We start from the raw sequence: 115,343 nt of genomic DNA on the forward strand, positions 1-115,343 counted from the left end.
CATCATTCAGGCCGGCGGTCAGGATTTGAAGTCGCAAGAGGAGGGCCAAGTGCATCAGGGGGAAAATACCCCGGCCGAACCAACCCCCGAGGATATCGAAAAACTGGCGGAAGAGCAGGAAAAGCTCAAGCTGGAAAAGTTGCAGGAAAAAATCGAGGACATGCTGAAAGCCAACGACAAGTTGGCGGAATATAAAGATCAGATCAAGCTGGAAACCACGCCGGAAGGTTTGAAAATCCAGATTATCGATGCGCAAAACCGGCCTATGTTCAAGCTGGCGAGTTCCGGTATCGAAACCTATGCGCAAGCCATCCTGCGCGAATTGGCGCCGGTGATCAACGAATTACCGAATAAAGTCACCATCAACGGCCATACCGACGCATTGCCGTTTCCCAGCAATCGCACCGGCTATTCTAACTGGGAGTTATCCAGCGACCGGGCCAATGTGGCTCGCCGCGAATTAAACCAAGGTGGACTCAGCGAAGACAAGGTGCTGCGCGTGGTCGGCTTGGCATCGAGTATTCCGTACAAGGGCGACGTGCCTAACGATCCAATGAATCGGCGGATTTCCATCGTGGTAATGAATAAAAAAACCGAAAATCAGGTGCTGCACGATGGCGCCGAAGATAAGCCCGGCAGCAGCGATAGCTCTGTTCCCGGTCTGCCGGCCATGTCGCCAACGATTCAGCAAAATACCAAAATCAGCGGGGCGGACGGCGCGGCCCATTAGCTTGGCGCGGTTAACAGTCGGCTGACAAACCCGGTAAGGATCTGATGCAGATATTCAAGGCGCTGCTCAGCCAGCTACTAGCCTGCGTCGCAGTGCTGGGACTACGCACCACATTCTTCCTCTCGATTAGCGTTTGGCAAACTGTCGCCATTCAGGCCTGCTTGGCCGCACTGTTCTCTCGCGGTTTTCACCAGCCTTATTGGTGGCTACCGATTCATTTGCTATTTTTGCCTACCGTATTACTCGGTCTGAGCTGGCAAGTACCTGCTTGGTTGTATCTGCTGATATTGCTGCTGCTAACTTTGTTATTTTGGGGGACGGTGAAAGGCGATGTGCCGTTGTTCTTATCGTCTTCCGCCGTCAGCCAGGCGCTGATCGAAATAGTAAGCCGCGAACAGGCGAAATCGTTCGTCGATATTGGCGCCGGTCTGGCCACGGTTGTGGTGCCGCTTGCAAAAGCCCGGCAGGATATGGCTGTAGTGGCCTTGGAGCGGGCGCCGCTGCCCTGGCTGCTGGCGACATGGCGTTGCCGCAATCTGGCTAATGTCCGGGTCGGCAGATCCAGTTTTTGGGAGCAGGATTTACGCGAGTTCGATGTGGTATTCGCCTTCTTGTCGCCACTGGTGATGGCAAAAATAGGTGAAAAAATTCGGCGGGAAATGCGTTGCGGTTGCTTGTTTGTCTCGTCCTCTTTTCCGATACCGAACAGCCAGCCCGAGTCGGTACTTGAACTGAACGATAGCCGGAAAACTAAGCTGTATTGCTATCGGATAGACTAGTTTTAGGCGTGCGTATTATTAAACTCGGGGACCAACTGCTTTAAACCGGCCAACAGCTGTTGGTTATCGTAGCTCCGGCATACCTTCTGCAGGCCTTCAATTTGTTTAGCCCATTCCACGGAGTCGTAGAGTCGGGCTTTGGCCAGGCGCAATTTCACATGGCTGGTGGCCATTAATTGTTCCTGATCGTGGAATAATTCTTCGTAGAGTTTTTCGCCGGGCCGCAAGCCGACAATCTTGATCTCTATGTCCTTATTCGGGACCTTGCCGCTCAGCCGGATCATCTGTTCGGCCAGATAAGTAATTTTGACTGGTTCGCCCATATCCAGCACAAACACTTCGCCGCCCTGGCCTATGGTTTCCGCTTGCATGATGAGCTGGCAGGCTTCCGGAATCGTCATGAAGTAGCGGGTAATATCCGGATGCGTCACCGTGATAGGGCCGCCGGCCTTGATTTGCTCTCTGAACAGCGGCACCACACTGCCGGCCGAATCGAGCACGTTGCCGAAACGTACGGTGGTGAAGCGGGTGTTGCCGGTCTGATTCAGGTTTTGGCACAGGATTTCCGCTGCCCGCTTGGTCGCACCCATCACGTTGGTGGGGTTGACGGCTTTATCGGTGGAAATTAACACAAAACGGGCCACGCCGGCGGCAATAGCCGCTTCCGCCAGTATCTTGGTGCCAATCAGGTTGTTATGCACCGCTTCGCGGATCTGATTTTCCAGCAAGGGCACATGTTTATAAGCGGCGGCGTGAAACACGATTTCCGGTTTTTGCCCGGCAATTAATTGCTGCACCGCAACGGGATCGGCGACATCGCCCAGTACGGCTTGGTGCGATAACTCCGGAAACAGCCGATTCAAGTCGGCATTGATTTTGTACAAATTAAATTCGCATTGGTCGAACACGATCAGCTTGCGCGGCTGGGCTCTGGCCAATTGCTTGCAAAGCTCGGAACCTATCGAACCACCGCCGCCTGTCACCAAAATGACTTTGTCGTGCAGATGGTTTTTTATGCCGGGCCAATCCAGCTTCACCGGCGTGCGACCCAGAATATCTTCGATCGACACGCTGCGTAGATTGGCGGTGGTGACCGCGCCGCTCAGCAGTTCTTTAACCGACGGCAGGGTCTGAAAATCCACCGAGCAATTTTCGCAGATTTCCACGATCCGGCGCATTTGCTGGTCGCTGGCCGACGGCACGGCAATCAGCACCGTTTCGATATTCCAGCGTTCGATTAACTCGGGAATTTGCTCGACCGTGCCGGCGACGCGGATGCCGCGAATTTCGCGTTTGTATTTGCCATGGTTGTCGTCGACGAACACTATGGGCACATAATCGCTATCGACATTGGTCAATAAATCTCTCACCAGCATTTCGCCAGCGGAACCGGCGCCGACGATCAACGCGCGCTTACCGACGCGCTCCGCAAACGTCTGTTCCTTCCAAAAGCGATAAACTAGGCGCGGTATGCTGAGCAAGGAAAACAGGATCAGCACATACAACGGCACGACCGAACGCGGCACACCGTGCAGGCGGTCGTATAAAAACAAGGCGGAGGCAATAAAAAAAATCCCGGTCAACACGGCTTTGCCGATGCGGATCAGGTCGGGCAGTGAGGAAAACCGCCAAACGCCGCGGTACAAACCATACACCCAGAATAAACTGACCTGGATGGCTATGACCCAAGGCAGGAACAATAAGGCCGAATAAAAAAATTCGTCCGGGATGTTTTGCAGATTAAAGCGTAGCCAGTAAGCGCCGAACCAAGCCAACGGGATCATTGCCAGATCGTGCAAAAAAATGGTGGTGCGGGAGCGGAATCTTAAAGTCACGAAATAACCCACTCGGATTGGCCGGCCTTAAACCGGTAAGCCAGATAGATTAGCGGCAGATAAGCCAAGGCAATGCCGGCCAGCGCATGGCTGGGATGCTTGAATATCCATAAAGAGATAGGCAACAGCCAACCGCAATTAATTGCCCAGGTTGCCAATAACACCGGCAAATGCCCGTAACGCTTGGCTGCACGCTGATAAGTATGCGAGCAATGCGCCGCGTACCATTTTTGTCCGCTAAACATTCTAACCGCCAAGGTATAGCTGGCATCCACGATAAACGCACCGAATAAAATCAGCCCGCAATACAGCAGTACGGCGACCTGTTGTGCGGCCAGTAAAATCAATAAACCCAGTAATAGACCGATAAAGCCGCTGCCGACATCGCCCATGAAGATTTTCGCTTTCGGCCAATTCCACAGCAAAAAGCCGCCACAAGCCGCCGCCAAACTCAAGGCAACCGCGCACAGGCTTTGGTCGATAAAAAACAGATAACCGGCCAATGCCGAAGAGACGAACAGTGCCTCTGACGCGGCAATGCCGTCGGTACCGTCCATGAAATTGAACAGGTTTAAGACCCACACCAAAAACAGCGCACCTAAGGGATAGCCCAACCAGCCTGGATTGATGCTTAAGCGCCCGAAGAGGGCGTCGAATGGGGCGGGGATCAATAAAACCGGGAGATTGCTCATTAATTCCAGAGCGATGATCGCCGCCAATAAATGCGTCAAAAATCGCCAGCGCGCGGCCACTTCGCCGTGATCGTCGCAAAAGCCGATCACCGCTACCAATAGTGTGGCGCTCAGTAAGGCCAAGAAACTACCGGTTAATTGACCAGTAAACAATAGCCAGAGAACGGCCGCAAAAAATGCCAGCACGATAGCCAAGCCGCCGCCCCGCGGGGTTGGCACGCTGTGTGAACTGCGTTGGTTGGGAATGTCCAGCACCTTGTAAGTTAAGGCGTAACGGCGAATCAGGCCGGTCAATACGGCGGCGAGCAGCAAGGTAACAGTAAAAAGCAATAGCACGCTGGATTTAACTTAGATGGCGAATAATATCGGGCAGGGCTTTCCAGAGAGTTTGGCGAGGTTGAAAACCCAATTCGCGGCCGATTTTAGCAGACGAATACCACGCCGAACCGGTTAATTTTTCCAGACTATCGCTGTCGATAGGAAAGCGTCGCCCCGTCAGCCGGCCAAAGCTATCGCCTAATTTGGCCAAGCTGGTTAACAACGGCATCGGTATCGACCAGGCAACAGGCTGCTTGCCGAAAGCGGCTCTGATCGCGTCGTAAATCTGCCGGGTGGAATAACTTTGTTGATCCGTGACGATATAAACCTGCCCGGCTGCTGCGGGATTGTCGGCCGCCAGCAATGCCGCGGCAACCATATCCGTTACATGCACCATGGAGCGTTGGTTACCGGACTCTGACAATGGTGGAAATATTCCACTCCGGACGGCTTTGATCATCCTCGGCAAGTTACCTTTCTCGGAAGCGCCGTAGACCATGCTGGGTCGTAACACCACCGGATGTGGAACATAACCGCCGTTTAATACCAGTTGCTCTGCTTCGTATTTGGACAAACCGTAGGGATCTGAGGCCGGGTCGTTAACCACTTCATCCATCGGTTGTTGGCTAGCCTGGCTGACGGCTTTGACGCTGCTGAAGAACACAAAGGCTTTCACTCCAGCCTGTTGTGCGGCTTCCAGTAGTTTGCGCGTGCCTTCGGTGTTGATTTGCCGGTATTCGGCTGCATCCTGCCGATTTTCCGCCAAGGCGTGGGCTTTGCCGGCCAGATGAAATATTACGTCTATGCCGGCGCACAGCTCAGCGGGGTACGCTCCCGGTTCAGCCAAATCCAAGGCGATGTTGTCCTCACCATATCCGGCGCGACTACACGTTCTGACTGCATAACCCTGATTTACCAAGGCCTGGCATAGGTGCGCGCCGATAAAACCGCTGGCACCGGTGACGAGGGCCTTGGTCATGCTATAAGTTGCCGAAAAGACATAATGGTTGGCAGCTATTTAAACAGACGGCTGAGATTACGTAAGCGGAGCTATTGCTTGCTGCCATGCTCTGCAAACACTTCATACTTACCTTCTTTATCGAAGGACACCACTTTATACGCATCTTGTTGCCCGCCCATTTCCATGCCGGGGCTGCCCATCGGCATGCCCGGCGCGGCGATGCCGGCGATGTCGGATTTGCTTTGCAAGAGTGTCTGAATGTCGGCAGCAGGCACATGGCCTTCGATAACGTGGCTGTCCACGATAGCGGTGTGGCAGGACGCCAGCTTCTCAGGTACGCCGAAACGGGCTTTGATAGTTTCCATGTCGTCGCTAACCACGTCGTTGATTTTAAAACCGTTTTGTTTGGCATGTTCCAGCCATTTGCCGCAACAGCCGCAAGTGGGGCTGCGATAGACTGTCATTTCCAGCGGCTTGCCGGCTTCTTCCGCGGACAGGCTTTGGCTGCAAGCCGCCAGTAATAAAACGATTAGTTTTGCTGCTCTCATAAATACCTCTTTATTCGCCGTGTAGCGTTACGATGATAGTGCGATTGCCGGCATGATTGCGATGCTCGCATAAATAAATGCCTTGCCAAATCCCCAAGGCCAATTGGCCGTCGCTGATCGGAATACTTAGCGAGCTGCCCAATATAACGGTCTTGATATGGGCGGGCATATCGTCCGGCCCTTCGAGTGTATGCCGGTAGTATGGTTCATTTTCCGCTACCGCCCGGGAGAAATAACTTTCCAGGTCCCGGCGCACATCCGCATCCGCATTTTCGTTGATGGCCAGCGATGCCGAGGTGTGTTGCAAAAACACGTGGGCCAGGCCAATTTCAATTTTATCCAGTTCGGTTAGCTGACCGACGATTTCGCGCGTGATCAAATGAAAGCCACGCGGCTTGGTGGGCAGTTGGATGCGCTTTTGGACCCACATCGTGCTGGCTATCGATGATATTGCGGACTCAATTCCCGCACGGCATCAACCATCGCCTTGACGTGGTCTGGATTAATGTCGGGCAAAATGCCGTGTCCCAGATTGAATACATGCCCCGAGCCATTACCAAAGCCTTCCAGCACTTTTCCTACTTTCTCGCGAATGACTTCCGGTTGGGCGTACAAAGTAATCGGGTCCATATTGCCCTGCAAAGCGACCCGGTCGCCTACGCGGGCGCGGGCCTGACCAATGTCGGTTTGCCAGTCCAGGCCCAGCGCGTCATAGCCGGTATCCGCCATCGTTTCCAGCCATAGGCCGCCGCCCTTGGTAAACAAAATGGTGGGGATTTGCTGGCCGTCGCGACGAGTATTTAAAAGTTCGCGCACTTGCTGTGCATAGCGCAACGAAAACTCCAGGTAATCGTCGTGGCTGAGCATGCCGCCCCAGGTATCGAACACCATCACCGCATCAGCGCCGGCGGCAATTTGCGCATTCAAATAAGTGGCTACCGACTGAGCCAGCTTATCCAGCATTTGATGCATCAGTTGCGGTTGTTCGAACATCAGGCTTTTCACTTTTTGAAAACTTTTGCTGCTTTTGCCTTCCACCATATAAGTCGCCAGCGTCCAGGGACTGCCGGAAAAGCCGATCAAGGGCACCCGGCCGTGCAGATTGGTTTTGATCAAGCGCACGGCGTCGATCACATAACGCAATTCGGTTTCCGGATCGGGAATTGGCAGTTTGGCAATATCGGCGGCGGTTCTGACCGGGTTGGCGAATTGCGGGCCTTCGCCTTCGGCAAACGAGAGACCTAAGCCCATGGCGTCGGGGATAGTCAAAATATCGGAAAACAAGATGGCCGCGTCGAAGTTAAAACGCTCCAGCGGTTGCAGCGTCACTTCGCAGGCCAATTCCGGGTTGGTACAAAGTTGCATGAAGCTGCCGGCCTTGGTGCGTACTTCCCGGTACTCGGGTAAATAACGTCCGGCTTGGCGCATCATCCAGACGGGGGTGCGGTCGACGGGCTGTCTTAACAGGGCTTTTAAGAATAAATCGTTTTGTAAGTTGGTCATTCGTTTCGATTGGGGGTGAGAATCAGCGGCGGCTTTCTTTTTGTACGGCCCGGAAGCGTTTTTCCATGGCCTGCTTAAACTCGCCGGGCATCATGGCTTTAAGCTGTATCGCTTCGGCAGCTGTTTGAAAAGAGCCGTAAATTACCACGTATTTTTCCAGCTCGCCTTGTTTGATCGGGTAAAACTTCAGGCCGTCGCGGTAATCGGCGTATTTTTTTTGAAAACGCAGTGCCGCATCTTTAGTGGACAGCACCATGACTTGCAGCGTGAAATTACCGGCCGGTTGCGCCATGATCCAGTCCTGATCGCTGCCTTCGAAGGCGGGTTTGGCGGGTTTGTGTTCGACGGGTTTAGTCGGGGTTGGTACAGCAACGGGCGCTATCTGTTCGGCCGGCACTGAGTTGGCTGGCGACGGTGTTTCAGCTTGCTGCTCGGGCTTGGCTTGCCCAGGGCTTGGAGCTGTTGCGAGCGCCGTCTGTTTGTCGGTAGCGATGATCTGGGTTGTTGGCTGCGTATTTATGGCCTCAGACGACGGTTTGCTCGGTGATTTCGGGCTCGGTGTTGTTGAATTATTTATCGATTCGGCTTCGGTTGAGCGGAGCTGAGCTTGGTCGGTCGCTTCGACTTCGATCAGCGAACGCTTTGATTCGATCGGCGCACGGCTTGATTCCACTGTATTGTTCGCCGGGCTGAGGGCGGTAGACACGATTGTCGGCGACGGTTCCGGCGCTTTGGGTTCGGTTGGCGGCGCAATCTGCGGCGGTGCCAGGACGGTTTCGACTACCGGTGTGGGTGTTGGCTGCGGAGCGGTTGTGTTTACGGTGCCAGCTTTGCCGATACTTTCGCTTGGAACGGCTATAGGCAGTTTGCCGGCGATTTGCCCGGTGACAAGATCCGGCGGTAATAAAGATTTCAGCGCGTAGCCGGCACCGGCCAGCACACCGGCGATGGCCAGCCATAAGCCCAGTTTGCTGCGTTTATGGCTTTGGGAATGAGCGAATTTAGGCAATTGCGCGAGTATTTTACCGGGGATGCCGTTACTGGCGCGGTATAAATCTTCGATCAGGCTGTCGCTGATGGCGTTAAACGAGACCATCGCGCCCGGTTGCGCCGACAGGTTTTGCAAATATTCGCCACATTGTTTTTTGCTGAGTGGCGGCAGTTCGATGAAATGGCATTCCTCCACCAATTTGTCGGTACCGCTTTTGATGTGGAATTGATCGTGATTCATCGCCAACACCAAGCGCAAGCCCGGTAGCGAATCGGCAAATTCGATCAGCATCGTCATCAGGCCGGGCACCAAATTGCCGGCGTCGTCGATCAGCAGCACTACTTTTTGCCTGGCGCATTTGTCGCGCAGTGCGCTCAGATCGAAAGCTGAGGCTTTGGCGATATTCAGGCCGCGCAACAAATCGTTGATCAGGCTTTCGAAGCTGGAGTCTGGTGAAGCCGAAAGTAACACGACCTCCCACATATCCTTGCGATTTTGCCGGACAGTTTCCAATAAGGTGGTTTTACCGATGCCTTCCGGGCCGCAGACAATCAGCGATTGCTGCAAATTAGCCAGCAAATGCAGCAGCAAATCCAGTTTCTGCGAGCGCTCCAGCGTAATCAAGGTCCGTTCGGCGTTGTTGACCACCGAGCGCTTTTGGTAACTATAGGTCAGGTCGTCGTTATCCAGCATAGCCGTTCAAAGTTGCCTGCAATTGCGCCAGATCGACGTTGACGGGGAGAGAGGCTTTGCCGACCGCTTCCAGCAAAATGACCCGAATTTTGCCGTCGATATTTTTTTTATCGACCGCCATCAAATCCACATACTGCTCGGTTGTCATATCCTTGGGAGGGGTGACGGGCAAGCTGGCGGCTTTGAATACCGCAACGATGCGTTCGAAGTCGGCATCGTTAAGCCAGCCCAGCCGCCGCGATAAATCGGCGGCAAAGCAGGTACCGATTGCCACGGCCTCACCGTGCAGGTAGTGGCCGTAGCCGCTGCCGGTTTCGATGGCATGTCCAAAGGTGTGGCCCAAGTTTAAAGTGGCGCGTATACCGGATTCAAACTCGTCTTCACCAACCACTTCGGCTTTATTGAGGCAGGAACGCTCGATGGCATAAGCCAAGGCGTCTTTGTCGCGCGCCAGTAATTTCGGCATATTCGCTTCCAGCCATTGCAAAAAGGCCAGGTCGCGAATCAGACCGTATTTGATGACTTCTGCCAAACCGGCCGACAGCTGTCTGTCGTCCAGGGTATCGAGCACATCGGCGTCGGCAATCACGCATTGGGGCTGGTAAAACGCGCCGATCATGTTTTTGCCCAGCGGATGGTTCACGCCGGTTTTGCCGCCGACGGAGGAATCGACTTGGGCCAATAATGTGGTGGGAATCTGGATGAAGGTAATGCCGCGTTGGTAACAGGCTGCCGCAAAGCCGCCCATATCGCCGATCACGCCGCCGCCCAAGGCAATCAAGGTGGCATTGCGGCTAAATTTTTTGGCAAGCAATTGATCGAAGACTTTTTCCAAATATTGGAGCGTTTTGTATTGCTCACCGTCCGGCAAGATCACGGTTTCGACTTGATAATCGCCTAGTGCCTTCTGCAATTGGACTAGATAAAGCGGGGCGATAGTCTCGTTAGTGACGATCAATACCTGCTTGGAGCGAATATGTTTGGTCAACAATTCCGTTTGCGCCAACAAGCCGGCGCCAATGTAAATCGGGTAACTTCTGTCGTTATTTAGTGCAACTTGCAATTCTTTCATGATCTTCTAAAGCAGCCTGATATTGCTGCAAAATGGTTTTAACCACGGTTTTAGTGGGTAGTACGCCGGAGTCGATTTTAAAATCGGCACATTCCGTATACAGAGGGTCGCGTTGCGCCAACAAGGTTTGCAGGCGTTGTCTGGGGTTGTCGGTACGCAACAGTGGGCGTTGGGTATCGTGTTTGGTGCGATGCAGGATTTTGTCGATAGAGCAATGCAAATAGACGACGAAGCCGTTTTCCTTGATTGCCGCCCGATTCTCCGGCATTAGCACTGCACCGCCGCCGGTGGCCATCACTATGCCTTGCAATGCCGATAAATGCCTAATTACGGTTTGCTCGCGCATCCGGAAGCCGTCTTCACCCTCGTAGGAAAATATAGTGGGAATATCGACACCCGTGCATTCCTCAATGACTCTATCGCTATCGTAGAACGGCCATTGCAAAGCTTTAGCAAGCTGTTTGCCTATGGTGGTTTTACCCACGCCCATTAGGCCGATCAAATAGATGTTTGCCGCTGGTTTCATTGCATTGGCTGGTTGCGCGCATTAAAAACCGGAGCATTATGCCCACTTTTTGCAGGGAGTTAAATTTTAGATGCCGAACACCCGCTTTTGGGCGGCTCAACAAATACCCACTTCCTCCGAGGGAGGGCCTGCAGTTAATTGATTTTATTCTCCTCACCCCAACCCTCTCCAGCAGGAGAGGGGGGCATTCCCTTTACTTACGGGGTAAGGTTAGGATGCAGCGTCATTAAGTTTAGGGAAACATTCCCTTCCCCAGCAGGAGAAGGTTAGCGGGAATAAATACGGCAAAAGATTTATTTGATACCCTCATCCCAATCTTCTCCCGGAGGGAGAAGGGGTTGGCCGTTTTTAACTTAATGGTATTGGGTTTGGGTGAAGGGCGGCAGTTAATTGATTTTTTCTTCTCACCGCAACCCTCGGCAATTACTCCCAGCGTTGCCCTATCTCCTGCATCCATGCAGTCGTCCAGCAGGAGAGGGGGTGAATTGACTTTATTACTTCTCCAGGCCAAAGCGAGTAAGTTTGGAGCATCCCCTCTCCCTCCGGGAGAGGGCTAGGGTGAGGGGATCAACTATTTTAATTCCCTGATCCCAGTCTTCTTTAAGAGGGGGCTAGGTTTTTACAGGTTCTCTTAACTCAATCACAGCCAGACGAATTACTTCCATTACGGCAAGCCTGTTTTGTAAAACCTCATGATTCCAAAATCGCAGCACCCGATACCCCAGCCGCTGTAAATAATGGCTTCTGTTTTGATCGTATTCTTGTTGCTCGGCATGCTGCCCGCCATCAACTTCAATTACCAACTTGGGTTCCAGGCAAACAAAATCAACGATGAATGGGCCGATAACCTGCTGTCTACGAAATTTACAGCCCAACAATTGCCGATTCCTCAGCTGTTGCCAAATCACTCGTTCTGCGTCGGTTTGATTTTTGCGTAATGAACGGGCCAAATCTTTCATTGCAAAAGCCTTTTTTGGATTCCCTCACCCCTGCCCTCTCCCGGGGGGAGAGGGAGTTATATTTCCGAGCTAGATGAGGCGATCCTAATTTAGTCTAGCTAACAAAAATACCGGTATTCCCCCTCTCCCCTTGGGAGAGGGCTGGGGTGAGGGGAGTTAAAAGCCCCGGCAAATTTAATTTTTTGCCCTTCAAGCAAAAATACCGAGAATAAAATTCCAGAAAGCTTTAGCGCAAATACTCAACCAAACTGCGCTGCAATCTGTGCCTGAATTTTTTCCGCCATGGCTTTACGGTCAGCCGCGTCGCGGATAGGCCTGCCCACTACTATGTAATCCGCGCCGTTTTGAATCGCTTGCTCGACACTGACCGCGCGTTTTTGATCATCGTCTTCGCGGTTATCCACCGGCCGGATGCCGGGAGTAATCACCAACAACTTTTCGCCCAACTGCTCCCGAATCATGGCCACTTCCATGCCCGATGAAACAATGCCGTCGCAACCGATTTGTAAGGCTCTTTTAGCGCGGGACAACACCAGCTCGCGCACATCGCATTGAAAGCCCAAGTCGTCCAAGTCTCCGCGATCCAGGCTGGTTAATGCGGTGACTGCCAGCACTTTTAAGTCGCCTTTCGCAGCTGCCGCTGCTTCCATAATGGAGTCGTTGCCGTGGATAGTGGCCAGATCCACGCCTTTGTTACTCAGCGCTTTAATTGCCCTGTCCACCGTGGCTGGAATGTCGAAGAATTTAAGATCGACAAACACTTTTTTGTCGCGGGCCTTCAGCCATTCGATAAATCCGAAATAATCACCCGACATGAATAGCTCCATGCCCACTTTGTAAAAAATCACCGCTTCACCCAGTTCTTCGACCAAAGCTTGCGCTTCTGCAATGCTGGAAACATCCAGCGCCATGATCAGGCGTTCGCGGACGGGAATGGCTTTATTTGATATGAAAGATTCTGTCATAAGGATTATGAAATAGTCTGTTTACTGGGTTAAGGGTAGCGTTTTTATTGGTGAGCTTGGCAAGACCTGCTAAAGTGGTTTACAAGCAACGTTGATTTTTCAGTTGGTGTTTAAGTAACAATTGTTGCGCCTGCGATGACGCTAAGAAGCGGCATGCATGAAAAACTTGTAGGCACCGGACGGTTTACATGCCGCCGGGGTTTCATTAAGCTTTCATTAAGCTGAAATAATTTTGGCTTAAAGTCCTATAATCAGGCAGGCAAATGATGTACTCATTAAGCTAACCAGTATATTTGATATGAATCAGTTTCGCCCAAAAGGATTTATCAGGCCGCTACAGCCCGAATTGCAAAGCATTAAACGGGCAATGGATACCGCGTTGATTTTTATCACGCTATATATCTCTCTGCATATTTACGGCGAGACGTTTGATCGTGAATACCTAGGCTTATTCATTGTTTGCACGGTGTTGTTCGGTATATTTGCCGAGCACCAGGAAATCTATCACGGCTGGCGCGGCGACCCCCTGTTTGACGATGCCGTGCGGATATTGTTGTCGTGGATAGTGGCCTTTGCGCTGATTGCCAGCAGTTTTTTCGTGTTCGATTTTGGGTTTGAATACTCGCGGCAAGTATTGGAGCTTTGGCTGCCGCTGGCACCGCTCAGCATCATCATGCTGCACTCACTGCGCCGTTCGACATTGTCTTATTTGCGGATGCACGGGCTTAATACCCGAAACTACGCGATCTTGGGCGGCAATTCGCTCGGCAAACGCCTAAACGCCGCGTTGACTGAAATGCCGTGGCTGGGATACAGCTTTGTGGGGTTTTTCGACGACCGCATCGAGAACAAGCAGCGCAGGCAGGATGAAGACATGGTCGACGTCATCGTCGGCGACTTCAAAGAGCTGCTGGAAAGAGCGCAGCGCGGAGAAATCGATCATATCTACATCACCTTGCCCTTGCGTGCGGAAAAGCGAATTAACCAATTGATTCGAGAACTGGCTGACAGCACCGTGTCGGTCAACATTGTTCCGGACTTTTTTACCTTCAACCTGATGCAGTCCAAACTCAGCAGCGTAAAAGGTATTCCGGTGGTCAGCGTCTTCGATACGCCTTTAAATTCATCGCTGGATGGCTTCGCCAAACGCCTTGAGGATCTGTTGCTGTGTGCGATCATTTTGCCGATTATCGCTATCCCGATGTTGATTATCGCTATCGCCATCAAGATTACCTCGCCGGGGCCGGTCATTTTCAAGCAAATGCGTTACGGCGTTAAGGGCGAGCAGATCGAAGTTTGGAAATTTCGGTCGATGTCGGTGTGTGAAAATGGCGACAGCATCAAACAAGCCACCGCCAACGACAGCCGGGTGACGCCGCTAGGCAGCTTTTTGCGGCGTACCTCGTTAGATGAATTGCCGCAGTTTCTAAACGTACTGAGCGGCACCATGTCGGTGGTCGGCCCACGGCCCCATGCCGTGGCTCATAATGAATACTACCGCAAACAAATCCAAGGCTATATGCTGCGGCACAAAATGAAACCCGGCATCACCGGTTTGGCGCAAATCAGCGGTTGCAGAGGCGAAACCGAAACCATCGATAAAATGGAAAGACGGATTCATCACGACCTGGAATATATACGCCAGTGGTCAGTCATTTTAGATTTAAAGATTGTGATATTGACTATTTTTAAAGGGTTTGTAGGGCAGCAGGCTTATTGAGTAAAAGCTCCTCTCTTTTGAAGAAAAGAAAGCTATTAAGCTTAATCCTCACAGCTGGATGAAGCGAGGGATAATGCCTCTTAAGTCAAGTTCCCTCTCCTTGCGGGAGAGGGATGGGGTGAGAGGGATTAAACACGAAGCATTGATTAAGTCCTTCGACAGCCAGTGTACCCAAGGGGCGTAAAGACGAACAGTAGTTACAGATTCAGTTTGTGGTGACCTTGCCCAACTTCTTTGCCCTGAGGTTATGATCGGAACCAACTTGTAAATAATTTCCTAAGGCTAACCACACGTTTTGATTTCGTAAACCCAAATATTTAACGGACCTCTTAACAAGCTTGAAATTGTTCGGCTCTAGTACAGACGATAATAGCACTGGCGGAGACATAGATTTATAGGAACCTCTAGAAATCTCCTCTCCCTCCGGGAGAGGGTTAGGGTGAGGGGGGTAAATAAGTGATTTTAACCCCCTCATCCCAACCTTCCCCCAAATCAAGGAGAAGGAGGTTTTTTAATTTTTAGAGGTCCCGTTGTGTGTAAAAGGATTTAATCAAAATCTTGAAAAAAACCTTGGATGCCAAACTTTGCTTTCTGGTTAAAGCCAAACAGGCACTGGGCGAACAGCGATAAACCTAGTATTTCCTCTGGCATTAGGGCAAGAGCAACAGGGCTTTGCGGAACACACAGCTATTCCGTTATGCGTAAACAAGAAGGCATTGAATTTAAACTTGGGCCAGGACTACAGGAATGTTGGGTGCATCGACTAGATTGTATGCAGCATAACGATACTGCGGCATCTCGCGACACATATACCCATGCTCGCACAGAGCGTTTTGCATGTAGCGGACGCCGCAAATGCGCGGATTTTAACCCAAAATCAACAAGATAATGGCTCACCAAGAAAGCAATCGCAACCTAGCAATAGTGTTTATTGTGTCGAGTATCGTATGGATAGCGATACTATTTATCGAATCATCACAGCCTCCGGCTGCAATCATGGGGCAAGTGTCTGGCTTGGATAAAGTGGCGCATTTTCTAGCATTTGGTGTATTAGCCTTGCTAGTGTTTGGGGCTTCGTTTAATTTGCGTTTGGGGCGATATTTGCCAGGGTTTTTAATGCCGCTATTGATTGTGACAATTATTGGTGTCACCGATGAGCTATACCAGTTATCCAACCCTAGTCGTGCTTTCGAGTTATTAGATTTAGCGGCCGATATTAGTGGTGCTATTGTATTTTTATGTTTTTGTAAATTGTTCTTAAAAAGTTGAATGAGTAGTCATTTAACTTTTTCAAAATAGTTTTTATTGCAGGCTGGTTTTGGCTATTTGGTATCTTGTGCGTTTAAGCTGTTTTTTCATTAATATTTAGAAAAGTGGATAATTAGATTGGATAAAAAAAGCAGACTCATTGATATTGATAAAGCCAAAGGATTTGCAATTTTTCTTGTCGTATTAGGGCATGTTGTTGCTACGGATATGCCGGCGGACAATGAATGGTATGCGGTGCTTAAATTTTATATTTATAAGTTCCATATGCCATTCTTTATGTTTATTTCAGGATTAATAATGGCATATACATTTCCTGGTATTAGCAATAGTGCGGATTATTTTGGTTATGTTTTTAGGAGGCTAAGGAGATTGGCTCCGGGATATATTTTATTTGGAACTTTAATTTATGTAGGTAAGTTGGCATCTTCTAACGTAATGCATGTCGATGGTTTGCCAGGGGATGTATATACTGAGATTTTTAATTTGTTATTAGTCCCTTCCCAAAGTGCAGGAGGTTCGCTTTGGTTTATCTATGTTTTAATGGAAATGTATATAGTATTTCCGTTGGTTTTGATGGCAAGTCCTCAACGGTCGATAATAATCTTATTGGTCGGTTTGGTTATTGAGTTTGTTCCCGCTCCTAATGTATTTATGTTGGATAGATTTTGCGAATATTTTTTATTTTTTGCGGTGGGCGTTGTAGTTGTCCGGAGTTATGAAAAATATTTAAATATCATAGATAGGTATGGTTATTTTATTGTTTTAATATTTGCTTTATCATTTGCTACAGTGTCTTTTTTTTCGCCATTGGTGTCAAAAGTCATTATAGGTATGTTTTCTCTGCCAGGATTGCAGGCATTAATGAGAAATGGGTTTATGGCAAAAATACCAATTTGGGATGTGTTTGGCAAATACACCTACAGCATTTATTTAATGAACACAATTTTAATCGGTCTTGCAAAAGGTGTTTTATTGATGTTTGTTACTTGGGATGGGGCTAATTTTTTAATGATATTCCCTGTGCTGCTGTTGGTCGGCGTTTTTGGGCCTATTTTCGTTAAAAAATTTATATTTAACCGAGTTTCATTTTTAGACAAATTAACAAGTTAGTAATGATTTTAACTAATATTGGTTTAATGAAAGCCGAGAATACAGTGCTCAGGAATATTAACTTTATTTATTAGACTAATAATGAAAGCAGTTAGAAAAGATGCGGTTTATGGCATACTAGACCAAGGGCTAATTAGTCTTAGCAATCTTGGGATAGGTTTTTTATTAATCAAACTAACAAACAAAGAAAGCTATGGAATGTATGGTGTGGGTTTCTCTGTGATTTTATTGTGTGTTGGTGTAATCAATTCACTTATAACTACTCAAATGGCAGTATTTTCTCCTGAGAAACCCGACAAGAAAATATACTGTCTCTCTATGTTTTTTGCACAATGCATTATATTATCATTTATATGGTTAGTATTTGCAATATTAATTAGTGCTTTGCATTGTGCTAACTTTGTAAATGCGGATATTTTTATTTATAGTTTAATAGTTTCTGTTTCGGTATTAACGGCTACATTTCACGAGTTTGTAAGAAGATATTTTTATGTGGCATTAAAGCCTGTCAGGGTGTTGCAAATAGATATTATAAATTCTGTAGTAATATTCTTGGCACTATTTTTTGCAATATATTTAAAAATATCTCTGTCACATCGCACGGCGATAGGGATATACGGGTGTGGAGCGTTTGTAGCGGGTTTGGCAGGTTTGATGTTGGCTGGTTTAATTAAAAAAATAAAATTAATCGATATTTTTTCGAGCATTAGTGAATGTTGGCAGCATAGCCAGTGGGCTATTGGTGGAACAATTGTTTCCTGGATGCAAACGCAGGGGTATGTTGCAATGCTTTCAATTTTTGCTTCTGCCGCCGCTATTGCTGAAGCAAATGCGGCAAGATTATTTCTTGCTCCTGTAGGTTTTGTAAGTACAGGATTGGTTATGGTATTTATGCCTCGTCTAGCGATATTAAGGAAAGAGGGGGAAAGTCTAGCCCTAATTCATATGGCGCAAAAAATGTTAATGTTCATAATTGGAGTTATTTTTATCGTATCAATGCTAACTTTCATTGTCAAAGACTATGTTATAAGTTTTGCGTTTCCAAAGGAATATCACAACGTAGGCGAATTGGTTATTTTATGGGCGATAGTTTTTTTTGCTCAGGCTGTAAGGAATAACGCGGCAATACTGCTTCAGATTTATAAGAAATTTAAAGTTGTAACAATATATAACTTCTTGACGGCGATATTTACGATATTTATGACTGTCATATTTGTAAAGATTAGAGGAGTGGAAGGAAGTATTCTGGCGATAGCGCTGGGTGAGTTAGTGTTGGCGTTTTTTTTATGGCGAGCTTTTCATTATTATTCTCTTGAAAAATAAATTAATAACATATCCTATGCGCATAAAAGGGAATAAGGCGAGTACCTCAGGTCCGGAAATTGCGGCGAATGCGGTAGGTGAGCGTCGCGCATATATTTCAATGATGATGCTTTTATATATTGCTCTAATAGGAATATCTTTCTTAAGATATGTATTTTATTTATTACCCATTGCTGCGCTGTTTATTTGGTTAACATACCGGAATAGATCAGTGAATTTTACTGCAATGCCGTTTTGGCTGCTACTAGCAGCTAGTATTTCATCCTTATATGAAGCAGATGCTAATGGGATGAAAATGAGTTATCTGATGTTCGTCTATACTTTTACTTTTACGCTATTTGATTTTTCTAAGATTGAAATAAACTTTAACAAATCAATCATTTTTATTTTTTTTGTATTTTTGATACATATAGTCCTTGGCGGGGAAGTTGGTCATATTTCCTTTTCATTGATAAACTCTGAATCAACGTTTGAAAGTACATTGGCATTTCCTTTGGGAGTGCTTGCCCTGTATTTCTTCATAGTTAAGAAATATTTTTCTTTCATAATTTCCGTTGTTTTATGCGTAATCATGCTGAAGAGAATTGTAATAGTTGCTTTGTTTTTGGCGATTGCCCCACGGTTTTTGGGGGAGCGGTTAAGAAGTTTTATTCTCAACCCATATACAGTTTCTATTTTTTGCGGATTAACAGTTATGTTTTTAATTGAATTAGCAAAAGGTTCTTTTGATGTATTCTTTGTTGAGACAATTGACCAATCAGCAAATCAATTTACTAAAGGGCGTAAGGAGCTTTGGGATGCAACGTTAAATGTAGTAAATTTCAACTACTCGGAATTTGCGTTTTGGGGGGTTGGTCAAGGAAAGGTAACAACATTATTAGAAAACGCTTTCCATACCAAAGATATTAGATTGCATAGTGACCTTCTTTTGTTAGTGCTTCAGTTTGGAGGTTTGATATTTATATCATTCATTTTTTTTCTTAATAAGCATGATTCAATGAATAAGCGGACGATGAGTTTATTTCTAACGACCTTGTTTCTAACGGACAACGTATTGGTATATCAGCATGTAATGGTTTTTTATTTTTTAGCTATGTCTCAGTTAGAGAGGGCAGAAAATAAAGAAGTACAAATATCCGAAAATTAATGGTTAAAGGCTTATTCTATTCGAATATAATTCACTGTGCTAATGTATCTGTCCCACGTACAGTTTTTTAAAATTTTAATATTATATATAGCCTTCATTTGCATTTGGGAATTATTTTATATGCTAGTCATCGGTGCTTTTTGAGGTAATTATTTTATGATAACAGTAGTGGTGCCGCTGTATAACAAAGCATCGACAATTGAAAGAGCAATTAATTCGGTGCTTGTACAAACGGTAGAGAACTGGGAGTTAATAGTTGTAGACGACGGGTCTGAAGATCAAGGTGCTGAGCTGGTTTCAAGATATAATGATAAAAGAATAAGGCTAATAAGACAGAAGAATTCAGGGGTTGCAACTGCTAGGAACGTAGGGGCGAAAGCAGCAAATAGCAGCGTATTAGCATTTTTGGATGCGGATGACTATTGGGCGACAACTCATTTAGAGAATTTAGAGAAACTTATAACTGAATACCCCGAGGCGGTTTTATACGGCAGTGCCTATTTTGGCGTTGGGGAAGATGGTGTAGCAAGAAAAATTAAGTTTAGTGGAATTGATGAACTCCCTATTAGGTTATTAATAACCGATTATTTTATGACAGTTGTCGAAAATGGTTATTTTCTATTTACTTCTTCTGTTGCAATAAAAAAAGAAATATTTGAAGACTTAGGTGGGTTTCCAGTTGGCGTCAAATCAGGTGAGGATACGCTAACATGGGCGCGCTTAGCCTGCCAAGGAGATGTGGCGTATACAAAAGTCGCCACATCATATTACATGTTACCTAACGTCAGTCTTGGCGAAAGAAAGAACTTTCTTCGTCGCCCACAAATTCCGGACTATGTCGGCAGCGAACTAATAAAGCTGCTAGATAGTTCTATAAAAAATAAAATGAGCCTACAAAAATATATAGCGTATTGGCACAGGATACGCGCGATGATTTTTTTGGAGTTAAACGAAAGAGCAAATGGTTACTTTGAAATTTGGAAGGCAATTAGTCATGATCATGTAAAGCTTAAAGATATTTTATGTTGTATTCTTCTGCTTTTACCGTTAAATATAAGAGCTTACTTTCTGTTCAATATAAGAAAAATGCGAGGTAGAGCATAGCTCCGTTTCAGAGCTGAAGATAATGTGTGTGAGATTATTTGGCTAGCTGAAGCAATAGCTATCCGGTTATTATTAACCGTGCAAGCTGTATTAAGTTGCAAGAAAATTTGATACATATTCTCAATACGCAGCAAAAATAATGGAGAAAATGGCTTTAAATACCTATATGCTAGTCTGTTTAGTTAATGCTTTTTTGGTCAATTAAAGCAGCTTGTCGGGATTCGATAAATTAAGTCAAAATATAGAATGAATATACTAATATTCCAACCAATGCTAAAGCAATATCGCGTGCCTTTGTTTGTGCGAATGAAAGAGCTATTAGAGGAGCATGGGCATGAGCTTAGAGTGGTGTCGGGTTCACCGCCAATAAAAGAAATGAGTAAAGGGGATAATGTTATTACTAGCAATAACTATTGTATAGTTGAAAAGAGTATATGGTTATTTTCCGGAAAGCTGCACATATTGCGCAATTTTTGTTCTCATATATTGTGGGCAGACTTTATAATAACTGAGCAGGCTAATAAGCATCTACATAATTACGTTCTGATTATGCTTAGACTAATTGGTGTTAAATATTTTGGATATTGGGGGCATGGCAGAAATAGGCAGGGGAGATCTAATAGTATAAAGGAAAGGGTAAAGAAGGCTCTTTCGTTGCGCTGTGATTGGTGGTTTGCCTATACTGGAGGAGTTGGCGAATACATGAAGAGTTTAGGCTTTCCGTCTTCAAAAATTACCGTTTTGAATAATAGTGTTGATACTTCTGAGTTTAAGGGGGTATTAGATTCTATTGGCATCGATGAGATTAGTTCATTTAAAAAAGATTTGGAAATTGATTCGAAAGCTAGGATTGGCTTGTATTGTGGAGCAATATACGCGGAAAAAAAAATTGGATTTCTGTTGAATGCAGCAATTCAGGTCCATCACGATAATCCAGATTTTATATTGCTGATAGTGGGAGATGGCGCAGAGAGGTATTTGGTGGAGGATTTTGCAAAGCAACATAGTTTTGTTCGATATCTTGGACCATTGTTTGGAGCATCTAAGGCTCTAGCATTTAAATCATCGGAAGTATTTTTATGTCCGGGATTGGTAGGTCTTGCTATTTTAGATGCATTCGCATCAGCACTTCCTATATTTACAACAGATATCCCGTACCATAGCCCAGAGATTGAGTATTTGCAAAACTATTATAATGGCATAATGGTTGAGGCGCGGGAAGATTGCTATGCTCAAACTGTCATACGTGCTCTAATGGATTTAGAAAATCTAGAAAAATTAAAACATAACGCTTATTTAAGTAGCAATTTATTTTCTATAGATAAAATGGCTCATAACTTTGTCAATGGCATTATTGGGTATATAGTATCTCGTGAAATATCAGAGGGGTAAGGTTGTCCTCATGGGATATATCTATATTCTACGTCGAATCTACCATTTTAAATTTTATTGACAGCCGTTCAGTATTTGGATCGATATTTTATGAGAGTGCGAGAAATATATTTAGATTTTATTCGTGGTGTAGCTATTTTATTAGCCATGGGATCGCATTTTAATAATACTGTCACAAATATATGGTTTGTGGATTTGCTAATGGTTCCAGGGCGGCTTGTCGGCTGGGCTGGAGTGGACTTATTCTTTGTGCTTAGTGGGTTTTTAATCGGTGGACTTATATTTAACGAATATAAACAAACTGGAAGCTTCAAGGTAGGAAGATTTTTAATAAGGAGAGGTTTTAAAATATGGCCAGTATTATATTTTTATTTGTTCTTATTGCTTATATCTGGTCGTTACCCGTGGGATACTTTTTTGTGGCAGAACTTATTGCATGTACAAAATTATTTTCTCACCCCTATTCAGCATCTATGGAGTTTGGCTGTTGAGGAGCATTTTTATTTGATTTTCGCAGCGGCGATAGTCGTTGTGATGAGGCTAAATTCTATAAATATCAAAGTTTTCGAGGCGGTGCTGCCAATGGTTTTGATTGGCACCATTGGCTTGCGAGTTTGGGCGTTTATGTATGAAATTAATCCATATAGCATTTATATCCAAACACAGTATAGAATTGATGCGCTGGCATTCGGTATATATCTAGCCTATATTAAAATATTTTACGCAGACAAGTTTAACTATATAGCTAAATTTAAGTTGTATATTTTTCTGGTCTTAATTTCTGGTATTTTTCTGCTAGTATTTTTCCGAGAGAATATTTTTTTTAAAGCTACCTTTCGATATACTGTAAGCTATTTGTCTGCTGGATCGCTATTGTTATATTGTTATAAGCTTAAAGTTATTGATAATAATAACGCTCTAGTAAGAGTGGTAGCATGGATCGGGTTATATTCTTACGCTATGTACGTGTACCAGTTTGTGGCTATGAGGGTTATTTATGCGTTGCTGGGAGTGGTTGAGATACACGAAATTTCGCCGATATTCGACTTATGTATAAAATATTTAGGTGCTATCTTTTTGGCTGTGGTTATCACAAAATTAATAGAAAAACCTTCTCTTGCTCTACGAGAACGGCTTTTTCCTTCTTAATCTAGTAGATTTGGAGTCGCTATATTTGTCAAAATATCTTTTCGGAATTCCCAAGAGAAAATAATAGATCTATATTGCCTTATAATTCATTTGGAATCCCACTTTCGTGGACTCTCCCATGAGTCAATGCGGCGCTATCTTCCTATGCAGCAACGTGATAATGTCTTTAGGGGCTTAATATATTCATTTCACAAATTTCTTGGTTTCTAGGTTAGTTGGCACCGGTAAGTGCTACATGTTGGAGGTTGTTATTCTTATTTTCAAAGTTATAATTTAGAGTAATTTAATATGAAAATATTAATTGTCCATAATTATTATCAGCAAGCTGGTGGTGAAGATAGTGTTGTGGCCGCAGAATTTGATTTGTTAAAACGGCGCGGGCATGAAGTTGAGCTATGGAGTGTTGATAATAGGGACTTACCAGTAGGGTTAGCGGGTAAGATTAATGTCGCACTAACAACTAATTATTCATTTAATAGTAAGCTCCTTGCTAATGAAAAGCTAAAGCAATTTAGGCCGAATATAGTGCATGTCCACAATTTCTTTCCGCAAATTAGCCCTTCTATTTACGACGCCTGCATCAATGCAGATGTGCCTGTCGTGCAAACGCTACATAATTATCGTTTGATTTGTCCAGGAGCATTACTTATGCGTAATGGAAAAATCTGTGAAAACTGCATAACAGGCACTCCATATCAGGCTGCATTACATGGTTGTTATCGTGGTTCGAGGGTGGGTAGCTTAGTTTTAGCGCACATGGTAAATAATCACCGAAAAATTGGTACATGGAATAATAAGGTGAGTCGGTTTATAGCTTTAACTGAGTTTTCTAAATCTAAATTTGTTGAAGCAGGCTTTCCTTCTGAAAATATAGCTGTTAAACCTAATTTTGTAGATGATCCTTTTAATAGTGATAATGAAATGGATTGTATCGGTGCTCCATACGCCTTGTTTGTTGGCAGGATTAGTGAGGAGAAAGGTATTAGAACCTTAATTGCGGCATTTTCTTCAGTTGGTAACGATATTGAATTAAAAATTGCCGGTTCTGGGCCTATTGAAAATTCGTTAGTTGGAAATAACGTTACGATGTTAGGCCGGCAGAGTTCAAATGAAATAAGCCGACTTATGCGCAACGCTGCATTTTTGATAATGCCATCGGAATGGTATGAAGGGTTTCCAATGGTGTTAGTGGAGGCACTGGCTCACGGCTTGCCGGTTTTGGCATCTAACTTGGGGAGCATGGCTGAGATAATTAGCGACGGAGAAAACGGCTTGCTATTTGAGCCTGGAAATAGTGCCGATTTAGCTAATAAAGTGCGCTGGTTAATCAATAATCCGGTAGTGAGGAGGAATTTAGGGAAGAATGCAAGAAGGACTTACGTCTCTCACTACACGCCAGATATAAATTATCAGAAGATAATGGAGATATATCAAGGACTGATCTGTTAAATTGTCAAGACGCCTGAGACTGTAAGGAGGAACTGTTTTGCCGAACGATTTTTTCGAGAACTGCGCCACCGTTTATACCTTGGGGGCTCTTCGTTCGCGTCATCTCGTCCCGACCCAACAAGGGCCCGGAACTTAGACTCTCGCACGACTTGACGACGTCGGGTTGGTTTTCTCCGCTTCGCGCCGAAAATCCGCCCAGCGCTAAGGCTTCGGGAATTAAAAATATAACTTCGTTGACGCTCTGTTTCCAAGATTTTCAGCGATTGCAAAGTGATACTTTGATCCCAAATAATTATAGAAATCAATAAAGATTGTTCCCGAGTAATTTCCGGGGTTAGGAAGTGTGTATCCACTGTTTTAGGTTGGTATAGTTTTATCTTGGTCGCATTGCTTGCTAGTTTGTTGATCAACTAAATACAAGATAGGCGGTATTTAATTGCTCAGTTGGTATTTTGTAGATATTGCACTCAATGCCATTTTTATTATTGCATACAAGTGTGACTAAGCTCTTAAATTCACGTTTAATATAAATATTAGAATATGGGTGTTAGTTTTGCGCGCTTTGATATTGAATTGAACTTATGTCTTTGATCAAAATTGATTATTTGGGCTTAGATCGGGATTGGTAATAAAGTTTGAAAAGGGATCTGCATGTTTGGGCTATTTCGTTTGATGTTAGCAATAATGGTAGCACTCTCGCATTTTGGATTAGTCTATAAGGGGTTAAATCCGGGGCAGTGGGCGGTTATATCTTTTTATCTTTTGTCTGGATATTTAATGCAACTCCAATTTGGCAAGTTCACCAGTAAATACAGTTATAAAAAAGCTATAGCCGTTTTTTTTACAGATAGGGCTATTAGAATATTTCCGCTTTATTGGGTGATTGTTGCTTTGATTTATATAACGGTTGGGGGCGATAATTATCTTATTAATTTCACGCTGTTTCCTCTAAGTTATCATGAGCTCTTGGATGTGAAGGCTGTAATATTCCCGGCATGGTCTCTAGCAACAGAAATGCACTTTTACCTTTTAGTCCCTTTATTATTTATCCTGAATGTACGGGTTCTAAAGCTTGTAATGTGGATAAGTTTAATAATATTTGGATTGTCTCCAGTATTTCCTCATTCTACATGGTGGGGATATTATGGCGTACCGGGGATGTTGTTTGTGTTTTTGGCTGGAATGATGTTGGCGAGAAATGAAAGTATTGCAGGTATATTTTGTGCCGTAATTGTGTTGTTTGTTGCCTTTGTTGCTGGGAAAATATTTGGTCTAGATATACCGAGCGGAATTAATATTAGTGCATGTATCGGTGTATTCATTGCCTATTTTATTATTCCGTATTTGGCGAAAATTAAACAGTCAGCATGGGACACTAAACTTGGCGCACTTACGTTCCCCTTGTTTTTATCGCATCCATGGGTAATGGAATATTTTAAATATAAGAATATGTTTTATTTATTAGTTGCATCGGTCCTTTTTTCATTGCTTTTGGTGCTACTAATTGAAAAACCAATAGATATTTTTAGGTATTGGATCAGAGGAAGGCGGTTGAACAATGAAAATTCACGTGACGCTGAATTGCTCTAAGTTTTAGGTAGGGTGGATTCAAAATAGAAGTGCAACGCAGTGATGTTTATGAATGGAATAATTACTTTTGCGCTTTGTAAGTAAAAACATATAACCGAATTACTGCTCATAAAGAAAGTATTGTCACTCGCCGGCATATCGACATTCCGGGTGCCTAAAGAAAGATTTAACGACCTGCGGGAGTTTCTGTAATCGGTGCATGGCCGATTGAACGAGTTTCTTTAATTCGATTTTATTTTCCGGCATTTGCTTGGCGACGCGCGGCTTGATATAGCCCCAGACCTGTTCGTCGGGATTCAATTGCGGCGCATACAGTGGCAAAAAGGCCAATTTCAACCGGCCTTGCTGCTGGTCCACAAAGGTCTTTACAATCTTGGCCTTGTGAATCGGATGTCCATCGACGACCAGAATGATCGGCTGTTCGGCACCACGCAGCAGGCGCTTCAAGAATTCGACAAACACCTCGGCGGTGACGTTGCCTTCCTGCACCATGAAGCGAAAATCGCCCCGCGCGCTGACCGCCGAGATCAGATTCAAACCGTAGCGTCGCCCGGTCGCCTTCACGATGGGTGTTCGTCCGACCGGCGCCCAAGTGGTGCCGGCATGAAAATCAGAACGGACGCCCGCTTCGTCAGCAAAATAAATCACCGCGCCGGTGCGTTTGGCTTCGGCTTTCAAGGCAGGAAACTCGTCTGCCTGCCACTTTTCGACTAAAACTGGGTCTTGCTGCCAAGCCCGATATAAAGGTTTTTGCGGCGTAAACCCCAGCAACCGCATGATCCGCCCGACGCTTGGCGCGGTCAGACGTTTACCAAACTGGCGGTAAATGACTTCGCCTATCAACGACAAGGTCCACAAGCCACACTCCAGTTTCATCTGCCAGGGCGTTTTATCCCGCACCATCTCGGCAATCCAGCGCATTTCGTCGGGTGTGACCAACGGCGGGCGACCTGTAATCTTCTTGGCCAGCAACGCATTTTGCCCCCGGTCGCAAAGTCTGACAGCCAGCGAAACACCGTGCGGATGTTGACGCCCATGGCTGCCGCTACGCTGGCAGCAGTCTGCCCGTTTTTCACGGCTTTGACGGCCTGCTGACGCATCACTTGCAGGGTATGATGGTCAATTTCTCGACAGTCGGAATCTCGTTTGCATTTCATGGGTCTATTATCCCATGAATATGGCTTAACTTATTTTAAGAGCAGTAAAAACATAGGTTAAGCTGATGTCGTTTAGAACTTACCTTAGCCAGCGATGTTGCCACCGTTTGAATTGAGCGAAGCAGAATGCATGACACTCCAAGAGTTAGCCGAGCATCACCCGTACCCCGACTTTCGTCGCCGAGCGTTGGGCTTGCTTGCGCTGGCCAAAGGCCACGCGTTCGCGGTGGTTGCCGACATACTCGGTGTCACGTTGCCTACCCCTTACAACTGGGCCAAGGCGTGGCGGAACCAAGGTGTAGTCGGCCTGTTAAGCGGTCACCAAGGCGGCGCCCCAATCAAACTTCGCTCGGAATGGCTCGACACCGCCGAGCGCATTGCGCGCGAATCGCCCTGTACCTTGGCCGAAATCGACCGGCAGTTGCGAGAAATCCATCCCGATGCAGTGACCTTCAGTCTCGATGCCTTGGCACGCCATCTGAAAAAGCGCGGCTTGTCGTTTACTCGTACCCGGTTATCACTGAAAAAAAACGCGACCCCGAACACTTCGATGCCACGCAAGACAACCTGAAACGCTTGCAAGCAGCCGCACTCGCTGATCAATTGAGCCTGTTCTATCTGGACGAAAGCGGTTTTTCCACGATTCCCAATGTGCAAAGAGCGTGGGCGCCCAAAGGCAAACCGCATGCGGCCGATGCCAGTTCGTGCAGACAGCGCGTCAATGTGATTGGCGCCTTGGAATTTAACACCGGTCGTCTTTGGTATGACTTACACGGCCAAGCCGTCAAACGACCACACGTCACTGAATTGATTGACCGGATTGCTCGGCGCGAACAACGCATGCCTCTGACCGTTGTCGTGCTCGATAACGCGACGATGCACCATCACTTTGGCTCAGACAAATTGGATGAATGGCTGATTGAGCATCGCCTGATTTTGCTTGAGAAATAGTCAAATCTGGTGTATAGGCAAATTGAATCAGGCGGCGATCTGCTGATTTTCTGCGGCTTTATCCGACTCAGTAATGACAGCAATGCCATCCTGAAATCGAATGCCGTTGATCACATCCGGTAGTTGTTTAAATCCGCGTATCTTGCGCCAACTTTTTTCGGCGGTCAGTGCCAACTGGAACACTAGGCCTAGCAGCGAATGCCGTGACACGCAGTTCTTGGTCCGCGTTGTCCGATGGCGAATGGTCGCAAAGCTCGATTCGATCGGATTGGTGGTGCGGATGTGTACCCAGTGTTCAGCGGGAAAATCGTAAAACGCCAGTAACGATTCACGGTCTTTTTCCAGAATATTGACCGCTTTGGGGTATTTGGCCTCAAAGTCACGCCGGAAGCTGTCAAAGGCTTTGCTGGCATGGTCTTTGGTTTCTGCCAGCCAGATATTTTTCAAGCCAGCCTTGGCTTTAGCCTGAATCGAATCCGGTAATGCAGCCAGCACATTCGCCGTTTTATGCACCCAGCAGCGTTGCGTCCGTGTCTGCGGCCAGGTTTCATTCACCGCCGCCCAGAAACCCAGAGCCCCATCGCCGGTGGCCAGTTTCGGCGCGTCCTGTAAACCGCGAGTCTGCAAATCTTGCAACACGCTCAGCCAGGATGCCTTGGATTCTCGATAGCCATCCGAGAGCGCCAAAAGCCGCTTTTCACCGTGCTCATTGACACCAATGATCACCAACAGACACAAGCGGTCATCTTCGCCGCGCAGGGTCGAATAAATAGTCGCCCCTGAAAAGCCACAAATTCACGGCTAAAGCATTGAAACACAATAAATAATTGAAGAAAAAGACGGGCAATAATTGCAAGAAATTAGTAAAATAGATATTAATTTCTTGCAAATTTTTATCGAAAATGAAGCCAAAATCCCAAGAAAGTAGCGGCCAAATCGATCTATTCAACACACCACTGGCCGACCTGTTGAATCCGAAGCATGAGCTTTACCAACTGGCAAATTTGATCGATTGGAAAGTACTGGATGATGCGTTCGGTGAATTTTTTACCGAGAACCAAGGCGCTCCGGCGTTGCCAACGCGTCTTATTGCCGGGCTTCATTACCTCAAACATGCGTTTGCACGCTCGGACGAAGCGGTCGTGGCACAGTGGCTTGAAAATCCCTATTGGCAATATTTTTGTGGCGAAGAGTATTTCCAACACCAGATACCTTGCCACCCCACGTCACTGACCTATTGGCGAAAACGGATCGGAGAAGAAGGTTGCGAGTGGATGTTATCGGTGACGATCCAGGCTGGCGTAGCCAGCAAGACCGTGAAGAAACAGGATTTTGAATCGGTGACGGTTGATAGCACGGTGCAAGAGAAAGCCATCACGTATCCGACCGATGGAAAATTGTATGAACGCTGTCGCCAGCACATGGTACGTCTGGCTGAGCAGCATGAGATTACACTACGGCAGAACTACAACCGCAAAGCCCCCTATTTGCTGATGATGGCGAACCGGTACAGTCATGCCAAGCAAATGAAGCGCAAACGCAAAATGCTCAAACAGCTCAAAACTTTGGTGGGTCGGGTTTACCGAGATATCGAGCGCCAATTGACGGATCAATCCGATGCAGTCAAATTGGCTTTTAAAGAGACGCTAGAGAAAACCCAACGGATTTTGAACCAACAACCCCAGGATAAAAACAAGCTGTACAGTTTCCACGCCACGGAAGTCGAATGCATTTCCAAAGGCAAAGTCCACAAGAAGTATGAATTCGGCGTCAAAGTGGGCATCACCGTCACCAACAAAAGTAATTTTGTGCTCGGCGCCCGCAGCTTTTCCGGTAATCCCTACGATGGACACACCCTGGAATCGTGTCTGGAACAGGCGGAGATTCTAAGCGGTACACGCGCAAAAGAAGCTTTTGTGGATTTAGGATACCGTGGTGTCGAGGTCCCGAACGTGACCATTTACAAAGCCCGGCAAAAGAGAGGAATAAACACCCGGCGACTCAAACGCGCCCTCAAACGCCGCAATGCCATCGAACCCGTCATCGGGCACCTCAAAAACGACGGATTGCTGGGCCGCAATTACCTGAAAGGCGAACTGGGCGATGCCATGCATGCCATCTTATGCGGTGCTGGCCACAATATCCGTATGATCCTCAGGCAGTTGAGGATTTTTTTGCCTCATTTTTGGAGACCGCCATGTCGGATTTTGGCGCGGCCATTGAGCGCGCCGTTTTTATTGTCGGCCTGAATGCTGGTGTTCGGAAAATATCGGCTTTTTCAGGGACGACTACCTGAAAGGCGAACTGGGCGATGCCATGCATGCCATCTTATGCGGTGCTGGCCACAATATCCGTATGATCCTCAGGCAGTTGAGGATTTTTTTGCCTCATTTTTGGAGACCGCCATGTCGGATTTTGGCGCGGCCATTGAGCGCGCCGTTTTTATTGTCGGCCTGAATGCTGGTGTTCGGAAAATATCGGCTTTTTCAGGGACGACTAAATACCGTCGGCCCACACATACACATAGCGCTGATTCGACAAATCCCGCCGATGCTAGGCTTGATAATCCTCGGCCCATTGCGCTTTCAAACGACTGACCACCGCTGGCGACAAGCCTTTCGCCTCTGTGCCCAGCAGGACCGACAAGGCGTCCTGCATGTCACCCGTCGATATACCGCGCAAATACAGCCAGGGCAATGCCGCTTCCACCCGCTTGGCCTTGCGAACATACGGCGGCACTAGCGACGAGTTGAACTTGACCCCGCCGCCAGAACGATCTCGAACCTTGGGGATTTTGACCGTCACGTTACCCACACCCGTCACGATTTCCCGCTCCGGCAAATAGCCATTACGCACCACCGTTTGTCGGCCCCGTAAATCGGTCACCTTGGCATATTCGCCCAGAAACGCTTGTAACTCCGCCTCAACGGCCTGTTGGATCAAGGCCTTAGCGCCCATCTTCAACAAATCTGTCAAAGGGTCGTTGAGCGCACTAGCGCTATCCCACTCTTTTGCATTATCTTTACTCATGGCGTCTCTCATTTTGCTGGTATTCGATCTCGACAATCTCATTTCAGCAGAGGGCGCCACCTTTCTTCAAGTCCGGCTGTACACCAGATTTAGTTATAACTCAGTGGTGAGCCGTATGATGTATTAGCATCTTTGGTCAATATTTGAATATGGGTAATTTTATTTTATTAGCCCTATGTCTTCTGGTAAGGCTTGAAATTCAATTTTTGAGGCCGGTGTGTTCGCACAGAACGTACTTTTATTGCCGCTTATGGTTATGCAAGGATCCGCATAAATACTGTTCTTTTCCAGCCCTTCACTTATCCAGGCATCCCATGGTGCAGCTCCTCTTTTTTTATTGGGTATGTCGAGAATATTGTAATCTACCGCAATTTGACCCGAATCACTCCATACTAAGTTTTTTGTTATTAAATTACTTTTACTAGGCAAGTAATAACGCAATGCTAGCCTTTTGGGGTTTGTAGAAATAATGATGTTATTATTAATTTTATTACCTTCAGGCCACATGTAATTGTTCATCTTTAAGGACAGTTCAGGATACTTATACGCCCAGATTTTGCTTTTATTTGGCACTGCTAGTAGGCGATTTTTATTGTCGCCCCAATTGTACTTAGGCCAGCGATCATCAATACTAATTGCATAACCTGATGTATAGATTATATTGTTATAAATGGTGTTGTCGCGCCCTCCCCCAATATGGATGGCTATTGCACCAGTATTTTTGAATATATTGCCCGTTACATCGAAACCACTAACTGCATCATCAAGATAGATACCCCTAACTCCGTCAGATTTAGCGTATGTCACAATATTTTTCGATAGATCTACACGTATAAGTCCGTAGCCAAATAGATCGTGAATGCTATTATATCGAATAATGTTGCCGCGATAGGTCCAGTCCCTGCCTGAGTATATTGCTCCGCAATCCGATGCCTGTTCACATACGTGATTGATCTCATTTTTTTCAATCAAATGATCATTGCCATTGATTTGAATACCTAAGCCAGCGCCTTGTTCTACTAGATTATTAGTCGCCATACTACCAACTCCATCAAGTGTAATGGCTGGCGAGTAATTCATTAAAATTACCCCAAAATCATGTATGTAGCTATTATGTATGCTGTTATGAGCGGGGCGTAGCAAATTTCGGTCTCCACCACTTAGTAACACGCCGCCATTGCCGGTATGATGAATTTGGCTATTAAGTATAGTGACGTATTGGCTCTGCTTAACCGATATGCCGAGCCCACCGATATTGTTTACCTCAATATTATTTAGAGCAACGTTACTTGATTTATCAATGCTTACAGCAGTATCTGTGCTGTATTTAAATGAAAAATTACTAAAGCTGATATGGCTTGCCTGATCTAATATCAATAAATTTTTTAAGCTCGATATGTTGATATCGCTAGGGTGAGTATTAATAGGTGGTATAAATAAAATATTTTTATTATTTACATCATAGAACCACTCGCCGGGAGCATCTAATTCTGTTCTTACATTTTGCAGATAAAATCTGCGTCCGCTTGCTAATGGATATTTCGTTTCTGCGGCTAATGTTAAATGATTGCTCTCTAATTTTGATACTGCGATATATTGATCAAACCAATCATTACCTGCAAAAATATGAACTTGGGCATTATTTAAACCTTCAGATAAATTCGGTAATTCTTCAATTGAGCTGAAACTAGTAGCTCTATCTAAAGGTAGCTTTATATGGGCCCAATCGGAATTTGGCCAGCGTGCAAGATGTAATCTGTCATCGTTAACAAATAATTCAAACCCTGGAATGTTGCCTTGTTTGCGCGGATTTTGTTGATAATTAATTGAACTTAAATCTAACCCGTCTATAGGGCAACTCCAAACATTATTATTTTCAGTTGAGCATTTTGTTATGTTCTTTGCTCCACTAACGACTGCCATGCCATTTTCTGCTTGCCAGTGAATAATTTTGTCAGGAGTCCCTGAGTCACTAGAATTAAATTTAATTGCTTCATTTAATTGATATGTCCCCGCTTGAACATGAATTGTTATCGGCTCTTTAAATTTATTGCTATTTTTTATATCGCGTATTGCTTGCTGGGCTCGAACAATGGTTTGAAATGGACCGGTTGAGTTTTCTGGTCTTTGCTCTGGTGATAGACCATCAGAGTTATCATTTCCATAAGGAGATATATATAGCTCTTGAGTAAATGCATTGATTGGTATTAGGAGAAACAAAAGAAATAATGATAATTTATGGGTCATATTATATATTCCTTTGTTTGGTTTTAATATTCAGTTGGCTTGTGGAGGGGAGTGTATTTAGTTATTAAGGATATTATACGGAATATATGAATATACGCGCTAAGGAGCCTCTGATTAATGCAGCTTATCAAGAAAAATCGATGCGCAAGCCATTGATTTAATTGCCGCTGAAATTCGAGATAACGATTTAGTCGTCCCTGAAAAAGCCGATATTTTCCGAACACCAGCATTCAGGCCGACAATAAAAACGGCGCGCTCAATGGCCGCGCCAAAATCCGACATGGCGGTCTCCAAAAATGAGGCAAAAAAATCCTCAACTGCCTGAGGATCATACGGATATTGTGGCCAGCACCGCATAAGATGGCATGCATGGCATCGCCCAGTTCGCCTTTCAGGTAATTGCGGCCCAGCAATCCGTCGTTTTTGAGGTGCCCGATGACGGGTTCGATGGCATTGCGGCGTTTGAGGGCGCGTTTGAGTCGCCGGGTGTTTATTCCTCTCTTTTGCCGGGCTTTGTAAATGGTCACGTTCGGGACCTCGACACCACGGTATCCTAAATCCACAAAAGCTTCTTTTGCGCGTGTACCGCTTAGAATCTCCGCCTGTTCCAGACACGATTCCAGGGTGTGTCCATCGTAGGGATTACCGGAAAAGCTGCGGGCGCCGAGCACAAAATTACTTTTGTTGGTGACGGTGATGCCCACTTTGACGCCGAATTCATACTTCTTGTGGACTTTGCCTTTGGAAATGCATTCGACTTCCGTGGCGTGGAAACTGTACAGCTTGTTTTTATCCTGGGGTTGTTGGTTCAAAATCCGTTGGGTTTTCTCTAGCGTCTCTTTAAAAGCCAATTTGACTGCATCGGATTGATCCGTCAATTGGCGCTCGATATCTCGGTAAACCCGACCCACCAAAGTTTTGAGCTGTTTGAGCATTTTGCGTTTGCGCTTCATTTGCTTGGCATGACTGTACCGGTTCGCCATCATCAGCAAATAGGGGGCTTTGCGGTTGTAGTTCTGCCGTAGTGTAATCTCATGCTGCTCAGCCAGACGTACCATGTGCTGGCGACAGCGTTCATACAATTTTCCATCGGTCGGATACGTGATGGCTTTCTCTTGCACCGTGCTATCAACCGTCACCGATTCAAAATCCTGTTTCTTCACGGTCTTGCTGGCTACGCCAGCCTGGATCGTCACCGATAACATCCACTCGCAACCTTCTTCTCCGATCCGTTTTCGCCAATAGGTCAGTGACGTGGGGTGGCAAGGTATCTGGTGTTGGAAATACTCTTCGCCACAAAAATATTGCCAATAGGGATTTTCAAGCCACTGTGCCACGACCGCTTCGTCCGAGCGTGCAAACGCATGTTTGAGGTAATGAAGCCCGGCAATAAGACGCGTTGGCAACGCCGGAGCGCCTTGGTTCTCGGTAAAAAATTCACCGAACGCATCATCCAGTACTTTCCAATCGATCAAATTTGCCAGTTGGTAAAGCTCATGCTTCGGATTCAACAGGTCGGCCAGTGGTGTGTTGAATAGATCGATTTGGCCGCTACTTTCTTGGGATTTTGGCTTCATTTTCGATAAAAATTTGCAAGAAATTAATATCTATTTTACTAATTTCTTGCAATTATTGCCCGTCTTTTTCTTCAATTATTTATTGTGTTTCAATGCTTTAGCCGTGAATTTGTGGCTTTTCAGGGGCGACGAATTAATCAGAGGTCCCCCTAAAGAGCTTTGTATAGTTCTTATGCTAAAATGTTATCAGAAAAATAAAGTGGCATCATTTTAGCTAAATAGTTTGCAATAATTTGACGCTATAATTGATCGATAAGTCCAATATCTGACGGTATTGGGAGGAATCCAATTTCGTTTATAGGAGAGTTGTTGCAGCTAACATTTATAGAGTTTCTCGTTACTGTTACACATGGGTCGGCGTTTAAGCTATTCTTTTCGCCACTTTTCTTTATCCATTGTGCCCATGTTGCTCCAGTTTGGGTTACCGGTACGTCAAGTAATACATAATCAACTCTGAACTCTTCAGTTGGATTCCAAACGATATTATTTCTTATTATGTTTTTCTCTTTAGGCATCCAGTATTGCAATGATCTACCTCCAATTTTGTTTGAAATTATAACATTCTTTTGAAAAATGTTGCCCTCCGGCCAAGTTGGGTTATTCATTTTTATCCCAAGAACAGGGTACTTCTTTAGCCAGACTGAATTGTTTATCGGCATGCTTTTTAAGCTTTCTATGGGTATTTGCCAGTTAAAGTATCCGCCACGGTAATCTACCAATATTGCAAATCTGTCCGTTTTTATAATATTGTTTTCAATTAGATTATCTCGTCCGCCCCCTATTTGGATTCCAATTGAGCCGGCATTGTTAAATATATTTCCATATGCGGTGACTCCGCTGGCGGCGTCGTCTAAATAAAGTCCTCTTGCGCCATGAGCTATATATTCAATTACGTTTTTGGCTACGTTAAGAGTATTCTCGTTAAGAGAATAGCCAGTGAAGTCGTGTATGCTATTGAAGCTGATTATGTTCCCTCTATATGTCCAATCCCGGCCTGTATATATTGCACCACAATCTCCGGATTGTTTACATATGGCAGTTATTTCATTTTTAGAAATTATATGGTCATTGCCTGAGATCCTAATTCCTTTTCCATTACCATTATCTATTAGATTGTTGGTTACTTCTGTTGCAACTCCATCAACTTCAATTGCAGGTGAGTTTGTGTATAAATCTGAATCGTAGTGATGGATATGGTTGTTGTGAATAATGTTATCTGAAGGGCTAAGTGTAGGTCTATCGCCCCCCGATATCGAAATTCCACCTAATCCAGTGTTATATATAATGCAATTTGAAACTGTTATATTGACACTATTATCGATCTCTATTGCTTTTCCCGTGATATTGCTAAATTCTGAGTTATCAAAGTAAATTCTCTTGGCGTTTGTAGCTATAATGGCGGTTGCCGTGCTATGTTGAAACTTTAAATTTTTAAAATTTACGTCAGTTAACGAGTCAATTTTAAGAATATTTTGGATAGATGAAACTGTTATTTTATTTATAGTTTCGTTTTTTGGGGGTATAAACTGTATTTGGCTGTTTTCCTTATCGTAGAACCATTCTTTCGCATTATTAAGTTCTGATTGGATGTTTTGAATGTAAAACCTGCGGCCAATAGATATATCTTGTTTGGTATTAGTTAACAAGGATATTCTTTTTTCGGAATAATTTATGTCAGAAATGCCAATGTATTGATCAAAAAAATCACTCCCTGGAAATATATGGACTTGCGCAGCGGTCAAATTGCCCGCAAAAGCAGGCATATTCTCATGTACAGTGAAGGCAAAATTTCTCTCTGTGGCTGTTGACAATGGGTTTCTTATATGTGCCCAGTCTGAGTCTGGCCATCTTGCTAGATGCATTCTTATTTCATTTACAAATAGCTCGAATCGAGGTGCGTTACCATGGATTCGTTCATTTTCTATACCCTTTATAGCATCCAAAAATGAGTTGTTTACAGGACAATTTAGTACTTTAAGGGGGGTATTCTGGTCGTATGGTTGGCAATTTTTGATTTGAATTCCACCAGAAATTATACTGACTCCTTTTTCTCCTTCCCACGTAATTTCCTGCCCAGGTACGCCGGAATCTCTATCATCCAGCTCTAGCGTCGCTTGCAGTTGATAGGTACCTTTACCCACATGCACGGTAATAGCCTCATTAAATTTTCCAGCTGCTTTTAATTGCCGAATTGCGTTTCTTGCACGGGTTAGGGTTTTGAAAGGGCCGGTTTTGGTCCAGAAATTGACGCTGGGGGACAGGCCATTCAGGCTGTCGCTGCCCGAGGGTGATACGTAGAAATCCTTTGCTGCCGCTGCCGAGCAGAACGTTGCGAAGGTTAGGGTTATGACAAGTTTAATAAACATAATTTTCTCCTTTTATTAACTCATGCTCCAATAGCCTGACAGACCACGGAATACAGTCAGCTAATTCAGTTAATATTTGAGGGGTAGTGTTCCGGTCCTTGGTTACGAAGATACTTTGGAATTGTTTCAGAATTGGGTCAACTGCGGGCCATTCCATTCAGTCTGCATCGCCAACACGAAATCAATACTAGCAGCTCTTTTCAATAACGAAATACGTAACCTCACGAATACCGCTTTTTCAACCGCAGTCAGGGTGTAATAAATTTTGACGAGCCAAATTGGTGCGCTTGGCTAGCATCTGAACTAAAGCGCGCGGTTCTGACATGCTGATGAAATGTGTTGGTAACAGCCTATCTCGATTGCATGTGTCGATAATGGCTTTTTATGTGCCCATCCAAGTTTATATCGGTAGCTTCTAAAAATCCCTTTTCCTACGTAACCGCAGGGAATAAAGGAGAGGGGAGGGATTTACATATTTCATATTTAATCCCTCATCCCAACCTTCTCCCGATGGGAGAAGGAGATTTTTTAATTTTTAAAGGTTCCCTATAGCCATGTGCCACCAATGAGTAAATTCGTCAGGTTTGGCGAGAATGGTGTTGTTGATGCGTGCATCAAGCTAACTGTTCTAGCCTCGCCTAGTGTGTCGAATTATAAGCGGATGATATTGGAGGCTAGGTACAGCCTAAAACATAATGGCTTGATAACCAAGTCATTTTTTCATTTTAATTAAATCTTAATGGTGTGCCTAAGCCTGCTTCATGGGCTGTTTTGGACGATTTGTGAGCATTCATAAATAGCTCATAGGCACGCTACAGGCCTTGATTGGCAACGCCGGAGGCTTTATCGGCACCGATGAAGCGTCTGGGATTACCGCCAGGAGCGTTGTTGGCGCCGCTGAGCCTTCTGTGGGTACCTCCAGGTGTTTTGTGGGTGCCGATGAACTTTCTATGGTTGCCGCCAATTAGTTTGTCGGCAACCATGAGCTAGTCGTGGGGTAATCCCCCCTGAAAAAAACAGCGTTTAAAAGTAGAATTTTCTCGTAACAGACGAAGGAAGTTTTACATGAAGACCTCACGATTTAGTGACAGCCAGATTCTGGCGATATTGAAGCAAGCGGAAGCCGGCACGCCCGTACCGGAGATCTGTCGTGAACACGGCGTTAGCTCTGCCACGTTTTACAAATGGCGCTCCAAATATGGCGGCATGGATGCGTCCCTGATGGCTCGCCTAAAAGAGTTGGAAGACGAAAACCGGCGGCTGAAGAAAATGTATGCCGAAGAACGGCTGAAGGCCGACATCATCAAGGAAGCCCTGGAAAAAAAGGCCTAACGCCATCTTGCCTCCGCGAGATGGCGCAACCCCTGATTCAGGCCAAGCGGGCCAGTCTTCGGTTGGTGTGTGCGGCTTTAGGCATCAGCCCGAGCGGTTATCGCTATCAGTCAAAGCGCTCGACCGAAAACGCCGAGATTGCCGACTGGCTGCTACGCCTGACCGCCACGCACCGCACCTGGGGATTTGGATTATGTTTTTTATATTTGCGGAACGTGAAAGGCTTTCGTTGGAATCACAAACGGGTCTATCGGATTTACCGGGACCTGGCACTCAACCTGCGCATCAAGCCCAAGAAGCGCTTGGTACGGGAAACCCCGCAACCCTTGACGGTCCCGGATCACATCAATGCCGTGTGGTCGATGGATTTTATGCATGATCAACTGGCTGACGGGCGGGCTTTCCGTTTGCTCAACGTCATTGATGACTTTAATCGGGAAGGTTTAGGCATTGAAGTGGATTTCTCGTTACCGGCTGTGCGGGTCACCCGCACATTGGATCGCATCATCGAGTACCCATAGGGCATAAATGGCGTGGAAAGCCTGACGCCATTCGCTGTGACAATGGACCGGAATATATCAGCGAGACTCTAAAAACCTGGGCCGAGCAACAGGGTATCCAGATTAACTATATCCAACCGGGCAAGCCGCAACAGAATGCCTACGTTGAACGTTACAACCGAACGGTGCGTTACGAATGGCTTGCCCAATACCTATTTGAATCGATCGGGCAGGTTCAAGATTTTGCGGCGCACTGGTTATGGATCTACAATCATGAACGGCCCAACATGGCTATTGGCGGCATCACTCCAAAACAAAAGTCGGCACTCGCCGCTTAACCTCTACTTTTAGACTCTCCTCAAAATGGGGGGATTACGTGGCTGCGTTCCTTAAACTTATAGGAGACTGCTAAAAATTTAAAAATCTCTTATCAGCAGGGCACAAAGGAGAAAGTTGAAGTTAGGGGATTAAAGTCAATTATTTGATCCCCTCACCCTAGCCATTTCTCGAAGGGAGAGGGAGCTATCATGGTTCAACTCACGTTAACGGCATTGTCCGCAGGCGGAATACAGGCCTGCTTGATTGATACCTCGTTGATTTTGTCGAATTGGTCTGCTCTGAATTGACTCCGAAGGCAAATATAGCGATGCTAGAGGTGACAAAATTAAAAACATCACTTTTCAATTAACCGCCCGATGGAGCTTGGAATGAAAGCAATCAAGTCAGTAGATATTTTCGGAATACGCTTCCCTATCCTGGATTACGAGCTTACGTTACAACTATTTCAGGAGTGGATCGCCAGCGGCCAAGCTCATCAGGTCTGTATCGCCAATGTGCATACCACCGTGGCCTGTCTCACCGATCATGAGTTGCGTGATATTTCCAACAACGCCTTGTCCACCATGGATGGCCTGCCTTTGGTTTGGTACGCCAAGCTGGTGCATCAAGCGTCGATAAAAACCCGAGTTTGCGGGCCGGACTTGATGTTGAAATGCCTGGATCACGGGCAGCAATTGGGCTGGCGGCATTTTTTTCTAGGCGGCAAGGATGAGGTATTGACGGATTTGGTTGCCAACATCCACAAGCGTTATCCGCAAGCAGAGCTGGTGGGCTGGCATTCTCCGCCGTTTCGGCCCTTGTCCGCAGAAGAAGATCATCAATTGGTGGATTTGATCAACGCCGCCAGGCCGGATTTTCTCTGGGTAGGCTTAGGCGCGCCCAAGCAGGAAAAATGGATTGCGGCGCATCTGGACAGAGTGCATGTGCCGGTGCAATTGGGGGTGGGCGCGGCTTTTGATTTTCACTCCGGACACATCAAGCGGGCGCCGCTGTGGATGCAAAAAAGCGGTTTGGAATGGTGCTATCGGATGGCTAAGGATAGGCGGCTGGTTAAGCGTTATTTTTCCACCAACCCGGTGTTTCTACTACGTTTTACCTGGGATTTTTTGCAGATTAGAGTGTTGAAGCGCTCGGCGGTTACTTCTTAAAGGTCATCAACCAATGCGCTAAATAACCTCCAAAAAATCCCCCTTACTAAGGGAGAGAGCTAGAGTTAATACCGTTAAGTTAAGCCCCCTCTCCTGCTGGAGAGGGTTGGGGTGAGGAGAATAAATAAGGCAAAGAACTTTATTGATCCCCTCATCCCAGCCTTCTCCCTGAGGGAGAAGGGGCTGCCCGTCTTTAAGTTATGTGCAGTTGTCCAGAAGGATAGGGGATTTAACTATTTGTTTTATCACCGATTAGAAATCGATTTCACATCCCTGGTCGTCACGCCTTTATATAACTGGCGCGGGCGGCCGATTTTCAATTCCGGATCGGAGATCATTTCGTCCCATTGCGCAATCCAGCCCACCGAGCGGGCCAAAGCAAAGATGGCGGTGAACATTTCGGTCGGGATGCCTAGAGCGCGGAGGACGATGCCGGAATAAAAATCCACGTTGGGGTAGAGTTTTTTTTCGACGAAGTACGGGTCTTCAAGGGCAATCCGTTCCAGTTCCATCGCCAGTTTGAACAGGCGGTCGTCGTTCAGGTTTAATTCGTCCAATACTTCGTGGCAGGTTTGCCGCATCAGTTTGGCGCGCGGGTCGTAGTTTTTGTAAACACGGTGGCCAAAACCCATCAAGCGGAACGGATCGTTTTTATCCTTGGCTCTGGCGACATATTCGCCTATTTTCGACACATCGCCGATTTCTTCCAGCATGTTCAATACCGCCTCGTTGGCGCCGCCGTGTGCCGCGCCCCACAGGCAGGCAATGCCGGCCGCTACGCAGGCATAAGGGTTGGCGCCGCTGGAGCCGGCCAGTCTGACGGTGGAAGTGGACGCATTTTGTTCGTGGTCGGCGTGCAGGATCAGGATTCTATCCAGCGCTCTGACCAACACCGGATTGGCTAGATAATCTTCGCCGGCGTCGCCGTGCATCATGCGCATAAAGTTTTCTGCATAGCCCAATTTGCGTTTGGGATAGATAAACGGCATGCCGATGCTATATTTGTAGCACATCGCTACCATGGTCGGCATTTTGGCGATCAGGCGGATGGCGGAGATATAGCGGTCTTCCTTGCAATTGATGTCCATTACTTCGTGATAGAACGCCGACAGCGCGCCGACTACGCCCACCAATACCGCCATTGGATGCGCGTCACGGCGGAAGCCGCTGTAAAATTTAATCAGCTGTTCGTGTACCATCACATGCTGACTAATAGTTGTGACGAAGCCTTTCATCTCCGAGCCATTGGGCAGATCGCCGTTCAACAATAAATAACAGACTTCCAGAAAATCGCATTTTTCCGCCAGTTGTTCGATGGGGTAGCCCCGATACAACAATACGCCGGCGTCACCGTCGATGAATGTGATTTTTGAAGTACAGCTGGCGGTGGAGGTAAAGCCGGGGTCGTAAGTAAAATGGCCGGTCTGCGCGTACAAAGACCGAATATCGATGACGGACGGACCCATGGTGCCGGGTGTGACCGGTAATTCGATTACGCGGTCTTGGTCTTCCTGTTTTAACGTCACTTTTTTATCAGTCATGTCAAATTCTCCGGAGAGCTAGCTGTTGAGAAGGGGATGGTTTGTATTCTATTGCAAATAGCGAATAAACACAGCTTTAGATAGGGATTGTTTACAATTTAGCAAAAAATGCGGGCTTAATTGATGGGGTTCGCTTTGCTTTAGTCTTGCAAGGGAACCCGGATGGCAAATTTGTAGGGACGGGAGAGCAACGCGAAAGCCATCGCCAACGCTGTTATTCTTGGCTGGGCTGGTGCCTTTTCCCATGTCCGGTAACCCTGCCAGGGTGGTTTACAAAACCGTCCGCTCTAACAGCCAATAAGCCCCCATCAAGGCCACCATCGCTGAACAGCCTTTCAAGAATTTCTCGGCAAATGCCGGCTTGTTATTCAGCCACCAGATGATAGGCAACACCACCGAGGCCACGGCGATTTGCCCGGTTTCTATGCCGAGGTTAAACGACAGCAAGGGCAGCAAGATGCCGGTGTCGCTGCTGGTAATATTCATTTCCCGCAACACACTGGCAAAGCCAAAGCCGTGAATCAAGCCAAAGCCGAAGGTTAGCCATTGCCGGCCCTTGGGGTGGTCGCCGCGAATGATGTTTTCCACCGCCACATAAATAATGGTCAGCGCAATCACCGGTTCGACGAAACTGCTGGGTAGCTCAATGATGTTCAGCCCGGCACACGCCAAGGTAATGGAGTGGGCGATGGTAAAGAAGGTGACGATCTTGATCGCCGGCCAGAAGCTGTGCGTGACTGCCAGCAAGGCAAACAGGAACAACAGGTGGTCATAACCGGTAAGGATGTGCTCAATGCCCAGCTTCAAAAAATCCGCAAACGCGGAAAATCGGGAGTCGTTTTGTGCGACGGATTGATCCGCAGGGGGCAATACCCATTGCAACTGGTCGTCCGCCCTGTTCAGCATTTTCTCGCTCAGCGTTTTACCTGCAGTGTCGCGCACCGTGACATATTGCTGATGCCCGTCCGGCAGCCAGGCTAAGAGTTTGGATTGCACCTGCAATTGTTGGTGCGGTACGGATTGAAAAATAAATTCGACATGGGCGTTGTTCTGTTCATCGTAATTGACAGCTCCCGGCGCCACGGCTTGCACATCAACACCATCAATATTGACCCGCAACTGCGCAGCCAGCATTTTGGCGATGTCCGGCTTAGCGGCTTCGCGCTCGGCGGCGCTGACTTCCGCGTCCAGGTCGCTGTCCATCGGCGCAAAGGCTTCGATGTCTTGCAGGGCAAAGGTCAATTTAGCTACAACTTGCTCGGATTTGATTGCCACATCGATTGAGCTAAGGCCAGGATCGTGCGCCGCTGCCCAGCTCGATTGCAACAGCAAACAAACCAGCAGCAGACATCGACCGGCGAACAGCCTATGCATTTTCCATCTGCTGCTCATTAAGGTTGTTCCCCATTTCCGTTGGCTTGCGCGGCTTTTCTACGTTTGTGAAGGAAGACCAAAAATCCCAGCACCATCAACACCAGAGCCACGACACCACCAATTGCCTCCAGAGGCAGATCGGCACCGTTGGGATCGACACCCACTTCCAGCGCAATGCGGAATTTATCGTCGTCTTCCATCGCTTCGCCGATCAACAGATAAAGAACGTAATCGCCATTTTTATCCACATCGGCTTGCGCTTCTACCGCGCCTTTCGGATACAGCTTGGACGGGATTTCGGCGACAGTGCTGATTTCGCGCACATCATCCGGGGCCTTCTGGCCGGTTTTTTCCACTTCCACCAATTTAATGCCAATCGGCGTGGCGCGAATATCACGGTCGATCAAATCGGCGGTGAAAAACATCTTGCCGGCTCTGGGTATTTTCTGACAAAACGGCACAAAAGCGGCTTTAGGATCGGGATTTTTGTCGTTCTTATCCGGCTGCAAATACGCACTGAAATGCACCGCGTAAAAATCGTTGGCGATGATGCAATCCAGGTCCGGGCGATTGCCCAGTGCATTGGATTGTTTTGTGCCGAAGCCGAGTTTGTCGCAACCGCTGAGTAAAAAGACGCAGGCCATGAGCCCGACTATAAAAAAGACGGGAAGTCGCTGAATATTCATAGAAATAAACCGATGTAAGAATGCAGACTAGGGTTTGACGGTAAATTCGAATTTACCGGTGACTATGTGAGTGTCCTCGGAAACCACGCGGTAGCGAATAGTGTAGGTGCCCGGCGCCAGTGTTGGCACGGTGGCGTAGATATTGGCGCCATTGGTCAGGCTTTGCGCGACATCGTGGTTATCCACCCGCTTGCCGGTGCTGTCGATGACGGCCAGGGCCTTGTATTCGCTGCGGACTGCGTCGTTAAACCATAGATCGATTTGCTTGGGCGATTCGGTGACGGTTTCGTCCTTAGCCGGTTGCGATTTCACCAGAATCGCGTGCGCAAATGCCGAAACCGGGCTAAATAACGCAATCGCCAACAAGCCGGGTTTTATTATTGTTGTTATGTCTAACTTGGGCATGACCACCTCTTAAATTATAAAAATCATTGTAAAACCGCCGCCGACCATTGCTTGCCGGCCGCCGATTGCTCTAACCACATTGCCAACAAGCCAGTCGGAGTGGCGACGATGCGCGGGAAGGTCGCGGAAGCGCTGGCGGATGATAGCAACTTGCTTGCCGACCAATGTTCGCCATTATCGACGGATTCCGAGACAAACACTTTAGAGCCTTCCGGCCCTAGCGCATCCCACACCGCGACTAAGCGCCCGGCGCCGAACGCGATGTCCGCATGAAACGCGCCGGCTTCGCCAAGCCGTTGCGACGGCGTCCAGTTTTTGCCGCCATCGGCGGACTGCATATGATACAGCCCCACCTGGTTTTCCGCGCCGGTCCATACCAAACTATGCAAGGAACCGTCGCCGGCTAGGCTCAAGCCGCCGCCGTTATGCGGGCAGCCGTCGAAAATCCAGTTGAACTCACCTACCGTACTCAAGCGTTGCCAATTGGCGCCGGCATCGGCAGTTTGAGCCAGCGCCATATCGCGCGGTTTCATATCCCGGTACAGTACATTCAACTTACCATCGGCGCCCACAGCCAGGCGATTCCAACAGCACGAGCAACTGGAATCGTCGATAGTCTGCGCCATCTCCCAGCTTTTGCCGCTGTCGCTGCTGCGCGCATAGCGCACACCTTGGTAACCGTTCTCGTCTCTATCATCCAGCCACACCGCATGAAAGCGGCCTTCAGCATCCGCCAATAGTTCGTGATGCGATTGGTCCGCATCGCTGCCGGTCGGTTTGGCGCCTTGCTGCCAAGTTTTGCCGGCATCATTCGAATAAATAGTGAATAACGGCCCCATGCCCGGCAATTCGCCGGTAGTTTGCCAGACGATCAGCAATTTGTCGCCGGCTGCGGCAATTTGTATATCGTTGCCGATTTTCGCCTCAACGGGCTGGTTAAATTGCGGACTCAAAGCGCTGGGCTGCGACCAATGCACACCGCCGTCTTCGGAATGCAGATAGCCTATATAAGGTTGCTTACTGCCGGTTGGTGTCGCGACGAAGGTTGCGTGCAGGGTCTGCCTGTCGACATACACATCGAAACTGACCAGATTTTGTAAGCCTAGCGCTTTGGCGTCGATAGGACTGAGAATCGCCTGCCCCAAAGCCAGCTTCGCAGGCGCAAGTTCTTGTTCGCCACAACCAAACAACGCCAAACTGGTGAGCACGACAACGCTCAAGTAAATAGCCTTCAAGTTCGGCATGGGTATGACGCCTCTCTGACAAAAAAGGCGATGATTAGACCATATTGACGCGCAAATCAGAACCGGGAAACACCGGCAACTTCGAGCAATGCAGGAGCACAATGAATAACAGCTGCGTCGATCAAATTTCGGCCCGCCGTTTGAAGGACAAATCGTTCTATCCCGGCATTGCTGCCAGCCCACTTGGTTTAAAGTCTAGCCATTGAAAAACTTAAAAATTGTATGATTGACCGTATCTATTAAAGCAAGTGACAATCCCATCGCCTTGTAGGGGGAAGGTAGCGGACTGAGATATTTGGCAGACGTTTTTTGACACAAAATCTTTTAATTTTGCATTGGTATTTAGGGAGATTTACATGAAAAGCATTATGTTGTTACTAGCGTTACTATCGGCAAGTTTAACCAGTATTGGCGTGGCAGCACACGAACTTAGTTATGCCGTTGTTCTATCCGGGCCAAATGAAGCGCCCACCAATAGCTCGCCAGGTCTTGGTAGCGGTACAGTCACTTTCGATCTGGACTTAGTCACCATGCGGGTTAATTTTTCATTCAGCGGCTTGCAAGGCAATACCGCAGCCGCTCACATTCATTGCTGCACTTCCGTTGCGGGCGCAGCGACTGCCGGGGTCGCTAGTCAAACGCCAAGCTTTGTTGGATTTCCTTTGGGTGTAACATCCGGCAGCTACGACCATACCTTCGATCTCAGCCTCGCAAGCAGCTATAACGCGACATTCATCACCAATAACGGCGGTACCGTCAGCAGTGCCCTAAATGCTCTACTGGCTGGCGCGGATGCGGGCAAAGCCTACCTTAACATTCATACAAACTTATTTCCCGGCGGCGAGATTCGCGGCTTCTTGCAACCAGCAGCCGTACCAGTCCCGGCTGCAATTTGGTTATTTGGCAGCGTAGTCGGTGTGTTCTCGTTAAGCCACCGTCGTAGGCAAGTTTAAAAGCAACCGATTTAGCATTAGTTGAAATGTCGGGTTACGCTCTATCGAGCTAACCCGACCTACGAGACTGCCGGATAACCTGCCGGCTATTCAAAACTGTATTCATCTTGCTACAAGCATAGACTTGGACGGCAGTTGATTCGGATAAATTTTCCCCTATTTCACTGGCGCAGAACCCGCCAAATCCATGTGTAACTGCGCTTGCAAACCACCTAGCTCCGACTTGGCAAAATCAATATCCGCCGCATGTAAAGCCACAATGCGCTGCACGATGGACAAACCCAAGCCGCTGCCTTCAACGCTATTGGCGGTTTCTAAGCAACGGTAAAAGCGCTGCGTGATGCGCTGGTAATCGTCGTCGGCAACACCGGGGCCGCTGTCGTCCACTGTCAGCTGCAAGCGGTTGTTTTCGCGGCGACAAGCTACTTTGATATGCCCTTCAATCGGTGAATATTTAATGGCGTTATCGATCAAGTTGCGGATCAATACTTGAAATAACTGTGGATTGGCGACGATCATCAGAGCCGGCTCTCCTTGCAATTCAATATCGATACGCTTGTCGCGGGCGGCGTGATCCAGATCGGAAATCACGTCTATCAAGGCCTCGTTAACATCAACAGACTGCTTGGCAATCCTGGCCTGTTGGTGCTGAACCCGCGACAAAGTCAGCAATTGCTGTACGGTGTGCGTCATTCGCGACACCGCTTGCTGGGCTTTTTGCAAGGCCTGATCGCGCATCAGCGTATCGGTGGTTTTTTGCGCCACTTGAATTTGCGTCAACAGACCGGCCAATGGCGTGCGCAGTTCGTGGGAAGCGTCGGACGTAAAATTGCGCTCATTAGCAAAAGCCTGTTCCAGCATCGCAAACAAACTGTTGATTTGTGTGACCACCGGCAACACTTCGTCCGGCAAATTTTCCACCGACAGCGGTTGCAGAAAGCCGGCGGCCCGGCTGGCCAGTTGCTCTTTGACCTGATTGACCGGCGACAAGGTGCGGCTGACGATCCACCAAATCATCATGCCCAATATAGGTAATGCGATCAAAAAACCGATTACTTGCTGGCCAGCGATGCCTTCCACCAATTCCCGGCGAATATCGTCGCGCTGACCGACATGAATTACATAATTGCCGTTTTCGGTACTCAGACTAAATACGTGCCAAAGCTGGCCATCCAGCATGGTTTCGCTGTAGCCGTTTCGAGTCAAGGATAAGGCGAATTCCGGCGCGCTTTCCGAGCGCAACACCAGACCCTCTTTTACGGAGCGTAATTGAAAGGCAATTTTGCGTTCGTACTTGTGGCCGAGGATGGGCGTGTCGAACAGCTCAGGAGTTTTGTCACGCTCCCAGAGTTTGGTCAGTGCTCGTTGCCGAACCATGTTCTCGACAAAGGCGTGCACTACCCGTGCCGACTGAGCTAATTCAGCGTTGAATAGTTCGGTGACTTCGTCGCGGGTTTGTTTGTAACTGAAGTAGGCGGTAACGCCCCAAACCAACAACAGCGAGGTTAGGAGCGACAGCAGCAGCTGCTTTTTTAGGGAGCGCGGCGCCAGACGAAAATGTTTGGCCATTAGTTCTCGTCGATGATGTAACCGACGCCGCGTATGGTGCGAATCAGATTGCTATCCAGTTTTTTACGCAGGTGGTGAATATGTACTTCCACCGCATTGCTTTCGACTTCCGAACCCCAGGCGTAGAGCGACTCTTCCAGACGAGCCCGGGAAATAACCTGGCCGATATGCCCCATTAGGTAACTAAGCACTTCAAATTCTTTTTGTGCCAGATCAACCGGTTTGCCATTGAAATACACTTGGTGTGCGGCCGGATCGATGGTAACGCCTTTATGTTCGATCACTGGCAGGCTATGACCATCGTGGCGGCGGGCCAGTGCGCGCAAGCGGGCGCAAATTTCCGCTAGGTCGAAAGGTTTGGTGACAAAGTCGTCGGCGCCATTGTCCAGACCGGCCACCCGCTCGGCGACGCCTTCACGCGCGGTTAAGACCAAAACCGGGGTGCTGTCCTTGCGGCGGCGCAGGTTTTTCAACACGCTCATCCCGTCCATGCGCGGCAAGTTCAAGTCCAACACCACCAGATCATAGTGGTTCAGTTTCAGCGCTTCGTCGGCCTGCGCGCCGTCGATTAACCAATCCACCGCATAACCTTCCAGCGTCAAGCCGGCTTTCAAGCCATCACCGAGGATGGCGTCATCTTCTACCAATAATAAGCGCATGATGTTTGTGTACCTATGGGCTGAGTAATTAACTTAGCCTGGATTGTAGCAATGATTTCTCAGTGTTCTGTGAGCGAGTAAGCAACTTAAAAGTTCGCTGGGATTGCAACTAAAACCCAGCGAACGGCGCAAGCCTCATTACGCCGAAAGGCTTCGTTCCAGATTGGCTCGCAAAGCTTCCAGAAAATCCTCGGTCGGCAAAAAATGCGAGTCGGTCAAATCGTCGCCGTAGATGCACAAGGCCAAATCCTTGGTCATTTGCCCGGCTTCGACGGTATCGACACAGACTTTTTCCAGGGTTTCGCAAAAAGTAATCAATTCGGCGTTGCCGTCCAGCTTGCCGCGAAACGCCAGGCCGCGCGTCCAGGCAAAGATCGAGGCAATCGGATTGGTGGAGGTCTTTTTGCCTTGCTGGTGCATCCGGTAATGGCGGGTGACGGTGCCATGCGCCGCTTCGGCTTCCATGATCTTGCCGTCCGGCGTCACCAGCGTGGAGGTCATCAATCCCAGTGAACCGAAGCCTTGCGCCACCGTGTCGGATTGCACATCGCCGTCGTAGTTTTTGCAGGCCCAAACGAAGGCGCCGTTCCATTTCAAGGCTGAAGCCACCATGTCGTCGATCAGTTTATGTTCGTAGACAATGCCTTTGGCTTCGTATAAGGCTTTGTATTCGGCTTGGTAGATGTCTTCGAAGATGTCTTTGAAGCGGCCATCGTATTTTTTCAGGATGGTGTTTTTGGTAGACAGATACAAAGGCCAGCTTCTATCCAGTGCCACGTTGAAACAACTACGCGCGAAACCGGCGATGGATTCATCGGTGTTGTACATCGCTAGAGCCACACCATCACCGCCGAAGTGATACACCTCGAAAGATTGTTCCGCGCCACCGTCGTCCGGGGTAAAGCTGATTTTTAATTTCCCCTTGCCTTTGGTGACGAAATCGGTGGCGCGGTATTGGTCGCCGAACGCATGCCGGCCGATGCAGATCGGCTGGGTCCAGTTCGGCACCAGACGCGGCACGTTTTTGCAGATGATGGGCTCGCGAAACACGGTGCCATCCAGGATGTTACGAATCGTGCCGTTCGGCGATTTGTACATTTTTTTCAGGCCAAATTCTGCCACCCGTGCTTCGTCGGGGGTGATGGTGGCGCATTTGATGCCAACACCGTGCTTTTGGATGGCGTGAGCCGCGTCAATGGTGATTTGGTCGTCGGTGGCATCGCGCTGCTCTATGCCTAAGTCGTAATAATCGATTGGCAGATCCAGGTAAGGCAGAATCAATTTGTCTTTAATGAAATGCCAGATGATGCGGGTCATTTCATCGCCGTCGATCTCCACCACCGGATTTTTGACGGATATTTTCTTCATAACGGCTCCTCACCTTTCGCTAAAAATGGCCTTCAGTATAGCCTGCCTACCCTTGAAGCAAGGAATGTTTAACGGCTTGCTCGGCTCTGTCTGCAGCGCGTCGCGCATTAATCGAATCACGGCAAAAACTAGGCTATACTGCCCAGGCAGCGTCTACGCATGCTGCCGTAAGACATTGTTCTGTACAGGGTTTTAGCAACAGGCTTTCCCCAGCAACACCGTTTTTCTTCAACATCCGATAGCAGGGCAATGAGCCAATAATAATAAAAAATCATTCTTGAGGAGGTGTAAATGACTGGTCAGATCTTCGATTACGAAGCGATAGTCATCGGTAGCGGTTTCGGCGGTTCCATCAGCTTTTGCCGGCTCGCGCAGAAGTGGGGTTCCAAAGTCTTGCTGGTGGAACGTGGCAGGCATTACCCGATGGGCTCTTTCGCCCGTTCACCCAAACAAATTTCCGACAGTTTTTGGAGCGTGGAAGGCGAGGCGATTGACCGGCCACGCCACATTCAAAACAAAAATCTGCGCGGCCTGTTTGACGTCCGCAATTACAAAAAAATGGATGCAGTGATTTCGGCGGGCCTGGGCGGTGGCTCGCTGATTTACGCCAACGTTTTCCTCGAACCGCCCGAACAGGTTTTTGAGCAGGGCTGGCCGACCGGCTTGGATAAAACCACTCTCGCTCCTTATTATCAAATTGCCAAACAAGTCTTGGGCGCTCGCCCGGTGCCATCCTGGCAAACTGACGACCGCAGAAAAATCGTCCGCACCGAACTGTTTCAAGAATTTGCCGCCCACGATAATCGCACCAGCAAACTGGCCGACATCTGCGTGTTCTTTGGTAACGACTACAACTACCAAGGTTCGGACGCACCCATCCCCATCGGTTTGCAGGAGAAAAACCGTTACGGCGCCACGCAAACCTCTTGCACCTACTGCGGCGAATGCGACATCGGCTGCAACACCCATTCCAAAAATACCCTCGATCTGAATTACATTCACGCCGGCCAGCATCGGCATGGCGGCCAAGTGTTTACCGATTGCCAAGCTGAAAAAATTATTCCGCTCAATGCACAGGGCGATGACGATACCGCCGCCAGCGGCGAATTCGGTTATCGCCTGGAATTTCAAAATTTTGCTTCAGGAAAACTGGAAAGCTTGAAAACCCGCCGCGTCGTGGTGTCGGCGGGTACCTTCGGCAGCAACGAGCTTTTGCTGCGCTGCCGCGATGTGCATCGCAGTCTGCCCAAACTCAGCGCACAATTGGGGCGTTGGTTCTCCGGTAACGGCGACTTTTTATCGTTTGCCATCGAAGGCAAAAAAGACGCCGATCCCAATTACGGGCCGGTGATCACGCAATACACCGATTACAACTTGTTTGACCGCTTTAACAGGCAGCAGGCCTTTGTATTGGAAGATGCCTCTTATCCGGCTTGGCTGGCCTGGTATATCGAAGGCGTATTCCCAACCAGCACCTTACGCAAGCTGGTCCGCGCATTGAAAGCGTTGGTCGAATGGCTGAAAAAATATCTCAGCAACGGTGTGTGGAACGGTTCGCTGGGTTTTTCCTTACATGAAATTTTAAAGGACGATTTGTCTTCAAAATCCGTGGTGATGTTGTGCATGGGTCTGGATCACGGCGACGGCACGCTGACACTCAACCAGGCAGACCGTATCGATCTGGACTGGCCGCAAGAGACCAGCATGAGCTTGTATCAAGCCATCCTTGCGGCCGGCGAGCGCTTCAAAAAATTTGTCAAATCCAATTGGTTTTTCCCGCTGCCGACTTGGGACTTACCAATCCGTCATAACGTGACCGTGCATCCTTTAGGCGGCTGCATCCTGGCCGACTCGCCGGACAAAGGCGTGGTCAGCGGCCATCCCGAGCAGCGTGGCCAAGCCTTCGGTTACCAAGGCTTGTATGTGGTGGACGGCTCGATCTTGCCGAGCGCAGTCGGCGCCAATCCGGTGGCCACCATTTCCGCGACCGCGGAATGGATAGCCGAAGGCATCACCGGCATCAAGCCCGATGCCAGCCTGGGCGTGTAAACCTAATTCACAGGAATATTGACATGACAACTACCAACAAAACCTCATTCGAATTTACCGAAGAAATGAAAGGCTATCTGAGCCTGGGCCAAACCGCGTTCGAAGACGGCTATCAGCAAGGCAAGGCCGATAACCATTACTTCATGTTTCATCTGACCATCCAGAGCGACGATCTTGATACCTTTCTGGAGTCCGAAGCGCATCAATCGGCGGCCATCGGCTATGTGGAAGGCGATTTGATCGGCGGCCGGCGCACGGTGGACAAAGGCGTGTTCAATCTGTTCGTCGATAGCGCCGATGCGGACCGCAAACAAATGCTCTACCGGCTGTTTTTTACCGATGCTAATGGTCAGGCCATGACCTTGAGCGGCCGCAAGCAAATTCAAAACAACGTCGGCCCGGACTTATGGGCCGACACTACCACCTTGTTCACCAATTTGTTCAAGGGCCATGTGGAAGCCCACAAGGAAGCCAAAGCCAAGGTTTACGCCACCGGCTTGCTGTATATCGAAATCATGGATTTTGCCAAACAACTGACCACAATCCGCGCCAGCGGCGAAACGCTGAAAGACCGCCTGCACGCGGTGGAGCGCTTCGGCGGCTTCTTTTTGGGTGCGTTGTGGGAGGTCTACAAACCATCCATGTTGCCAAAGATGGGCGGCTTCGAACGGGAAATTCCGCTGTATACCCTGGAAGGGGTCAAGGATGCGGAAGTCAGCACACATCCATTCACCACCGCTGATCGGCTGGGTCTGAGTTTATTGCGCTTCAAGCGCGCGGTGAACGACGATGTCGTGGTCTTGGTGCCGGGTCTGACCGCCGCCAGCGATATGTTCATCATGCCGGAACATTACAACCTGACCAGCTATTTGCTGGACCACGGTTTTAGCGATGTCTGGACTTTGGACGGTCGGATCAGCAACCGCTATTCCTATAACCTGCATCGGCACAACTTCAACGTCGACGATCTGGCGCTCTATGACATGCCGGCGGCCATCGCCACCGTGCGCGCTGCGGTCGGTCCTTCCGCTCGCATTCATGTCATCAGTCACTGCTTTGGGGCGTTGGCGTTTACCATGGGTCTGTTCGGCAAAGCAGTGACCGGCGTGCGCAGCTTGATCGCCAACGGTGTGGCGTTGACGCCTTGCGTGCCGCTGCCGGCCAAGATCAAACTGTATCTGGGGCCGTTGGCCGCCGATTATATTTTGGGCGTGGATTATTTGAACCCTTATTGGCGTCGCGAACCGGGTTGGGGCGCGGGTAAATTGCTGGCGACTGCGATTTCGGCGTTTCATAAGGAATGCGACTCGCCGGAGTGCCATATGCTCAGTTTCATGTGGGGCTGGGGCTTTCCGGTGTTGTACAAACACGAAAACCTGCACGATGTGACACATCGCCGCTGTGGCGACTTGTTCGGCGGTTGCAGCGTCAATTACTACCGGCATGTGTTGAAAATGGTCAATGCCAACAATACCGCCGTGAAATATCAGCCCAACGAACCTCGCTACCGCAGCTTGCCGGACAATTATTTCCAGCATGCCGCCGAGATCGACACGCCGTGTCTGTTCGTCGCCGGCCAAGACAACGCCTTGTTCCGCAACTCCAATATCGTTTGCCACCAACGTCTGGAACAGATCGTGCCGGGCCGCCACGAACTGGCAGTGATTCCGGATTACGGCCACGCCGATGTGATCATGGGCAAAAATGCCGCGCAAGACATATTCCCACGCTTCGTGGAATTCCTGAATAAACATCGCAATTGAGGAATGCAGCTATGACAAGTACCCAAGAAGATTTACAACTAACGCTGGATACGCTGCAACCGACCAGAACCCGACCAACGGCCGGGCTGAACCGGCTGTGCATCAGCATCAGCGATCTGCATTTCACCGATAACACGGTCGGCAATCAAAGCAGCGAGGAAATTGTCTGGGCCGAATTCTTCGCCGACATCGCCAGTACCTGCAAAACTCAGCAAGTCGACGAATTGACGCTGATCCTAGACGGCGACGTGGTGGATATGATTCGAAGCGCGGTCTGGGCCAAGCACGGTGTCTATCCGTGGGAGCGCGACAAACCTGAATTTGCCGTGTGCCTGCGTAAAATCATGGCCGAGATCGTCAGCTTGCACGCCACCAACGCGGACGGTTTTTTCAATCATCTAAAACGGCTTCCCGACGATCTGAAAAATACCCGGCTGGAAGTGATTACTCTGCTGGGCAATCACGATAAGGAAATTTTCACCGATCCGGTCACCCTGCGGATGTATTACGACGAGTGCTTGGGGCCAAAGTTGGCCAATTTGTCAGCCGAGTATCGGCAGTGGGTCGGCAAGATGTATTTCGATGACGAACAACATTTTTCCGACCAAAGCAGCGTACCGTGGCTGCCGTTTTATTGGGGAGATGCCGAGTTGCGGGTATTTATTACTCACGGCCAATGGCGGGATCGGGAAAACAGCTTGGCATTTACGCCGGGCAACAATTTACCGGGCTGGAGTACCGGCGACGGTTGGCGAGCTAAGGTTTGGCAGCAACTCCATTACGCGCCGTTCATTGAGGCCTGTTTCGGCGATACGGTCGCGGCCGGTGCGCTGTCCACGTTTATCTACCGTTGCAAACTCAAGCTGAACGATCAGGACCCGGATCAAGCCAATGTCAGCCGTATCAAACGCATTCTGGACGAATTGGATTTGTACCGGCCCACCTCGGCGGCAATTGCCCGGATTCTGCAAGAAACCCGTGACAAAAAAACCGGCGACGAGCTGCGGGACATTATCGAGAATGAGTTATACGAAACCCTGTGTCTGTGGTTGAGCTGGGATTACACGCTGAGCAGTTCTCCAGCTTGGCGGCGCTTGGCGTTTCGCGTCGCCAGGGTGTGGCTGATGGTCACCGGTCCATTGCATATGTTCCGGGTGCAATTGCACTTGGTCCGCGGTGTGTTATGGCTTTATGACCAAGTACAAACACTGCTTGACTTGCTCGGACCCAGTTCGGTGTATCGAGAAGACGGCGCCAGTTTCAAAAATTTGCAGGTGTTTCCGACATTTCAGGATTTATTCCTGCAACAAGGATTTCGGCTGCACGGCGAAGGCCATACCCATATCCCGCTGCAAACCGAAGCGGATATCAAGCACACCGAGGACGGCGCACCAAGCCGAAACTTTACCTACATCAACTTCGGCACTTGGCGCGACCAGTTGGTAGGCAAAGAGAAAAAAGGCTACCGCCGCCGCGGCGTCGGCCGCAGTCTGTATGTGCTGAACAAGGTTACGGGCCAACAACCGGGCTATCGTTTTTTCGTGAACGATAATTTGTCCTGGAGCGACAACATGGATCGACTGTAGCGTTTTTTGGCGACGGTGGCCGGATAGTTGCGTCCGGCAGCCGCCACGCTTGGAATTGGCCGGCCTGTGTTAGAATCGGTCCAATGCATGAACTAGACACATTCAAGCTGATCGAGCGGATCAGCGCCTTGTTACGTTCGGAAGAGCGCAAAAAATACGCAGCAATCGGTTTGCAACCGGTACATGGCCAGGTGCTGGAGTATCTGGCCAAGTGCAATAAATACAGCAATACCCATGCTGCGGTGGCCGAGTATCTGGGCTTAACCAAAGGCACGGTATCCCAGACTATTCAGATTTTGGAGCGCAAGCGCTATTTGGATAAGACCACATCCATTTTGGACGGACGGGTGGTACATCTGAGCCTGACAGAGGCCGGCAAACAGTTGATCGACGAGTTAAAGCCACTGGATGTTTTTAAGCAGGCCGAATCCAAAGTCAGCCGCCAGGAGTTCGATACCATAGGCCAGGCGCTGCAAACTACGCTGGGCGTGCTGCAAAAAGTGAATGACTCGAAGAGTTTTGGTTTGTGCCGTTCCTGCCATTATTTTTCGGTGGAACAGCATCACTATCAATGCGGATTAACCGAACAACCCTTGGATCGCGAGGATACTGATAAAATATGTCGTGACCATTTACCAATTCCCAATTCATTCATAGACCAAGAGTAGCTACCATGTTTGATCCCAAAGCCATAGACAACCTTGCCGAGCGTATCGCCGGCGCCATTCCGCCCGGATTGACCAACTTGAAAGACGACGTCGAAAAAAATGTCCACGCCTTGCTGCAAAGCGGGTTATCCAAATTGGATCTGGTTAGCCGCGAAGAATTTGAAGTGCAAAAAGCCGTATTGGCGAAAACCCGCGCCCGTTTGGAAGAACTGGAAAAACGCGTCGCCGAACTGGAACAACGGATTCCGCAAGCTTAAAAAAGCCATGTCGCTGGCCGTCGTTTACAGCCGGGGCCGCTCCGGTATAGACGCCCCGCAGGTGACGGTGGAAGTGCATGTCAGTAGCGGCTTGCCGGCTCTAAACATAGTCGGCTTGCCCGAGACGGCGGTGAAAGAAAGCAAGGATAGGGTACGCGGGGCGATCATCAACTCGCACTTCGAATTTCCGTTCCAGCGCATCACTATCAACCTGGCACCCGCCGATTTACCCAAAGAAGGTGGGCGCTTTGATTTGGCGATTGCCTTGGGCATCCTGGCCGCTTCCGGGCAAATCCCCAAAGACGCACTGCACGAATACGAATGCATAGGCGAGCTGTCGCTAGGCGGGGAGTTGCGGCCTATTCCCGGCGCGTTGCCGGTAGCGATTCATTGCCGCAATGCTTTTAGGCAACTGATTCTGCCTGCTGGTTGCGCGGCGGAGGCGTCGTTAATCAAGGATGCGCAACTGCTGCCGGCCAGAACGCTGCTGGAAGTCTGCGCCCATTTGGCGGGCCGGCAAGCCATCGCGCCACCCGACATTAATCTCAGCTTCGAGCAAGCAGTTCACACGGTCGATTTTGCCGACGTGCATGGCCAATTTCACGTCAAGCGGGCGATGGAAATCGCCGCCGCCGGGAAACACAATTTATTGATGCTTGGGCCTCCCGGCACCGGCAAGTCCATGCTGGCGGCACGCTTGCCGACTATTTTGCCGGAACTCAGCGAACAGCAAGCCCAGGAAACCGCCGCGCTGGCCTCGATCAGCGACCATGGCTTGAACGTCAGCCGCTGGCGGCAGCCACCGTACAGAGCGCCGCATCACACCGCATCAGCTGCGGCTTTGGTTGGCGGCGTGTAAACCAGAACGTATTTTGCGACTGACCGATATTTGAGGACTGATAAATGCGACTATGGTAATTTCGCCATTATTGCCTTAATATTATGAGCGCTTTTTGCGACTGAGTACGTGTGGGTGTGAAATTGGCATTCAACTAATAGCTTCTAAGGTCACTTACTCTTGCCTACAACATACGCAAATCCAAAAAGCAGCCTGTACCACCAAAACATAAATCCAGATATACCAATTATTTACGATTTTTAACCGATAAAGAGGGCAATAAATGTCAGGATCAAATGGAAGTAGCGGTGTTGGAAGCGGCTTTTGGGAAAGCGAAGAGAGTTGTGAAGCATTAGTAATTGACACACAACTTAGTTCCCCCAAACCTGACGTTATTTCGGATATCTCAGTTGGCGATCAGCTGGAAATTTCGGCACAGCCAATTGGAACTACCACAGTAGTCGTTGCGCTACATAAGGGTAAAGTTGCAGGTGGATTGGCATCCCCGAAAATACGACGGTTGCTTGAATGTTTGGCAGGTGGCACTCGGTACGTTGCTCGAGTCACCGATAAGAACGACGGTCAGATTCGCGTGCGTGTTAGTCCTCAATGAATTCAACAACAAATAATACTTACCCTATAGCAGTCGTCGGCGGGGTGTATCTTGAGCGCTGCATGCGACCAGCTTGGCAAGAGGTGTACGGTTCAGCAGGAAGAGCAGCATCCGCCATGGCGGCAATGGGCGTATTTGTTGAGCTACACACCTATTACGATTCAATAACAGAGCCTGTATTAATTTCTCGAGCAGCCATTGAAGGATTTAAGTTCTCAGGGGAAAGCATTCAAAAGTCTATACTTTTTGATTACGACCACGGCTTAGCCACTCCACGCATCTATAGTTCTGATGGTAGTCAATCTTCGCTACGCTTACAGGCCGAACAGGTTTTACGCTTCGGCATGCTGGAAGGCAGCGCATCTGTTCATGGTAAGAGAGTTGTGTACGACCCGCAGAGCCCAGCAAAGCCTGAGGCATTTCATCAAAACGGATCTACAGCAAACGAACTTGCTCTGATTCTTAATCGTCGCGAGGCCCAGCTGTTAAGCGGTGGGGAAAGTAAATCAGTTGACTTAATTGCCAAGTCATTGGTTCTTGATGGCCATGCTCAAGTTGTAGTCATTAAATGCGGTCCACTGGGTGCTTTGGTTCATGATGGTAAGTCAACTGATCTAGTTCCAGCCTATCGGTCACGCTCCGTATGGAAAATAGGATCCGGGGATAACTTTGCTGCACATTTTGCATTGCGATGGATGGAGGAAGGGAAATCGGCCGCCGAAAGTGCGGACCTTGCCTCACGAGCAACGGCATACTATTGCCAAAGCAGAGGTTTTGCCATACCAGAAATATTCGAATCATTCACACCAGAAGCAATTGTTCCCTCTGAGGCATTTCGAAATGGGCGCCGTCCGGTTGTCTATTTGGCAGGCCCTTTCTTTACTTTAGCTCAGCTCTGGATCGTTGAGCAAGCACGGAAAGACTTAACGGATATGGGGCTTGAGGTATTCTCACCGTATCACGATGTGGGTTGCGGTAGTGCTGGGGACGTAGTGATGTTTGACTTAGCGGGCATCGAGAGAGCAGACATCATTTTTGCCATTGGCGACGGCATGGACTCAGGCACAATTTATGAGATTGGCTACGCTAGAGCCAAAGTTAAACCTGTGATCGTTTATTGTGAAAACGAGTCCCAGGAAAACAAAAAAATGATGCAAGGTTCGTCATGCCTTATGTGCGATGACTATGTTAGCGCTATCTATCATGCAATTTGGACTGCGTGTAGTCTATGAGGACTGCTTTATTATTATCTGGTGGAATGGATTCACTGGCTATTGCATGGTGGAAACACCCTGACCACTGTTTTACTATTGATTATGGGCAGCTCGCGGCCGAAGCAGAGATAACTGCATCAAAGGTTATCTGTGAGAAATTGGGCATCGAGCATCATGTCATCCGTATCGATTGCAGGTCTCTGGGCTCGGGAGATATGGCTGGTACACCTCCAGATGGATATGCCCCTGCCAGCGATTGGTGGCCCTATCGAAATCAAATGTTGCTAACCTTTGCCGCCATGAAGGCCTTACCCTTGGGTGTCAAGTCGCTTTGGATTGGCTCCGTAAAATCCGATAAGTCCCATCAAGACGGCACTATCCAATTTTTGGAAAGCATGAGCGCCTTACTGTCTCTCCAAGAAGGAGGCATGACAGTTAGTGCTCCTGCTATCGATATGACGACTCCTGAACTGATTCGACACGCAGGCGTCCCTAAAAATATTCTAAGTTGGGCACACAGTTGTCATAAAGCAAACGTTGCGTGCGCAAACTGTCGAGGATGTAATAAGTATTTTGAGGTGCTTTATGAGCTCAATGGCGGAATGGATAGACTTGGGTAATCCTTTCCCCCGTCTGGTGCCTAATTGCTATACACCTATAAGTTGGCCTAAGAGAAACGTAATTCAATTACCCCTGACAATTACTGCCGAGGAAAGACAGGAATCTGTAATCAATATACTGCTTCGTCGTCGCACGCGACGCCAGTTTTCTAATTTGAGTATGGAAGCACTTGGCTCTTTACTTTGGGTGTGCTGCCATACTCAAGAATTAGGTAGTGACCACTTAGGGTTTCCTTTGTCACGCCGCCCAAGCCCATCGGGCGGCGCGATTCATCCCGTCCACCTTCTTGTGCTGCTACCCCAAGAAAACTGCTGGTACCGTTACGATCCTAAGGAACATGCATTACACGAAACGCCCAGTAAACTGGATGCAACGATAGTGAGGAGTTCTATGCAAACCATAGTTGCTGCACCATCGGCGACATTGTTCATCCTTGCTGCGGAACCAGAGATGACAGCAGCAAAATATGAGGCCTCTGCAAGCCTAGTATGGAGGGATGCCGGCGTGATACTTGGGATATTAGCTATCGCTGCAGAAGCCCTTGATCTCAGTTTTTGTCCATTGGGAGTAACTGGCGAGCCTTGGGTAAGCCAGTTACTCGAACAACCGGGTTTGTTTGGTGTCGGCTGTGCCTTTGTTGGAGCGACTCCGTCCTCTTGATGAATTAGTCACAAGAACATTAGACGACGAGCGGGGACGAACTCCGGCTAAACTCCCTCCCATCAACTGAGTAACGGTCCTAGGGGAGGACATCATTTCAAACCAGATAATTGCATCTAGCTCAGAAGGGCGGGCTCCGATAGCCTGAGCAAAACGTATAAATTGTTCCTCTAGTTCTAAATAGTTCTTCTCTACCGTTAGGTTTTCATCAAAGAACTTCGCCAGTGCACCCGCACGCAGTACGTGAATATCCAGAATTGCGACATCATCCGCGTTTAGCCAGTTACGTGCGACCCACGACGCCGTTTTGAGTCCAATACCAGGCAATTGGATGAGCCATTGGCGTAATGTCTTTCCACTGTTTAATGGTGGAGTTTCTGTAGACAGCCGCAATAATGCTTTACTCAAATAATGTGCTTTTTGTTTTGCAAAGCGGTATCGAATCTGACGACCATCGATTTCAAGCGGGTGGGAAAGTACATCAAATATCTCTGATTCGGTTGGAGTATTAGCCAGCATACCAAGTGTTTGGAGTCTTCGAAATGCGGCAAGACCGACATTAGCCGGAATTCCATGGCCGCCTAGAAGACACGCGCCGACCTCCTCGGCAAGTGTACTTCCTAGTCGGTGCCGTGGGGATATTCCTGTGATACGGCGTGCCATGACTTGGTAAGTCCAATATGCTGGAGTAGGAAACGCTTCAATTGGTCCCCAAGGAATTCCAGGTAGCACAAAGGTGTCTGAAGATGGCAGTTCGATTTGCACTACGGCAGAGTCTATGAAAATTGCAGCGGACTGCCTCATAAGTGTCTCGACTCGGTTAAGTACTGGGCATTGAGTGCATGCAAAAGGTGCTCTCGCTCAACTGGTTCCATACGGTCAAACCGATCAAACAAACGCTGGTGGCGGCGCTTGTTCGTCTGCCGATCTCGATATGTCTCCCCGAAATATGAAGCATCATGAAGCTTAGTTGGGGGGGGGAAATTCATCCAGACACACTCTGTACGTACATCTACGTGGGTCTTTGACAAAAACGTTGATTTGCGCCAATTTGCCAGTCGCAGCTCATACATCGAATTGTCGTAACCCGAAAGCATTACCATGCAAGGCAAAGCAATCAAAACATCCAACAGCCGGCAATGATCCTTGTACGAATACTCATGCCGATAAATTTTCGAATTTCTTCGAGATTCGGGTAAATATGGGGGGTCAGCATAAACTAACTCCCCTCCTTGAAAATCATATTTCTCAAGAAACGAAACGGCGTCACCGTGAACAAGAGTGCAATAGTTCGGATACCGTTGCTGCCAGTTAGCAATAACCGCCTCATCTGCATCGATACCAAAATTGATTTGAGCGGTCTTTTTGTTCCTTAGCACAGCTCCGCCACCTAAGTGAGATTCAATATAGGTTGTGTGTGCTGGCATCAAATTAATTAGCCGCTGGTAGCATTTGCCTTTTCCGCCTGGGTATATCATGCACTAATCATCGTCAATTCTGACGATGATGTCAAGTAGAGCAAATCAATTAATCGTCCGTGATTTTGATCTTGCACATGGTTCACAGACATTTCGCTAAACCACCATTTAAACCGGTATCGCTTTTTGCCTATTGTGTTTAGTAGACAAGGATTTGAAAGATTGCGTTAAATTTTACCGTGAGATATGGGGCGACTTTAATGTTCCTGTTGATATTCGGCGAAGGGTTTCTAGCTGCACTCGACTCGTGGCGTGCTTGGGCACGTGGTATCAATCTGTTCATCTAGGTTTTTCACAGGCAGACTGACGGCCGTCGATTAACCGTAAGCGATCTTTAACCACGTCTAACCAATTGCCTGGAACGTATTGATCTCCGGTGGTATATTGAAGAAATAAAATAACTTAATAAAGAACAAAAATTAGGAAGTTTATATCTTCACGAAAACTAACAGAATTGAAAAATGAAGCTTGCTCCAAGTGCGGGCAATAATATTCGGCTAAGCATGAAGCCTTGCCACTGAAATATGCTGATGAGTTTATTTGTTCTTGTGGCGAAGGATTAAAATCTTGGCGTGAAACTGGGATGCACGTTCATTTGACCATCAACAACGAAAACACTCAAAAAGAATTTAATGTTTTTCTTATGAATGATGAAATAACAATAGAACATCAAGGTAAAAGTTATTCTGCGGAATTCGTTGTACATGGTGATACATTAATTATGTTTCTTCCAGATGGCAGCCAAAAAGAAACGGAACTAAGAGGTTTGAAGCCGGAGTTTGCAGCAAAAACTCATCTAAGAAGCTATATATCTAACAAAAAAACTTAACAACGGAGCGGGAATGTATTGGATAGTTGAGTGCCTTATTTTGTTTACTTTTTGTTAGGTTACACATGGCTGGTCCAACACTGTCAACAATCAAAAGGCTTTTCGCCCTCTCCTGTAATCAATGTGCATTTCCTGATTGCCACACACCACTAATCGAAGAGTCAGGAACGATTACAGGCGAGATATGCCATATCCGCTCTTCAAGCCAGGGCGGCCCGCGCTTTGACGAAAACCAAAGTGATCTTGAGCGTCATGCTGCAGCCAATCTCATACTTCTCTGCGCGCGGCATCATAAAATAATCGACTCCGAACCTAATAAATATTCAACGCAAGTTCTCGAAATTATAAAGCGCAAGCATGAGCAACCTGAATTGGTTGAAATTTCTCCGATGACAACTAAGGTGGCACAGAGACTTTTGGACAATTACATGTCTGTGACCATTCAATCGAATTCAGGTCAAATTGCAATTCAGAGTCCTGGGGCTATTCAAGCACACACTGTAAACGTCAAAACTACGAAGTCGAAGATTACAATTGCACCACCGGCTGGAAGCATAGCAAACGATAGAAAAATGTTGTCTTACTGCAAATACTTAATTGATCGCTATCAAGAATTTCAAAAGGGTGATTCTAATAAGACTGGTGATTTCAAGTATATGGCTATTCACGCGGCCCTGAAGCGTGAGTTTAAGTGTGATTGGAAATTACTGCCAACAGATCGGTTTAACGAGTTGATTACTTTCCTTCAGCATCGTGTAGACAATACCAAACTGGGTCGTATCAATCGTGCAAAATCAAATCCGAACTATCACCCATTCGCAGATCATGAATAAAAAGTCCCGCGAATTTCCATTTGAATTGCATATTCCAGTTCAAACCTGCCATCAATTCCGATTGAAAACCGCCACTACTTCCGGTTCAAACCAAGCATCGATTCCGATACCATTACGCCATTATTGGACCATTGCTTTTGAACGCAGCAAATTGACGCAATCGACCCAGGCTGCGTAAAAACGTAAAAATTCCAAAGCCAGCGGAAAATCCCTGGGAATTATTTTGCCATTCGTATGGCCGAGTGGGGTATATTTTCAATGGTATCCAAGAAAAAGCGCCCAGTGTGGGAGAAATTTTGAATTTAAATTTTTATTTTGGGTTTTTACACAGCCTCGACCCCAAGCGGACGAAGGCGCTTATGATTGACTTGACAGAGGTTGGGCGCTACTAAGCAGTTATTCAAGCCAATGAACGGATGCTTTATTACAATTCCGAGCTAACCAAGTGCTTTTTAAATAGTTTAATCGACATCACCTTGCTGAATTTTGTGTAGTTTATCCAAAAGACTTGTTAAATCTGGGATAGAAGTTTCCACACTTGCTGAGTTTATAGAATCACTTATTTCAGGGTCATTCTTGGCTTCGATGTCGGTGGTTTCTTTTGATCGTTTGAGATTTTCCTCTTCCAGATAGCTGTTAAGTCGATCCATTAGTTCGTCATGACGCTGAGGAACGTTATCAAAATGCCCAAAGCTGCAGCGCTGTATAAATGGCCGCATGACGAATCGATGCTGTGATGACTTGAAGTATTCGTCACAAAAGTCACGAACCATTTCATGTGTTACGGGACGCAAGTTAGAAAGCTTATCTTCATGTTCATTCAATCGGTCACCTTTTCCTGCATCCAACCAAAAGCATGGGTATGCACAGCCTCCGGTCACTCCCTTCAGCGACACACGACCGTCAAAATATATTTCTGGCTTACGAACGCCTCCTTGGTAAGTTGACTTTATATCAAGAGCAGAGTATGCAACCAAGTACGCTAGATCTACAGAAATAATAAATTTTCGCGGCGTCGCGAGTGTTGCAATTCTAAATCCCGTATCAATAGATGGGCCTATGTAGTCAACCACTATTTGATGCCCGTTGCTGTCACACTTATTTCTATATAGTTCAAATGCTGAAATAACAGGGTCATCGGGAATATTATTATTTTCCGATCTATCACCGAAATTGTTTTCGAAGCAAACAAAAGCGTTATTTATCGGGAACCCTGCAATCCATGCCGAACCTTTAATATCTAAAATAGCCTCATCGTCCCGGTTTTGAAATTTTGAACGCTGCTCATGCATGGTTTCAACCCATGCACGGATCAAAGCGAGCGCTTCTCTTGGATCTGACAGTCTAGCGCTATATAAGATTTCATCGCCTCGCCCTTTCCAGAACTTTGGTTCTGCCTTGACCACAGCAGCCCAGTCATCCGGTAGATCTTTTTTTGTTAGCTCCCATTTTCGTTGAAAGCCAGTAGAAAATTCGCGAAAGAACCCTGATATAGCGTAAACCCAGGACTCTACTGGGACTTTGCCGGGTAAATATGTGTCGTCGTGTCTAGGGCTACGTCTTGCAAGCTGTTTGAATGCTGTCGAACCTACAATATCAGCACTTAAAAATAGGCGAAGTTCTGGTTCAAACCGCGAAGGGTTTTCTTGATCCATTGTTTATATCAAATAGGTTGCTGACCACATTTCGACGAGAATCACCCAATTGCTAAGCTTTAGCGCTAGTTGTGTTTTTGTTGGATGAATAAATAGTTTGTACAGATATTTTTGGCTTGTGCGGCTGACAAAGTTACATATGCTGTTGATTTTTATAGATACATCATGTACTAGGTAGCACCAAAGGTTATGCTAGACCAAGATGCCCTGCCATTACTGTCGCCGCTTGCTGGGATACCTTGAACTTCTCGGATAGCAATAGAATATTGCCGCCTACTTCAATAAAGTAATCTCTAAACTCTTCCTCTGGCATTAAGAAAGAAGCGGCAAACCAATTTGCCTCAGTTTCAGCCCTATTTTGTCCATATCGCGCTGCACGCATAGGTGTTTCCTTATCTGGCAACAAATAATGCAGAAAATAATGTCCTAACTCATGACAAATTGTAAAGCGATCTCGCAACTGACTAGTATGATTAGCCAATATTACTCTAAAATCACCAGGCTTTTCTATAACTATTGACCCTGAATTAGATTCTTTCAAATCCCACAAATCATCATAGATAATACAACCGCCAAGAGCCTGTATAATAGGCAACAAATCATCTCCAGGGTTATAACTAAAATGCTTAGTTACAGCCTTTGAAAAATTATTGATTTCTGCTCGCGGTAGGTTGCATGATTCTGGCTGACAATAATGTTCAGACATTTATAGCCTCCTCATAATTTTTATTAGTTAATTCCAGAGATTAGAGATACTAGACTAAGAATTGTTCCCGCCGAAATAAAAATCGCAGAATATCGTAAGACGGTAAATTTTTGTTTAGCAATTTTTGACAAGTCAAACGAATGGGCAAGAATCTCAGACCTAAAGTCATCATCACTCATACCGAGAACCTTGTTAACAAAATCATTTTTACTTGGATGACCATCCACAATATCCAGCCATGAGAGCACCCTCCCATTTTGCTCTTTGCCAAATTTTGGCCATACACATATCAAGGATGAAAATATAGTGAGTCCCAAAAACAAAATTGCAACTTCGCCAAAAGCTTGGCCTATGCTCAACTGACAAATATGTGCTTGAAACGCATCAAAGGCATGTTGATTCGAAAGATAGCCAAGCTCTAGTGCACTGCTGGCCAAAAAAAAAGAAGCCTTTCTGTCAGCAAACCCTATCATCTCGCGTATATAACCGTGCTGATGCGATATAAAATCTTTGGCTACATTCGGTTTGCTAGTCTCACTTTCCAGAGGTTTTACGTTTGTTGTTGACTCACTCATTCTTTATAGGTCATATGTAATTAACAAAACCATCTACAGTCAGCAGTGGAATCAAACTTGTTAAGTCGTTACTAGCCCGTTTACCGTAGCAATCACTACAAATTGTAGCAGCATGATTAAGTATCAAAAAGAAAGCTCGCACAATGCAAGCTGCGCATCTTAGGTAACCGACAGATTCTACAGAAAGTCTTGTCAAATTTCTACGGGTAGACCAGAACGAGAACGGAAGCTTTCTGACTTAAAACTGCCGTAGGACTAAATTTTTGATCGTCCCTTAATGGTCGATCCTTACAGCTTGAGAAGATTGAAATCCAATCAAGCCATTCGCTTTCATGTGACCGGGTACTGCTGCCACTAATTTTAGCTTGCTGCTCTGCAAAATTGGCAAGGTAAACCGGTCGAGGCGAATCGGTGAAGGTGTCCGTCTGGAGGTGAGTATTGTCGATCCAGTGATTTTGGAAGCCTGAGTTTAGCTCAGGATCTCGATGGATTCGACATGGCGTTCCGGTGGTTGTGAAGGAAGTTTTTTAACCTAGGAGAATGATGGTGTTGCTTAGATAGGCGTAGTGGGCGATGATAGCGTCCAGGGATGATCGTTACAGCGGGTATTAATTTGAAAGGGTAATTGGTCGATCCCATGTCAAAACGCCACTACCGCCGAAACCGCTCAATAGCTGGAGGCTTGCTGTCAGATACAGCTTTCATGACCAATCGTTTTTCATGGCAAGGCACCTTGGTCCTAGGTGGTGTGCAATTTGTCATTTTTTACTGATTGCTGCCGGCGTGAATTAATCACCAACTCGATTCGCTGCAAAGCAATATGTTTCGGCCATTGGTAGAGCCGATATTTGAGAAGCGTTTGGATTGGCTCCAGTGGCTCGCAATAGCATTCGCGCTGATCTGCGGGTTCTTTGTGGTTTGACTAGACACCACCGGTTATCCTCAGCTTCTGTGGAAAACCCTGTGACAAAGCCGTGAAAACGTAACCTAAGCAGCCGCCAGGCAACAAGGAAGGTCAAATTGACTGAAATTTGGTCAGCGCTCAGTCGCGAGATATTACAACCGCCGCGCAAGGTCGATGAGGCTGTTGACCGGCTTTTGCTCATCATGAACGACACCGAACGCCATGCGGTTGCCAGCGTGCAGGAAGACGAACTGGAGCAGTTCCACTTTTGCCTTGGCGTTGCGATCCGGAATGCGTTTGGGCTGCACAGCCCCGGCAGCGAGTTGGCGGCGGCTTGCGGCGCCGACATTCATCCGGATGATGCAAGTAGCGTCATTATCCGGGCGCTTTGGGAGCGGCTGCAGGATGACGCATAGCGATAGCCAGCCAGGGTCTAAATATTCGGTAGAAACAGCAAACGGGCCGATTGGTCAGCGAGTTGCGGCGCTCCAGCGCGAGGCGGGCAAATGCAAAGGTGCCGAATTGCCAGCTGCCGTTGCCTGCTTACAAGAGGCCGCTGAGTTGATGCGGCAACACCCTAGTAGTTATTCTCTTAGCCAGTGGTTAAGCCTACCATTAGTTCTCCAGCAAGTAGGGCGCTTTGAAGAAGCTATCGAGGAATTTCATAGGCTGTTAGATGAGGTTGAAGAGCGCGTCAAAAATGAGGCTCCACGCCAGATACCTACTATCCGACAAAAGTTTGTGCACCTCAATTATTTCCAGATATACGACCAAATGAGCTTGGCTTGTAAGCGCCAGGAATTGGTTAATCAAGCGCAGCAATATGCCTTACTGGCCTCACAACACTACCAGGTGTTTCTGGATTTGTCGGTGGAATCTTATTACTATAAGTCTACACACGAGCGACCCGACGTCACGGATAATTAACTTTCCACATCAATTCAGGAACAGGTTTTGTTTTTGCCGCATCCATTCACCTGTCGCCAAGGTCTGTATCTGCAAGGGATCTAAGCCACGTTGTTGCTATAGTCGATGTCTTCAAGCACGGCCTGGGAATAACGGAGTTTGGTTGTTTTCAGGAGTCTTTCGATTTTATCCTTTCAGGATATTCGGGCAAAAAACTAACATTGAATCTTGCCTAAGTAAACATAAGGCTCAGCCAATTCAATTCTCATTTAGCGTCATTTCGTTTATACTCTCTGCCACGATTAGGTGTCTTGGTATGCGTTCTGCGTATCAAGGTGAAACGGGAAGTCCGGTGCGATTTGAGATTAATCTCGGTCAAATCCGGCGCAGCCCCCGCTGCTGTAAGCCTGATGAATCTCCTTTTTGCCACTGCACGGTTAGTGTGGGAAGGCGGTAGATTCAGATGACGGCAAGCCAGAAGACCGGCCTGATCGAATGTAGGATGCCGACTCCGGAGGGGAGCCGTATGCCAGCGATGCAGCGTGAGCTGTATTTGTGCGTGCGTGTTTTCTTGCTCGGTCGGCTCCAATTATCCCTGATATTTTAGGAGACTCGACATGTTCGTTCTAAGCCCATCCCAACCGGAAACCCTGGCAACTCCTCGGCCTGTTGCCGCCTTGTCCGCTATTTTACTGGGTTTTACCCTGCTGTTAGTCGTCGGCTTCGCACCGCTCGCCGAAATACACAACGCCACTCACGACACCCGTCACGCCACCGGCTTTCCTTGCCATTAACGCCCGATATGTTCAAACACATGGTGTTTTCATCGGCATTGGCTGGCATCGCCGCCGCCCTGCTGTTATCGGTGTTACAGATGTTTTGGGTCACGCCACTGATTTTGCAGGCAGAAATGTACGAAGTTGCCGCCGAAGCGGATGCCCATGCACATACTGCCGACGACCATACTCACAATGCAGTCGCATGGCAGCCTGAGGACGGCTGGCAGAGAACTGTATCTACTATCAGCAGCAACGCCCTGATGGCAATAGCTTTTGCCTTGATGTTGACCGGCGCCTACGCCCTGCGCAAGCCATCCGGCATCCTGCAAGGCTTGGCTTGGGGCTTGGCAGGTTACACCGTCTTTTTCGCCGCGCCTTCTTTAGGCTTGCCGCCGGACTTACCCGGCACCAGCACGGCAGCAGTGTTGAGTCGACAAGGCTGGTGGCTTGCTACCGCATTGGCAACAGCGTTCGGGCTGGGCTTGCTACTTCTGCAAGGCCGCTGGTCATTACGACTGCTTGGCGCATTGGCCATGATCACGCCACATTTACTGGGCGCGCCGCAGCCTGAAATCGTTACAAGTCTGGCACCTGAGGCCTTGCAAACACAATTTCGCTGGGCCAGTACGCTGACTAACGGCGCGTTCTGGACAGTGTTAGGCATGTTATCGACCATAACGTTTAATCGGACGCCAAACCAGCCATGAACGCTAGCGATAAAACCGATCACACCCTGGGCAAGGTCTGGTTCGTGGGGGCGGGACCTGGCGATCCTGAACTGATTACCGTCAAGGCCCAACGCCTACTGCAACAAGCCGGTGCCGTCCTTTATGCCGGCTCGCTGGTCAATCAGGCAGCGACGATGTACGCGCCGGACACATGCAAAATTCGCGACTCCAAAGACATGACGCTGGCGGACATTACCGACTGGCTGATCGCTCAAGCGCAGCGGCATCAAACCGTGGTGCGCTTGCAAACCGGGGATCCCGGCCTGTATGGCGCACTGGTGGAAATGGTGCGGCCGTTGGATGCCGCAGGTATTCACTGGGCCGTGGTACCGGGTGTATCGTCTGCGATGGCAGCTGCTGCGGCTGCCGGTGAAACACTGACCTTGCCGGAAGTCACCCAAACCGTGATTCTTACCCGGGTCGCCGGACGCACGCCGATGCCGGCGGGTGAAGAACTGGAAGCCTTAGCTGCCCATCACACTACTTTGTGCATTTTTCTTTCAATCACCTTGCTCCCGGAAGTCCGACGCGCCTTGCTCGCCGCCGGCTGGGAGGACGATGCACCGATACTGGTGGTACAAAAAGCCAGCTGGCCGGACCAGGAAAAAATCGTTCGCGGCACCCTTAGCGACATTGGCGCTAAGTGCCGGGCGGAAAAAATCAATAGTCAGGCGATGATCATCGCCAGCCCTGCCCTGGGTGCGCGTTACTGGCCGGAGATTCAGCATTCAAAACTTTACGATGCCGAGTTCTCGCATCGATTCCGTCAAGCCGTCAAACCCTAAAACAACCTATGCAAAATCAAACCATCTTATTGATCGGCCACGGCTCACGCGAGCCATCCGGCAACCGGGAAATTGTAGCCTTTGCCGAGCAATGGCGCGCCCACCAGCCGCAATGGCGTATCGAAGTGTGCTTTATCGAGTTCGCCGAGATTCTGATTGAAGAAGGGCTGGATCGGGCGGCGGCGCATGGCGGCCAGGTGGTCGTGGTGCCGTTGATTCTAAATGCCGCCGGCCACGTCAAAATGGAAATCCCCGAGCATATCGAACATGCCCGCTTGCGGCATCCGCAAGTCGCGTTTGTCTATTGCCGCCACCTGGGCGCCAGCCAAGACATACTCGCCATTCTAAAACGCAATCTGCGCAAGGCCTTGCATACGCTGGACATGCCGGACCCGCGCAACACCGGCGTGATACTGCTGGGCCGTGGCGCATCGGACCGGGTCGCCAACGGCGAAGTCGCCAAAATGGCGCGCTGGCTGTATGAAGAAGGCGAGCATCCTATGGTCGACATCGCCTTTACCGGCATCACTCATCCGCGCTTGGAAGCCATCGTGCAGCGTCAACACACGCTGGATATGCGGCAGATTGTCGTGTTGCCATACTACCTGTTTACCGGCACCTTGATCGAACGCATCCACCGGCAGGTCGCGCGCTTACAACGCCAATACCCGCAGATTTATTTCGGACTCGCCGACTATCTGGGTTTTGAAGCGGAAATTTTCGCCATGCTGGAAAACCGCATCACCGAAGCCACTGACAGGCTAGCCCCGGCCATGATGGAGTGCGACGGCTGCAAGTACCGAGAATTTGCCGCCGACCATGGCGATGGCCACCACCATCACGCGCACGCACCCCAGGCCAGCGTATGACCAGCAACATCGTCACCGAGCAACTTACCGATGCCGGCCGCCGGATAGAGCACGACTCGTTCGCCATTGTCGACCGCGAAGCCGGGCCGCATCACTACAACGACCAGCAATGGCAAGTGGTCAGACGCATCATTCACGCCTCGGCCGATTTTGAATTCAACGGCCTGGTACGTTTTCATCCCGAAGCGGTCGCCGCCGGTTTGCTGGCGATTCGGCGTGGCGCGCCGATAGTCGCCGATGTGGAAATGATCTGCGTGGGTTTGTCCACACCTCGGCTGGATTACTTCGGCGTCGCTACGCATCATTTCATCGCCGATGCGGATGTGATTGCCCAGGCCAAAGCTGAGAACAGCACCCGCGCGGTGCAAGCCATGCGCAAAGCCCAGCAACTCAATTTGCTGGACGGCGGCATCATCGCAATCGGCAATGCGCCAACAGCCCTACTGGAAGTAGTGCGGATGACTAGCGACGGCTTAATCAAACCCGCTCTGGTGATCGGCATGCCGGTGGGCTTTGTGTCGGCAGCGGAATCCAAAGCGCTCGCCAGTGAACTCAGGGATATTCCCTGGATGGTCATTGACGGTCGCAAAGGCGGCTCGACACTGGTGGTTGCCGCTATTCATGCATTGTTGGCGTTGGCCGAAGCGGAACAAACCCAGCTTGGTTAATTTGAGTTGATGGAAAAAAAGCCGAAAGGCACCCGCAAAGGTTACACCACCGGCGCTTGTTCCGCTGCGGCGGCACGGGCGGCGGCGCTCGGCTTGCTGCAAGGCGCGGTACCTGACAGCGTGGAATGCGAGTTGCCCAACGGTCAACGGATAACATTCGCAGTCAGCAACGGACATTGCGCTAACGATTTCGCGCAGGCGGTGGTTATCAAAGATGCCGGCGACGATCCTGATGTGACCGACAAAGCCGCGCTGACCGCGCACGTCCGGCTGCTGCCTGATGCGCCGGGTGAAGTGCTGCTGAAAGGCGGCGCCGGCGTCGGCACCATTACCATGCAAGGTTTGGGTTTGGAAGTGGGCGGGCCGGCAATTAATCCGGTACCTAGGCGCAATATAGCCGCCAATGTGCGCGAGGCTGCCGCCAGCTTGCTCGAACAGGCTGGGCTGGAAGTGACTATTTCCGTACCCGGCGGTGAAGAATTGGCGAAAAAAACCCTAAATTACCGGCTAGGCATTATCGGCGGTATTTCCATCCTGGGCACTACCGGCATCGTGCACCCTTATTCCACGGCGGCGTTTAGGGCCAGCGTGATTCAGGGGATCGAAGTCGCGGCCAATCAGGGCCAGCACTGTGTGGTACTCACCACCGGCGGTCGCACGGAAAAATTCACCATGCGCGAACTGCCTGAACTGGCCCCGGCCTGCTTCGTGCAGATGGGGGATTTTCTCAAGTACGCTTTGGATACCGTCGTGCGCTGCGGCTTGCCACAAGTGGTAATCGGCGGCATGGTCGGCAAACTGACCAAAATTGCCCAGGGCGAGACCATCACCCATGCTAATCGTAGCGCGGTGGATACCGACTTGCTGGCGGAAATTGCTGCCGAAATCGGCGCTCCAGCTGCGGTTTGCACCGCGATCAGCCAATCGGAAATGGCTCGCTATGCCAGCGAACGCATGGAAGAACTGGGTTTGATCGGCGAATTTTATACGGCGTTAGGCCGGCGAGTCATCGCCACCTTGAGCCAGCGCTACACCGGCAAATTCCGCTTGCGTGTGCTGATGTGCGATTTTGACGGTAACAAACTGGCGGAAGTGGCAGGCGATGTCTGAGATGAACAACCCTTGCCGAATTATCGGCGCACTGGACAACGGCGCGGCGGGTTTAACGCCCAGCACATTGGCGCTTGTACAAGCTGCCGATGTCGTGATTGGCGCAAGTCGCACCTTGGCACTATTCGCCGCTAACATTAGTGCCGATGCCGAACGCTGCGATTTAACCGGCAAGCTGTCGCAACTCCCCGACTGGATCACTTTAGCCCGCGAAGCCGGTAAACAGGTGGTGGTGCTGGCCACCGGCGACCCACTATGTCATGGCATCGCCAGTTTTTTGCTTAACAAACTTGGCCGTGACAGTATCGAAATCCTACCCAATCTAAGCATGCTGCAATTGGCCTGCGCCCGACTGGGTGTGGCCTGGCAGGATGCGCGCATCGGCTCGGTGCACAGCTGTGATGCCGGCGAATGGCAGATTGGCGCTACACCCAAGCATGGATTATATGCCTTGCTGAATTTGCTACGGCAATCTGGTTTAACCGCCGTCTTCACCAGCCCCGAAAACGACCCTGCCCGCATTGCCCGCATGTTGCAGATCGAGTCTTTAGCCGATGACTATGAAATGGCAGTGGCGGAATGCCTGTTGCAGCCACAGGAACAGATTTCCGATTGGTTGAAGGTCGATGCCGCCGCGGCCGGCAGATTTGCCGATCCCAATATCGTCCTTTTACGCCGCCGGCAACCGGTGATAAGGGAAGCGCTATTTGGTTTGCCCGATGAACGTTTTAAGCAACGTAAACCCGACAAAGGCCTCATCACCAAACGCGAAGTGCGTGCGGTGTCGTTGGCACGGATGGCTTTGCTGCCGGACAGCATCGTGTGGGACATCGGCGCCGGTTCCGGTGCGGTTGGGCTGGAAGCGGCACGGCTGTGCCCGCACGGCCATGTCTACGCTATCGAGAAAAATGCGGATGACGCGGCGATTGCGCTGAGCAATCGCGCGAGTTTGCGAGTGAGCAACTATACCGTGCTGCATGGCCGCGCACCGGCCGGGCTGGAAAACTGGCCCGACCCAGATGCGGTATTCATCGGCGGTTCCGGCGGCGAATTACGCGCACTAATCACCCTTTGTCTGCAACGCCTGCGACCCGACGGTCATTTGGTGATGAACTTCGCCACTCTCGAAAATCTGAGCACGGCCGTCGAAGCCTTGAAAACAACAGGCGCGCAATGGGATGTGCTGCAACTGCAAGCCGCGCGCAGCAAGCCGATTCTGGATATGCACCGCATGCAGGCGGAAAACCCGATTTGGGTGGTCTGCGCCCAGCCTGCCAAGAGCATACTCAACGACCATGATGACTAACGTATCCCCCGGCCGCTTATACGGTGCCTCGCTCGGCCCCGGTGATCCGGGGCTAATTACCCGCCGCAGTTGGGCTTTATTGCAACGCCCGGATATTTACTGGACTTACCCCATCCGCCGTAAAGGCGCCGACAGCTACGCCTTACAAATTGCTCTGAATGCCGGCTTGACCTTGCCAGCCGACCACAGCCCACTGATTTTTCCGATGACCCATGACACGGAAATCCTCGCCGCTTACTGGCTGCGAGCCGCCGAAGCGGTGCTGATCCGTTTGCACGCCGGTCAGGATGTGCTGTTTCTGGTGGAAGGCGACGCCTCTACTTATTCCACCTTCGGCCATCTGGCCCGCACCGTGCGCGCGCTGCATGCCGGTATCGCCATCGAAACCATGCCCGGCGTGCCGTCGTTTACCGCCGCCGCAGCGCGGTTAGCGATGCCGCTGGCCGATACCGATGAAACCGTGGCCATCATCCCGGCCAGTTACGGCATCGCCATGATAGAACGCCTGCTCAACGATTTTGACACACTGGTACTGCTGAAGGTTAAGCCCTTGCTGGACGATATTTTGGACTTGCTGGAACGGCGCGGCTTGCTGACTCATGCCGCGCTCATCGAAAAAGCCGGTAGTCCGGAAGAGCGCATCGAACGCGATCTGCTAAAACTGCGCGGCCAAAAAGTCAATTATCTATCCTTACTACTGGTTCGCAACCCGGATCGCCAGCGCGGCGAAATGCTGCGGGGATGCCGGAAAAAATCCTCCCTCTCCACAACTGAGACGCCATGAACTTACTTATCCAACCCCGTATCGCCCTGGTGGCGATCACCAAACACGGCGTCGCGCAAGCCTTGCGCTTAGCGGACCAGTTACCTCATGCCCGATTGGCTGTATCGGAAAAATTCGCTGCCGGCTTACCCTCTATCGGAAACACGGTCGAAATCCTGCCCGGAGCGTTAAGCGCCAATATGGGCGGTTTGTTTGCCCGTTACGATCAATTGGTGTTGTTTATTTCGTTGGGCGCGGTAGTGCGTTTGATTGCGCCGCATCTCAAATCCAAAGACGAAGATCCCGGCGTGTTGGTGGTTGACGATGCCGCGCGCTACGTAATTCCGGTGTTGTCCGGCCACGTCGGCGGCGCCAATGCCTATGCCGAACAACTGGCGGCGTTGTTGGGTGCGGAGGCGGTGCTGACCACGGCGTCGGATGTCGGCAAGACTATCCCGGTGGATATACTCGGCCGCGAGCTGGGCTGGCAGGTGGAAGCCCCGAAAATCAATATTACCCGGGTTTCTGCGCATGTCGTCAACGAAGAACCGATTGCTTTCATCCAGGAAGCAGGGTCAAAACACTGGTGGACACGGCCAACGCCATTGCCGGCCACTATTCGTTTGTTTGAGCGTCTCGAAGACGTGGATTTGACGCGCTACAAAGCGTTGTTGTGGGTGACCCGGCGGGAGATTACCCCGGAACAATGGGAACAACTCGCGGAGCGTTTGGTGGTGTACCGACCGCCACTAGGGCAGGAATAATGAACGTCATCCTGGGCTTGGGTTGTGATCGGAATGCCTCGTTAATGACTTTGAACACCGCAGTCGAGCAAGCGCTGGCACTGACAGGCTTGGGCAAATCTGCTGTCGCAGGTGCCGCCAGCATCGACAAAAAAAACGACGAAGCGGCCATATTGCAACTGGCTGCCGATAACGCTTGGCCGCTGACGTTTTACCCGGCCGAGCGACTAGCACAGGTGCCGGTGCCCAATCCGTCGGAAGTGGTGCGCCAATACATGGGTACACCGGCGGTGGCCGAGGCGGCGGCTCTATTGGCCGCCGGCCCTAGGGCGGAATTATTAGTAGAAAAATACAAATACCGGGGCGAGGACGGCAAGAACGCCACGGTTTCAATCGCAAGTATCAACGAAAACAACATATGAAGGCAGGCAAAATTTTATTGGTGGGCTTCGGCCCCGGTGCGCAAGCACATATGACCTATCGGGCGCGCGAGGCTATCGCCGAGGCGGAAGTGGTGATTGGCTATTCCACTTACATCAAGCTGGTACAGGAGCTGTTGGCAGGCAAGGAGATCATTCGTAAGGGTATGACCGAAGAAATCGATCGCTGCGTCGAGGCTTATGAGCAAGCCTTGCTGGGCAAAACCGTGGCGCTGATTTCTTCCGGCGACATCGGCGTTTACGGCATGGCCGGACCGACTTACGAAGTGCTGCTGCAAGCGGGCTGGACGCCGGACAGCGACATCACCGTGGAAGTCATCCCCGGCGCTACCGCGCTGAACGCTTGTGCTGCACTGGTTGGCGCGCCGTTAACACATGATTTTTGTTCGATTTCGCTGTCGGATTTGCTCACGCCCTGGCCGACCATCGCCAAGCGCTTGCAAGCAGCGGCGCGCGGGGATTTCGTGGTGGCCTTGTACAACCCGAAAAGCGGTCGCCGCACCGGCCAAATTGTCGAGGCGCAGCGGATACTGTTGTTACACCGCCGCCCGGAAACGCCGGTTGCGATTGTCAAATCGGGTTATCGCCGCCGGCAGGACATCCAAATGACGACCTTGGCGCAGATGGCCGATTGCGACATCGGCATGCTCTGCACGGTGTTGATCGGCAACAGCAGTACCTTCGTGCGCGAAGGCCTGATGATCACCCCGCGCGGTTACGCCAACAAATACGACAGCCTGACCGGCGAGACGAAAAACGGCGAACAGGCCGGGAGTTCTTTGAGCATGGGATTGACCGGTTGGCATGCTTGCGTGCGCCAATATTGGCGCGAAAATCCCGTTACCTCGCCGCGCGAAGTAGCAGCGCATTTCGATGGGCCATTAGGTGAGGTTCTGGCGGCTATCGCTGCCGCGTCCCCCGCTGACGAAGCGGGGGATCTGGCCGCACGCTGGTTAGCCCTTGATCAAGTCGATGCCGTATTAAATGCCGCCAGGGACTGGGGGCGATTGCGGGCCGTGGTGCGCAGCGAGACAGGTGCGGTGGCGGAATTATTGTTGGAGGCCAAGTATTTTAGCCAACGCGGCGATTGGTTGAATCTGACCAACGAGCATTGTCATTTGCATGTCGATAAAAACAAAATCGCCAGCGGCTGGTTTTTAAGCCAGGGCGACAGACAGCATGGGGTTTATTTTGTCGATGGTCATGGCGCGGTAGTGTTTTCGCTGTTGCTAGTGAAATCGGCCGAGACATTTGACGACGCGGCGTTGCATGCTTTCCGCATAGCGTACGACCAATTTGGCCAAGTCATGACGGCTATCCAAACCGTTGAAACTGTAAAGGAAAGCAGCGATGAGTGATGCGTACATGCCGGAAAAGCCCAAAATGGGCGAATACAAACGCCATTTGCTGGTCTGCACCGGCCCGCGTTGTGCGCAAGATGGACAGTCGCAAGCTCTGTTCGATAGTCTGGGCGCCAAATTCAAGGCTGTAGGCCTGGATCAGGGCGCGTTGCGGGTCAAACGCAGCCGGGTATCTTGCTTTGCCACTTGCAAATCCGGCCCGATCCTCTGCGTGCAACCGGATGGCGTTTGGTATTACAACGTCACCGATACCAATCTCGACCGTATTATAGAGCAGCATCTGCTGGGCGGTGAGCCGGTCAGCGATCTTGTCTTTCACCAGGGGCCTGTTTGTCGTAATGACTGCTGAATCCCTTTCCAATAAAACGCATTCATCGCCGTTAGCACTGTTTGTCGATGTCTCCGGGCAACCGTGCCTCGCCGTTGGGGACGGCCCTGTGGCTATGCGAAAAACCACCGTGCGTCTAAATGGTCGTCCCTGAAAAAGCCGATATTTTCCGAACACCAGCATTCAGGCCGACAATAAAAACGGCGCGCTCAATGGCCGCGCCAAAATCCGACATGGCGGTCTCCAAAAATGAGGCAAAAAAATCCTCAACTGCCTGAGGATCATACGGATATTGTGACCAGCACCGCATAAGATGGCATGCATGGCATCGCCCAGTTCGCCTTTCAGGTAATTGCGGCCCAGCAATCCGTCGTTTTTGAGGTGCCCGATGACGGGTTCGATGGCATTGCGGCGTTTGAGGGCGCGTTTGAGTCGCCGGGTGTTTATTCCTCTCTTTTGCCGGGCTTTGTAAATGGTCACGTTCGGGACCTCGACACCACGGTATCCTAAATCCACAAAAGCTTCTTTTGCGCGTGTACCGCTTAGAATCTCCGCCTGTTCCAGACACGATTCCAGGGTGTGTCCATCGTAGGGATTACCGGAAAAGCTGCGGGCGCCGAGCACAAAATTACTTTTGTTGGTGACGGTGATGCCCACTTTGACGCCGAATTCATACTTCTTGTGGACTTTGCCTTTGGAAATGCATTCGACTTCCGTGGCGTGGAAACTGTACAGCTTGTTTTTATCCTGGGGTTGTTGGTTCAAAATCCGTTGGGTTTTCTCTAGCGTCTCTTTAAAAGCCAATTTGACTGCATCGGATTGATCCGTCAATTGGCGCTCGATATCTCGGTAAACCCGACCCACCAAAGTTTTGAGCTGTTTGAGCATTTTGCGTTTGCGCTTCATTTGCTTGGCATGACTGTACCGGTTCGCCATCATCAGCAAATAGGGGGCTTTGCGGTTGTAGTTCTGCCGTAGTGTAATCTCATGCTGCTCAGCCAGACGTACCATGTGCTGGCGACAGCGTTCATACAATTTTCCATCGGTCGGATACGTGATGGCTTTCTCTTGCACCGTGCTATCAACCGTCACCGATTCAAAATCCTGTTTCTTCACGGTCTTGCTGGCTACGCCAGCCTGGATCGTCACCGATAACATCCACTCGCAACCTTCTTCTCCGATCCGTTTTCGCCAATAGGTCAGTGACGTGGGGTGGCAAGGTATCTGGTGTTGGAAATACTCTTCGCCACAAAAATATTGCCAATAGGGATTTTCAAGCCACTGTGCCACGACCGCTTCGTCCGAGCGTGCAAACGCATGTTTGAGGTAATGAAGCCCGGCAATAAGACGCGTTGGCAACGCCGGAGCGCCTTGGTTCTCGGTAAAAAATTCACCGAACGCATCATCCAGTACTTTCCAATCGATCAAATTTGCCAGTTGGTAAAGCTCATGCTTCGGATTCAACAGGTCGGCCAGTGGTGTGTTGAATAGATCGATTTGGCCGCTACTTTCTTGGGATTTTGGCTTCATTTTCGATAAAAATTTGCAAGAAATTAATATCTATTTTACTAATTTCTTGCAATTATTGCCCGTCTTTTTCTTCAATTATTTATTGTGTTTCAATGCTTTAGCCGTGAATTTGTGGCTTTTCAGGGGCGACTAAATGATCCCCACCACGAATAGTGGACACTTCGAAAAGCGAGTATTCTCAATCGAAGAGAGGTACTTACAGGGATTACTCAACCTTCACTCGCTATCGCTTCGTTTCCAAGGTTTCGCGGCGGATGCATTACATACGGCAACTAAATTTCGTTAGACTTTTTGCATTAACAGCGCTAATGCGTTTAAATGGGAAAGTTATTGGAAATAAGTTACCAAGGATGAAAACACTTGACCTAAAAAAATTCAAAGACCTCAAGGGGTCTGGAGAGTTACTCTGCCTAGATTGGTTTGGAGCAATATCACCAAATGAACATGAACCGGACAACCCTTTACTGGAGTGCTACTTTACACCTATAACCATTAAAACTGGTTCGACAAACGATTATATTTCCAGGAATTATTCCTCCCAAGTTTGTATCCAAATATCCGTTGGTTATTTACCGGCGCTTTATATAGGTCAAGTATATAAAAATGGGACACATGACCCATCTATCGAATGCGGAAATACTGATATTATTGAGCTTGAGTTTGATTCATCAAACAATAATTCGTCGTCCCTGAAAAAGCCGATATTTTCCGAACACCAGCATTCAGGCCGACAATAAAAACGGCGCGCTCAATGGCCGCGCCAAAATCCGACATGGCGGTCTCCAAAAATGAGGCAAAAAAATCCTCAACTGCCTGAGGATCATACGGATATTGTGGCCAGCACCGCATAAGATGGCATGCATGGCATCGCCCAGTTCGCCTTTCAGGTAATTGCGGCCCAGCAATCCGTCGTTTTTGAGGTGCCCGATGACGGGTTCGATGGCATTGCGGCGTTTGAGGGCGCGTTTGAGTCGCCGGGTGTTTATTCCTCTCTTTTGCCGGGCTTTGTAAATGGTCACGTTCGGGACCTCGACACCACGGTATCCTAAATCCACAAAAGCTTCTTTTGCGCGTGTACCGCTTAGAATCTCCGCCTGTTCCAGACACGATTCCAGGGTGTGTCCATCGTAGGGATTACCGGAAAAGCTGCGGGCGCCGAGCACAAAATTACTTTTGTTGGTGACGGTGATGCCCACTTTGACGCCGAATTCATACTTCTTGTGGACTTTGCCTTTGGAAATGCATTCGACTTCCGTGGCGTGGAAACTGTACAGCTTGTTTTTATCCTGGGGTTGTTGGTTCAAAATCCGTTGGGTTTTCTCTAGCGTCTCTTTAAAAGCCAATTTGACTGCATCGGATTGATCCGTCAATTGGCGCTCGATATCTCGGTAAACCCGACCCACCAAAGTTTTGAGCTGTTTGAGCATTTTGCGTTTGCGCTTCATTTGCTTGGCATGACTGTACCGGTTCGCCATCATCAGCAAATAGGGGGCTTTGCGGTTGTAGTTCTGCCGTAGTGTAATCTCATGCTGCTCAGCCAGACGTACCATGTGCTGGCGACAGCGTTCATACAATTTTCCATCGGTCGGATACGTGATGGCTTTCTCTTGCACCGTGCTATCAACCGTCACCGATTCAAAATCCTGTTTCTTCACGGTCTTGCTGGCTACGCCAGCCTGGATCGTCACCGATAACATCCACTCGCAACCTTCTTCTCCGATCCGTTTTCGCCAATAGGTCAGTGACGTGGGGTGGCAAGGTATCTGGTGTTGGAAATACTCTTCGCCACAAAAATATTGCCAATAGGGATTTTCAAGCCACTGTGCCACGACCGCTTCGTCCGAGCGTGCAAACGCATGTTTGAGGTAATGAAGCCCGGCAATAAGACGCGTTGGCAACGCCGGAGCGCCTTGGTTCTCGGTAAAAAATTCACCGAACGCATCATCCAGTACTTTCCAATCGATCAAATTTGCCAGTTGGTAAAGCTCATGCTTCGGATTCAACAGGTCGGCCAGTGGTGTGTTGAATAGATCGATTTGGCCGCTACTTTCTTGGGATTTTGGCTTCATTTTCGATAAAAATTTGCAAGAAATTAATATCTATTTTACTAATTTCTTGCAATTATTGCCCGTCTTTTTCTTCAATTATTTATTGTGTTTCAATGCTTTAGCCGTGAATTTGTGGCTTTTCAGGGGCGACTAATTCAAAAAATGAAACAACTATTTCTAAAGCAAATTTAAGTGAAAAATCAAAATTAATTAACGCGCAATTCAAAAATACAAGCACTGAAGCTGGGGCAAAGTTTCTTACTGGGAACATTTTAAAAGCAAAATCGCTAAAAACCCAGGAAAGCTCTGAAAAACATTATTCATCCAGAACAAAGATATTTATACACGAGATTGAGTTAATACGGTTCTATTTCACTAATTCCGCCTTTCTAACTAAAAATATTTTTTCTGACTCCTTCCAGTCAGCCAATATTTTCTCTCGCATTATTAACAAGATTCATGAAGAGCCATCATTCGATGTAGAAACCAAGTCAGCGCGCTTTGTTCATCGCATTGGATTTTCTAAAAATGACATTCCTATACTGGGCCGAATATTGTTTGAACCTGATGGTCGCGGGTTAGAAGCGGTAACCAAAATTCAAAAATCGATTTTGGCTAATCGTATTAATGCGTGCTCTCACGAGGGCTATCCTCGGACAAACTTTCCTTTCAATGGAAAAACGACACTAAAACTTATAGGCCGACGGATCTCTAACAACGAAACCAGTGACCCCTACTTTCTTGTGCATCGCATGTTAGCGTGTTCAGCTAACTTTCCTTTCAAAACTTTGAGTTATTGCTGCGAAGTCTGCCCAGGTGGCAAGGCTGCCCCTGAAAATGCACCAGCGGCTTTTCCAGGCTCCAATACTGTATTTAAAGGCCCCGCTAACGACAACAGTAAATTTGGAGATAGCGTCAGTGATGAGCCTCCCTTAGCTGGCTCTGAAAAAGTAAATACAGAGCTACCCAGTCGTGAATTCGGAGGCCTGCAAGATGCAAATCTCGTTCATGAAAAACTTAGAGACTGCACACATACATCAAAACCAAAAGGCCGCAAATATTTGGAGCATTTATTCAATACCAGCACTGGTGGCAGCACCAATAAAAAAAGCTCCGCTGTTGGACAAGAGCTTGATTCACCACCAGAGCCACCACCCAAAGTTGCTATCGATCTTGCGCTTTTTATGCGAGTCATTAATGCAATTAAAAATAGTAAAAAAGGCTGGACTTGTAAAACAATTCAGGTTGAAGATGGTTTTACACGTGATGGAGAAAATTATTCATATTTTCCAAAAGTTGCTTGTGATGTTAAGCATATAAACCGCCAATTCTCATACACAGACTACGGAAAAAAAATACGCCGACAGTTTATTTGTGTTGAATTCAATATAGGCAAGAAGTTTATGTATTTATTCGAGGCACAACGTCGATCAAGAGAAAATGGTGAATCTAATAAACTCGACTATATAGAAAAAATGTCGGTTCTTCTAGTCCGTCAATATGATTTTCAACAGCTAACTTCCAAGGATTTCTCAGAATTACTTGAGAGCACTGTAAAAAAAAGAACCTGGAATATTCCAAACTCTAAGAATGCAGTTCTGATACTTGATCGGTCATCTCACAGCCTTAGCGATGAAGCTGAAGTCGATATGACACGCAGGATTACAGATCTAATTCAGCGCAATATCAATTAGTCAATCTGAAAATTTCCATTATTACTACAGGTTTTTCGTTCGACTGTACGTCAAATAGACTAAAGTGATTTGAAAGCTGACTATTAAGCGACTCACTTCTGACATTGACGCTAATATGCAATATCAGCTTTAGGCTGTATTTTAACCTTTAAGCTTGTGCATCGATTCGCCCTTGAGATCCTCTCAACGAGTTACGCCAAGCCAAGCTTAATGGCAACCAATTGCTTCTAGTCTTCCTTTAAAGTCATTTCGTGGCGATACTGCTAGCTTTGTTATAGATATACTTCTCAATTTAATTACCACACCAATCGGAAAGTACAATGCGAATCGGCACACTGACACAAATGGATTTGTTATGGCTCGTGGGCAGCTTAGCCCAGTTGTTTAGAATGCCGTTTGATCCTAATTTACTACTACAGCAACTCTTTCCACCCTATACCACAACTACCTTACAGCAAGCGCTAATCACAATTGGCTTTCAGCTTGATGAGAAACACCTGGGGCGCTCCTGTAAATTTACGGAACTAAATTTACCTGGCATCGCGTGTTATAAACAGAAGCCCACAAATCCGAAAGAAAGCACTGGAATATATAGTGCAGATTCGACATCTTCAGAAGAAGCTTATGCCAGCCAATCAGCTGATTTAGGACAAAGTGAACCCGTGCTCATCATCAAAGCCGATGATGAGCGCGTATTGTTTTTTAAAGCCGGTAGCGAAGTTGCTGAGACTTTATCGGTAGCCGATTTCACGGAACAATTCGAACCTGTAGTGTTATGCGTTTCCCTTGCTGCAACCCAAGTTAAATCAGAAGACGGGCATGAAAATGAAACGGCGAAATCAGGAAAGTTTGGCTTTCGTTGGTTTATACCGGAACTGTTACGCTACAAACGAGTTTGGCGCGATGTGCTTTTGGCCTCGCTCGCTATTCAGCTCATCGGTCTAGCCACGCCATTATTTACTCAAGTGATTATCGACAAAGTCGTGGTTCACCAAACTTTAAGCACTTTAACTGTCGTGGGCATAGGCCTTGGTGTATTTACGGTGTTCAACGCTATCATGACTTGGTTGCGCCAATATTTAGTGATTCATACCGGAAATCGAATTGACGCAGTATTGGGAAGCCAGGTATTTGGCCATTTGCTACGGTTGCCATTGGCCTATTTTCAGCACCGCTCCACTGGAACGTTAGTGGCTCGCTTGCATGGCGTCGAAACGATTCGAGAGTTCCTGTCAGGTGCCTTGATTACATTGATACTCGACCTACCATTTTTGGTAATATTTTTGGCGGTGATGTTTTATTACAGCTGGCAACTCACCCTAATATCCCTAGGATTCCTGCTAGTCATTACCGGTCTTAGCTTGATCGTTACCCCTCAATTTCGTAGCCGATTGAATCAACAATTTCTGATCGGCGCTCGCAATCAAGCCTTTCTGACTGAATACGTCTCCGGCATGGAAACTGTCAAATCCCTGCAAATGGAATCGCTTCTGGAACATCGTTACGGTGACTATTTAGCCGACTACCTTGGTGCCGGTTTCCAAACCAAACGACTAGCTAATACCTATAACGTCATTGCTAACACCCTAGAGCAAACTCAGAGTCTGGCTATCCTCATTGTTGGCGCTTTGCTGGTAATGAATAACGACGGCTTTACAATTGGCATGCTAGTCGCCTTCCAGATGTTTGCGGGACGCCTTAGTCAGCCTGTCCTGCGATTAGTCGGGCTGTACCAGGAATTTCAACAAGCGCACATTGCCGTTAAACGCTTGGGCGACTTAATGGACATGCCGGCAGAGCCGCACACCCTGACGCCCTCTCGAACCGGGAACGGTGATGGCAATATCGAAATCCAATCGTTGAGTTTTCGCTATGACGAGCAGTTGCCATGGTTATATCGCGACTTTGACTTAACAATTCCGGCAGGTAAGGCAGTGGCTATCATGGGGCCATCCGGCAGCGGCAAGAGTACCTTGGCGAAGCTGCTGCAAGGTTTTTACCTGCCTGGTGAGGGTCGCATCAAACTTGATGGCGCAGACATTCGTCATCTGGCAGCCAATGAACTGCGCCGAAACTTCGGCGTAGTGCCGCAAGAGACTATTCTGTTTTCAGGGACCATTTACGACAATTTACTGATAGCCAATCCACAAGCGAATTTTGAACAGATCGTCCAGGCCTGTCGGATGGCAGAAATCCATGGCGTAATCGAAGCCTTGCCAAAAGGCTACCAAACCGAGATCGGCGAGCGCGGCAGCGGACTATCCGGCGGCCAGAGGCAACGTCTCGCGATAGCCCGAGCCTTGCTCAAACGCCCGAAAATTCTGATCTTCGACGAGGCCACCAGTAACCTTGATCCCCATACCGCCGAGCACTTTGCCAAGACTATCAACCAACTTAAAGGTCGGGTCACCATGTTGTTTATCGCGCATCAATTGCCGAAAAACTTACATCTCGATGGCGTCGTTCGTATCGGTGAAAAAATAGCGGTAGTTGCCGATGAAAAGCAGGATGCGGCGGATGCTATCAAGAAATAGTTTTTGCAAAATATGTTTTTATCCCGCGCGCCAAGGCTTGATGTTTTTTACGGGCCGGGGCCGGGATAGGCTGCTAAGGCAGGGTATTGAATAGTAATCGAGGGCGAGTCCGTGGTGATTTAGAAAGCTGAGATTCAAACATTATAGCCTTGCCGGTGAATTAACCAGATTACTAGCTTTCAAAAAAGCCGGGAATCTCCAGTAATCTGGCTTTTTTTGTAATATCTTGGTTTGGAAGCACTAAAAGGTACGGACCAGGCACTCTTTCTTTCTCGGTATAAGTTCTAAATTGACTTCTGTGATTATGAATTGTAACCAACCCGTTTCCCGGATTTCTGATTTCATACCCAAGATCGTAAACTAATTTGACAATTTTATTGTCACAACCGGGCTTTCCGAGATTAAAATTCATTTCCTCACAGGTTAAAACCGGAGCTTTAAAAATCCAAGCATCTTGAGAGGTACCTTTCTTAAAAGGGGCTGGAATCCATTGCTGTTGATGCAATACCAACTCCCATCGGGTTAAAGCGATAAAAACCTTATCCAAGGAAATGGTATTAAAAAAACAAATATCTTTTGTAAATATAATGTCGCCATTTGCGACGATGCAAATTTTTTCTTTTAAGTTCTCATTGCAATAGTTAAACAACTCATAATAGGTCGGTCGTTGCCTGGATCGATTGATTATAATTTTCCCGCATGCCATATCCAGCTCGGAGCCATCCGAAATAAATACATGGACTTTTTGAATTAAATCATTCGCGATATTTTTTTGGAGGCAATCAAGGTATTCTTGATGTCTTTCGTCATTGTTTGGATTGAAATATTCAATTATCAAATTCATTGATATTATCTTAGTAACTGCGTTTCATCGCTGTAAACGCTTTTTGACAAATTCGGAATTTAAAATAACTTGATAAAATAGTCGGTGAAAGCATGCTGAATAAATGTTGTAATTGGCAAGCAGAAAATTTTAAAGAAAATAGGCCAAATATTTTCCTGATTACCCACGTACCTCAGCAACTTTGAAGCATCCCGCGAGCCCAATGAAAACTTTGGCACTATGTTGTTTATCGCGCATCAATTGCCAAAAAACTTACATCTCGACGCAGTTGTCCGCAATGGTGAAAATATAGCGCTGGTCGCCTACGAAAAACAAGAGACGTTGGAGGCTATCAGGAAATAGGTGGTTACTAAAAACCTTATCGACATATCAAAGAGAAGTGCCATGCCGACTGTCAAAAAATCTGACAGTTATTTAATCACTGGGAATGGGGATAGCTTGAAAAACACAAATATTTATAAATTCATAAACAATTGATTGAATACTATTTTTGATAAAATGTAAGCAATGGCTTACATTGATCGCGGCAAAAGTAAGTGTCGAATTGTTTTACATTCAACTTAATTATAGAATAATTATATTTCAACATGCTTGGCGGGGCATTGAATCTAAACACTCCAATCGGACTATGTTTTGTTTGAGGTATGCCTTTGTTTTCGTCCGAAATTCAGTTAGATATTGGATGCAGGTATTTGTATGATGAATTTTTCTATTTACTTTCGCCGTACAATGCGAAATAAATTGGCGCAATATTTGCTTGCATATTGCAAGGATCAAGAACTATTTAAATCTAATAACCAATTTAATGAACAAACTAAAGCGAATGGATTCGATAAAAGTGATTACGCGAAGGATCGGACTTAGACTGATATCTTTCCGCAGACATTCGATATACCTCAGCAGACCACAGACCGTACAAGCGCAGTGCGTCAAAATACATCTGGAGAAAGCATTCGGTAAGCGAATCATTACCGGGAGCTGCAAGCCTGATGCGATGGAAGCTTTTAATGGTCGCTATTTTTTCAATCTGCCCGGCCAGCGCTTACTAGTCAATTTCACGCAGGAACAGATGATCATCCTGAGTCAGACTTTCAAATCGCTTAGAGAATTGGTTTATCAAAATCTGCTACAAACCCGCTTCAAACAACTGCTGTATCAAGTGACGCTGAAACTGGACAGTAACTGCATCCGCCTGGACTTCAGCGCACTGGAAGCCACGCTAAGCCAAAACATCCAAACCAATTCGGTGGAAGGCATCACCGACCTGATCGAATTCACCCGCTCCACACAACAGCAACACCAGGGGGCGGATTTTAAGGCTTGGAACATCCTGGGAGACGCTCTGCGCATTCAAACCGTCATGCCGGAGTTACAGCGGGTTTTCGATACTTTCAATGTTCGCGTCTCCCGCCGCCTGGAAAGCGACGGCCAAAATGTGCTGCCCGAGAATGAGCAAGCCGAGACCTTGTATGGGGTAACAATCTCAAAGACTCTGGCGATTACTGCCCTGGCATCTGCTTCGCCAATCGATAACCAGGACCATCCTTCCAGGCAGTTAGCCGCTTGAAACATCAGCGCACCTTAAAAATCAGGCAAATGCCATAGCTGGTTTGTGAAATACCGCATCTAAATGATGAGAAAAAGATGAAAGTCGCCGTATCACACCGACGCAGCAATGGCCCCGCTATAGTTCTGAATAGGACATGACAGAGATTTATATGAATTTGAATAATGCAAAACAAACAGCAATACGGCGCAATGCCCGCTGGTTATTACGCCTTACGGTCTTGGAAATAACTATATGAAAAAAGCTACAAAATACGATTATAAATTCCCCCTCCCATACCCACAAAGAAAGTTAACGTTAATGTTAATGTTTATTCTAATTCCAGTTATTGGCTTGGTAGGAAACTCCGCCTGTTCTAAGAATAAAGACGAAAATATTTGGCCTCCTGTGCCGCCAATAGAATTGCCTTTTGATGTGAAAAATATAGGAAATAAGGTCGAAACTGAATTTCAAATTATTGACGATTCGCATCAGTTGTTCGCTTTAGATCTAAATTATTTATTTAAAGAAAATGATCAAATTTCTAGAAAACGAGTCTGGGAATTAGCTGGAGGAGAAGGTGGTTGGATAGATGCTCCAGAAAAGGCAAACATACCAATTGAAGATACTGAACGTCTCTATGCTGGAAAATGGCTTCCAGATAAAAAACTCCAAGCGGCTGTTCTTTCTATAAAAATTACTGTCTATGCAATTAATGGTACCAATATAAGCCCTATTTTTCATAGAGATATTGATACACATAACATAGGCTTGAGCTCATTTGGAGCATCGCATCTTGAAAAACAGCTTTTGGTTTTGCCATTGAAAACAGGACACTATAAAGTTGATGTTGATGTTCTATCGACATCTTCAGAGTTAAACCAGACTCCAATTACTTTCAAAATTACATTTCCACACGGTGGAAAATAGGGAGATAACTGATGTATACAGTAACTATTTATATTGCAGGTCCAGGAATACCTCTAAGAAATGATGGAACAGGTAGCCCTGGATATTCTACTGTTGGCCACATGTGGTATGAGATTAGTGATGGAAGTGGAGAAACAGGATTAAGTTATGGTTTCGCTCCTGACGAAAACCATCATGGTCAACCATTTGCTCCAGGGCAGAGATACAAAGATGATAGCTATAACTATCTAGATCACGATTACAGCAAAACTATTGAAATTTCCCAAGAGCAATATGACGCTCTGAAAGCATTTGGAGAAAATCCATCTGGTTCTGATTTCAATATGGATTATGACGGTTTAGATAACAGTTGCATCGATTTCACGTGGAAAGCATTGAGCGTCGGCGGACTAAATCCAATTGGATACGAAGGTTTTTATTGGCCGACCTGGAATGCACCAGAAGTTAATCTTATTGTCGATGCTACTGTTGCGGCAAATTTATATAAAGATTTAATAATATCCACCATAAATGCTAGTGGAGAGCATTTTATAGAAATAGCCGATGAGCTCAGCAAAGTTTATGATCGGCAGAAAGAATTAAGTCCTGGTGCCAATGCCAATACACCGGATTCTATTTTGGATTTCTTACAGAGGACTACGGAAACCGCCAATGCCGTAGTTCAGGAATATTCGTCTGATGTCATTAGCCAACTCAGCAAAATCTATGATCGGCAAGTTGAGCTTAATGCAGGTCAAAATCCTAATCTTCCCGCATCTCTTTTGGATTTTTTGTCATCGGTGGTGGGTAAATTTAAGAATGACCTGCTAAGTTTTATCTTCACCAATCCGCTTTATTTGATGACTCCGATTGGGGCAATCGCAACATTTTTCACCGCCGCCCAAGCCTTCGTTCCCCGCCGCGACCCCTTGGTGTTGGATCTGGATGGCGACGGCGTCGAGACCACCGGTATCGGCAATGTCTATTTCGACCACGACGCCGACGGTGTCAAAACCGCCTCCGGCTGGGTCAAGGCCGACGACGGCCTGCTGGTGCTGGACCGTAACGGCAACGGCACGATAGACACGGGCCGTGAGCTGTTCGGCGACGGCACTTTACTGGCGAACGGTAAAGCCGCTGCCGACGGCTTCGCGGCATTGGCGCAAGAAGACAGCAATGCTGACGGCCGTATCGATGCCTCAGATGCCCGCTTCGCCGACTTACGGGTCTGGCGCGACCTTAACCAGGACGGCGTCTCTCAAAGCGGCGAGTTGTTCACCTTGGCCGATCTGGGTATCCAGTCTATCGCGCTCGCCCACACCACCGTCAACCAGGCCCTAGGTAACGGCAACCGCCTGCTCGGCCAGGCCGATGTCAACCACAATGACGGCTCGACCGGCAAAATCGCCGAGATCAACCTGGCCGCCGACACCTTCCGCAGCCAATTCAGCGAACCCGTGCCGCTGGCCGAGGGCGTTAGTGCCCTGCCCAACCTGCAAGGCGCTGGCAAAGTCCGCGACCTGCAGCAAGCCGCCAGCCAGTCCACTACGGTCAACGCACTATTGACCCAATACAACCAAGCCGCGACGCGTAGCGAGCAATTGGCGCTGCTGGACCACTTGCTCAGCGCCTGGGCCGATACCGCCGGTATGGCCAACAGTATGGATCAGCGCGACCCTGCGCACTTCCGGGTTCGCTACGACAGCTTCGGCAACGTCAGTCGCAGCAGTCATCTGCTGCCGGCAGCCGCCGTGACCGCCAACGGTGGCACGCTCTCGCCCGACGGCGCCAACGACGCCTTCGTCGATGCCGACTACAAAGCCCTGATCGCCAGCTGGAATCAAAAGATTCATGTGCTGGAAGCCTTTAACGGCCGTTACTTCTTCAACCTGCCGGGACAAAACCAGCCCGGCAGCTCAGCCATTCTGGGCTTATCCACCGACTACAGCTACCGTCCAGCGGTGGGAGAGCCTAGCCAGCGCCTGCTGGTCAACTTCGCCCAGGCCCAGCTATACGCGCTCGATCAAGGTTACTCCGCCCTTAGAGAAACCGTCTACCAAAACCTGCTGCTGCAAACCCGCTTCAAACCCTTGCTGGACCAAGTCGCCCTCAAACTGGACGACAATGGTATCCGCCTGGACTTCACGGCACTGGAAACCACCCTAACCGAAAAGGTGCAAACCAACCCGGTCGAAGGCATTACCGACCTGATCGAATTTACTCGCTCCACACAACAGCAATTCCAGGGGACTGATTTTAAGGCCTGGAATATCCTGGAAGACGCGCTGCGCGCCAACCCTGTCACACCGGAATTGCAACAAGTTTTCAATACCTTCGGCGTCCGGATCACTGCCGCCGGTATCACCCGGCTGGATGGCAGCGGGGCTGCCGACATTCTGCTGGGTGGCGACCAGGCCGATACCCTGATCGGCAACGACGGCAATGACGTCTTGCTGGGTGGTGCTGGAAACGACACCCTCTACGACGGCAACGGCGATAACATCCTGATGGGCGGCGGCGGCAACGACCTACTCCAGGGCGGCTACGCCAAAGACCGGCTCGACGGCGGTAGCGGTGATGACACACTAAAGGGGGGGCGCGGCGACGATGTCTACTTGTTCCGGCGCGGCAGTGGCCAGGATGTGTTAAGTGATGGCGACGGCAGCAACGTATTGCTACTGGAGGGACTAACGGCCGCCGACATCCAGGTCGAGATGCTAGGTCGTGTGGAAGTAAGGCTGCGCATCATTGACACCGGCGAAACTTTAACCATTCAAGCGAATAGCGGATTTAACGGCTGGTGGAACGCCTACAATAACCCCCGAGAATTGATGCGCCGCTCAATTCCTGCCATTCATTTCGCCGATGGCACTGTATGGAATGCGGATGAACTGCTGCGGCATACCGTGGCGCAACCGACCGAAGGCGACGATGTTATTCAGGGCAGTTATGCCGCCGATACCATCACAGGCCTGGGCGGTAACGACGAACTCCACGGCGGTCTTGGCAACGATAACTTGAGCGGCAATGCCGGCGATGATTTGCTACTGGGAGGATCGGAAAACGATACGCTAGATGGTGGTGCCGGCGACGATACTCTGGTGGGGGGCGATTACAGCGTCAACTACTACACCAATATCCGCTACTACGGAACCGAATACGATAATGGCGCCGATACCTACCGCTTCGGGCGTGGTAGTGGTCACGATACCATCATCGACTATGATAACGCTAGCTTCAATGTCGATAGATTGGTCTTTGCGGCTGACATCGCGCCGAGCGATGTGCAAGTCAGCATCAACGGTTTTGATCTGGATTTAGGTATTGCCGGCAGCGCTGACCGGGTCACGATCCAGGGATATTATTACTATAACGAAAACACCGTCAGTCGGATCGAGCGCATCGAATTCGCCGACGGCACGGTGTGGACCGAAGCCGAGCTACGGGCAATGATCTTGGCCGGCAGCGATCAGGACGACACCATTCCGGCTTTTTTTACCGATGACATCATCACTGGCCAAGCGGGTAACGATCACATAGACGGGGGGCAAGGTAACGATCAGATAGAGGGCGGCATCGGAAGCGACCACATTGAAGGAGGCTTTGGGGACGATATTATCGATGGCGGCCAGGGTGACGACACGATCACCAACCAGATACCCTACTGGTATGGCAGCAGTAGCGGCAACGATACCTATCTATTCGGCCTTGGCTCCGGTCACGACACCGTGCTGGATACCGATTTAAAACATGTCGACACCGATACTGTCCGCTTTCACCCCAATGTAACACCGAGCGATGTGAGTATTTTGCGCGTAGCCAATAATCTGGTGTTGAGCATGGACAACGGCGCGGACAGTCTGACTATTCAGGATTGGTTTGCCTTCGATCGCGACGACAACAAAATCGAGCGCGTCGAATTCTCCGATGGCACGGCGTGGGATATTTCTTACCTGGAAAGTCATTTGAGTCTGATAGGTACCGAGTCAGACGATTATCTTAGAGGCGGCCGGCAGGGCGAAAGCTACGAAGGGCTAGCCGGCAACGATATGTTGTTCGGCGATGGCGGCGATGACACCCTGCGCGGTGGCGACGGCAATGATAGAGCCTACGGCGGTTACGGTAACGATAGTGTGTATGGCGATGCCGGCAATGACATTTTGTACGGCGAAACGGGCAGCGACATACTGGATGGCGGCAGCGGCGACGATATGCTTTACGGCGGTAGCCAATGGTCCACTAGCGAAGCAGGTAACGATATTTATCTGTTTGGCCGGGGATACGGGCACGACACCATCATCGATAGCGATGCCTCAATAGGTAATAGCGATACCATCCGTTTTGCCATCGATATTCTCCCCTCTGATGTGCTAGTCAGGCATCGCGGTAACGATCTCAGTTTTGTTATTCAGGAAACCGGCGAAACATTAACCGTCAAAAATTGGTTCAACCCACAACCGGGTCGGGAAGCCGCTAACCTGATAGAGCGTATCGAATTTACCGACGGCACGGTATGGACGGCTGCCGATGCGGTTGCCTTTAGTTTGATGGGCGGCTCCGGCGACGACGACATCGTCGGTTACGCCACTGGCGATGCCATCACCGGCTTGGCAGGCAATGATCGGTTGTTTGGCGAAGCCGGCGACGATGAACTGATTGGCGGCTCCGGGGATGATACTTTATCGGGGGGCCTAGGTAATGACATCCTGGACGGCGGTGCCGGCCAGGATGGCATGACTGGCGGTGTCGGTAACGATGGCTATAAATTCGGTTACGGTTATGGTCGCGACTCGATCTCGGATGCCGGAAGCTACGATGATATTAACGATTTCATCACGCTAGACGAGAGCGTGATTCCCACCGACGTGCGACTCAGCCGCCAAGGGAATAATTTGGTGCTGACTTTGCAGGATTCGACGGATGTTTTGACGGTCAAAGACAGTTTTTATTCAGAACTGAATCAAATCGAGGAAATCCGCTTCGCTGATGGCACGGTCTGGAACCTTGACGTCATCAGGCAAAAAGTGTTGCTGGGTACCTCAGCCGATGACGAGCTGTTAGGGTTTTATACCAATGATGTTATCACCGGCGATGCCGGCGACGATATGTTGGACGGTGCATGGGGCGACGACACGCTGAGCGGTGGTCTCGGCAGCGATCTGCTCTATGGGGGTGGCGGTAACGATACTTACCTGTTTAATCCGGGCGATGGGCATGATGTTATCGATGAAGACGATGGGACGGATACTATAGGTCTTGGTACCGGCATTGCCACAACTGATGTCGCGCTGTCTTTCGACGGTAACGATTTATTGATCGGTATCGCCGGCGGCGCCGATAGCTTGCGTGTCATTAACTTTAACTATGGCGGCTGGAATCAGGTCGAGTTTTTGCAATTTGCCGACGGCACGCGCTGGAATGTCGATACGATAACCTTGTTAGCCAGTATTGCGGACAACAGTAACACACTGCTCGGTACCCCGAATGCGGATATTCTGGCAGGTACAGATGGGGCGAATATCATCATTGGCCTGGAAGGCGACGATACGCTGTTCGGCGCTGCCGGTGGCGACGAAATCTATGCCGGAGACGGTAACGACACGCTGAACGGCGGAACGGGTAATGACGAGTTGTACGGTCAAGCCGGTAACGACACGCTACAAGACGAAGGTGGCGCAAACTGGCTCTATGGCGGCGAAGGCGATGACGTATTGCAAGGCGGCGCAGAAGAAGACACCTTGTATGGCAATAACGGTAATGACCAGCTACATGGCGGCGCCGGTCGCGATAGGCTGTATGGCGACGACACCTATGGTACGCCTGGCAATGATGTCCTAGCCGGTGGGGCTGGCGACGACGAACTCGTTAGCGGTCGCGGCGCCGATACGTATATTCTGAATCGCGGAGATGGCTTCGATCATATTCTGGCTGAACCGTTCAGATTTAGCGACGATGCTGTGGTATTCGGACCCGGCGTCAGTGCCGCCGATTTGTTGGTGCAAATCCGCGATGCGGGTTCGTCAGGGTATGGTGGTGGCTACGGTGGGTACGGCGGAGGTTATGGTAGCTCTTACGGGGGAAGTTACGGCGGCGGATATGGTGGCGGTTACGGCGGCAATTATGGAGACGGACTGTTACTGGCTGTTGGCGTGGGCGGTAACGACGGTCTGTTGCTGGAATTGCAAAGTTATTACAGTGGTATCGATTACGGTGGCGGTTATGGTGGTAGCTATTACAGCTTCTATACCACGCTGCAAGATTTTGAAGTACGCCGTTTTGTATTTGCCGACGGCACTGAACTGACATTGGGCGAGGTTTTGGCACGGGCGGATGCTGGGGTGATAGGCAATCAGTACGGCAACAATGCGAACGAATTTCTGTTAGGTAGCGTGGCCGACGACGAGATTTATGGCTATGACGGTATCGATAAGATTGATGCCCGTGCCAATGAAGACATTATTGTTGGCGGTTATGGCGATGATGTCATTGCAGCCGGTTACGGCGACGATTCGGTTTACGGGGATAGCGGAGACGATATCATAGCGGGTGGACGCGGCAATGATTATTCGTATGGGGGTGACGGTAACAATACGTTTGCCTTTAATCGTGGTGACGGCGACGATTATCTGGATACCTATGCCAATAATGGAGCAATCAATACCCTAACGTTCGGCGTGGGTATTAATCCCAATGATATTTCCGCGACGGTGGATGCTCAAGGCAATTTGGTATTGCTGCTAGATGGCGGCGCGGGGGGTAGTATCACTTTACCTTGGTTCCGGGTGTGGGATGGTTATTCAGTACCTGAAGATCCGGCGGTTGCCCGGTTACAGTTTATTGATGCCGAGGGGCATGCACGTATTTTCGATTTGGCCGGACTGGTTGCGACCCAGGCACCGGGACTGATTTCGTCAGATCGCACGCAGCCACTCGCCATTTTTCATAATAACGCCTCGGAATTCGAATTGACGGGTACGGCTGCCCCAATGGGCGGTGGTTATGCGGTAGCGTATGCACAAACTGATGATCTATTTGGCACGCCTTACTACGCCAACGGCAATATTGGCACCGATGGCGATGACCAAATTCTCGGCAACGAGAACGACGACATCGTGGATGCACAGGCTGGTAACGATGTGAACGCTACGGGTTCCGGCGACGATATTATTGATGGTGGTGCCGGCGATGACAGGATAGAAGCGGGTAGCGGCGACGACCTCTTGATGGGAGGAATCGGTGACGATACGATTTTGGCTGGTTCAGGCGACGACGACATCAATGCCGGACCGGGTGCCGATATTGCCGAAGGAGGGGAAGGTAACGATACCTACCACTTTAATGTGGGTGACGGTGATCTGACTATCATTGACGTAGCCGATGGCGACGGCAACCGTTTGATATTCGGTGAGGGTATAGATCCCGAGTCATTGACCTTGTCTTATGACGATAAGCTCAATTTGGTCATCAATACCGGCGCCGTGGGAGATATTGTCAGATTGAGTGGATTTACCCATGACTATCCCGATGAAGACAATGCGGTGGCCATTTACGAGTTTGCCGACGGCACTGAGCTTACTCATATCGAGTTACTGGCACGTGGTTTTGATTTGACGGGAACGGATGCGGACGATTACGTGGATGGCACCTTCCTGCAAGATCGTATCGTGGGTGCGGCAGGCAATGACTTTATAGTCGGCAGTCGGGGTAACGACACATTGCAAGGCGGTAACGGTAATGATGTTTACGTGTTCAATCTTGGCGATGGCATCGACACGATCACCGATTTGGCAGGTATCGATTCGGGTAATGAAATACGCTTTGGCAGCGGTATAACCCAGAGCGACTTACAGCTGAGTCTTGAAGATGATGTGTTAACAATCCACGTCGGTCCTTTCGGCGATCAAATTCGTTTGACCGGTTTTCAAGCGGCCGATCCTGAAGTCCTAACGCCGATTGAGCGTTTTCAGTTTACCGATGGATCGAGTTTGGATTTTGCTGAGTTACTGGAGCTCGGTATAGAAATCGTCGGCACACCGAATAACGATGAACTGACAGGTAGTAATCAAGCAGATATTTTCCGCGCTCTAGCCGGTGACGACACAATGGACGGCGGTGCCGGCGACGATGTCTACCTGATCGGCACCGATGAAGGGACGGATAGCATTACCGATTCAGCCGAAGCCGGTGCCGGCAATACCTTGGTGTTTACCGCCGAGGATTTTGATGGTGACGCACTCGAATTGAGTCTGGATGCTGGAACGGGTACGTTAATCCTTGACTATCCGGATGCAGACAATCAGGTTCGCCTATCCGGTTTCAATCGCAATGATCCATTCGGTGCGCATGCCATTGAGCATTACCAGTTAGGTGCTTCAGGACCATTAGTCAGTTACGCGGAGTTACTTGCACGCGGCTTCGATATCAACGGCACAACAGATAATGATGTGCTATTTGGCACCGCCACCACTGATCGAATATTCGGCTATGAGGGGAATGACCGTATTGAATCCGGTCCAGGTAACGATACGGCCGACGGCGGCGCGGGCGACGACAGCTATCTGTTTAATGTAGGTGACGGGGTGCTAACCATCGTTGATAGCGCCGAAATGGGTGCGGGCAACCAATTGGAGTTTGGTGCGGGTATCACACAGGAAGATTTGATCAACCATTTGCATTTCGAAGCTCCCACTAACGGCGAGCCGGGTTGGTTCATCATCCGTGTGGGAGACAACGGCGATGAGGTTCGTCTGCAAGGTTTCGATCCCAATGATGTCGAAAACAGCCCACGCGCTGTGGACAGTTTTCGATTTGCGGATGGTAGCGTAGTGGATTTTGGACAGCTGGTCAGAAGTACATTTGTCATACAGGGTGATCAAAACGGGAATACTTTAAGCGGAACAAACCTGGGCGACCGCCTGTATGGTTATGAAAGTGTGGATAGTCTCTATGGCGGTGATGGTGACGACGTGTTGACCGGCGGAAGTGGCGATGACACCCTACTGGGTGGTGCGGGCCGGGATGCCTACGTCTTTAACCTAGGTGACGGTATCGATACAATCCACGACGCCTTGCTGGATGGCTATGCTAATACCTTAAGTTTTGGAGAGGGTATAGGGCCTGACGATCTGACACTGGTGCGCGACGGCACTACGCTGACGGTGTCTTATGGTAACCAAGGCGACGCAGTGCGTATTCTCAATTACGATCCTAGCGGCGTATTTGGTAGTCAAGTCATAGATCGCTTCGAATTTGCCGATGGCGGGGCATTGCCGATTGAAGCCGCGCTCAATACCGGACCGGGCGTCGGTGTGGTATTGGCCGAACATATGGCTTGGGAAGATCAGCCGATACACTATCAAGTGCCAAGCGATCTGTTTGCCAATGCCAATAGCGCACTGATTTTGTCGGCCACCTTGGCTGATGGCAGTGCGTTACCGGCATGGTTGCATTTCGATCAAGCTACCGCGACATTCTCCGGTACGCCGGCAAACGAACAAGTTGGCAGCTATGCGATTCGGCTAACCGGTACCGACGCTTTCGGTGCGACGGCGGAAACGCAATGGAATTTGGCTATCATAAACGCCAATGATGCACCAATCGTAGCAATTGACCCCAGCGATATTGTCGCTACTCAGGATCAAATGTTGACATTCACTCTGCCTGCCACGACTTTCGTCGATGTCGATCAGGGTGACCATTTGACGTACTCTGCCACGTTGCTGGATGGTTCAGCGCTGCCTGGTTGGTTAGCTTTTGATGCCGCATCGCTGAGCTTTAGCGGTACACCTGCGAATGCCGATGTCGGTAGCTTGGCTATTCGGCTCGCGGCCACGGATACATCCGGCAGTCATGTAACAGCCGATTTTGCCGTCAACGTGACGAACGTAAACGATACTCCGATATTGTTAACGCCTTTCGCTGATCAAATCGCAACCCAAAACCAGCCGTTTTTATTCACCCTACCTCCGGCGTCCTTTGTGGATATCGATGCCGGCGATACGTTAAGTTTCAGTGCGACGCTGATTGACGGGCAGCCTTTACCGGCTTGGCTGAGCTTTGACGCTCCCACACAAAGTTTCAGTGGTGCTCCAGGTAACAATGAAGTTGGGACATACTCGATCAAACTGTTGGTGAGCGATTCGGCCGGAAGTACTGCGGAAGATAGCTTTGTGCTAACCGTGCAAAATGTGAATGACGCGCCTTTCCTCACAACCCCGCTGATTAATCAGACAGCAACTCAGGATCAAGCTTTTCAATACACACTGCAGGCCGACAGTTTCGTCGATATAGACGCAGCAGATGTCTTGAGTTATTCGGCGACCTTATCCAATGGTGCCGTATTGCCAAGTTGGTTGACGTTCGATGCGGCGTCTTTGAGTTTTTCCGGTACCCCGGCGAATAGTGATGTCGGCAATCTGAGTATCCGTTTGACAGCCACCGATTCAGTCGGCGCTAGCGCGACGGCTAATTTTGATCTCGCTATTGCCAATATCAACGATGCACCGATACTAGTGGTCCCGGTTCTCGATCAAGCGGCGCAGGAAGGTGTTGCTTTCGCTTATCAGATTCCGGCAAATGCCTTTATGGATATCGATGCGGGTGACTCGCTGAATTACGATCTAAGGTTGGCCGATGGCAGCGCATTGCCGAACTGGCTAAGTTTCGACAGTACATCGCGTACGTTAAGCGGTATGCCCGGTGCGCTGGATGTGGGTATCGTGTCGCTCCGTATAGTAGCAAGCGATGCTGGCGGTTTATCGGTAGTTGATGATTTTGTGTTGAATATCGCGCCGAATGTGGTGCAAGGACAAATTATCAATGGTACCGACGGCGACGATATGCTCATCGGAACAGCCGGTGACGATACGCTCAACGGTAAAGCGGGTCGGGATTGGCTGCAAGCAGCTTTAGGGGACGATACCCTGCTGTACTCAGTTGATGGCCGCTGGACCGACGATCACGAAGATCATGAGGATGACGAAAACGACCATCATCATGGATATGACGACGGCGAGCACTCATGCGAAGACGAATCCGAGCAGAGTACCAATGTTGGTAGTCCAGGATATCAAGGCACCGCTGAAACTGCCAGTCTGGCGGAGCGAAATCGGAGCTACGATATTTACAATGGTGGCGCCGGATATGACATCCTGAAGGCTACTTCGGGTAGCGATGCTTTATTGCTGGATGATGATATCAGTCCTTACCCCGCTGGCCAGATAGGCCCCCGATTGCTCGGAATCGAAGAAATTCAAATGGGCGGTGGTGACGACGTGGTCGATTTGACTAGCCGCCGCTATGGATATGGTGACATCAAAGTCGATGGCGGTAGCGGCAAAGACATAATCTGGGCGTCAGCCGGCAACGATCTTTTGCTGGGTGGTGGCGGTGACGATCGCATTGATGGCGGTGCTGGCTATGATGTATTGCAAGGCGGAACTGGTAACGACCAACTATCCGGCGGGTTCGGAAATGACCTTTTGCAGGGGGGCTACGGCAACGACAGCTTACGAGACATTAATGGTCACAATTTGATGGATGGCGGAGCCGGCGACGATGACTTGTCTGTCTACGGTAATGCTGCCGTTGTAATTGGTGGTATCGGCAATGACGAATTGGAGCTGTCCGGAGGCAGCAACGTGATTCTGTTCAATCGAGGAGACCGGTCGGATACGCTGGATTCCACAGGCGTGCGGGACGATACCTTGTCGCTTGGCGGCGGTATTCGCTATAGCGATTTAAAATTCCGTAAGAATGGGGGTGATCTGGTATTGGACATGGGTAATGGCGATCGAATCAAATTCGAGGATTGGTATGATGGCGCCGGGCATAAAACGGTTCTCAATTTGCAGGTAGTGACAGAGGCCATGACTGGATTTGATCAAAACTCAGCCAATCCGCTTATGGATAACAAAATCGAAACGTTTGATTTCACTGGTTTAGTCAATTCCTTTGATGCTGCTAGAGCGTCTAGGCCTGGTCTTTCCAGTTGGGCGCTGAGTAATGCCTTGAGCCAATTCCACTTAGGCGGTAGCGATACCGAAGCCTTCGGCGGCGACTTGGCTTATCAGTACGGCAAAAATGGTAGTTTGAGCGGTATTAGCACTAGCGCCGCGCAAGAAACCATTGCGGCACCTGGATTGGGCACACAAACCCAAACTCTGCATTCTCTATCCAGTTTGCAAGAAGGGATGACGAAGTTAGTGTAAATCAGGTCACGGGGTGGCGTAATGCAGTTTTCCGACTGCTTGACGGCACCCCAATACTAGGATCTTCGTGTCTTTCAAAATAAATGCTTCCTGTGTAGGTTGCCAGGGGCATATGGATAGCATTGCATGAGTCGCATTTTTTTTGCTTGGGAATTGGGCGCAAATTATGGTCACCTAACCCGCCAGTTACCTATCGCTCTGCGCATGAGAGCGAAAGGCCATCAAGTGTTTTTTGTCGTTCGAGATACTACTGTGGCGGCGAATTTGCTTGGGCCGCATGGTCTTGCGTTTACCCAAGCCCCGCTTGATACCAGTGATAAACGCTTGGTTAGACCCCCTGCCAATTATGCCGAAATGCTTTTGGCGTCTGGCTACAGTGAACATGCAGCGTTGTGGGGAATGGTGCGGAGCTGGTTGAGTCTGATGAAAATGTTCAACGCGGATATCATCGTGGCTGATCATGCGCCTACTGCGCTATTCGCGGCTCGATTGGCCGGGTTACCCTCTACAATCGTTGGCAGCGGTTTTGAAATCCCTCCGAATTGCTCGCCATTGCCGTCAATCAGGCCGTGGGAAACCATAGATGACAATAGGTTATGTCGATCTGAAGAATGTGTTTTGGAACGACTCAATGCCATTGCTACAGCCTTAGGTGAGCGGACGCTAAGCCAAATCTCGGAACTATTCGAAGATGCTGGCAAGATATTGGCAACTTTTGGGGAACTCGATCATTACGGAATGCGCAACGGTGAAAACTATACCGGGCCTATTTATCGTCGTGATGCCGGCCAAGCAATCGGTTGGTCCACAAAACACAACACACATATATTCGCCTATTTACGACCTAGCGTACCCGGTTTCGAGGCCTTACTGACGGCCTTGTCCAAGCTGTCCGCCGAAGTTATCGTCGTTGCGCCGGGTATTCGACGTGCACTAGCTGAAGAGCTCGTTACACCGCGTTTTCAGGTATTTTCGCGACCAGGGCGCTTAGATTCTAAGCTGCTAAAATCCACTGATATTGCAATAACTTACGGAGGCATCGGTACAGTCAGCGCCTGTTTGTTAGCCGGCATTCCCTTGTTACTCGTTCCGCAAAATATCGAACAGTATTTGATGGGGCAGTGTATTGAGAACTTAACGGCTGGTCTTGTAGCCAAGCAATGGAGAACTCAGGGGCATTTCTCTGAATTGTTAGAGCGTTTGCTTTGCAATCCGGTTTATCGGCAGAACGCCATTGATTTCGCAAACCGCTATGCCGATTTCAAGCCCCATCAAGCCGTCGATAAATCGGTGCATTTAGTAGAGACGATATTGTCACGCCGCAGTATCAGTCAGGTTAAGGTAAGTTCATCAGGGCCTGATCAATCGCTAACGCCACCCATAAAATCGATTCACTAGTCCTAATTTAGCTATGTTTTTATGAGCCACATCAATCTCAATAATGCGCCCGGCAAACCCGCTACGAATAGCGGACAACTATTGGATTTTCAGCCTGGTTTATTGCGGATACAACGGCAGCCACCGCATCCAATGGCCTGTGTAGTGCTTTATTCACTACTTATTCTATTGGTGTTTCTGTTGGCATGGGCGGCGTTTGGTGAACTCGATATAGTCGCGGTGGCCGAAGGCAAACTTGTACCCAGTAGTTATCTCAAAATTGTTCAACCAGCGGAACAGGGGATCGTCAAGGACATTTTAGTGCAGGAGGGCGAAAGCGTAGAAGCCGGCCAAGTATTAATGCGCATGGATGCCGTATATTCAGATGCTGACCGTAAAACACTGACTAACGATTACCATAGCAATCGCCTCGCACTGCGACGTATTGATGCCCAATTGTCCGAGCATCCGTTGCAAAAAGATGATCTCGATCCACCGGAACTGTACGGCCAAGTTGCGTCACAATACGCAGCTAATATCCATGCCTACCGCAACGCACTGTCGCAAGAGCGTAGCGTATTGGAAAAAGCCCAGCATGATTTGACGGCAGCAGAGCAAGTCAAAACAAAATTAGTTCAAACCTTGCCGCATTACCGTGAGCAGGAAAACGCATTTGAACAACTCGCTAAACGGGGATACGGGGGGCGCATCCAAGCCAATGAAAAAGTCCGTGAACGAATTGAAAAGGAGCAGGATTTATTGACCCAAGCATCGGTGATACAGGCAGCGAAAGCGACTATCACTCAAAGCCGGACGCATATTGAACAGATTACCGCCGATTATCTACGTCAACTACAAGCCGATAGGGTCGATGTCTCTACAAAATTGGAAAAGGTACGTCAGGAATTAGCAAAAATCGAACATCGAAACGAACTACTCGAACTCAAGGCGCCACAAGCTGCTGTAATCAAGGACCTAGCGACGCATACCATCGGTACGGTTGCCTCACCGGGCACCATCCTTATGACGCTGGTACCTATAAATGAGAACCTGCGTGCGGAAGTATGGGTTACCAATGAAGATATTGGCTTCATTCGACCTGGACAACCGGTTAAATTGAAACTCGCGGCGTTTCCATTTCAGAAATATGGTCTGGTGGAAGCAAGCATTAGTCATGTCAGTGCCGATGCCGTAGATAAACAATCTTCGGATGGTATGTCTCAGCCTGCTGAAAAAAACAATAAAACCGCAGTTCCATTGGCCTATAGGGCATTAGCTGATTTGAGAGCTCCTTACCTGGAAAATGAAGGGCAACAGCATTTACTGACAGCTGGTATGCAAGTCTCCGCAGAAATCAAACTTGGCACTCGTACGGTATTAGAATATCTACTTTCGCCGGTACGTAAAGCCTTTCACGAGGCGGCCCGAGAACGCTAACATTCAGATTGCTCGTGGTCTACAGTTGATCAATGTGTTGGGAAAGCGCTTAGTTGGTATACCCGTTTATAAACAACCGCTAAAATTCATGTCAGCTTTTATGGCCGACAACGGCTTAATCGACGGAGAGCTCGTCGCATGCGTTTTGGCTAGCGAACTAAAGCGACAAATACCCAGGACACCCCATTAATCTCAGGATGAATGCCACCGTTTCTTCAACAGATGTACCCAACTATCAACTCAGTGCATGGGCGCGTTGGTTTGCTTCAGATAATCGATTTCATTCGTTCACACTGACAAACGATGCCCTGTTGTTTTACGATAATAAACGTCGTAAACATGCCATCGAACTGCTAAGAATTCATCCTGTGGTGTCGGTGGAATCCGGCTGGTTCTGGGATGTGTTGGTGTTTGGCCAAGAGGGCGGCAAAAGCATACGCTTTGGCGGTGTCAATAAAGCCCAATCTACGCAGATTCGGTTATTCTTCAAGCGGCACGTATCTAATTCGTCGCCCCTGAAAAGCCACAAATTCACGGCTAAAGCATTGAAACACAATAAATAATTGAAGAAAAAGACGGGCAATAATTGCAAGAAATTAGTAAAATAGATATTAATTTCTTGCAAATTTTTATCGAAAATGAAGCCAAAATCCCAAGAAAGTAGCGGCCAAATCGATCTATTCAACACACCACTGGCCGACCTGTTGAATCCGAAGCATGAGCTTTACCAACTGGCAAATTTGATCGATTGGAAAGTACTGGATGATGCGTTCGGTGAATTTTTTACCGAGAACCAAGGCGCTCCGGCGTTGCCAACGCGTCTTATTGCCGGGCTTCATTACCTCAAACATGCGTTTGCACGCTCGGACGAAGCGGTCGTGGCACAGTGGCTTGAAAATCCCTATTGGCAATATTTTTGTGGCGAAGAGTATTTCCAACACCAGATACCTTGCCACCCCACGTCACTGACCTATTGGCGAAAACGGATCGGAGAAGAAGGTTGCGAGTGGATGTTATCGGTGACGATCCAGGCTGGCGTAGCCAGCAAGACCGTGAAGAAACAGGATTTTGAATCGGTGACGGTTGATAGCACGGTGCAAGAGAAAGCCATCACGTATCCGACCGATGGAAAATTGTATGAACGCTGTCGCCAGCACATGGTACGTCTGGCTGAGCAGCATGAGATTACACTACGGCAGAACTACAACCGCAAAGCCCCCTATTTGCTGATGATGGCGAACCGGTACAGTCATGCCAAGCAAATGAAGCGCAAACGCAAAATGCTCAAACAGCTCAAAACTTTGGTGGGTCGGGTTTACCGAGATATCGAGCGCCAATTGACGGATCAATCCGATGCAGTCAAATTGGCTTTTAAAGAGACGCTAGAGAAAACCCAACGGATTTTGAACCAACAACCCCAGGATAAAAACAAGCTGTACAGTTTCCACGCCACGGAAGTCGAATGCATTTCCAAAGGCAAAGTCCACAAGAAGTATGAATTCGGCGTCAAAGTGGGCATCACCGTCACCAACAAAAGTAATTTTGTGCTCGGCGCCCGCAGCTTTTCCGGTAATCCCTACGATGGACACACCCTGGAATCGTGTCTGGAACAGGCGGAGATTCTAAGCGGTACACGCGCAAAAGAAGCTTTTGTGGATTTAGGATACCGTGGTGTCGAGGTCCCGAACGTGACCATTTACAAAGCCCGGCAAAAGAGAGGAATAAACACCCGGCGACTCAAACGCGCCCTCAAACGCCGCAATGCCATCGAACCCGTCATCGGGCACCTCAAAAACGACGGATTGCTGGGCCGCAATTACCTGAAAGGCGAACTGGGCGATGCCATGCATGCCATCTTATGCGGTGCTGGCCACAATATCCGTATGATCCTCAGGCAGTTGAGGATTTTTTTGCCTCATTTTTGGAGACCGCCATGTCGGATTTTGGCGCGGCCATTGAGCGCGCCGTTTTTATTGTCGGCCTGAATGCTGGTGTTCGGAAAATATCGGCTTTTTCAGGGACGACTAATTACATCAAACGCTTTTACCAGCAGTTTTCGCCCGCTTTGAAGCAAGCTGCGCAAGAAGCTCGATTGCTGTTGTCCGCCAACCGATATATTCGCCATGCGGTTGCCGAACAATGGCTAAATCGCCATCTGTGGTTAGCCCCAGGTCTGAAGCGTCGTGATTGTTTGCGGCATATCGAGCCAGAGGCTATGCAAGATTATCAACATGTTCTGCCACTGCTTGAAAACGGCATTGAACAGATTGCAACGCTCAACCAGCGGTTTGTAGAACAACAAACTCGACTGTTTCAGAGCTTTTTCGATACGGTTGAATCCAACCCATTAACCGAGTCGCAACGGAACGCCTGTATCATTGATGAGCAGCATAATTTGGTTTTAGCGGGCGCGGGCACCGGGAAAACCAGTACCATGATCGGTCGAGCTGGGTATTTGATCAACGCCGGTCTAGCCAAACCCGAACAAATTCTCATGCTAGCCTTTGCTCGGAAAGCGGCCGAGGAGATGAGCGAGCGCATCCAGGCCAAACTGGGTGTTCCAAACCTGGCGGTCAAGACTTTTCACAGTCTCGGTAAACACATCATCAGTCAAGTTGAAGGTGTCGTGCCCGCCATCGATAAAATGGCGGAAGATGATGCTTTACGAGCAGCGTTTGTTGAACAGCAGATTCAACAGTTACTGACCGATGATCGTTATCGATCACGCTTGTTGACCTATTTCCTACGCTTTACCTATCCCTACAAAAGCCAGTTCAACTTTAACAGTTTGGGTGCCTATCACGCCTATATCTTGGAGAATGACATTCGCACTCTTCAAGGGGAATTGGTGAAAAGCTATGAAGAGTGCGAGATTGCCAATTTTCTGTACCGGCAAGGTATTGCTTACCAATACGAGGCCAATTACCAGGTCAACACCTCGGGGCCGGATTACCGCGTTTATCAACCGGATTTTTATCTCCCAGACTACGGCATTTACATCGAGCATTTTGCCGTCAATGAACATAACCAAACACCGCCGTTTATTGATCAGCAAACTTATCTGGCAGGTATGACCTGGAAACGTGCCTTGCACCAAAAGTATCAGACGCCGTTGATCGAAACCTACAGTTATTTGAAACAACAAGGGCGATTGACTGAGGTATTGAGTGAAAAATTAGAGGCAGCCGGCGTCCAGTTCAAACCGTTGGCGCAAGATAAGTTACTGGCCCAGCTGAATGAGCTGGGCCAAGTATCAACATTTAGTCTGTTGATGGCGCAGATCCTAAGCTTGTTTAAATCCGCCTATTTGAATATTAAACAGTTGGTAGAAAAAGCAAACCGGCATGAAGATCAGGAACGGATGCGCGCTGCGGCGTACTTATTTGAACCGATCTATGAAGCGTATCAGCAGCAATTGCGCGACAACGCCACTATTGATTTTGATGACATGATTGGCCGGGCGATTGAATATGTGGAAGCGGGTCGGTACATTTCACCGTATCGCTATCTATTGGTCGATGAATTTCAGGATATTTCGGCTAGTCGTGCGCGTCTTCTGAAAGCGTTAATGGCTCAGCAGCCAGAATGCAGTTTGTTTGGTGTCGGTGATGACTGGCAATCCATCTATCGTTTTACCGGGAGTGATGTCTCACTGACCAAAGACTTTGAAAGCCACTTCGGCGTGACCGCGACCAGCGTATTGGATCAAACTTTTCGCTTTAACAATCAAATCGGCGAGGTGGCGTCACGCTTTGTCACCCAAAACCCCGGCCAGATTATTAAACAGATTCATAGTCATCGGCACATCCAAGGCGCAGCCCTATCGCTGATCAAAACCGATCAGGAGTTAGTCGGCATCACGGCTGCGCTAGACGCCATTGCCGCGAAAACCAGTCAACCCACCAGTGTTTTGCTGTTAGCCAGATTTAACTTCAAAAAACCGGATATGGCCGCGCTAAGAAGCCGCTATCGGCAACTGAACATTCAATTTATGAGCGTGCACGCCTCCAAAGGTAAAGAGGCCGATTACGTGGTGGTGTTTGGCCTGGATAAAGGCAAACATGGCTTCCCTTCGGAAAAAGCCATCCATCCGTTACTAGAGCTATTGCTGCCGCAAGCTGAGGCCTTTGAACATGCCGAAGAACGCCGCTTGTTTTATGTGGCGCTAACCCGCGCACGGCATCATGTCTACTTGGTAACCAATGGTCTAAACCCTTCGCCCTTCATCAGAGAGCTGGTCGACAATCACTATGCGATCAACATCGACGCGTTTACCGGCAAAGGCTTTCAAGAGCAGATGGCCAACATTCCTTGCTCGGCCTGTAAAACCGGCTACATGGTACCCAGAGATAGCCAGTACGGCAGCTTTTTCGGCTGTAACCAGTATCCTTTATGCAATCACACACAACGCGCTTGCCAATGGTGCGGCGGCAGTTTGAAAACCCAAGGTCGGTTTCGGGTATGTGCCAATCGTCGCTGTGATTTCGTCGAACCGATTTGTCCACGCTGCGATGGGGCCATGGTTCTTAGGAAAGGGGCATACGGTCAATTCTGGGGTTGCTCCCATTATCGAAAAGACACGGAGTTTTCATGCTCCCATACTGAACAATTTATTGATCTGCAGACAGCGAGAACTAGATCATAGATTGGGTGGTTGTCCGCCCGCTTCTATGGTTGATTTCCATTGGAATCCTAACAAAGCGACTCGATCACCATTTTCACGGGAATGGGGATGAAGATTTGTGGCCATTCTTCTGCCGTTCAGATTATGAAGATGCCTTGAGGTTTCCACGCTATCTCACAAAGAGGCTAGTACTGCCTCCAGCCAATGTCATAGGATATTCGCCGCTCAAACTATAAATATTAAATGGCTGTTATCAGGTGTTCGCCTGCCATTAACCTGAATTCTTTGAATGTCGCAAAGTGGCCCGGCCGAGCCAAAGACGACTCAACAGCCGGTTTGTAGAAACATGACTGATCAGAAGGGGCGATTTTGCTCGGTCAGTTAGCAAAAAATGAAACACATGATGAAACTTAAGAACACACCTATAGATGGTTCATATGTTAAATTCAGGGATTACCTGCCCATTCCATAGAGACATCGATTAATAAATACTGCAGCCTAGATACATGCATGTCAGCCTTTTCCACTTATTTTTCAAATGATATTACCCAGATTTCTTGACATTGAAGCCAGCAGCCTAAGCATGGATAGCTATCCGATTGAGATTGCATGGTCTGATCAAGTCGGTAATATCGAAAGCCATCTAATCAATCCTTCTATGGTCGATGATTGGGTTGACTGGGACTACAATGCACAGCAATTACATGGTATTAGTAGAAAATTGTGCGAGGAACAAGGTGTGCATCCCAAATTCCTCTGTCAACGAATGAACCAAACTATCCAGCCGGGTGAAACTATTTACGCGGATGGAGTTCCATTTGACGACTGGTGGATTGAAGCTCTCTACTCCGTAGGCTCATCTGACGGTTTTGCCGGATTTAATATCGCGCATTCCGACTCGTTGATGCTACCGTTGTTGGCACCAATTGAAGACGATAGTGATAAGCGCTGGCGACTATACGAACAGCTTAAACTAGATGCCCGCAAAAAAATCGGTGGCAGACACCGAGCAACGATAGATGTCCAATATCTGATCGAATTGTTTCATTTGTGTACAGCTCAAACAGCCATTCGATGATTGACTTATCATGACAGAAAGCGGTGTACGTCAAAAGCGTGGGTCGTGAGTGTTGAGACCATACCCACGGTGTAGTGGGGTGGGTAATCAGATGATCGCCGTAATTATTGGCGTAAACAAGGGGCGGCAACACAGTGAATGCTGTAGCTTGCTATAGTCATTATGCCTTCCGATCATTAATGTGGTTTAAGTCAGCAATGAAATGGGGATTTCCAGGAGAAAACCTGTGATTGACTCCCTTGTCTTCTTTGACGAAATGCAAGGGCTATTTTCCTTAGTTAGTCGCCCCTGAAAAGCCACAAATTCACGGCTAAAGCATTGAAACACAATAAATAATTGAAGAAAAAGACGGGCAATAATTGCAAGAAATTAGTAAAATAGATATTAATTTCTTGCAAATTTTTATCGAAAATGAAGCCAAAATCCCAAGAAAGTAGCGGCCAAATCGATCTATTCAACACACCACTGGCCGACCTGTTGAATCCGAAGCATGAGCTTTACCAACTGGCAAATTTGATCGATTGGAAAGTACTGGATGATGCGTTCGGTGAATTTTTTACCGAGAACCAAGGCGCTCCGGCGTTGCCAACGCGTCTTATTGCCGGGCTTCATTACCTCAAACATGCGTTTGCACGCTCGGACGAAGCGGTCGTGGCACAGTGGCTTGAAAATCCCTATTGGCAATATTTTTGTGGCGAAGAGTATTTCCAACACCAGATACCTTGCCACCCCACGTCACTGACCTATTGGCGAAAACGGATCGGAGAAGAAGGTTGCGAGTGGATGTTATCGGTGACGATCCAGGCTGGCGTAGCCAGCAAGACCGTGAAGAAACAGGATTTTGAATCGGTGACGGTTGATAGCACGGTGCAAGAGAAAGCCATCACGTATCCGACCGATGGAAAATTGTATGAACGCTGTCGCCAGCACATGGTACGTCTGGCTGAGCAGCATGAGATTACACTACGGCAGAACTACAACCGCAAAGCCCCCTATTTGCTGATGATGGCGAACCGGTACAGTCATGCCAAGCAAATGAAGCGCAAACGCAAAATGCTCAAACAGCTCAAAACTTTGGTGGGTCGGGTTTACCGAGATATCGAGCGCCAATTGACGGATCAATCCGATGCAGTCAAATTGGCTTTTAAAGAGACGCTAGAGAAAACCCAACGGATTTTGAACCAACAACCCCAGGATAAAAACAAGCTGTACAGTTTCCACGCCACGGAAGTCGAATGCATTTCCAAAGGCAAAGTCCACAAGAAGTATGAATTCGGCGTCAAAGTGGGCATCACCGTCACCAACAAAAGTAATTTTGTGCTCGGCGCCCGCAGCTTTTCCGGTAATCCCTACGATGGACACACCCTGGAATCGTGTCTGGAACAGGCGGAGATTCTAAGCGGTACACGCGCAAAAGAAGCTTTTGTGGATTTAGGATACCGTGGTGTCGAGGTCCCGAACGTGACCATTTACAAAGCCCGGCAAAAGAGAGGAATAAACACCCGGCGACTCAAACGCGCCCTCAAACGCCGCAATGCCATCGAACCCGTCATCGGGCACCTCAAAAACGACGGATTGCTGGGCCGCAATTACCTGAAAGGCGAACTGGGCGATGCCATGCATGCCATCTTATGCGGTGCTGGCCACAATATCCGTATGATCCTCAGGCAGTTGAGGATTTTTTTGCCTCATTTTTGGAGACCGCCATGTCGGATTTTGGCGCGGCCATTGAGCGCGCCGTTTTTATTGTCGGCCTGAATGCTGGTGTTCGGAAAATATCGGCTTTTTCAGGGACGACTAGTTATGTTCAATGCGAACCCGATTAGCGCATTGGCAGTCGAAAAGCGCTCATTGTTGCGTGCAGCTAGCATCCCATTCCGCTTCATCATGATGCGAGTAACAAAGCATCTGGCGGAAAGTGCTGAGCGGGGAAGGAAAGAGTTGGTTTGAAATTTTTAGTAAGTAAAGGCTGAATTCGGTGGTGCCGATTGCAAAATCTGGTGTTTGGGACAAATAGCTAAATTCGAGTTTAGAACTTTTTTGTTCGTTTTTTGGAGAGCCAGCTAAATCATCAATTGGTATTAAATGATTCCATGAAGAGCAGCAATGCGCCCTGCAGCAAAAAAATCAGTTTAGAACTATTTTGGCGGCCCACAATATTTTAGCGGTATAATGCAAACCGTAAGCTGAGATGCTATCCAAATTTATTGCCCTCCTGCATTGATCCTTTCGTGCCCATCATCTCTATGGTATCCCAATGTCGTGAGAAAATGCCTTATTTGCGTGCCTTGGATTAGACTGCCAAACTTAGAGTGGCGCTTCTGCCCAGCACAGGCAGTAGGAAGCTTCAGATGTTCCTGAGCCCATAACTCTGGGCAAAGACTGACGGTGCCGACGTTTGAAAGATTCGAACAAGGCAAGATCCGCGAGCATTACCCTCCAGCTCCACGATATTAATCGCAATACATTGCACAATCGCTAATCTTTACCTATTCTAAATACAATTGCAGTCGGAATCACATTATTGGACTATTTTCATGCTTGATTTGTCGCTTTTATTAACAATATCAACTTATGGATTTAAAATAAAATGCTATATACGTCAATGATTTACGAAGCCTTGTAAGCAATGAATTACAAGATGGGTGTCAGTATTTTTTACACCATAGCAAGCGTTTCAGCAGATAGCATTCAAGGTTCGTGACTATGAGGGATATGGAATGGTTTTTGCTGAAAATTTATATTGCAACACTTGCGCTGCATGCGACAATTTGTCGCATCAAGAATTAATAATGAGGGGCCTCTGTTTCTAGTAATCTAAAGCTGTAGCATTCTATTTCAGACACAGGCTTATTATTTTTATACTTTACCTTAAAATTTGAAGCACATATTAACTATAACAATCGGAGGATATTATGAAAGAAATTAATATAAATATCGACGTGGTCAGGAAAATAACTAACCAACATGTAATAACCGCTTTTTCCGGCGAAATTCCGGTAGTTAACGCCTCCCCTCAAGACGAAAATCTTGAAGGATGCGACAACCACTTTGATGAGTCTTTCTTTAATTTATTGAGAAATGGAGCTCACGCGGACTTTAATACTTATAACTTTTAAGAACCAATGGCTCATCCGTATATCCAAATAAACGGCAATTATTGGGTAGAAACATTAAAATTCCTGCAGGAAACTATAGTAGCGATCGCGCTAAAAGAGCTTTCACAAGAAGAAGCATTTAATTATTCTGCCACATATGCAAGCCTTGCCAATAATAATAAAGAGAAAATTTTTAATGCAAGCGTATTGTTGATTTCTAGTTATATTAATTTTTACAAGGTTAGTCCACGGGAAGGCATTTACGATGAATTCAAGCTCATTTATTTTTTAGGAATTGCCGTATCAATTCAATTAAAAAGCAACGGTTTATACGACCTAGATAAAATGCACCTAAGGGCCGTATTGAGGTTACTTGACCTAAGGCTTCACGAGCCGCATCGTGCTAACCGTCAAGTGCTTTCTGATCGTATAACTAAAGCGATAAACAACGGCGTGATCCAAGATCATTTTGGTTCATACGGCTGGTATTTGATTTATAAATGTCTTTATAATGCCGCAAACCTGAGATCAAAGATGTTTTAAACCTTACGAATACCTGCTTTAAACAGCGACCTAATAAACGCCAGCCGAGGCTGGTTTTTATTAGGTCGCTAACATCGGCCATATTTTATTTAATAGGTCGCTGATTACCACAGGCTAACGGCAGAGTAATTCAGTATTTACTTAATCCATGCCTTATATTCAGTATTCATTCTGTCCAATAGGTTAGCATTCACCGCTCGACGAAATCGAGCGCCAACAGTAGTACGTTTAATTCCTTTTTTTCTTTGGACAGATGTGAAAACTTGCATGACCGCATCATTGGGTTCCAGCTGATGCCTTATATTTTGCCAATACCACTCGACCCAAGCTCTTGCTTGCGCCGGTGTTTTTGCATTGTTGTAAAAATCAGCAGTTTCTGTGTTAGAGACTAGTTGGTGTACTTTATCAATCGTTAAACAAGCAAGGTCGTTTTGAGTCAATTTAAGCACCCTCCCAACAGCAAACATGATCTTGTCACGAATTAAAACTGCCCTGTCTTTACTGTCCAGAGTCCGAGCAATTTCATGATCGATACTGATAAGCAATTCGTCGTATGTTTCATCAGAGACTGATGTCACCGGTTGCCAATGGAGCTTACGATCAAACAGCTGTTTTGCTTTAAAGGCTGAGAACTTAACATTTCTAGCTCTTACGGCATTGGAAATCGAATTAAACTCGGTGTCACTAGTTGATATTCTCTTGGCGCTGGCTTCCAAATGAATTACATCTTCATACCAAAAGGGTCGCCGATGACTATCTCCCTTTAAGTCAGCATAGCGCAAATCACATTCGTGGATTAGATCCACAAAACTTTTCGGCCAACGCTCTGTGACCTTCGCCAAGATACAGAATAACTCTCGACGACTCGGCAAATTCGCGAATTCAAATCCGTTTTCCGGGAAATTACTTAATTCGGCAATACTAATGTTTGTTGATCGCTTAAGCCGATTTCGGGTCTGCCTAGACGTGAGCCCTGCAATTAAAGCACGCAGGCCCTCAAAAAAGACAAGAGAGTGCATATTCGGGCTATTGGCCCATTCAACATATCCAACATTCAAAGCATGCTCTAACTTTTCTTGAAATCGCACATGCAATTCTTCAAGAAAATGGGGCTGTTCTATCGTTTTCCTATAATCAAAGCCACACTTCCAGCAACAAACATTCAGCCCTGTTTTAGGAAAAACCGTTCGTGATTGCATATCGGAACGGTGGGGTGCCAGCGGCGAATTACAATTCGGACAGGTATCTAAGAGATAGCAACCATGCTTTGCGCATATTGTCGCGAACGCTAATCGCCATGTTCTGCGAAAATAGGGCTCGGGATCTTCTTTCAGGCATTGCGGGCAAAACATTAGCCCTGGCCGACGCCTTGATCGATGAAAAACACCGATAGGCACGATCCAACGACAAATACCATGTGGCGTATGCTTTTCAAAAAGATCACCCTCCAAACTACGTAGTGTCGTTTTTTCTATGCGCTCAATCGAAGCACCAGAAATTGTGGATAGCCTTTGCAAATCTTCAATAGGCGCCAATTGGTCGACATCCCGATTCCAAATAGCCGCA

The 115,343-nt window shown here is 48.4% G+C and carries 92 protein-coding genes, 5 pseudogenes and 1 riboswitch (2 of these 98 cut by a window edge); of the genes and pseudogenes, 60 read left to right on the plus strand and 37 right to left on the minus strand.

Features of this window, described 5'->3' with window-relative positions:
• Both motB and EBB_RS04645 read left to right on the plus strand, forming a co-directional pair.
• Positions 1-730 carry the 3' portion of a flagellar motor protein MotB gene (gene motB, locus EBB_RS04640; RefSeq protein ID WP_192392679.1) on the plus strand. It extends 242 nt beyond the left edge of the window, so the window shows 730 of its 972 coding nt (coding positions 243-972); its start codon lies off the left edge, out of view; the stop codon is at positions 728-730.
• A gap of 44 nt (positions 731-774) precedes the next feature.
• Positions 775-1,509, plus strand: coding sequence for a class I SAM-dependent methyltransferase (locus EBB_RS04645; protein WP_192392680.1), 735 nt, complete (start codon positions 775-777; stop codon positions 1,507-1,509).
• A gap of 2 nt (positions 1,510-1,511) precedes the next feature.
• On the opposite strand, the gene EBB_RS04650 is transcribed toward EBB_RS04645, so the two are convergent.
• From EBB_RS04650 to pyrF, 12 genes are all read right to left on the minus strand, one after another.
• Positions 1,512-3,344: a polysaccharide biosynthesis protein gene (locus tag EBB_RS04650; RefSeq protein WP_192392681.1), complete on the minus strand. Its 1,833-nt coding sequence runs from the start codon at positions 3,342-3,344 to the stop codon at positions 1,512-1,514.
• Complete coding sequence (locus EBB_RS04655; RefSeq protein WP_192392682.1) at positions 3,341-4,372, minus strand: MraY family glycosyltransferase; 1,032 nt, start codon at positions 4,370-4,372, stop codon at positions 3,341-3,343. Before EBB_RS04655 ends, EBB_RS04650 begins: the two co-directional genes overlap by 4 nt.
• Before the next feature lie 7 nt (positions 4,373-4,379).
• Positions 4,380-5,333, minus strand: a complete 954-nt coding sequence (locus tag EBB_RS04660; RefSeq protein ID WP_192392683.1) for an NAD-dependent epimerase/dehydratase family protein — start codon at positions 5,331-5,333, stop codon at positions 4,380-4,382.
• Between the two features lie 71 nt (positions 5,334-5,404).
• The gene (locus EBB_RS04665) at positions 5,405-5,863 is read right to left on the minus strand and encodes a DUF411 domain-containing protein (protein WP_192392684.1); all 459 of its coding nucleotides are present in this window, start codon (positions 5,861-5,863) and stop codon (positions 5,405-5,407) included.
• A gap of 10 nt (positions 5,864-5,873) precedes the next feature.
• Positions 5,874-6,293 carry a secondary thiamine-phosphate synthase enzyme YjbQ gene (locus EBB_RS04670; RefSeq protein WP_192392685.1) on the minus strand — a complete coding sequence of 140 codons (420 nt, stop codon included), beginning with the start codon at positions 6,291-6,293 and terminating at the stop codon, positions 5,874-5,876.
• An 8-nt stretch (positions 6,294-6,301) separates the two neighbouring features.
• Positions 6,302-7,366 carry a uroporphyrinogen decarboxylase gene (hemE, locus tag EBB_RS04675; protein ID WP_192392686.1) on the minus strand — a complete coding sequence of 355 codons (1,065 nt, stop codon included), beginning with the start codon at positions 7,364-7,366 and terminating at the stop codon, positions 6,302-6,304.
• A gap of 22 nt (positions 7,367-7,388) precedes the next feature.
• Positions 7,389-9,050, minus strand: a complete 1,662-nt coding sequence (locus EBB_RS04680) for an AAA family ATPase (protein ID WP_192392687.1) — start codon at positions 9,048-9,050, stop codon at positions 7,389-7,391.
• Entirely contained in the window at positions 9,040-10,122 is a 1,083-nt protein-coding gene (gene aroB, locus EBB_RS04685; RefSeq protein WP_192392688.1) for a 3-dehydroquinate synthase, read from the minus strand. The genes EBB_RS04680 and aroB overlap by 11 nt, the downstream gene beginning before the upstream one ends.
• Positions 10,094-10,648: a shikimate kinase gene (locus EBB_RS04690; protein WP_192392689.1), complete on the minus strand. Its 555-nt coding sequence runs from the start codon at positions 10,646-10,648 to the stop codon at positions 10,094-10,096. Before EBB_RS04690 ends, aroB begins: the two co-directional genes overlap by 29 nt.
• 232 nt (positions 10,649-10,880) lie before the next feature.
• A complete protein-coding gene (locus EBB_RS04695; RefSeq protein WP_192392690.1) occupies positions 10,881-11,105 on the minus strand; it encodes a hypothetical protein in 225 nt (74 codons plus the stop codon).
• Positions 11,106-11,259: 154 nt separating this feature from the next.
• Positions 11,260-11,607 carry an endonuclease domain-containing protein gene (locus EBB_RS04700; RefSeq protein WP_192392691.1) on the minus strand — a complete coding sequence of 116 codons (348 nt, stop codon included), beginning with the start codon at positions 11,605-11,607 and terminating at the stop codon, positions 11,260-11,262.
• Between the two features lie 239 nt (positions 11,608-11,846).
• Complete coding sequence (pyrF, locus tag EBB_RS04705) at positions 11,847-12,572, minus strand: orotidine-5'-phosphate decarboxylase (protein ID WP_192392692.1); 726 nt, start codon at positions 12,570-12,572, stop codon at positions 11,847-11,849.
• Positions 12,573-12,870: 298 nt separating this feature from the next.
• Between pyrF and EBB_RS04710 the strand changes: the two genes are divergently transcribed.
• The 10 genes from EBB_RS04710 (at position 12,871) to EBB_RS04755 (ending at position 25,825) form a co-directional block, all read left to right on the plus strand.
• Positions 12,871-14,292 (plus strand): undecaprenyl-phosphate glucose phosphotransferase, encoded by a 1,422-nt coding sequence (locus tag EBB_RS04710; protein WP_225587239.1) that lies wholly within the window; start codon positions 12,871-12,873, stop codon positions 14,290-14,292.
• An 888-nt stretch (positions 14,293-15,180) separates the two neighbouring features.
• Positions 15,181-15,561 carry a VanZ family protein gene (locus EBB_RS04715; RefSeq protein ID WP_192392693.1) on the plus strand — a complete coding sequence of 127 codons (381 nt, stop codon included), beginning with the start codon at positions 15,181-15,183 and terminating at the stop codon, positions 15,559-15,561.
• Positions 15,562-15,678: 117 nt separating this feature from the next.
• Positions 15,679-16,671, plus strand: coding sequence for an acyltransferase family protein (locus tag EBB_RS04720; RefSeq protein WP_192392694.1), 993 nt, complete (start codon positions 15,679-15,681; stop codon positions 16,669-16,671).
• Between the two features lie 81 nt (positions 16,672-16,752).
• Positions 16,753-17,994, plus strand: a complete 1,242-nt coding sequence (locus EBB_RS04725) for a lipopolysaccharide biosynthesis protein (protein WP_192392695.1) — start codon at positions 16,753-16,755, stop codon at positions 17,992-17,994.
• Positions 17,984-19,141, plus strand: a complete 1,158-nt coding sequence (locus tag EBB_RS04730; RefSeq protein ID WP_192392696.1) for a hypothetical protein — start codon at positions 17,984-17,986, stop codon at positions 19,139-19,141. Before EBB_RS04725 ends, EBB_RS04730 begins: the two co-directional genes overlap by 11 nt.
• Positions 19,142-19,297: 156 nt before the next feature.
• Positions 19,298-20,245: a glycosyltransferase family 2 protein gene (locus EBB_RS04735; protein ID WP_192392697.1), complete on the plus strand. Its 948-nt coding sequence runs from the start codon at positions 19,298-19,300 to the stop codon at positions 20,243-20,245.
• Between the two features lie 306 nt (positions 20,246-20,551).
• The gene (locus tag EBB_RS04740) at positions 20,552-21,637 is read left to right on the plus strand and encodes a glycosyltransferase family 4 protein (RefSeq protein ID WP_192392698.1); all 1,086 of its coding nucleotides are present in this window, start codon (positions 20,552-20,554) and stop codon (positions 21,635-21,637) included.
• A 90-nt stretch (positions 21,638-21,727) separates the two neighbouring features.
• On the plus strand, positions 21,728-22,786 hold the full coding sequence (locus EBB_RS04745) for an acyltransferase family protein (RefSeq protein ID WP_192392699.1): 1,059 nt from the start codon (positions 21,728-21,730) through the stop codon (positions 22,784-22,786).
• Between the two features lie 288 nt (positions 22,787-23,074).
• Complete coding sequence (locus tag EBB_RS04750) at positions 23,075-24,235, plus strand: glycosyltransferase family 4 protein (RefSeq protein WP_192392700.1); 1,161 nt, start codon at positions 23,075-23,077, stop codon at positions 24,233-24,235.
• 651 nt (positions 24,236-24,886) lie between these two features.
• Positions 24,887-25,825, plus strand: coding sequence for an acyltransferase family protein (locus EBB_RS04755; protein ID WP_192392701.1), 939 nt, complete (start codon positions 24,887-24,889; stop codon positions 25,823-25,825).
• Positions 25,826-25,948: 123 nt separating this feature from the next.
• On the opposite strand, the pseudogene EBB_RS04760 reads toward EBB_RS04755, so the two are convergent.
• Positions 25,949-26,982: pseudogene (locus EBB_RS04760) on the minus strand (IS630 family transposase).
• Between the two features lie 130 nt (positions 26,983-27,112).
• On the opposite strand from EBB_RS04760, the gene EBB_RS04765 reads away from it, so the two are divergent.
• Together EBB_RS04765 and EBB_RS04770 are read left to right on the plus strand one after the other, a co-directional pair.
• Positions 27,113-27,553 carry a helix-turn-helix domain-containing protein gene (locus EBB_RS04765; RefSeq protein WP_192392702.1) on the plus strand — a complete coding sequence of 147 codons (441 nt, stop codon included), beginning with the start codon at positions 27,113-27,115 and terminating at the stop codon, positions 27,551-27,553.
• Between the two features lie 5 nt (positions 27,554-27,558).
• Positions 27,559-27,933, plus strand: coding sequence for a transposase (locus EBB_RS04770; RefSeq protein WP_192392703.1), 375 nt, complete (start codon positions 27,559-27,561; stop codon positions 27,931-27,933).
• A gap of 27 nt (positions 27,934-27,960) precedes the next feature.
• On the opposite strand, the pseudogene EBB_RS04775 reads toward EBB_RS04770, so the two are convergent.
• Positions 27,961-28,704, minus strand: a pseudogene (locus EBB_RS04775) (IS256 family transposase); the annotation flags it as partial.
• A 131-nt stretch (positions 28,705-28,835) separates the two neighbouring features.
• Between EBB_RS04775 and EBB_RS04780 the strand changes: the two are divergent.
• Both EBB_RS04780 and EBB_RS04785 read left to right on the plus strand, forming a co-directional pair.
• Positions 28,836-30,182: an IS5 family transposase gene (locus tag EBB_RS04780; RefSeq protein WP_225587194.1), complete on the plus strand. Its 1,347-nt coding sequence runs from the start codon at positions 28,836-28,838 to the stop codon at positions 30,180-30,182.
• Between the two features lie 67 nt (positions 30,183-30,249).
• Positions 30,250-30,390 carry a hypothetical protein gene (locus tag EBB_RS04785; protein WP_192392705.1) on the plus strand — a complete coding sequence of 47 codons (141 nt, stop codon included), beginning with the start codon at positions 30,250-30,252 and terminating at the stop codon, positions 30,388-30,390.
• A 99-nt stretch (positions 30,391-30,489) separates the two neighbouring features.
• On the opposite strand, the pseudogene EBB_RS04790 reads toward EBB_RS04785, so the two are convergent.
• The 6 genes and pseudogenes from EBB_RS04790 to EBB_RS04815 all read right to left on the minus strand — a co-directional run.
• Positions 30,490-30,963, minus strand: a pseudogene (locus tag EBB_RS04790) (transposase); the annotation flags it as partial.
• Between the two features lie 159 nt (positions 30,964-31,122).
• Positions 31,123-33,210 (minus strand): right-handed parallel beta-helix repeat-containing protein, encoded by a 2,088-nt coding sequence (locus EBB_RS04795; protein WP_192392707.1) that lies wholly within the window; start codon positions 33,208-33,210, stop codon positions 31,123-31,125.
• A gap of 114 nt (positions 33,211-33,324) precedes the next feature.
• Positions 33,325-33,492, minus strand: a complete 168-nt coding sequence (locus EBB_RS04800) for a hypothetical protein (RefSeq protein WP_192393630.1) — start codon at positions 33,490-33,492, stop codon at positions 33,325-33,327.
• A complete protein-coding gene (locus EBB_RS04805; protein ID WP_225587194.1) occupies positions 33,441-34,787 on the minus strand; it encodes an IS5 family transposase in 1,347 nt (448 codons plus the stop codon). Before EBB_RS04805 ends, EBB_RS04800 begins: the two co-directional genes overlap by 52 nt.
• 239 nt (positions 34,788-35,026) lie before the next feature.
• Positions 35,027-37,153, minus strand: coding sequence for a right-handed parallel beta-helix repeat-containing protein (locus EBB_RS04810; protein ID WP_192392708.1), 2,127 nt, complete (start codon positions 37,151-37,153; stop codon positions 35,027-35,029).
• 812 nt (positions 37,154-37,965) lie between these two features.
• On the minus strand, positions 37,966-38,136 hold the full coding sequence (locus EBB_RS04815; protein ID WP_192392709.1) for a hypothetical protein: 171 nt from the start codon (positions 38,134-38,136) through the stop codon (positions 37,966-37,968).
• A gap of 82 nt (positions 38,137-38,218) precedes the next feature.
• On the opposite strand from EBB_RS04815, the pseudogene EBB_RS04820 reads away from it, so the two are divergent.
• Positions 38,219-39,323: pseudogene (locus EBB_RS04820) on the plus strand (IS3 family transposase).
• 369 nt (positions 39,324-39,692) lie between these two features.
• Complete coding sequence (locus EBB_RS04825; RefSeq protein ID WP_192392710.1) at positions 39,693-40,472, plus strand: WecB/TagA/CpsF family glycosyltransferase; 780 nt, start codon at positions 39,693-39,695, stop codon at positions 40,470-40,472.
• A gap of 245 nt (positions 40,473-40,717) precedes the next feature.
• Here EBB_RS04825 and gltA read toward each other — a convergent pair whose 3' ends face one another.
• The 5 genes from gltA to EBB_RS04850 form a co-directional block, all read right to left on the minus strand.
• The gene (gene gltA, locus EBB_RS04830; protein ID WP_192392711.1) at positions 40,718-42,013 is read right to left on the minus strand and encodes a citrate synthase; all 1,296 of its coding nucleotides are present in this window, start codon (positions 42,011-42,013) and stop codon (positions 40,718-40,720) included.
• 270 nt (positions 42,014-42,283) lie between these two features.
• A complete protein-coding gene (locus EBB_RS04835; RefSeq protein WP_225587240.1) occupies positions 42,284-43,387 on the minus strand; it encodes a HupE/UreJ family protein in 1,104 nt (367 codons plus the stop codon).
• A 17-nt stretch (positions 43,388-43,404) separates the two neighbouring features.
• The gene (locus EBB_RS04840) at positions 43,405-44,031 is read right to left on the minus strand and encodes a hypothetical protein (RefSeq protein WP_225587241.1); all 627 of its coding nucleotides are present in this window, start codon (positions 44,029-44,031) and stop codon (positions 43,405-43,407) included.
• A 69-nt stretch (positions 44,032-44,100) separates the two neighbouring features.
• Entirely contained in the window at positions 44,101-44,478 is a 378-nt protein-coding gene (locus EBB_RS04845; protein ID WP_192392714.1) for a copper resistance CopC family protein, read from the minus strand.
• Positions 44,479-44,501: 23 nt separating this feature from the next.
• Complete coding sequence (locus tag EBB_RS04850; RefSeq protein WP_225587242.1) at positions 44,502-45,722, minus strand: sialidase family protein; 1,221 nt, start codon at positions 45,720-45,722, stop codon at positions 44,502-44,504.
• Positions 45,723-46,078: 356 nt separating this feature from the next.
• Between EBB_RS04850 and EBB_RS04855 the strand changes: the two genes are divergently transcribed.
• On the plus strand, positions 46,079-46,675 hold the full coding sequence (locus tag EBB_RS04855; RefSeq protein WP_192392715.1) for a CHRD domain-containing protein: 597 nt from the start codon (positions 46,079-46,081) through the stop codon (positions 46,673-46,675).
• Positions 46,676-46,831: 156 nt separating this feature from the next.
• Here EBB_RS04855 and EBB_RS04860 read toward each other — a convergent pair whose 3' ends face one another.
• The 3 genes from EBB_RS04860 to EBB_RS04870 form a co-directional block, all read right to left on the minus strand.
• Entirely contained in the window at positions 46,832-48,244 is a 1,413-nt protein-coding gene (locus EBB_RS04860; protein ID WP_192392716.1) for an ATP-binding protein, read from the minus strand.
• On the minus strand, positions 48,244-48,903 hold the full coding sequence (locus EBB_RS04865; protein ID WP_033158182.1) for a response regulator: 660 nt from the start codon (positions 48,901-48,903) through the stop codon (positions 48,244-48,246). The genes EBB_RS04860 and EBB_RS04865 overlap by 1 nt, the downstream gene beginning before the upstream one ends.
• A 138-nt stretch (positions 48,904-49,041) precedes the next feature.
• Positions 49,042-50,271, minus strand: coding sequence for an NADP-dependent isocitrate dehydrogenase (locus tag EBB_RS04870; protein ID WP_192392717.1), 1,230 nt, complete (start codon positions 50,269-50,271; stop codon positions 49,042-49,044).
• Between the two features lie 291 nt (positions 50,272-50,562).
• Between EBB_RS04870 and EBB_RS04875 the strand changes: the two genes are divergently transcribed.
• From EBB_RS04875 to EBB_RS04915, 9 genes and pseudogenes are all read left to right on the plus strand, one after another.
• Positions 50,563-52,320 (plus strand): GMC oxidoreductase, encoded by a 1,758-nt coding sequence (locus EBB_RS04875; RefSeq protein ID WP_223146798.1) that lies wholly within the window; start codon positions 50,563-50,565, stop codon positions 52,318-52,320.
• A 23-nt stretch (positions 52,321-52,343) separates the two neighbouring features.
• The gene (locus EBB_RS04880; RefSeq protein ID WP_192392718.1) at positions 52,344-54,083 is read left to right on the plus strand and encodes an alpha/beta hydrolase family protein; all 1,740 of its coding nucleotides are present in this window, start codon (positions 52,344-52,346) and stop codon (positions 54,081-54,083) included.
• An 11-nt stretch (positions 54,084-54,094) separates the two neighbouring features.
• Positions 54,095-55,669, plus strand: coding sequence for a hypothetical protein (locus EBB_RS04885; protein ID WP_192392719.1), 1,575 nt, complete (start codon positions 54,095-54,097; stop codon positions 55,667-55,669).
• 83 nt (positions 55,670-55,752) lie between these two features.
• Complete coding sequence (locus EBB_RS04890) at positions 55,753-56,337, plus strand: MarR family winged helix-turn-helix transcriptional regulator (protein WP_192392720.1); 585 nt, start codon at positions 55,753-55,755, stop codon at positions 56,335-56,337.
• 5 nt (positions 56,338-56,342) lie between these two features.
• On the plus strand, positions 56,343-56,594 hold the full coding sequence (ubiK, locus tag EBB_RS04895) for a ubiquinone biosynthesis accessory factor UbiK (protein ID WP_033158177.1): 252 nt from the start codon (positions 56,343-56,345) through the stop codon (positions 56,592-56,594).
• A gap of 7 nt (positions 56,595-56,601) precedes the next feature.
• Positions 56,602-57,447 (plus strand): annotated as a pseudogene (locus tag EBB_RS04900) (YifB family Mg chelatase-like AAA ATPase); the annotation flags it as partial.
• Positions 57,448-58,041: 594 nt separating this feature from the next.
• Positions 58,042-59,277, plus strand: a complete 1,236-nt coding sequence (locus EBB_RS04905) for a PfkB family carbohydrate kinase (protein WP_192392721.1) — start codon at positions 58,042-58,044, stop codon at positions 59,275-59,277.
• Positions 59,274-59,879: a 7-cyano-7-deazaguanine synthase gene (locus EBB_RS04910; protein WP_192392722.1), complete on the plus strand. Its 606-nt coding sequence runs from the start codon at positions 59,274-59,276 to the stop codon at positions 59,877-59,879. The genes EBB_RS04905 and EBB_RS04910 overlap by 4 nt, the downstream gene beginning before the upstream one ends.
• Positions 59,845-60,540: a nitroreductase family protein gene (locus EBB_RS04915; RefSeq protein WP_192392723.1), complete on the plus strand. Its 696-nt coding sequence runs from the start codon at positions 59,845-59,847 to the stop codon at positions 60,538-60,540. The genes EBB_RS04910 and EBB_RS04915 overlap by 35 nt, the downstream gene beginning before the upstream one ends.
• Here EBB_RS04915 and EBB_RS04920 read toward each other — a convergent pair.
• Both EBB_RS04920 and EBB_RS04925 read right to left on the minus strand, forming a co-directional pair.
• Positions 60,475-61,305, minus strand: coding sequence for an 8-oxoguanine DNA glycosylase (locus EBB_RS04920; protein ID WP_229427534.1), 831 nt, complete (start codon positions 61,303-61,305; stop codon positions 60,475-60,477). The genes EBB_RS04915 and EBB_RS04920 overlap by 66 nt on opposite strands.
• Before the next feature lie 35 nt (positions 61,306-61,340).
• A complete protein-coding gene (locus EBB_RS04925) occupies positions 61,341-61,967 on the minus strand; it encodes a DNA adenine methylase (RefSeq protein WP_225587243.1) in 627 nt (208 codons plus the stop codon).
• A gap of 562 nt (positions 61,968-62,529) precedes the next feature.
• Between EBB_RS04925 and EBB_RS04930 the strand changes: the two genes are divergently transcribed.
• The 3 genes from EBB_RS04930 to EBB_RS04940 all read left to right on the plus strand — a co-directional run bounded on the left by EBB_RS04930 (position 62,530) and on the right by EBB_RS04940 (position 63,858).
• The gene (locus tag EBB_RS04930; RefSeq protein WP_192392726.1) at positions 62,530-62,847 is read left to right on the plus strand and encodes a hypothetical protein; all 318 of its coding nucleotides are present in this window, start codon (positions 62,530-62,532) and stop codon (positions 62,845-62,847) included.
• A gap of 65 nt (positions 62,848-62,912) precedes the next feature.
• A complete protein-coding gene (locus EBB_RS04935) occupies positions 62,913-63,680 on the plus strand; it encodes an HNH endonuclease signature motif containing protein (RefSeq protein ID WP_192392727.1) in 768 nt (255 codons plus the stop codon).
• Entirely contained in the window at positions 63,673-63,858 is a 186-nt protein-coding gene (locus EBB_RS04940; protein WP_192392728.1) for a hypothetical protein, read from the plus strand. The genes EBB_RS04935 and EBB_RS04940 overlap by 8 nt, the downstream gene beginning before the upstream one ends.
• A gap of 283 nt (positions 63,859-64,141) precedes the next feature.
• On the opposite strand, the gene EBB_RS04945 is transcribed toward EBB_RS04940, so the two are convergent.
• From EBB_RS04945 to EBB_RS04955, 3 genes are all read right to left on the minus strand, one after another.
• On the minus strand, positions 64,142-65,335 hold the full coding sequence (locus EBB_RS04945) for a hypothetical protein (RefSeq protein ID WP_192392729.1): 1,194 nt from the start codon (positions 65,333-65,335) through the stop codon (positions 64,142-64,144).
• 187 nt (positions 65,336-65,522) lie between these two features.
• Positions 65,523-66,041, minus strand: a complete 519-nt coding sequence (locus tag EBB_RS04950; RefSeq protein WP_192392730.1) for an ImmA/IrrE family metallo-endopeptidase — start codon at positions 66,039-66,041, stop codon at positions 65,523-65,525.
• 23 nt (positions 66,042-66,064) lie between these two features.
• Positions 66,065-66,616: a Pycsar system effector family protein gene (locus EBB_RS04955; protein WP_192392731.1), complete on the minus strand. Its 552-nt coding sequence runs from the start codon at positions 66,614-66,616 to the stop codon at positions 66,065-66,067.
• Between the two features lie 1,020 nt (positions 66,617-67,636).
• On the opposite strand from EBB_RS04955, the gene EBB_RS04960 reads away from it, so the two are divergent.
• From EBB_RS04960 to EBB_RS05025, 14 genes are all read left to right on the plus strand, one after another.
• Entirely contained in the window at positions 67,637-67,936 is a 300-nt protein-coding gene (locus EBB_RS04960; protein WP_192392732.1) for a DUF6794 domain-containing protein, read from the plus strand.
• Entirely contained in the window at positions 67,926-68,447 is a 522-nt protein-coding gene (locus EBB_RS04965) for a 2-hydroxyacyl-CoA dehydratase family protein (RefSeq protein WP_192392733.1), read from the plus strand. The genes EBB_RS04960 and EBB_RS04965 overlap by 11 nt, the downstream gene beginning before the upstream one ends.
• A 266-nt stretch (positions 68,448-68,713) precedes the next feature.
• Positions 68,714-68,931, plus strand: a riboswitch (cobalamin riboswitch).
• A gap of 112 nt (positions 68,932-69,043) precedes the next feature.
• Complete coding sequence (locus EBB_RS04970) at positions 69,044-69,220, plus strand: CbtB domain-containing protein (protein WP_192392734.1); 177 nt, start codon at positions 69,044-69,046, stop codon at positions 69,218-69,220.
• Between the two features lie 8 nt (positions 69,221-69,228).
• Positions 69,229-69,912: a CbtA family protein gene (locus EBB_RS04975; protein WP_192392735.1), complete on the plus strand. Its 684-nt coding sequence runs from the start codon at positions 69,229-69,231 to the stop codon at positions 69,910-69,912.
• Positions 69,909-70,718: a precorrin-4 C(11)-methyltransferase gene (gene cobM, locus EBB_RS04980; protein WP_192392736.1), complete on the plus strand. Its 810-nt coding sequence runs from the start codon at positions 69,909-69,911 to the stop codon at positions 70,716-70,718. Before EBB_RS04975 ends, cobM begins: the two co-directional genes overlap by 4 nt.
• An 8-nt stretch (positions 70,719-70,726) precedes the next feature.
• Positions 70,727-71,587 (plus strand): sirohydrochlorin chelatase, encoded by an 861-nt coding sequence (locus tag EBB_RS04985; RefSeq protein WP_192392737.1) that lies wholly within the window; start codon positions 70,727-70,729, stop codon positions 71,585-71,587.
• A complete protein-coding gene (locus tag EBB_RS04990; protein ID WP_192392738.1) occupies positions 71,584-72,255 on the plus strand; it encodes a precorrin-8X methylmutase in 672 nt (223 codons plus the stop codon). Before EBB_RS04985 ends, EBB_RS04990 begins: the two co-directional genes overlap by 4 nt.
• A gap of 9 nt (positions 72,256-72,264) precedes the next feature.
• The gene (locus tag EBB_RS04995; protein ID WP_223146799.1) at positions 72,265-73,365 is read left to right on the plus strand and encodes a cobalt-precorrin-5B (C(1))-methyltransferase; all 1,101 of its coding nucleotides are present in this window, start codon (positions 72,265-72,267) and stop codon (positions 73,363-73,365) included.
• On the plus strand, positions 73,358-74,671 hold the full coding sequence (gene cbiE, locus EBB_RS05000) for a precorrin-6y C5,15-methyltransferase (decarboxylating) subunit CbiE (protein ID WP_225587244.1): 1,314 nt from the start codon (positions 73,358-73,360) through the stop codon (positions 74,669-74,671). The genes EBB_RS04995 and cbiE overlap by 8 nt, the downstream gene beginning before the upstream one ends.
• The gene (cobI, locus tag EBB_RS05005; protein WP_225587245.1) at positions 74,661-75,455 is read left to right on the plus strand and encodes a precorrin-2 C(20)-methyltransferase; all 795 of its coding nucleotides are present in this window, start codon (positions 74,661-74,663) and stop codon (positions 75,453-75,455) included. The genes cbiE and cobI overlap by 11 nt, the downstream gene beginning before the upstream one ends.
• Complete coding sequence (locus tag EBB_RS05010; protein ID WP_192392740.1) at positions 75,452-76,198, plus strand: cobalamin biosynthesis central domain-containing protein; 747 nt, start codon at positions 75,452-75,454, stop codon at positions 76,196-76,198. Before cobI ends, EBB_RS05010 begins: the two co-directional genes overlap by 4 nt.
• On the plus strand, positions 76,198-76,599 hold the full coding sequence (locus EBB_RS05015) for a cobalamin biosynthesis protein (protein WP_192392741.1): 402 nt from the start codon (positions 76,198-76,200) through the stop codon (positions 76,597-76,599). Before EBB_RS05010 ends, EBB_RS05015 begins: the two co-directional genes overlap by 1 nt.
• A complete protein-coding gene (cobJ, locus tag EBB_RS05020; RefSeq protein WP_192392742.1) occupies positions 76,596-77,975 on the plus strand; it encodes a precorrin-3B C(17)-methyltransferase in 1,380 nt (459 codons plus the stop codon). Before EBB_RS05015 ends, cobJ begins: the two co-directional genes overlap by 4 nt.
• The gene (locus tag EBB_RS05025) at positions 77,968-78,327 is read left to right on the plus strand and encodes a (2Fe-2S) ferredoxin domain-containing protein (protein WP_192392743.1); all 360 of its coding nucleotides are present in this window, start codon (positions 77,968-77,970) and stop codon (positions 78,325-78,327) included. Before cobJ ends, EBB_RS05025 begins: the two co-directional genes overlap by 8 nt.
• Before the next feature lie 162 nt (positions 78,328-78,489).
• On the opposite strand, the gene EBB_RS05030 is transcribed toward EBB_RS05025, so the two are convergent.
• On the minus strand, positions 78,490-79,836 hold the full coding sequence (locus EBB_RS05030; RefSeq protein WP_225587194.1) for an IS5 family transposase: 1,347 nt from the start codon (positions 79,834-79,836) through the stop codon (positions 78,490-78,492).
• 350 nt (positions 79,837-80,186) lie between these two features.
• Here EBB_RS05030 and EBB_RS05035 point away from each other — a divergent pair, with 350 nt between their 5' ends.
• Entirely contained in the window at positions 80,187-80,573 is a 387-nt protein-coding gene (locus tag EBB_RS05035) for a hypothetical protein (RefSeq protein WP_192392744.1), read from the plus strand.
• Here EBB_RS05035 and EBB_RS05040 read toward each other — a convergent pair.
• On the minus strand, positions 80,559-81,905 hold the full coding sequence (locus tag EBB_RS05040) for an IS5 family transposase (protein ID WP_225587194.1): 1,347 nt from the start codon (positions 81,903-81,905) through the stop codon (positions 80,559-80,561). The two genes, EBB_RS05035 and EBB_RS05040, sit on opposite strands and share 15 nt — an antisense overlap.
• Before the next feature lie 533 nt (positions 81,906-82,438).
• On the opposite strand from EBB_RS05040, the gene EBB_RS05045 reads away from it, so the two are divergent.
• Together EBB_RS05045 and EBB_RS05050 are read left to right on the plus strand one after the other, a co-directional pair.
• Entirely contained in the window at positions 82,439-83,578 is a 1,140-nt protein-coding gene (locus EBB_RS05045; protein WP_192392745.1) for a hypothetical protein, read from the plus strand.
• A 662-nt stretch (positions 83,579-84,240) separates the two neighbouring features.
• Complete coding sequence (locus tag EBB_RS05050) at positions 84,241-86,112, plus strand: peptidase domain-containing ABC transporter (protein WP_229427536.1); 1,872 nt, start codon at positions 84,241-84,243, stop codon at positions 86,110-86,112.
• A gap of 172 nt (positions 86,113-86,284) precedes the next feature.
• Here the strand turns inward: EBB_RS05050 and EBB_RS05055 are convergent, their stop codons facing one another.
• Positions 86,285-86,956, minus strand: coding sequence for a hypothetical protein (locus EBB_RS05055; RefSeq protein ID WP_192392747.1), 672 nt, complete (start codon positions 86,954-86,956; stop codon positions 86,285-86,287).
• 994 nt (positions 86,957-87,950) lie between these two features.
• Here EBB_RS05055 and EBB_RS05060 point away from each other — a divergent pair.
• The 12 genes from EBB_RS05060 (at position 87,951) to EBB_RS05220 (ending at position 113,777) form a co-directional block, all read left to right on the plus strand.
• Positions 87,951-88,523, plus strand: coding sequence for a hypothetical protein (locus tag EBB_RS05060; RefSeq protein ID WP_192392748.1), 573 nt, complete (start codon positions 87,951-87,953; stop codon positions 88,521-88,523).
• 234 nt (positions 88,524-88,757) lie between these two features.
• Positions 88,758-89,432 (plus strand): DUF5625 family protein, encoded by a 675-nt coding sequence (locus tag EBB_RS05065; RefSeq protein WP_192392749.1) that lies wholly within the window; start codon positions 88,758-88,760, stop codon positions 89,430-89,432.
• A 617-nt stretch (positions 89,433-90,049) separates the two neighbouring features.
• Positions 90,050-101,620, plus strand: coding sequence for a putative Ig domain-containing protein (locus EBB_RS25785; protein ID WP_223146800.1), 11,571 nt, complete (start codon positions 90,050-90,052; stop codon positions 101,618-101,620).
• A gap of 126 nt (positions 101,621-101,746) precedes the next feature.
• The gene (locus EBB_RS05180) at positions 101,747-103,018 is read left to right on the plus strand and encodes a glycosyltransferase (RefSeq protein ID WP_192392750.1); all 1,272 of its coding nucleotides are present in this window, start codon (positions 101,747-101,749) and stop codon (positions 103,016-103,018) included.
• A 21-nt stretch (positions 103,019-103,039) separates the two neighbouring features.
• Positions 103,040-104,434: an HlyD family type I secretion periplasmic adaptor subunit gene (locus tag EBB_RS05185; RefSeq protein WP_192392751.1), complete on the plus strand. Its 1,395-nt coding sequence runs from the start codon at positions 103,040-103,042 to the stop codon at positions 104,432-104,434.
• Between the two features lie 197 nt (positions 104,435-104,631).
• Complete coding sequence (locus tag EBB_RS05190) at positions 104,632-104,997, plus strand: hypothetical protein (RefSeq protein ID WP_192392752.1); 366 nt, start codon at positions 104,632-104,634, stop codon at positions 104,995-104,997.
• A gap of 75 nt (positions 104,998-105,072) precedes the next feature.
• Positions 105,073-106,419, plus strand: a complete 1,347-nt coding sequence (locus tag EBB_RS05195; RefSeq protein ID WP_225587194.1) for an IS5 family transposase — start codon at positions 105,073-105,075, stop codon at positions 106,417-106,419.
• Positions 106,368-109,079 (plus strand): UvrD-helicase domain-containing protein, encoded by a 2,712-nt coding sequence (locus EBB_RS05200; protein WP_225587246.1) that lies wholly within the window; start codon positions 106,368-106,370, stop codon positions 109,077-109,079. The genes EBB_RS05195 and EBB_RS05200 overlap by 52 nt, the downstream gene beginning before the upstream one ends.
• A gap of 562 nt (positions 109,080-109,641) precedes the next feature.
• On the plus strand, positions 109,642-110,136 hold the full coding sequence (locus tag EBB_RS05205) for a hypothetical protein (protein WP_192392754.1): 495 nt from the start codon (positions 109,642-109,644) through the stop codon (positions 110,134-110,136).
• A gap of 411 nt (positions 110,137-110,547) precedes the next feature.
• Entirely contained in the window at positions 110,548-111,894 is a 1,347-nt protein-coding gene (locus EBB_RS05210; protein ID WP_225587194.1) for an IS5 family transposase, read from the plus strand.
• Between the two features lie 1,157 nt (positions 111,895-113,051).
• Positions 113,052-113,255 carry a hypothetical protein gene (locus EBB_RS05215; RefSeq protein ID WP_192392755.1) on the plus strand — a complete coding sequence of 68 codons (204 nt, stop codon included), beginning with the start codon at positions 113,052-113,054 and terminating at the stop codon, positions 113,253-113,255.
• Positions 113,256-113,261: 6 nt separating this feature from the next.
• Positions 113,262-113,777 (plus strand): hypothetical protein, encoded by a 516-nt coding sequence (locus tag EBB_RS05220; protein ID WP_192392756.1) that lies wholly within the window; start codon positions 113,262-113,264, stop codon positions 113,775-113,777.
• A gap of 137 nt (positions 113,778-113,914) precedes the next feature.
• On the opposite strand, the gene EBB_RS05225 is transcribed toward EBB_RS05220, so the two are convergent.
• Positions 113,915-115,343, minus strand: the 3' portion of a protein-coding gene (locus EBB_RS05225) for a TniQ family protein (protein ID WP_192392757.1). The gene runs 104 nt beyond the window's last position; only the last 1,429 of its 1,533 coding nucleotides appear in the window; the start codon falls outside the window, past its right edge; its stop codon occupies positions 113,915-113,917.

The sequence above is a fragment of the Methylomonas fluvii genome (assembly GCF_014850975.1).
Classification (GTDB): domain Bacteria; phylum Pseudomonadota; class Gammaproteobacteria; order Methylococcales; family Methylomonadaceae; genus Methylomonas; species Methylomonas fluvii.

Excerpts from the sequence above, each read along its gene's own strand:
- EBB_RS05190 (WP_192392752.1), top strand. The coding sequence starts at position 104,632 with ATGAATGCCACCGTTTCTTCAACAGATGTACCCAACTATCAACTCAGT.
- EBB_RS05220 (WP_192392756.1), top strand. The coding sequence starts at position 113,262 with ATGGCTCATCCGTATATCCAAATAAACGGCAATTATTGGGTAGAAACA.
- EBB_RS04995 (WP_223146799.1), top strand. The coding sequence starts at position 72,265 with ATGGAAAAAAAGCCGAAAGGCACCCGCAAAGGTTACACCACCGGCGCT.
- EBB_RS05040 (WP_225587194.1), bottom strand. The coding sequence starts at position 81,905 with ATGAAGCCAAAATCCCAAGAAAGTAGCGGCCAAATCGATCTATTCAAC.
- cobM (WP_192392736.1), top strand. The coding sequence starts at position 69,909 with ATGAACGCTAGCGATAAAACCGATCACACCCTGGGCAAGGTCTGGTTC.
- EBB_RS05210 (WP_225587194.1), top strand. The coding sequence starts at position 110,548 with ATGAAGCCAAAATCCCAAGAAAGTAGCGGCCAAATCGATCTATTCAAC.
- EBB_RS04805 (WP_225587194.1), bottom strand. The coding sequence starts at position 34,787 with ATGAAGCCAAAATCCCAAGAAAGTAGCGGCCAAATCGATCTATTCAAC.
- EBB_RS04990 (WP_192392738.1), top strand. The coding sequence starts at position 71,584 with ATGACCAGCAACATCGTCACCGAGCAACTTACCGATGCCGGCCGCCGG.
- pyrF (WP_192392692.1), bottom strand. The coding sequence starts at position 12,572 with ATGACAGAATCTTTCATATCAAATAAAGCCATTCCCGTCCGCGAACGC.
- EBB_RS05055 (WP_192392747.1), bottom strand. The coding sequence starts at position 86,956 with ATGAATTTGATAATTGAATATTTCAATCCAAACAATGACGAAAGACAT.
- EBB_RS04975 (WP_192392735.1), top strand. The coding sequence starts at position 69,229 with ATGTTCAAACACATGGTGTTTTCATCGGCATTGGCTGGCATCGCCGCC.
- EBB_RS04865 (WP_033158182.1), bottom strand. The coding sequence starts at position 48,903 with ATGCGCTTATTATTGGTAGAAGATGACGCCATCCTCGGTGATGGCTTG.
- EBB_RS04670 (WP_192392685.1), bottom strand. The coding sequence starts at position 6,293 with ATGTGGGTCCAAAAGCGCATCCAACTGCCCACCAAGCCGCGTGGCTTT.
- EBB_RS05010 (WP_192392740.1), top strand. The coding sequence starts at position 75,452 with ATGAACTTACTTATCCAACCCCGTATCGCCCTGGTGGCGATCACCAAA.
- gltA (WP_192392711.1), bottom strand. The coding sequence starts at position 42,013 with ATGACTGATAAAAAAGTGACGTTAAAACAGGAAGACCAAGACCGCGTA.
- EBB_RS04800 (WP_192393630.1), bottom strand. The coding sequence starts at position 33,492 with ATGTCGGATTTTGGCGCGGCCATTGAGCGCGCCGTTTTTATTGTCGGC.
- EBB_RS04985 (WP_192392737.1), top strand. The coding sequence starts at position 70,727 with ATGCAAAATCAAACCATCTTATTGATCGGCCACGGCTCACGCGAGCCA.
- ubiK (WP_033158177.1), top strand. The coding sequence starts at position 56,343 with ATGTTTGATCCCAAAGCCATAGACAACCTTGCCGAGCGTATCGCCGGC.
- EBB_RS04880 (WP_192392718.1), top strand. The coding sequence starts at position 52,344 with ATGACAACTACCAACAAAACCTCATTCGAATTTACCGAAGAAATGAAA.
- EBB_RS04825 (WP_192392710.1), top strand. The coding sequence starts at position 39,693 with ATGAAAGCAATCAAGTCAGTAGATATTTTCGGAATACGCTTCCCTATC.
- EBB_RS04765 (WP_192392702.1), top strand. The coding sequence starts at position 27,113 with ATGACACTCCAAGAGTTAGCCGAGCATCACCCGTACCCCGACTTTCGT.
- hemE (WP_192392686.1), bottom strand. The coding sequence starts at position 7,366 with ATGACCAACTTACAAAACGATTTATTCTTAAAAGCCCTGTTAAGACAG.
- EBB_RS05185 (WP_192392751.1), top strand. The coding sequence starts at position 103,040 with ATGAGCCACATCAATCTCAATAATGCGCCCGGCAAACCCGCTACGAAT.
- EBB_RS05015 (WP_192392741.1), top strand. The coding sequence starts at position 76,198 with ATGAACGTCATCCTGGGCTTGGGTTGTGATCGGAATGCCTCGTTAATG.
- EBB_RS05205 (WP_192392754.1), top strand. The coding sequence starts at position 109,642 with ATGGATAGCTATCCGATTGAGATTGCATGGTCTGATCAAGTCGGTAAT.
- EBB_RS04785 (WP_192392705.1), top strand. The coding sequence starts at position 30,250 with ATGCATGCCATCTTATGCGGTGCTGGCCACAATATCCGTATGATCCTC.
- EBB_RS04935 (WP_192392727.1), top strand. The coding sequence starts at position 62,913 with ATGGCTGGTCCAACACTGTCAACAATCAAAAGGCTTTTCGCCCTCTCC.
- EBB_RS04660 (WP_192392683.1), bottom strand. The coding sequence starts at position 5,333 with ATGACCAAGGCCCTCGTCACCGGTGCCAGCGGTTTTATCGGCGCGCAC.
- EBB_RS04690 (WP_192392689.1), bottom strand. The coding sequence starts at position 10,648 with ATGAAACCAGCGGCAAACATCTATTTGATCGGCCTAATGGGCGTGGGT.
- EBB_RS04710 (WP_225587239.1), top strand. The coding sequence starts at position 12,871 with ATGAATCAGTTTCGCCCAAAAGGATTTATCAGGCCGCTACAGCCCGAA.
- EBB_RS05195 (WP_225587194.1), top strand. The coding sequence starts at position 105,073 with ATGAAGCCAAAATCCCAAGAAAGTAGCGGCCAAATCGATCTATTCAAC.
- EBB_RS05180 (WP_192392750.1), top strand. The coding sequence starts at position 101,747 with ATGAGTCGCATTTTTTTTGCTTGGGAATTGGGCGCAAATTATGGTCAC.
- EBB_RS04780 (WP_225587194.1), top strand. The coding sequence starts at position 28,836 with ATGAAGCCAAAATCCCAAGAAAGTAGCGGCCAAATCGATCTATTCAAC.
- EBB_RS04875 (WP_223146798.1), top strand. The coding sequence starts at position 50,563 with ATGACTGGTCAGATCTTCGATTACGAAGCGATAGTCATCGGTAGCGGT.
- EBB_RS04965 (WP_192392733.1), top strand. The coding sequence starts at position 67,926 with ATGACGCATAGCGATAGCCAGCCAGGGTCTAAATATTCGGTAGAAACA.
- EBB_RS04815 (WP_192392709.1), bottom strand. The coding sequence starts at position 38,136 with ATGGTTGCCGACAAACTAATTGGCGGCAACCATAGAAAGTTCATCGGC.
- EBB_RS04915 (WP_192392723.1), top strand. The coding sequence starts at position 59,845 with ATGAGCTCAATGGCGGAATGGATAGACTTGGGTAATCCTTTCCCCCGT.
- EBB_RS05035 (WP_192392744.1), top strand. The coding sequence starts at position 80,187 with ATGAAAACACTTGACCTAAAAAAATTCAAAGACCTCAAGGGGTCTGGA.
- EBB_RS04700 (WP_192392691.1), bottom strand. The coding sequence starts at position 11,607 with ATGAAAGATTTGGCCCGTTCATTACGCAAAAATCAAACCGACGCAGAA.
- EBB_RS04845 (WP_192392714.1), bottom strand. The coding sequence starts at position 44,478 with ATGCCCAAGTTAGACATAACAACAATAATAAAACCCGGCTTGTTGGCG.
- EBB_RS04725 (WP_192392695.1), top strand. The coding sequence starts at position 16,753 with ATGAAAGCAGTTAGAAAAGATGCGGTTTATGGCATACTAGACCAAGGG.
- EBB_RS04870 (WP_192392717.1), bottom strand. The coding sequence starts at position 50,271 with ATGAAGAAAATATCCGTCAAAAATCCGGTGGTGGAGATCGACGGCGAT.
- EBB_RS04835 (WP_225587240.1), bottom strand. The coding sequence starts at position 43,387 with ATGCATAGGCTGTTCGCCGGTCGATGTCTGCTGCTGGTTTGTTTGCTG.
- EBB_RS04840 (WP_225587241.1), bottom strand. The coding sequence starts at position 44,031 with ATGGCCTGCGTCTTTTTACTCAGCGGTTGCGACAAACTCGGCTTCGGC.
- EBB_RS04910 (WP_192392722.1), top strand. The coding sequence starts at position 59,274 with ATGAGGACTGCTTTATTATTATCTGGTGGAATGGATTCACTGGCTATT.
- EBB_RS05025 (WP_192392743.1), top strand. The coding sequence starts at position 77,968 with ATGAGTGATGCGTACATGCCGGAAAAGCCCAAAATGGGCGAATACAAA.
- EBB_RS05030 (WP_225587194.1), bottom strand. The coding sequence starts at position 79,836 with ATGAAGCCAAAATCCCAAGAAAGTAGCGGCCAAATCGATCTATTCAAC.
- EBB_RS04945 (WP_192392729.1), bottom strand. The coding sequence starts at position 65,335 with ATGGATCAAGAAAACCCTTCGCGGTTTGAACCAGAACTTCGCCTATTT.
- cobJ (WP_192392742.1), top strand. The coding sequence starts at position 76,596 with ATGAAGGCAGGCAAAATTTTATTGGTGGGCTTCGGCCCCGGTGCGCAA.
- EBB_RS04925 (WP_225587243.1), bottom strand. The coding sequence starts at position 61,967 with ATGCCAGCACACACAACCTATATTGAATCTCACTTAGGTGGCGGAGCT.
- EBB_RS04860 (WP_192392716.1), bottom strand. The coding sequence starts at position 48,244 with ATGGCCAAACATTTTCGTCTGGCGCCGCGCTCCCTAAAAAAGCAGCTG.
- cbiE (WP_225587244.1), top strand. The coding sequence starts at position 73,358 with ATGTCTGAGATGAACAACCCTTGCCGAATTATCGGCGCACTGGACAAC.
- EBB_RS04850 (WP_225587242.1), bottom strand. The coding sequence starts at position 45,722 with ATGCCGAACTTGAAGGCTATTTACTTGAGCGTTGTCGTGCTCACCAGT.
- EBB_RS04855 (WP_192392715.1), top strand. The coding sequence starts at position 46,079 with ATGAAAAGCATTATGTTGTTACTAGCGTTACTATCGGCAAGTTTAACC.
- EBB_RS04735 (WP_192392697.1), top strand. The coding sequence starts at position 19,298 with ATGATAACAGTAGTGGTGCCGCTGTATAACAAAGCATCGACAATTGAA.
- EBB_RS04950 (WP_192392730.1), bottom strand. The coding sequence starts at position 66,041 with ATGTCTGAACATTATTGTCAGCCAGAATCATGCAACCTACCGCGAGCA.
- EBB_RS04680 (WP_192392687.1), bottom strand. The coding sequence starts at position 9,050 with ATGCTGGATAACGACGACCTGACCTATAGTTACCAAAAGCGCTCGGTG.
- EBB_RS04715 (WP_192392693.1), top strand. The coding sequence starts at position 15,181 with ATGGCTCACCAAGAAAGCAATCGCAACCTAGCAATAGTGTTTATTGTG.
- EBB_RS04740 (WP_192392698.1), top strand. The coding sequence starts at position 20,552 with ATGAAAGAGCTATTAGAGGAGCATGGGCATGAGCTTAGAGTGGTGTCG.
- cobI (WP_225587245.1), top strand. The coding sequence starts at position 74,661 with ATGATGACTAACGTATCCCCCGGCCGCTTATACGGTGCCTCGCTCGGC.
- EBB_RS04750 (WP_192392700.1), top strand. The coding sequence starts at position 23,075 with ATGAAAATATTAATTGTCCATAATTATTATCAGCAAGCTGGTGGTGAA.
- EBB_RS04955 (WP_192392731.1), bottom strand. The coding sequence starts at position 66,616 with ATGAGTGAGTCAACAACAAACGTAAAACCTCTGGAAAGTGAGACTAGC.
- aroB (WP_192392688.1), bottom strand. The coding sequence starts at position 10,122 with ATGAAAGAATTGCAAGTTGCACTAAATAACGACAGAAGTTACCCGATT.
- EBB_RS05060 (WP_192392748.1), top strand. The coding sequence starts at position 87,951 with ATGGAAGCTTTTAATGGTCGCTATTTTTTCAATCTGCCCGGCCAGCGC.
- EBB_RS04970 (WP_192392734.1), top strand. The coding sequence starts at position 69,044 with ATGTTCGTTCTAAGCCCATCCCAACCGGAAACCCTGGCAACTCCTCGG.
- EBB_RS04885 (WP_192392719.1), top strand. The coding sequence starts at position 54,095 with ATGACAAGTACCCAAGAAGATTTACAACTAACGCTGGATACGCTGCAA.
- EBB_RS04940 (WP_192392728.1), top strand. The coding sequence starts at position 63,673 with ATGAATAAAAAGTCCCGCGAATTTCCATTTGAATTGCATATTCCAGTT.
- EBB_RS05200 (WP_225587246.1), top strand. The coding sequence starts at position 106,368 with ATGTCGGATTTTGGCGCGGCCATTGAGCGCGCCGTTTTTATTGTCGGC.
- EBB_RS05215 (WP_192392755.1), top strand. The coding sequence starts at position 113,052 with ATGAAAGAAATTAATATAAATATCGACGTGGTCAGGAAAATAACTAAC.
- EBB_RS04645 (WP_192392680.1), top strand. The coding sequence starts at position 775 with ATGCAGATATTCAAGGCGCTGCTCAGCCAGCTACTAGCCTGCGTCGCA.
- EBB_RS04745 (WP_192392699.1), top strand. The coding sequence starts at position 21,728 with ATGAGAGTGCGAGAAATATATTTAGATTTTATTCGTGGTGTAGCTATT.
- EBB_RS04810 (WP_192392708.1), bottom strand. The coding sequence starts at position 37,153 with ATGTTTATTAAACTTGTCATAACCCTAACCTTCGCAACGTTCTGCTCG.
- EBB_RS05065 (WP_192392749.1), top strand. The coding sequence starts at position 88,758 with ATGAAAAAAGCTACAAAATACGATTATAAATTCCCCCTCCCATACCCA.
- EBB_RS04665 (WP_192392684.1), bottom strand. The coding sequence starts at position 5,863 with ATGAGAGCAGCAAAACTAATCGTTTTATTACTGGCGGCTTGCAGCCAA.
- EBB_RS04755 (WP_192392701.1), top strand. The coding sequence starts at position 24,887 with ATGTTTGGGCTATTTCGTTTGATGTTAGCAATAATGGTAGCACTCTCG.
- EBB_RS04890 (WP_192392720.1), top strand. The coding sequence starts at position 55,753 with ATGCATGAACTAGACACATTCAAGCTGATCGAGCGGATCAGCGCCTTG.
- EBB_RS04695 (WP_192392690.1), bottom strand. The coding sequence starts at position 11,105 with ATGGATGCAGGAGATAGGGCAACGCTGGGAGTAATTGCCGAGGGTTGC.
- EBB_RS04905 (WP_192392721.1), top strand. The coding sequence starts at position 58,042 with ATGAATTCAACAACAAATAATACTTACCCTATAGCAGTCGTCGGCGGG.
- EBB_RS04795 (WP_192392707.1), bottom strand. The coding sequence starts at position 33,210 with ATGACCCATAAATTATCATTATTTCTTTTGTTTCTCCTAATACCAATC.